Annotated in this window: 113 protein-coding genes and 1 pseudogene (2 of these 114 cut by a window edge); 54 read left to right on the forward strand and 60 right to left on the reverse strand. The window is 67.8% G+C overall.

Annotated features, from left to right (window positions below):
* Nucleotides 1-58 carry the 5' end (the start) of a MerR family transcriptional regulator gene (locus tag V9K99_RS16400; protein ID WP_337000127.1) on the reverse strand. It extends 329 nt beyond the left edge of the window, so 58 of the gene's 387 nt are visible here — the first part of the coding sequence; it begins with the start codon at nucleotides 56-58; its stop codon lies off the left edge, out of view.
* A gap of 34 nt (nucleotides 59-92) precedes the next feature.
* Nucleotides 93-971: a ClpX C4-type zinc finger protein gene (locus tag V9K99_RS16405; RefSeq protein WP_337000126.1), complete on the reverse strand. Its 879-nt coding sequence runs from the start codon at nucleotides 969-971 to the stop codon at nucleotides 93-95.
* Nucleotides 972-1,056: 85 nt separating this feature from the next.
* Here V9K99_RS16405 and V9K99_RS16410 point away from each other — a divergent pair, with 85 nt between their 5' ends.
* The 4 genes from V9K99_RS16410 (at nucleotide 1,057) to V9K99_RS16425 (ending at nucleotide 3,732) form a co-directional block, all read left to right on the forward strand.
* Nucleotides 1,057-1,569, forward strand: a complete 513-nt coding sequence (locus tag V9K99_RS16410; RefSeq protein ID WP_337000125.1) for a DinB family protein — start codon at nucleotides 1,057-1,059, stop codon at nucleotides 1,567-1,569.
* A 93-nt stretch (nucleotides 1,570-1,662) separates the two neighbouring features.
* A complete protein-coding gene (locus tag V9K99_RS16415) occupies nucleotides 1,663-2,112 on the forward strand; it encodes a hypothetical protein (RefSeq protein ID WP_337000124.1) in 450 nt (149 codons plus the stop codon).
* Nucleotides 2,109-2,483, forward strand: coding sequence for a YciI family protein (locus tag V9K99_RS16420; protein WP_337000123.1), 375 nt, complete (start codon nucleotides 2,109-2,111; stop codon nucleotides 2,481-2,483). The genes V9K99_RS16415 and V9K99_RS16420 overlap by 4 nt, the downstream gene beginning before the upstream one ends.
* 1 nt (nucleotide 2,484) lies before the next feature.
* Nucleotides 2,485-3,732: an RNA polymerase sigma factor gene (locus tag V9K99_RS16425; RefSeq protein ID WP_442914695.1), complete on the forward strand. Its 1,248-nt coding sequence runs from the start codon at nucleotides 2,485-2,487 to the stop codon at nucleotides 3,730-3,732.
* Nucleotides 3,733-3,764: 32 nt separating this feature from the next.
* On the opposite strand, the gene V9K99_RS16430 is transcribed toward V9K99_RS16425, so the two are convergent.
* Together V9K99_RS16430 and V9K99_RS42745 are read right to left on the reverse strand one after the other, a co-directional pair.
* Nucleotides 3,765-4,025 carry a hypothetical protein gene (locus V9K99_RS16430; protein ID WP_337000122.1) on the reverse strand — a complete coding sequence of 87 codons (261 nt, stop codon included), beginning with the start codon at nucleotides 4,023-4,025 and terminating at the stop codon, nucleotides 3,765-3,767.
* A 42-nt stretch (nucleotides 4,026-4,067) separates the two neighbouring features.
* Nucleotides 4,068-4,328 (reverse strand): annotated as a pseudogene (locus tag V9K99_RS42745) (hypothetical protein); the annotation flags it as partial.
* A gap of 24 nt (nucleotides 4,329-4,352) precedes the next feature.
* Here V9K99_RS42745 and V9K99_RS16440 point away from each other — a divergent pair.
* The 4 genes from V9K99_RS16440 to V9K99_RS16455 are packed head-to-tail and all read left to right on the forward strand — an operon-like array spanning nucleotide 4,353 to nucleotide 10,606.
* Nucleotides 4,353-6,947, forward strand: coding sequence for an AMP-binding protein (locus tag V9K99_RS16440; RefSeq protein WP_337000120.1), 2,595 nt, complete (start codon nucleotides 4,353-4,355; stop codon nucleotides 6,945-6,947).
* A 2-nt stretch (nucleotides 6,948-6,949) separates the two neighbouring features.
* Complete coding sequence (locus tag V9K99_RS16445) at nucleotides 6,950-7,975, forward strand: iron ABC transporter substrate-binding protein (RefSeq protein WP_337000119.1); 1,026 nt, start codon at nucleotides 6,950-6,952, stop codon at nucleotides 7,973-7,975.
* Nucleotides 7,959-9,563: an ABC transporter permease gene (locus tag V9K99_RS16450; RefSeq protein ID WP_337000118.1), complete on the forward strand. Its 1,605-nt coding sequence runs from the start codon at nucleotides 7,959-7,961 to the stop codon at nucleotides 9,561-9,563. The genes V9K99_RS16445 and V9K99_RS16450 overlap by 17 nt, the downstream gene beginning before the upstream one ends.
* Nucleotides 9,560-10,606 (forward strand): ABC transporter ATP-binding protein, encoded by a 1,047-nt coding sequence (locus tag V9K99_RS16455; protein ID WP_337000117.1) that lies wholly within the window; start codon nucleotides 9,560-9,562, stop codon nucleotides 10,604-10,606. Before V9K99_RS16450 ends, V9K99_RS16455 begins: the two co-directional genes overlap by 4 nt.
* A 107-nt stretch (nucleotides 10,607-10,713) precedes the next feature.
* On the opposite strand, the gene V9K99_RS16460 is transcribed toward V9K99_RS16455, so the two are convergent.
* From V9K99_RS16460 to V9K99_RS16470, 3 genes are all read right to left on the reverse strand, one after another.
* The gene (locus tag V9K99_RS16460; RefSeq protein WP_337000116.1) at nucleotides 10,714-11,154 is read right to left on the reverse strand and encodes an ArsR/SmtB family transcription factor; all 441 of its coding nucleotides are present in this window, start codon (nucleotides 11,152-11,154) and stop codon (nucleotides 10,714-10,716) included.
* Nucleotides 11,155-11,267: 113 nt separating this feature from the next.
* Nucleotides 11,268-11,636: an ArsR/SmtB family transcription factor gene (locus tag V9K99_RS16465; RefSeq protein ID WP_442914694.1), complete on the reverse strand. Its 369-nt coding sequence runs from the start codon at nucleotides 11,634-11,636 to the stop codon at nucleotides 11,268-11,270.
* Between the two features lie 117 nt (nucleotides 11,637-11,753).
* Nucleotides 11,754-12,281, reverse strand: a complete 528-nt coding sequence (locus V9K99_RS16470) for a PhoX family protein (RefSeq protein WP_337336401.1) — start codon at nucleotides 12,279-12,281, stop codon at nucleotides 11,754-11,756.
* A 209-nt stretch (nucleotides 12,282-12,490) separates the two neighbouring features.
* On the opposite strand from V9K99_RS16470, the gene V9K99_RS16475 reads away from it, so the two are divergent.
* The 7 genes from V9K99_RS16475 to phoU all read left to right on the forward strand — a co-directional run bounded on the left by V9K99_RS16475 (nucleotide 12,491) and on the right by phoU (nucleotide 19,205).
* Nucleotides 12,491-13,459: a PstS family phosphate ABC transporter substrate-binding protein gene (locus V9K99_RS16475; protein WP_337000114.1), complete on the forward strand. Its 969-nt coding sequence runs from the start codon at nucleotides 12,491-12,493 to the stop codon at nucleotides 13,457-13,459.
* Between the two features lie 134 nt (nucleotides 13,460-13,593).
* The gene (gene pstC, locus V9K99_RS16480) at nucleotides 13,594-14,454 is read left to right on the forward strand and encodes a phosphate ABC transporter permease subunit PstC (protein ID WP_442914693.1); all 861 of its coding nucleotides are present in this window, start codon (nucleotides 13,594-13,596) and stop codon (nucleotides 14,452-14,454) included.
* The gene (gene pstA, locus V9K99_RS16485; RefSeq protein ID WP_337000112.1) at nucleotides 14,454-15,350 is read left to right on the forward strand and encodes a phosphate ABC transporter permease PstA; all 897 of its coding nucleotides are present in this window, start codon (nucleotides 14,454-14,456) and stop codon (nucleotides 15,348-15,350) included. The genes pstC and pstA overlap by 1 nt, the downstream gene beginning before the upstream one ends.
* Before the next feature lie 26 nt (nucleotides 15,351-15,376).
* Nucleotides 15,377-16,276 (forward strand): phosphate ABC transporter ATP-binding protein PstB, encoded by a 900-nt coding sequence (gene pstB / locus V9K99_RS16490; protein WP_337000111.1) that lies wholly within the window; start codon nucleotides 15,377-15,379, stop codon nucleotides 16,274-16,276.
* Nucleotides 16,277-16,281: 5 nt separating this feature from the next.
* On the forward strand, nucleotides 16,282-17,094 hold the full coding sequence (locus tag V9K99_RS16495) for a response regulator transcription factor (protein WP_337000110.1): 813 nt from the start codon (nucleotides 16,282-16,284) through the stop codon (nucleotides 17,092-17,094).
* A gap of 80 nt (nucleotides 17,095-17,174) precedes the next feature.
* Nucleotides 17,175-18,530, forward strand: a complete 1,356-nt coding sequence (locus V9K99_RS16500; RefSeq protein ID WP_337000109.1) for an FAD-dependent oxidoreductase — start codon at nucleotides 17,175-17,177, stop codon at nucleotides 18,528-18,530.
* A 24-nt stretch (nucleotides 18,531-18,554) separates the two neighbouring features.
* Nucleotides 18,555-19,205 carry a phosphate signaling complex protein PhoU gene (phoU, locus tag V9K99_RS16505; RefSeq protein ID WP_337000108.1) on the forward strand — a complete coding sequence of 217 codons (651 nt, stop codon included), beginning with the start codon at nucleotides 18,555-18,557 and terminating at the stop codon, nucleotides 19,203-19,205.
* On the opposite strand, the gene V9K99_RS16510 is transcribed toward phoU, so the two are convergent.
* Together V9K99_RS16510 and V9K99_RS16515 are read right to left on the reverse strand one after the other, a co-directional pair.
* Nucleotides 19,177-20,412: an MFS transporter gene (locus tag V9K99_RS16510; RefSeq protein WP_337000107.1), complete on the reverse strand. Its 1,236-nt coding sequence runs from the start codon at nucleotides 20,410-20,412 to the stop codon at nucleotides 19,177-19,179. The genes phoU and V9K99_RS16510 overlap by 29 nt on opposite strands.
* Nucleotides 20,412-21,803 carry an FAD-dependent oxidoreductase gene (locus V9K99_RS16515; protein WP_337000106.1) on the reverse strand — a complete coding sequence of 464 codons (1,392 nt, stop codon included), beginning with the start codon at nucleotides 21,801-21,803 and terminating at the stop codon, nucleotides 20,412-20,414. Before V9K99_RS16515 ends, V9K99_RS16510 begins: the two co-directional genes overlap by 1 nt.
* Nucleotides 21,804-21,875: 72 nt before the next feature.
* On the opposite strand from V9K99_RS16515, the gene V9K99_RS16520 reads away from it, so the two are divergent.
* Both V9K99_RS16520 and V9K99_RS16525 read left to right on the forward strand, forming a co-directional pair.
* Entirely contained in the window at nucleotides 21,876-22,229 is a 354-nt protein-coding gene (locus tag V9K99_RS16520; RefSeq protein WP_337000105.1) for an ArsR/SmtB family transcription factor, read from the forward strand.
* Between the two features lie 9 nt (nucleotides 22,230-22,238).
* A complete protein-coding gene (locus V9K99_RS16525; protein ID WP_337323406.1) occupies nucleotides 22,239-23,297 on the forward strand; it encodes an ArsO family NAD(P)H-dependent flavin-containing monooxygenase in 1,059 nt (352 codons plus the stop codon).
* Here the strand turns inward: V9K99_RS16525 and V9K99_RS16530 are convergent, their stop codons facing one another.
* Genes V9K99_RS16530 through V9K99_RS16555 form a run of 6 tightly spaced genes read right to left on the reverse strand, consistent with a single transcriptional unit; the run spans nucleotide 23,298 to nucleotide 28,171 of the window.
* Nucleotides 23,298-24,281, reverse strand: coding sequence for a metalloregulator ArsR/SmtB family transcription factor (locus tag V9K99_RS16530; RefSeq protein WP_337000103.1), 984 nt, complete (start codon nucleotides 24,279-24,281; stop codon nucleotides 23,298-23,300).
* A 54-nt stretch (nucleotides 24,282-24,335) separates the two neighbouring features.
* Entirely contained in the window at nucleotides 24,336-24,737 is a 402-nt protein-coding gene (locus tag V9K99_RS16535) for an arsenate reductase ArsC (protein ID WP_442914692.1), read from the reverse strand.
* Entirely contained in the window at nucleotides 24,734-25,483 is a 750-nt protein-coding gene (locus tag V9K99_RS16540) for an MIP/aquaporin family protein (RefSeq protein WP_337000102.1), read from the reverse strand. The genes V9K99_RS16535 and V9K99_RS16540 overlap by 4 nt, the downstream gene beginning before the upstream one ends.
* Nucleotides 25,480-26,148: an arsenate reductase ArsC gene (locus V9K99_RS16545; protein ID WP_337000101.1), complete on the reverse strand. Its 669-nt coding sequence runs from the start codon at nucleotides 26,146-26,148 to the stop codon at nucleotides 25,480-25,482. Before V9K99_RS16545 ends, V9K99_RS16540 begins: the two co-directional genes overlap by 4 nt.
* Entirely contained in the window at nucleotides 26,145-26,843 is a 699-nt protein-coding gene (locus tag V9K99_RS16550) for an arsenate reductase/protein-tyrosine-phosphatase family protein (protein WP_337000100.1), read from the reverse strand. The genes V9K99_RS16545 and V9K99_RS16550 overlap by 4 nt, the downstream gene beginning before the upstream one ends.
* Before the next feature lie 32 nt (nucleotides 26,844-26,875).
* On the reverse strand, nucleotides 26,876-28,171 hold the full coding sequence (locus tag V9K99_RS16555) for an amidohydrolase (RefSeq protein WP_337000099.1): 1,296 nt from the start codon (nucleotides 28,169-28,171) through the stop codon (nucleotides 26,876-26,878).
* A gap of 147 nt (nucleotides 28,172-28,318) precedes the next feature.
* Here V9K99_RS16555 and V9K99_RS16560 point away from each other — a divergent pair, with 147 nt between their 5' ends.
* Nucleotides 28,319-28,939, forward strand: a complete 621-nt coding sequence (locus V9K99_RS16560) for a dihydrofolate reductase family protein (protein WP_337000098.1) — start codon at nucleotides 28,319-28,321, stop codon at nucleotides 28,937-28,939.
* Here the strand turns inward: V9K99_RS16560 and V9K99_RS16565 are convergent.
* Complete coding sequence (locus V9K99_RS16565; RefSeq protein ID WP_337000097.1) at nucleotides 28,921-29,808, reverse strand: LysR family transcriptional regulator; 888 nt, start codon at nucleotides 29,806-29,808, stop codon at nucleotides 28,921-28,923. The two genes, V9K99_RS16560 and V9K99_RS16565, sit on opposite strands and share 19 nt — an antisense overlap.
* Before the next feature lie 108 nt (nucleotides 29,809-29,916).
* Here V9K99_RS16565 and rarD point away from each other — a divergent pair, with 108 nt between their 5' ends.
* A complete protein-coding gene (rarD, locus tag V9K99_RS16570; RefSeq protein ID WP_337000096.1) occupies nucleotides 29,917-30,873 on the forward strand; it encodes an EamA family transporter RarD in 957 nt (318 codons plus the stop codon).
* Nucleotides 30,874-30,877: 4 nt separating this feature from the next.
* Here rarD and V9K99_RS16575 read toward each other — a convergent pair whose 3' ends face one another.
* From V9K99_RS16575 to trxA, 3 genes are read right to left on the reverse strand one after another with little or no spacing between them, the layout of a single operon-like run.
* Nucleotides 30,878-31,141, reverse strand: a complete 264-nt coding sequence (locus V9K99_RS16575; RefSeq protein WP_337000095.1) for a metal-sensitive transcriptional regulator — start codon at nucleotides 31,139-31,141, stop codon at nucleotides 30,878-30,880.
* Nucleotides 31,141-31,542, reverse strand: a complete 402-nt coding sequence (locus tag V9K99_RS16580) for a DUF302 domain-containing protein (protein WP_337000094.1) — start codon at nucleotides 31,540-31,542, stop codon at nucleotides 31,141-31,143. The genes V9K99_RS16575 and V9K99_RS16580 overlap by 1 nt, the downstream gene beginning before the upstream one ends.
* Complete coding sequence (gene trxA / locus V9K99_RS16585; RefSeq protein ID WP_337000093.1) at nucleotides 31,542-31,904, reverse strand: thioredoxin; 363 nt, start codon at nucleotides 31,902-31,904, stop codon at nucleotides 31,542-31,544. Before trxA ends, V9K99_RS16580 begins: the two co-directional genes overlap by 1 nt.
* Before the next feature lie 137 nt (nucleotides 31,905-32,041).
* On the opposite strand from trxA, the gene V9K99_RS16590 reads away from it, so the two are divergent.
* Genes V9K99_RS16590 through V9K99_RS16600 form a run of 3 tightly spaced genes read left to right on the forward strand, consistent with a single transcriptional unit; the run spans nucleotide 32,042 to nucleotide 34,431 of the window.
* Nucleotides 32,042-33,433, forward strand: a complete 1,392-nt coding sequence (locus V9K99_RS16590) for an MBL fold metallo-hydrolase (RefSeq protein ID WP_337000092.1) — start codon at nucleotides 32,042-32,044, stop codon at nucleotides 33,431-33,433.
* Nucleotides 33,430-34,242, forward strand: coding sequence for a sulfite exporter TauE/SafE family protein (locus V9K99_RS16595; RefSeq protein ID WP_337000091.1), 813 nt, complete (start codon nucleotides 33,430-33,432; stop codon nucleotides 34,240-34,242). The genes V9K99_RS16590 and V9K99_RS16595 overlap by 4 nt, the downstream gene beginning before the upstream one ends.
* Before the next feature lie 24 nt (nucleotides 34,243-34,266).
* Nucleotides 34,267-34,431, forward strand: a complete 165-nt coding sequence (locus tag V9K99_RS16600; protein ID WP_337000090.1) for a hypothetical protein — start codon at nucleotides 34,267-34,269, stop codon at nucleotides 34,429-34,431.
* 14 nt (nucleotides 34,432-34,445) lie between these two features.
* Here V9K99_RS16600 and V9K99_RS16605 read toward each other — a convergent pair whose 3' ends face one another.
* Complete coding sequence (locus V9K99_RS16605) at nucleotides 34,446-35,918, reverse strand: alpha/beta hydrolase (RefSeq protein WP_337000089.1); 1,473 nt, start codon at nucleotides 35,916-35,918, stop codon at nucleotides 34,446-34,448.
* 290 nt (nucleotides 35,919-36,208) lie between these two features.
* Between V9K99_RS16605 and vanH the strand changes: the two genes are divergently transcribed.
* Genes vanH through vanX form a run of 3 tightly spaced genes read left to right on the forward strand, consistent with a single transcriptional unit; the run spans nucleotide 36,209 to nucleotide 38,876 of the window.
* Nucleotides 36,209-37,243 (forward strand): D-lactate dehydrogenase VanH, encoded by a 1,035-nt coding sequence (vanH, locus tag V9K99_RS16610; RefSeq protein WP_337000088.1) that lies wholly within the window; start codon nucleotides 36,209-36,211, stop codon nucleotides 37,241-37,243.
* The gene (gene vanA-Sc, locus V9K99_RS16615; protein WP_337000087.1) at nucleotides 37,240-38,271 is read left to right on the forward strand and encodes a D-alanine--(R)-lactate ligase VanA-Sc; all 1,032 of its coding nucleotides are present in this window, start codon (nucleotides 37,240-37,242) and stop codon (nucleotides 38,269-38,271) included. The genes vanH and vanA-Sc overlap by 4 nt, the downstream gene beginning before the upstream one ends.
* Nucleotides 38,268-38,876, forward strand: coding sequence for a D-Ala-D-Ala dipeptidase VanX (gene vanX, locus V9K99_RS16620; protein ID WP_337000086.1), 609 nt, complete (start codon nucleotides 38,268-38,270; stop codon nucleotides 38,874-38,876). The genes vanA-Sc and vanX overlap by 4 nt, the downstream gene beginning before the upstream one ends.
* Here the strand turns inward: vanX and V9K99_RS16625 are convergent.
* Nucleotides 38,869-39,951 carry a sensor histidine kinase gene (locus tag V9K99_RS16625; protein WP_337000085.1) on the reverse strand — a complete coding sequence of 361 codons (1,083 nt, stop codon included), beginning with the start codon at nucleotides 39,949-39,951 and terminating at the stop codon, nucleotides 38,869-38,871. The two genes, vanX and V9K99_RS16625, sit on opposite strands and share 8 nt — an antisense overlap.
* The gene (locus V9K99_RS16630; RefSeq protein ID WP_337000084.1) at nucleotides 39,944-40,633 is read right to left on the reverse strand and encodes a response regulator transcription factor; all 690 of its coding nucleotides are present in this window, start codon (nucleotides 40,631-40,633) and stop codon (nucleotides 39,944-39,946) included. Before V9K99_RS16630 ends, V9K99_RS16625 begins: the two co-directional genes overlap by 8 nt.
* A gap of 87 nt (nucleotides 40,634-40,720) precedes the next feature.
* Here V9K99_RS16630 and V9K99_RS16635 point away from each other — a divergent pair, with 87 nt between their 5' ends.
* Complete coding sequence (locus V9K99_RS16635; protein WP_337000083.1) at nucleotides 40,721-41,326, forward strand: M15 family metallopeptidase; 606 nt, start codon at nucleotides 40,721-40,723, stop codon at nucleotides 41,324-41,326.
* A gap of 40 nt (nucleotides 41,327-41,366) precedes the next feature.
* Nucleotides 41,367-42,305, forward strand: a complete 939-nt coding sequence (locus V9K99_RS16640; RefSeq protein WP_337000082.1) for a DUF1905 domain-containing protein — start codon at nucleotides 41,367-41,369, stop codon at nucleotides 42,303-42,305.
* A gap of 334 nt (nucleotides 42,306-42,639) precedes the next feature.
* On the opposite strand, the gene V9K99_RS16645 is transcribed toward V9K99_RS16640, so the two are convergent.
* Together V9K99_RS16645 and V9K99_RS16650 are read right to left on the reverse strand one after the other, a co-directional pair.
* Entirely contained in the window at nucleotides 42,640-43,119 is a 480-nt protein-coding gene (locus V9K99_RS16645) for a hypothetical protein (protein WP_337000081.1), read from the reverse strand.
* A gap of 198 nt (nucleotides 43,120-43,317) precedes the next feature.
* Complete coding sequence (locus V9K99_RS16650; RefSeq protein WP_337000080.1) at nucleotides 43,318-43,839, reverse strand: DUF2461 family protein; 522 nt, start codon at nucleotides 43,837-43,839, stop codon at nucleotides 43,318-43,320.
* On the opposite strand from V9K99_RS16650, the gene V9K99_RS16655 reads away from it, so the two are divergent.
* On the forward strand, nucleotides 43,805-44,710 hold the full coding sequence (locus tag V9K99_RS16655; RefSeq protein ID WP_337000079.1) for an aminoglycoside phosphotransferase family protein: 906 nt from the start codon (nucleotides 43,805-43,807) through the stop codon (nucleotides 44,708-44,710). The two genes, V9K99_RS16650 and V9K99_RS16655, sit on opposite strands and share 35 nt — an antisense overlap.
* Before the next feature lie 290 nt (nucleotides 44,711-45,000).
* Here V9K99_RS16655 and V9K99_RS16660 read toward each other — a convergent pair whose 3' ends face one another.
* The 16 genes from V9K99_RS16660 to solA form a co-directional block, all read right to left on the reverse strand.
* Nucleotides 45,001-46,053, reverse strand: a complete 1,053-nt coding sequence (locus V9K99_RS16660; RefSeq protein WP_337000078.1) for a tartrate dehydrogenase — start codon at nucleotides 46,051-46,053, stop codon at nucleotides 45,001-45,003.
* The gene (gene ald / locus V9K99_RS16665; protein ID WP_337000077.1) at nucleotides 46,050-47,153 is read right to left on the reverse strand and encodes an alanine dehydrogenase; all 1,104 of its coding nucleotides are present in this window, start codon (nucleotides 47,151-47,153) and stop codon (nucleotides 46,050-46,052) included. The genes V9K99_RS16660 and ald overlap by 4 nt, the downstream gene beginning before the upstream one ends.
* 26 nt (nucleotides 47,154-47,179) lie before the next feature.
* Nucleotides 47,180-48,667: an NAD-dependent succinate-semialdehyde dehydrogenase gene (locus V9K99_RS16670; RefSeq protein WP_337000076.1), complete on the reverse strand. Its 1,488-nt coding sequence runs from the start codon at nucleotides 48,665-48,667 to the stop codon at nucleotides 47,180-47,182.
* 16 nt (nucleotides 48,668-48,683) lie between these two features.
* Entirely contained in the window at nucleotides 48,684-49,949 is a 1,266-nt protein-coding gene (locus V9K99_RS16675; protein WP_337000075.1) for an aminotransferase family protein, read from the reverse strand.
* 92 nt (nucleotides 49,950-50,041) lie between these two features.
* Entirely contained in the window at nucleotides 50,042-51,325 is a 1,284-nt protein-coding gene (locus V9K99_RS16680) for an NAD(P)/FAD-dependent oxidoreductase (RefSeq protein WP_337000074.1), read from the reverse strand.
* A gap of 15 nt (nucleotides 51,326-51,340) precedes the next feature.
* Entirely contained in the window at nucleotides 51,341-52,006 is a 666-nt protein-coding gene (locus tag V9K99_RS16685; protein WP_337000073.1) for a haloacid dehalogenase type II, read from the reverse strand.
* Between the two features lie 16 nt (nucleotides 52,007-52,022).
* Nucleotides 52,023-52,958 (reverse strand): aldo/keto reductase, encoded by a 936-nt coding sequence (locus V9K99_RS16690; RefSeq protein ID WP_337000072.1) that lies wholly within the window; start codon nucleotides 52,956-52,958, stop codon nucleotides 52,023-52,025.
* Nucleotides 52,955-54,409: an aldehyde dehydrogenase family protein gene (locus V9K99_RS16695; RefSeq protein WP_337000071.1), complete on the reverse strand. Its 1,455-nt coding sequence runs from the start codon at nucleotides 54,407-54,409 to the stop codon at nucleotides 52,955-52,957. Before V9K99_RS16695 ends, V9K99_RS16690 begins: the two co-directional genes overlap by 4 nt.
* Nucleotides 54,406-55,359, reverse strand: coding sequence for a succinylglutamate desuccinylase/aspartoacylase family protein (locus tag V9K99_RS16700; RefSeq protein WP_337000070.1), 954 nt, complete (start codon nucleotides 55,357-55,359; stop codon nucleotides 54,406-54,408). The genes V9K99_RS16695 and V9K99_RS16700 overlap by 4 nt, the downstream gene beginning before the upstream one ends.
* A gap of 24 nt (nucleotides 55,360-55,383) precedes the next feature.
* Nucleotides 55,384-56,736, reverse strand: coding sequence for an aminotransferase class III-fold pyridoxal phosphate-dependent enzyme (locus tag V9K99_RS16705; protein WP_337000069.1), 1,353 nt, complete (start codon nucleotides 56,734-56,736; stop codon nucleotides 55,384-55,386).
* The gene (locus V9K99_RS16710) at nucleotides 56,733-57,599 is read right to left on the reverse strand and encodes an ABC transporter permease (protein WP_337000068.1); all 867 of its coding nucleotides are present in this window, start codon (nucleotides 57,597-57,599) and stop codon (nucleotides 56,733-56,735) included. The genes V9K99_RS16705 and V9K99_RS16710 overlap by 4 nt, the downstream gene beginning before the upstream one ends.
* Nucleotides 57,596-58,492 carry an ABC transporter permease gene (locus V9K99_RS16715; protein ID WP_337000067.1) on the reverse strand — a complete coding sequence of 299 codons (897 nt, stop codon included), beginning with the start codon at nucleotides 58,490-58,492 and terminating at the stop codon, nucleotides 57,596-57,598. The genes V9K99_RS16710 and V9K99_RS16715 overlap by 4 nt, the downstream gene beginning before the upstream one ends.
* 7 nt (nucleotides 58,493-58,499) lie before the next feature.
* Nucleotides 58,500-59,633 carry an ABC transporter ATP-binding protein gene (locus tag V9K99_RS16720; RefSeq protein ID WP_337000066.1) on the reverse strand — a complete coding sequence of 378 codons (1,134 nt, stop codon included), beginning with the start codon at nucleotides 59,631-59,633 and terminating at the stop codon, nucleotides 58,500-58,502.
* Entirely contained in the window at nucleotides 59,626-60,723 is a 1,098-nt protein-coding gene (locus V9K99_RS16725) for an ABC transporter substrate-binding protein (protein ID WP_337000065.1), read from the reverse strand. The genes V9K99_RS16720 and V9K99_RS16725 overlap by 8 nt, the downstream gene beginning before the upstream one ends.
* Complete coding sequence (locus V9K99_RS16730; RefSeq protein ID WP_337000064.1) at nucleotides 60,720-61,766, reverse strand: succinylglutamate desuccinylase/aspartoacylase family protein; 1,047 nt, start codon at nucleotides 61,764-61,766, stop codon at nucleotides 60,720-60,722. Before V9K99_RS16730 ends, V9K99_RS16725 begins: the two co-directional genes overlap by 4 nt.
* 16 nt (nucleotides 61,767-61,782) lie before the next feature.
* Nucleotides 61,783-62,922, reverse strand: a complete 1,140-nt coding sequence (solA, locus tag V9K99_RS16735) for an N-methyl-L-tryptophan oxidase (RefSeq protein WP_337000063.1) — start codon at nucleotides 62,920-62,922, stop codon at nucleotides 61,783-61,785.
* Nucleotides 62,923-63,168: 246 nt separating this feature from the next.
* On the opposite strand from solA, the gene V9K99_RS16740 reads away from it, so the two are divergent.
* Nucleotides 63,169-63,915, forward strand: a complete 747-nt coding sequence (locus V9K99_RS16740; protein ID WP_337000062.1) for an IclR family transcriptional regulator — start codon at nucleotides 63,169-63,171, stop codon at nucleotides 63,913-63,915.
* A 503-nt stretch (nucleotides 63,916-64,418) separates the two neighbouring features.
* Here the strand turns inward: V9K99_RS16740 and hrpB are convergent.
* From hrpB to V9K99_RS16760, 4 genes are all read right to left on the reverse strand, one after another.
* Nucleotides 64,419-66,971 (reverse strand): ATP-dependent helicase HrpB, encoded by a 2,553-nt coding sequence (gene hrpB, locus V9K99_RS16745; RefSeq protein ID WP_337336397.1) that lies wholly within the window; start codon nucleotides 66,969-66,971, stop codon nucleotides 64,419-64,421.
* A gap of 995 nt (nucleotides 66,972-67,966) precedes the next feature.
* On the reverse strand, nucleotides 67,967-68,821 hold the full coding sequence (locus tag V9K99_RS16750) for a helix-turn-helix domain-containing protein (protein WP_337000061.1): 855 nt from the start codon (nucleotides 68,819-68,821) through the stop codon (nucleotides 67,967-67,969).
* Nucleotides 68,822-68,838: 17 nt separating this feature from the next.
* On the reverse strand, nucleotides 68,839-69,351 hold the full coding sequence (locus tag V9K99_RS16755; RefSeq protein WP_337000060.1) for a DUF6879 family protein: 513 nt from the start codon (nucleotides 69,349-69,351) through the stop codon (nucleotides 68,839-68,841).
* On the reverse strand, nucleotides 69,341-69,565 hold the full coding sequence (locus V9K99_RS16760) for a hypothetical protein (protein ID WP_337000059.1): 225 nt from the start codon (nucleotides 69,563-69,565) through the stop codon (nucleotides 69,341-69,343). The genes V9K99_RS16755 and V9K99_RS16760 overlap by 11 nt, the downstream gene beginning before the upstream one ends.
* A 389-nt stretch (nucleotides 69,566-69,954) precedes the next feature.
* Here V9K99_RS16760 and V9K99_RS16765 point away from each other — a divergent pair, with 389 nt between their 5' ends.
* The 3 genes from V9K99_RS16765 to V9K99_RS16775 are packed head-to-tail and all read left to right on the forward strand — an operon-like array spanning nucleotide 69,955 to nucleotide 71,100.
* A complete protein-coding gene (locus V9K99_RS16765) occupies nucleotides 69,955-70,479 on the forward strand; it encodes a phage integrase central domain-containing protein (protein WP_337000058.1) in 525 nt (174 codons plus the stop codon).
* The gene (locus tag V9K99_RS16770; RefSeq protein WP_337000295.1) at nucleotides 70,371-70,799 is read left to right on the forward strand and encodes a tyrosine-type recombinase/integrase; all 429 of its coding nucleotides are present in this window, start codon (nucleotides 70,371-70,373) and stop codon (nucleotides 70,797-70,799) included. The genes V9K99_RS16765 and V9K99_RS16770 overlap by 109 nt, the downstream gene beginning before the upstream one ends.
* A 7-nt stretch (nucleotides 70,800-70,806) precedes the next feature.
* A complete protein-coding gene (locus V9K99_RS16775; RefSeq protein ID WP_337000057.1) occupies nucleotides 70,807-71,100 on the forward strand; it encodes a tyrosine-type recombinase/integrase in 294 nt (97 codons plus the stop codon).
* A gap of 12 nt (nucleotides 71,101-71,112) precedes the next feature.
* Here the strand turns inward: V9K99_RS16775 and V9K99_RS16780 are convergent, their stop codons facing one another.
* Complete coding sequence (locus V9K99_RS16780; protein ID WP_337000056.1) at nucleotides 71,113-72,420, reverse strand: acyl-CoA dehydrogenase family protein; 1,308 nt, start codon at nucleotides 72,418-72,420, stop codon at nucleotides 71,113-71,115.
* Nucleotides 72,421-72,514: 94 nt separating this feature from the next.
* On the opposite strand from V9K99_RS16780, the gene V9K99_RS16785 reads away from it, so the two are divergent.
* The 4 genes from V9K99_RS16785 to V9K99_RS16800 are packed head-to-tail and all read left to right on the forward strand — an operon-like array spanning nucleotide 72,515 to nucleotide 76,725.
* Entirely contained in the window at nucleotides 72,515-73,237 is a 723-nt protein-coding gene (locus tag V9K99_RS16785) for a TetR/AcrR family transcriptional regulator (RefSeq protein ID WP_337000055.1), read from the forward strand.
* Entirely contained in the window at nucleotides 73,234-74,511 is a 1,278-nt protein-coding gene (locus tag V9K99_RS16790; protein ID WP_337000054.1) for an acetyl-CoA C-acetyltransferase, read from the forward strand. The genes V9K99_RS16785 and V9K99_RS16790 overlap by 4 nt, the downstream gene beginning before the upstream one ends.
* Before the next feature lie 8 nt (nucleotides 74,512-74,519).
* Nucleotides 74,520-75,866 carry a 3-oxoacyl-ACP reductase gene (locus tag V9K99_RS16795; RefSeq protein WP_337000053.1) on the forward strand — a complete coding sequence of 449 codons (1,347 nt, stop codon included), beginning with the start codon at nucleotides 74,520-74,522 and terminating at the stop codon, nucleotides 75,864-75,866.
* Nucleotide 75,867: 1 nt separating this feature from the next.
* Complete coding sequence (locus tag V9K99_RS16800) at nucleotides 75,868-76,725, forward strand: MaoC family dehydratase (protein WP_337000052.1); 858 nt, start codon at nucleotides 75,868-75,870, stop codon at nucleotides 76,723-76,725.
* Here V9K99_RS16800 and thrS (V9K99_RS16805) read toward each other — a convergent pair.
* The 3 genes from thrS (V9K99_RS16805) to V9K99_RS16815 form a co-directional block, all read right to left on the reverse strand.
* Nucleotides 76,691-77,962 (reverse strand): threonine--tRNA ligase, encoded by a 1,272-nt coding sequence (thrS, locus tag V9K99_RS16805; RefSeq protein WP_337000051.1) that lies wholly within the window; start codon nucleotides 77,960-77,962, stop codon nucleotides 76,691-76,693. The genes V9K99_RS16800 and thrS (V9K99_RS16805) overlap by 35 nt on opposite strands.
* 126 nt (nucleotides 77,963-78,088) lie before the next feature.
* Nucleotides 78,089-79,537 carry a HEAT repeat domain-containing protein gene (locus tag V9K99_RS16810; RefSeq protein ID WP_337000050.1) on the reverse strand — a complete coding sequence of 483 codons (1,449 nt, stop codon included), beginning with the start codon at nucleotides 79,535-79,537 and terminating at the stop codon, nucleotides 78,089-78,091.
* On the reverse strand, nucleotides 79,530-80,366 hold the full coding sequence (locus V9K99_RS16815) for an acyl-CoA thioesterase (protein WP_337000049.1): 837 nt from the start codon (nucleotides 80,364-80,366) through the stop codon (nucleotides 79,530-79,532). Before V9K99_RS16815 ends, V9K99_RS16810 begins: the two co-directional genes overlap by 8 nt.
* 167 nt (nucleotides 80,367-80,533) lie before the next feature.
* On the opposite strand from V9K99_RS16815, the gene V9K99_RS16820 reads away from it, so the two are divergent.
* Nucleotides 80,534-80,977: a DoxX family protein gene (locus tag V9K99_RS16820; protein ID WP_337000048.1), complete on the forward strand. Its 444-nt coding sequence runs from the start codon at nucleotides 80,534-80,536 to the stop codon at nucleotides 80,975-80,977.
* A 60-nt stretch (nucleotides 80,978-81,037) separates the two neighbouring features.
* On the opposite strand, the gene V9K99_RS16825 is transcribed toward V9K99_RS16820, so the two are convergent.
* Nucleotides 81,038-81,952, reverse strand: coding sequence for a proteasome assembly chaperone family protein (locus tag V9K99_RS16825; RefSeq protein ID WP_337000047.1), 915 nt, complete (start codon nucleotides 81,950-81,952; stop codon nucleotides 81,038-81,040).
* A 172-nt stretch (nucleotides 81,953-82,124) separates the two neighbouring features.
* On the opposite strand from V9K99_RS16825, the gene V9K99_RS16830 reads away from it, so the two are divergent.
* Genes V9K99_RS16830 through V9K99_RS16840 form a run of 3 tightly spaced genes read left to right on the forward strand, consistent with a single transcriptional unit; the run spans nucleotide 82,125 to nucleotide 85,627 of the window.
* Nucleotides 82,125-83,141 (forward strand): hydroxyacid dehydrogenase, encoded by a 1,017-nt coding sequence (locus V9K99_RS16830; RefSeq protein WP_337000046.1) that lies wholly within the window; start codon nucleotides 82,125-82,127, stop codon nucleotides 83,139-83,141.
* The gene (locus tag V9K99_RS16835; protein ID WP_337000045.1) at nucleotides 83,138-85,045 is read left to right on the forward strand and encodes a DUF2264 domain-containing protein; all 1,908 of its coding nucleotides are present in this window, start codon (nucleotides 83,138-83,140) and stop codon (nucleotides 85,043-85,045) included. Before V9K99_RS16830 ends, V9K99_RS16835 begins: the two co-directional genes overlap by 4 nt.
* A gap of 51 nt (nucleotides 85,046-85,096) precedes the next feature.
* Nucleotides 85,097-85,627: a ferritin gene (locus V9K99_RS16840; protein WP_337000044.1), complete on the forward strand. Its 531-nt coding sequence runs from the start codon at nucleotides 85,097-85,099 to the stop codon at nucleotides 85,625-85,627.
* A 143-nt stretch (nucleotides 85,628-85,770) separates the two neighbouring features.
* Here the strand turns inward: V9K99_RS16840 and V9K99_RS16845 are convergent, their stop codons facing one another.
* A complete protein-coding gene (locus V9K99_RS16845) occupies nucleotides 85,771-87,645 on the reverse strand; it encodes a DUF2207 domain-containing protein (RefSeq protein WP_337000043.1) in 1,875 nt (624 codons plus the stop codon).
* A gap of 126 nt (nucleotides 87,646-87,771) precedes the next feature.
* Between V9K99_RS16845 and V9K99_RS16850 the strand changes: the two genes are divergently transcribed.
* The gene (locus V9K99_RS16850) at nucleotides 87,772-89,901 is read left to right on the forward strand and encodes an elongation factor G-like protein EF-G2 (RefSeq protein ID WP_337000042.1); all 2,130 of its coding nucleotides are present in this window, start codon (nucleotides 87,772-87,774) and stop codon (nucleotides 89,899-89,901) included.
* Here V9K99_RS16850 and V9K99_RS16855 read toward each other — a convergent pair.
* From V9K99_RS16855 to V9K99_RS16865, 3 genes are read right to left on the reverse strand one after another with little or no spacing between them, the layout of a single operon-like run.
* A complete protein-coding gene (locus V9K99_RS16855) occupies nucleotides 89,898-91,142 on the reverse strand; it encodes a tetratricopeptide repeat protein (protein WP_337000041.1) in 1,245 nt (414 codons plus the stop codon). The two genes, V9K99_RS16850 and V9K99_RS16855, sit on opposite strands and share 4 nt — an antisense overlap.
* Nucleotides 91,139-92,017 (reverse strand): tetratricopeptide repeat protein, encoded by an 879-nt coding sequence (locus V9K99_RS16860; protein ID WP_337000040.1) that lies wholly within the window; start codon nucleotides 92,015-92,017, stop codon nucleotides 91,139-91,141. The genes V9K99_RS16855 and V9K99_RS16860 overlap by 4 nt, the downstream gene beginning before the upstream one ends.
* The gene (locus tag V9K99_RS16865) at nucleotides 92,014-92,463 is read right to left on the reverse strand and encodes a hypothetical protein (RefSeq protein WP_337000039.1); all 450 of its coding nucleotides are present in this window, start codon (nucleotides 92,461-92,463) and stop codon (nucleotides 92,014-92,016) included. Before V9K99_RS16865 ends, V9K99_RS16860 begins: the two co-directional genes overlap by 4 nt.
* A 232-nt stretch (nucleotides 92,464-92,695) precedes the next feature.
* On the opposite strand from V9K99_RS16865, the gene V9K99_RS16870 reads away from it, so the two are divergent.
* The 6 genes from V9K99_RS16870 to surE all read left to right on the forward strand — a co-directional run bounded on the left by V9K99_RS16870 (nucleotide 92,696) and on the right by surE (nucleotide 96,995).
* Nucleotides 92,696-93,100 carry an HIT family protein gene (locus tag V9K99_RS16870; protein ID WP_337000038.1) on the forward strand — a complete coding sequence of 135 codons (405 nt, stop codon included), beginning with the start codon at nucleotides 92,696-92,698 and terminating at the stop codon, nucleotides 93,098-93,100.
* A 61-nt stretch (nucleotides 93,101-93,161) separates the two neighbouring features.
* The gene (locus tag V9K99_RS16875; RefSeq protein ID WP_337000037.1) at nucleotides 93,162-94,370 is read left to right on the forward strand and encodes an MFS transporter; all 1,209 of its coding nucleotides are present in this window, start codon (nucleotides 93,162-93,164) and stop codon (nucleotides 94,368-94,370) included.
* 4 nt (nucleotides 94,371-94,374) lie between these two features.
* Entirely contained in the window at nucleotides 94,375-95,007 is a 633-nt protein-coding gene (locus V9K99_RS16880; RefSeq protein WP_337000036.1) for an RNA polymerase sigma factor, read from the forward strand.
* On the forward strand, nucleotides 95,004-95,240 hold the full coding sequence (locus tag V9K99_RS16885) for an anti-sigma factor family protein (protein ID WP_337000035.1): 237 nt from the start codon (nucleotides 95,004-95,006) through the stop codon (nucleotides 95,238-95,240). Before V9K99_RS16880 ends, V9K99_RS16885 begins: the two co-directional genes overlap by 4 nt.
* 49 nt (nucleotides 95,241-95,289) lie before the next feature.
* Nucleotides 95,290-96,219 carry a 1-phosphofructokinase family hexose kinase gene (locus V9K99_RS16890; RefSeq protein WP_337000034.1) on the forward strand — a complete coding sequence of 310 codons (930 nt, stop codon included), beginning with the start codon at nucleotides 95,290-95,292 and terminating at the stop codon, nucleotides 96,217-96,219.
* Complete coding sequence (surE, locus tag V9K99_RS16895; protein ID WP_337000033.1) at nucleotides 96,216-96,995, forward strand: 5'/3'-nucleotidase SurE; 780 nt, start codon at nucleotides 96,216-96,218, stop codon at nucleotides 96,993-96,995. The genes V9K99_RS16890 and surE overlap by 4 nt, the downstream gene beginning before the upstream one ends.
* A 7-nt stretch (nucleotides 96,996-97,002) precedes the next feature.
* Here the strand turns inward: surE and V9K99_RS16900 are convergent, their stop codons facing one another.
* On the reverse strand, nucleotides 97,003-98,145 hold the full coding sequence (locus V9K99_RS16900; RefSeq protein WP_337000032.1) for an epoxide hydrolase family protein: 1,143 nt from the start codon (nucleotides 98,143-98,145) through the stop codon (nucleotides 97,003-97,005).
* 63 nt (nucleotides 98,146-98,208) lie between these two features.
* Between V9K99_RS16900 and V9K99_RS16905 the strand changes: the two genes are divergently transcribed.
* Nucleotides 98,209-99,171 carry a helix-turn-helix transcriptional regulator gene (locus tag V9K99_RS16905; protein WP_337000031.1) on the forward strand — a complete coding sequence of 321 codons (963 nt, stop codon included), beginning with the start codon at nucleotides 98,209-98,211 and terminating at the stop codon, nucleotides 99,169-99,171.
* On the opposite strand, the gene V9K99_RS16910 is transcribed toward V9K99_RS16905, so the two are convergent.
* From V9K99_RS16910 to pgsA, 3 genes are read right to left on the reverse strand one after another with little or no spacing between them, the layout of a single operon-like run.
* Complete coding sequence (locus tag V9K99_RS16910; RefSeq protein ID WP_337000030.1) at nucleotides 99,147-100,247, reverse strand: glycosyltransferase family 4 protein; 1,101 nt, start codon at nucleotides 100,245-100,247, stop codon at nucleotides 99,147-99,149. The two genes, V9K99_RS16905 and V9K99_RS16910, sit on opposite strands and share 25 nt — an antisense overlap.
* A gap of 10 nt (nucleotides 100,248-100,257) precedes the next feature.
* Complete coding sequence (locus tag V9K99_RS16915) at nucleotides 100,258-101,118, reverse strand: phosphatidylinositol mannoside acyltransferase (RefSeq protein WP_337000029.1); 861 nt, start codon at nucleotides 101,116-101,118, stop codon at nucleotides 100,258-100,260.
* Nucleotides 101,118-101,798 (reverse strand): phosphatidylinositol phosphate synthase, encoded by a 681-nt coding sequence (gene pgsA, locus V9K99_RS16920; RefSeq protein WP_337000028.1) that lies wholly within the window; start codon nucleotides 101,796-101,798, stop codon nucleotides 101,118-101,120. Before pgsA ends, V9K99_RS16915 begins: the two co-directional genes overlap by 1 nt.
* Nucleotides 101,799-101,928: 130 nt before the next feature.
* Here pgsA and V9K99_RS16925 point away from each other — a divergent pair, with 130 nt between their 5' ends.
* From V9K99_RS16925 to V9K99_RS16935, 3 genes are all read left to right on the forward strand, one after another.
* Entirely contained in the window at nucleotides 101,929-102,903 is a 975-nt protein-coding gene (locus tag V9K99_RS16925) for a hypothetical protein (protein ID WP_337000027.1), read from the forward strand.
* Nucleotides 102,904-102,966: 63 nt separating this feature from the next.
* A complete protein-coding gene (locus V9K99_RS16930; protein ID WP_337000026.1) occupies nucleotides 102,967-103,881 on the forward strand; it encodes a hypothetical protein in 915 nt (304 codons plus the stop codon).
* Nucleotides 103,882-103,999: 118 nt separating this feature from the next.
* Nucleotides 104,000-104,941, forward strand: a complete 942-nt coding sequence (locus V9K99_RS16935) for a hypothetical protein (protein ID WP_337000025.1) — start codon at nucleotides 104,000-104,002, stop codon at nucleotides 104,939-104,941.
* A gap of 55 nt (nucleotides 104,942-104,996) precedes the next feature.
* Here V9K99_RS16935 and V9K99_RS16940 read toward each other — a convergent pair whose 3' ends face one another.
* Both V9K99_RS16940 and thrS (V9K99_RS16945) read right to left on the reverse strand, forming a co-directional pair.
* Complete coding sequence (locus tag V9K99_RS16940) at nucleotides 104,997-105,497, reverse strand: HIT family protein (RefSeq protein WP_442914698.1); 501 nt, start codon at nucleotides 105,495-105,497, stop codon at nucleotides 104,997-104,999.
* Nucleotides 105,498-105,595: 98 nt separating this feature from the next.
* A complete protein-coding gene (thrS, locus tag V9K99_RS16945) occupies nucleotides 105,596-107,617 on the reverse strand; it encodes a threonine--tRNA ligase (protein ID WP_337000023.1) in 2,022 nt (673 codons plus the stop codon).
* Nucleotides 107,618-107,826: 209 nt separating this feature from the next.
* Here thrS (V9K99_RS16945) and V9K99_RS16950 point away from each other — a divergent pair, with 209 nt between their 5' ends.
* From V9K99_RS16950 to V9K99_RS16960, 3 genes are read left to right on the forward strand one after another with little or no spacing between them, the layout of a single operon-like run.
* The gene (locus V9K99_RS16950) at nucleotides 107,827-108,738 is read left to right on the forward strand and encodes an ABC transporter ATP-binding protein (RefSeq protein WP_337000022.1); all 912 of its coding nucleotides are present in this window, start codon (nucleotides 107,827-107,829) and stop codon (nucleotides 108,736-108,738) included.
* Nucleotides 108,735-109,379, forward strand: coding sequence for a DedA family protein (locus tag V9K99_RS16955; protein WP_337000021.1), 645 nt, complete (start codon nucleotides 108,735-108,737; stop codon nucleotides 109,377-109,379). Before V9K99_RS16950 ends, V9K99_RS16955 begins: the two co-directional genes overlap by 4 nt.
* Nucleotides 109,376-110,161 (forward strand): ABC transporter permease, encoded by a 786-nt coding sequence (locus tag V9K99_RS16960; RefSeq protein WP_337000020.1) that lies wholly within the window; start codon nucleotides 109,376-109,378, stop codon nucleotides 110,159-110,161. Before V9K99_RS16955 ends, V9K99_RS16960 begins: the two co-directional genes overlap by 4 nt.
* Nucleotides 110,162-110,214: 53 nt before the next feature.
* Here V9K99_RS16960 and V9K99_RS16965 read toward each other — a convergent pair whose 3' ends face one another.
* On the reverse strand, nucleotides 110,215-111,159 hold the 3' portion of the coding sequence (locus tag V9K99_RS16965) for a MinD/ParA family ATP-binding protein (RefSeq protein ID WP_337000019.1). Its footprint extends 561 nt past the window's final position; the window shows 945 of its 1,506 coding nt (coding positions 562-1,506); the start codon falls outside the window, past its right edge; the stop codon is at nucleotides 110,215-110,217.

Here is a 111,159-nt window from a genome sequence, read left to right on the forward strand (position 1 = left end):
AGTACCGCAGCGTCTCTGTTTTCACCCCAGCGCGGACGGCCAACTCACTCGTTCGCATGCCTCCATCGTCAACCCCGGACCTGACTACAGAGTCAACCCCGCAGTCGCTCGGCCTCGGTGGTGGCGACGATCTCCGTCGCCAGGACGACGCATTCACTGCAGATCCGTACGCCGGGCCCGCTGACCATCACCCGGTCGGCGTCAGTGCACCCGCAGAACGAGCAAGCCAATCCGTCCCGGTCGGGCTTTCCAGTACGACGACCACGTCGCCCGGACCGCGGTGGCGGTGGGAGCACGTCGGCGAGCCCCTTCTTGACTCTGGCCGGCTCGACTCCCAGATCGTCGAGCAGGCGCCGCGCCGACGAGCCTGCGTCGAGCGCCAGCACGAACAGCAGATGCTCGGTCAGTGTCAGGTTCTGCCCTCTGCCCGCTGCGAAGCGCCGCGCTCTCTCTACCGCGCTCTCCGCCTCACCGTCGCCAGCAACGCGACCACCGTCAGCGTCACGTGACGTCAAGAGCCGGGCACTCGCCTCAGTCACTGCCTCGCGCGTCACGCCGAGCCGGTCGAGCACATTCGCGGCAACGCCAACGTGCAGTAACCCGAGGAGTAGATGCTGCGTGCCGGCAACAGTTCCCTCAGCCTCGGCAGCCGCATGCGCAACCTCCAGGCACGCCGACAGCCGAGGCGCCACAGCAGGAAGTTCTCCGCTCACCGCCGTACCGCTCTCCCCCTCCACTCGAGGCGAGAATCGCTGCCGCGCAGCCTGCTTGGAAACCCCCAGCCGCTCCCCGATCACAGTCCACGACAACCCGGCCGCCCGAGCAGCACCGACGTAGTGATCGACCATCCCGTCGGCCATCCTGCCCACCTGCTCGGCGACCATCACCGCCGTCTCGAGCAGCACGAGCGGATCCTGGGCCGGAGCCTGACTGACCACTGCCTCGATCAACGCCCGGGTACTGACGTCCATTCGACAACCCTAAGTTGTCGATGGACTGGCGACAAGATCACGTTGTCGACCTTGGCACGAGCATCATCGAGATCGACCATGAGACATGGATCGGACGCTGGCGCACGAGGAGTTCGATCGGGCCCGACGCGAGTTTCACCAACTCGTGGAGCAGGCCGACGACGCCGCCTTGCGCAGACCGTCGAACGGGACGCAATGGAACAACCGGCAACTGCTGTTCCACATGCTGCTCGGCTATCTGATCATTCGGGCGCTGCTGAGGTTGGTGCGAGTGTTCGGGCGACTGCCCACGGGGGCCAGTAGGCGGTTCGCCTGGGTCCTGAATGCGGGGACCAAGCCGTTCGATGTCGTCAACTTTCTGGGGTCGTACGCCGCCGGTAACACGGTGAGCCCGGAGCGCATGGTGGTGATGTTCGACCACGTGATCGACAAGCTGCATCGACGATTGGATGCGGAGCGAGAAGCGGATCTGGAGCGGGGCATGCACTACCCGACCCGCTGGGATCCGTTCTTCAAGGAGTACATGACGCTCGCCGACGTGTACCGCTTCCCGACGCAGCACTTCGACTTCCACCGTCGGCAGCTCACCCTGAGCTGAGCCCTCTCGAAAGAATCTTGGTGAAAGCTGTCGAAGTCGGCCCGGTGGCTTCGAGGTAGCGGCATCAAGGCAACCTCGAAAGGATGGACCGAGATGACCGAGTACGAGTTCCCACCCGTTCCCCAGCCCAGCGAGGCCGTGCGCCGGCTCGACCGGCTGGTCGGTGAGTGGATCTTGTCCGGGGGCACCACCGGCATGGTGACGTACGAGTGGATGGAAGGCGGCTACTTCCTGCTCCAGCGAGTCCGGATGAACCAGGAGGGTCACGAGATCAACGGCCTGGAGGTGATCGGCAACGAGCGGCCGTTCGGTGCCGCACCGGGTGAGGACGTGAAGTCCAGGTTCTACGACGCCGAGGGGAACACCCTCGACTACGTGTACGAACTCGAGGGCGACACCCTGACCATCTGGGGTGGCGAGAAGGGCTCACCGGCGTACTTCCGGGGAACCTTCACCGACGGCGACACCCGGATGGACGGCGCCTGGGTCTACCCCGGCGGCGGGGGCTACCAGTCCACCATGACGAGAAAGGGCGAAGAGTGAAGTACATCCTGCTTGCCTACACGAACAAGGCCGACTGGGAAGCGGTGGACACCAGCAGTCCGGAGTTCCTCGCCATGTGCCAGTTCTACGAGGACCTCGGCCGGGAGCTGACCGAGTCCGGCGAGTTCGTCTCGACCGAGGGACTGGCCGACCCCTCGCTGACCACCACGGTCCGCAAGACCGACAAGGGTGCGGTGGCGGTCGACGGCCCGTACGCCGAGTTCAAGGAAGTCCTGGCCAGCTACGCCATCGTGGACACGGCCACCCAGGACCGGGCGGTGGAGATCGCCGCCCGGATCGTCGAGGCGATCGGCGACACCGTCGAGATCCGGCCGATCCCGGACGGACCCGACGGGACCGTCGGGAGCTGACGTGATCGGACGGATCGAGGACCTGCTGCGTGACCTCGCGCCGCAGGTCCTCGGTGCGCTGGTACGGCGCTACGGACACTTCGACACCGCCGAGGACGCGGTCCAGGAGGCGCTGCTGGTCGCCGCGACCGGTTGGCCGGTCGACGGCATTCCGGCCGATCCACGGCCCTGGCTGATCCGGGTGGCATCCCGCAAGATGATCGACCAGTTGCGCCAGGACCAAGCCAGGCGGGACCGCGAGGCCATCGATGCGACTCGGCAACTCCCACCAGCCGAGGGGCCGCCGTCGGCAGATCAGGACGACTCGCTGGTCATCCTGTTCCTGTGCTGCCACCCGGCACTCAGCCGCGAGTCACAGATCGCGCTCACGTTGCGGGCCGTGGGCGGTCTGACGACCGAGGAGATCGCCCGGGCCTACCTGTTGCCGGTGCCGACGGTGGGACAGCGCATCAGCCGGGCCAAGCAGCGGATCAAGGCCGCTGGATCCACCTTTCGACTGCCGTCTGCCGACGAACGGGCCGTTCGCCTGGACGCAGTACTGGAGGTTCTGTATCTGATCTTCAACGAGGGTTACACAGCGACCTCCGGACCGGAGCTGAACCGGGTGGAGCTCTCCACCGAGGCGATCCGGCTCACCCGGATGCTGCATGGATTGCTGCCCGCCGACGGGGAGGTCGCGGGCCTGCTTGCGCTGATGCTGCTGACCGATGCCCGACGGCCTGCCCGGGCCGGCGCGGACGGCGTACTGATCCCGATGCACGAGCAGGACCGCCGCCGCTGGAACGCCGAAATGATTGCTGAGGGCATTGACCTGCTCACGGCCGCGATGTCACGGGGAAAGGCCGGGCCGTACCAGTTGCAGGCCGCGATCGCCGCCGTACACGATGAGGCGCCCGATGCCGAGAGCACCGACTGGAAGCAGATTCTCGGGCTGTACACGCTGCTGGAGCGGTCGTCCGACAACCCGATGGTCAGGCTGAACCGCGCCGTCGCTGCCGGCATGGTGCACGGCCCCGCGGCGGGCCTCCGGCTCCTTGATGATCTGGCCGACGACCCACGCTTCACCGAACACCACCGGCTCGCGGCGGTCCGCGCGCATCTGCTCGAGACGTCCGGCGACCTGCCCGCCGCCGTCCACCACTACCGCCTCGCCGCCCAGCAAACCACGAGCACTCCAGAACAGCGCTACCTACTCGCCCGCGCCAACCGCCTGACTCCCGGCGAGAAATCCACCGCCGGCGACTCCTGATATCCCCGGCGCAGGACACGAAGCCGAAGGTTCTACCTGCCGGAACCTTTCCTGAGCAGCGCGGCTCCGTCGACCACTTCGACAGTGGCGTCCGGCCGGTCGGAGGCGACTGTCAGCACATGACCAGGTGCTGGTGCTGGAAGTTCGTGGACCGTCAGGCCGAGCCCGCCGCCCGCCTTGAACCGTGCTTCGGCGATCGTCCACGCAAGGACCTCGGCCACCGGCCGGTCGCCTACCCGCTCGACATCCACGCCGACCCGGCCGCCACCACTGAGCGCGGCTACTGTCACCACGCTGCCACTGTGTGATACCGAGACGTCAAGGTCGGCACCAAGCACAATCGGCCGGCCATGCCCACCGCCGCAATCGGTACAGGTGCGGTCCACCCTCAACTCAGCGGCAGGAACACCCAGCAGCGTGCCGGCGGCGGCTCGCAGGAGGGCGGCCCCGAGCAGCATCCGGCCGCGATCCGCCTCGCCTGCACAGCGGGCAACGCGCGAGCGCTCCCGATCGTCCAGCAGGTCGAGTAAACCAATGTCTGCACAGGCCAGACCGACGGTAAAAACTGTCACCGTCGGGGGTTGTTGAGCAGTCATGAATTCTTAGGTTAGCCTCACCTCGTGTTCCCGCCGCAAGCCCGGCTCACGGCCACCACCGTCCTGGTGTCCGCCACCGCCGAGGCTCACCGTCCTGCCCTCATTGATGCGGCCGGACTGCTCAGCTATCAAGCGCTTTCCGACCGAGTCGACGCGCTCGCCGCCAGCCTGCCCGCCGTTCACACCGGGCGCCGGCTGGTGCACATTCCGCTCGCGGCGCAGCGCGACCTGGTGCTCGGCTACCTAGCCGTCCTCAAGGCCGGGCATGTCGCGTTGGTCACTCCGCCCGAACACGCATCGATCACGACTACCTACCCTCCGGATGTATGGCTCCGGGACAACGGCACCTTCACAGGTCCGACCGGCGGCCCGCTGGATCACGACACCGATCCGCGGCACGAGCTACACCCGGACCTCGCACTGCTGCTGAGCACCTCCGGTAGCACCGGCTCGCCCAAGCTGGTGCGACTCAGCCGCACCAATCTCGTCAGCAACGCGGACGCGATAGCAGCAGCGCTGTCGATCAGCCCTGACGATCGGGCAGTCAGTTCGCTACCGCTGCATTACTGCTTCGGCCTGTCGGTGCTGCACGCCCAGCTCCGGGCCGGCGCGACCGCGGTGCTGTGGCACGGCTCGGTAACCGACTCCGCCTTCGCCGAGGAGCTGCGGAGGAACCGAGTCAGTTTGCTCCCCGCGACGCCACATGTGGTCGACCTTCTCGACGTACAGGGAGTCCTGGACGACTTGCCCTCGCTCCGGCTGCTCGCCCAAGCCGGTGGGGCGCTGCCGGCCGCACGGGTACGCGAGCTGGACGCGCGCGGCCGGGTGGACGGCTGGGGACTTGCGGTCATGTACGGGCAGACCGAGGCGACCGCCCGGATGGCGGTGCTCCCACCGGAGCTGGCCGGCCAGTACCCAGACGCTGTGGGATGGCCGATCGCGGGCTCGGCGTTCCGGTTGGACCCGGCCGGCATCGAGCAGCCCTCCGACACCGATCCCGCCGAAGGCCCGGTCGGCGAACTCGTGTTCACCGGTCCTGGCGTGATGCTCGGGTACGCCGAGCACCCCGACGACCTCGCGCTCGGCCGGATGCACAGCGAACTGCGCACCGGCGATCTGGCCAGGATCGACGCCGACGGTCTGGTCCGGATCGTCGGCCGGCGCTCCGACCACGTGAAGATCATGGGCATCCGGATCGACCTCGGCCAGGTCGAGCGTGCCCTGCGGGCCAACGGTGTTCCGTGCTGTGTCACCGGAACCGACGAACAGCTTCAGGTCACCTACCGGGCGTGTGGCCAGGAGCCGGCAGCGATCCGTCACCAGGCATCGTCGGCCGCCGGCCTCGGCGGGTCAGTGATCTCGGAGCACGAGGTCCCCGACCTCCCGGTCCTGCCCAATGGCAAACCGGATCGCCGCGCCTGTGCCGCGTTGCACACCGCCCGCGAGGACTCCCCGATCATGGCGAGCGACTCGCTGACCGCGGTCACGAATGTCCTGGCACCGCTCGTCGGTCGTGGCGCGATCGAACCTGACCGATCATTCGCGGAGCTCGGCGGCGACTCGTTCAATCACGTCGCGGCGTCCCTCGGGCTGACCCGGCTGATCGGAGAACTGCCGGCCGACTGGCATCACCGGCCAGTACGCGAGCTGGTCGAGCTCGCCGCCAGCAGGCGTCCGCCGGCCCGGCGTGCCCTGACCCAGCGGGTCGAGACGACTGTGCTCCTGCGCGGCGCGGCCGTGATCACAATCTGCGGCAGTCACGTCGCACTGTTCCGCCTCGCGGGCGGCGCGCACATCCTGCTCGCGGTCGCCGGATTCCTGTTCGCCCGGTACGTGCTCACCGCTCAGGAAACGGCCGACCGGGTACGTCGGACCGTCCGGGGTGCGATCGGAATCGCCGTACCGGCACTCGTGGTGGCCGCCGTGATGGTCTTCGGGTTCAAGTCCATCCATTGGTCGAATCTCGCGCTCGTCCACTGGCTGGTTCGGCCACGGGACATCAACATCTTCTGGTTCGTGGAGGCCCTGCTGCTGGCGTCGGCGATCACGACCGCGCTGCTGGCAGTGCCACGCGTGCGGGCGGCGTACGTCACCGACCCGTGGCGCACGGCCATCGTCGCTCTGGCCGTCTTGCTGGTGCCGCGTTACCTGGTGCTCGCGCTGTTCGACGGGCCGGTGCGGGGCCTACCGGGCACAGTGGCCTGGCTGTTCGTCGCCGGGCTCGCGATGGCCGTCGCGGACACTGGGCGGCGTCGGCTGATCACGGCTGTCATCGCACTGTCGGCGACGATCGGCTTCTTCCCTTCGTGGGAACGCAATCTGACCATCCAGGTCGGGCTCCTCGTGCTGGCGTTCCTGCCGACCTTGCCGGTTCCGCGCCTGCTCGTCAGACCGCTCGGCGCACTGGCTGCCGCCTCGTTGCACATCTACCTGGTGCAGTTCCAGGTGTTCGCGTTCTTCGATACCCCGATCGTTCAGTTTGCCGCCGCACTCGTGGCCGGCCTCATGTTCTGCGCGGTCAGCACCTATGCGCTGCGCCGGCTGCCGTTGCCGGGTTCCACCGGTGGCCCCCTGATCCGTCGTCTCGAGACGGCGAAGCACTCTGTGAGAGAGGTTTGACCATGCGTCGACGCACATTCCTGACCGGCCTCGGAGCCCTCGGCACGATGGGCCTGGTGGGCTGCGGGTCGAAGTCCGAGGAGGGATATGTCGCGGACCCCGGCTCGCTGCAGGTGTACTCCGCGCAGCACGAGAACCTCACCAAGGCGTGGGCGGAGGCGTTCACCGCGGCGACCGGTATCAAGGTGCAGATCCGCAAGGGCTCCGATTCCTCGATGGGCCACCAGATCGTGACCGAGGGATCCCAGTCCCCCGCCGACGTATTCCTCACCGAGAACAGCCCCGCGATGACCCTGGTCGAGCGGAACAAGCTCCTCGCTCCGGTCGAGCAAGCGACCCGTGCCCAGGTGCCGGCCAACCTCATGCCGTCCTCGAAGGCCTGGATCTCCATCGCCGCCCGGTCCACGGTGATGGTCTACAACCCGTCGAAACTCCCCAAGACCGACCTGCCGAAGTCCTTGATGGATCTCGCCGGACCGGAGTGGAAGGACCGCTGGGGTTGTGCACCTGGCGGCGCGGACTTCCAGGCGATCGTCGCCGGAATGCTCGCCGGGCAGGGTGAGCAGAAGACGACCGAGTGGCTGAGCGGCTTGAAGAACAACGCCCGGGCGTTGCAGAACAACATCGCCACGATGAAATCTGTGAACGCCGGCGAGCTCCCCTGCGGCGTGATCTACCACTACTACTGGTACCGCGACCAGGCCGGCACCAAGGAGGGCAGCGGCAACACCCAGCTGCACTACTTCCGCAACCAGGATCCGGGCGCGTTCGTGTCGCTGTCGGGCGGCGCGGTCCTGGCCGGCGCGAAGAAACCCGCCGAAGCACGCAAGTTCCTTGCGTACATCACCAGCAAGGCAGGCCAGAAAGTGCTCGTCGACTCCCAGTCGATGGAGTACGCGGTCGGGACCGGAGTTGCCTCCGCGCCCGCGCTGCCCGCGCTGACCACGCTGCAGGCACCGCCAGTCGACCCGTTCACCCTGAACTCCGACGCGGTCACCAGATTGATGACCGATGCCGGCATCCTCTGACCTTCGCACCGATCCGGTTGTCCGGTACGACGACCCGGCGGTCGACGTAGCCGTCGTCAGGCCGACCCGGCCCGTTCGGCCGCCGTGGCTCGTGCTAGTGGCCGCTGTACTGGTCGCCGTACTGCTTGTAGCGCCAGTGCTCGTAGTGTTCGGTCAGGCCGGGTCGGCCGGCACCGCCGAGGCGTCAAGGCTTTTGTTCCGGCCGAGGACTGCCGAGTTGCTCGGCAACACACTCCTGCTCCTGGCACTCACGGTTCCCGTGACCGTGCTACTCGGGTGTGGCGCGGCCTGGCTGGTGGAGCGAACCACCTTGCCCGGCGCCGGGATCTGGCGGACGTTGCTGCTGATGCCGCTCGCTATCCCGGCCTTCGTGAGCAGCTACGCCTGGACCTCAGTCCTGCCATCGGTCCAAGGGCTCGGCGGGGCGGTGTTCGTCACTGCCCTCGCCTACTATCCGTTCGTCTTCCTCCCGGTAGCCGCCCTGCTCCGCGCCCTCGACCAAGGTCATCTCGACGCCGCCCGTTCACTCGGCGCTTCCGGACCGGGAGCGGTGCTCCGGGTCGTGCTTCCGCAACTGCGGCCGGCGGTCGCGGGCGGTGCGCTGCTGGTCGCGCTGCATCTGCTGGCCGAGTTCGGGGTTCTGCAGATGATGCGGTACCCGACGTTCACCACGGCGATCCTGCAGCAGTTCGCGGTCGGGTTCAGCAACGCCGCCGGAAGCTTGCTGGCGACAGTGCTCGTCGTGCTGTGCCTTGGTCTGCTCGCCATCGAAATCCCCCTGCGCGGCAGGCGGCGGATCGCCCGGCTCGGGTCGGGAGCACGGCAGCGGCCGATCGCCCACCGACTTGGTGTGTGGACCTTTCCGGCACTCGGCGCGCTCGCCGTACTGGTCGGACTGGCTGTCATGGTGCCCGCCGTGATCGTGCTGCGCTGGCTGGAACGGGCGATCGCCGACAGCGCGGTGGATGCGAGCTCGTTGCTCGCGGCAACCGGCTCGAGCGTCGGTCTGGCCCTGCTGGCCGGACTGGCGACAATCGTGGCCGCGTTGCCGGGGGCCTGGTTGCTGCACCGCTATCCATCTCGGCTGGCGGTGATGCTGGAGCGCGTGACCTACGTCGCGAGCGCGCTACCAGGTGTCGTGATCGGGCTGGCACTCGTGACCCTTGCGGTGCACTGGGCCCGGCCCGTGTACCAGACCGCTGCGCTCGCGGTGGCGGCGTACACGATCCTCTTCCTGCCCAGGGCGATGGTGGCCTGGCGATCCGGTCTGGCCGCGGCGCCGACCGAGCTGATCGAGGCGTCGCGATCGCTCGGCGTGTCCGGGCCGGGTACCTTTGCCCGCGTGGTGATCCCGCTCGTGCTCCCGTCCGCGCTGACCGGATTCGTCCTCGTCTTCCTCGCGACGGTGACCGAACTGACCGCGACCCTGCTGCTCGCCCCGACTGGAACCGAGACGCTGGCAACTGCGTTCTGGTCCGCGAGTGACGAACTGGACTACGTGGCGAGTGCGCCGTACGCCGCGGCGATGATCGTTCTGTCAGCCCCGCTCACCGTGCTGCTGCGTCGGCACATCCTGGACCAGCGATGACGAGCGCCGGCATCACGATCAGCGACCTGACCTTCGGGTACGGCGGTCCACCGGTGCTGGATCAAGTCAGTCTGCAGGTGCGCCCGGGCGGCACCACCGCCGTACTCGGACCATCCGGTAGCGGCAAGACCACGCTGCTGCGGGCCCTGGCCGGCTTCGTCCGGCCGACGCACGGCCGGATCGAGATCGGCGGGAAGGTTCTCACCGACGGGCAGGTGCTGGTCGCACCAGAACGCCGTGGGATCGGCTACGTCCGCCAGGACGGCGCGTTGTTCCCGCATCTCGATGTCACCGGCAACATCCTGTTCGGACTCCCCCGGGCCGAACGCCGCCGCGCGACGCAGGTCGGAGCACTCCTCGAACTCGTCGGGCTGTCGCCAAGCCTTGCCCTGCGCCGGCCGGACGAACTGTCCGGCGGCCAGCAACAGCGTGTCGCACTTGCCCGGGCGCTGGCTCGCGAACCTGCCGTCGTACTCCTGGACGAGCCCTTCTCGTCGCTCGACACCGCGCTGCGCGCCGCCACCCGCGAGGCGACCCTGACTGCCCTCGCCGAACGCGGCGCCACCACGGTCCTGGTAACGCACGATCAGGCTGAGGCACTCTCATTCGCCGACCAGGTGGCGGTGATGCTCGACGGCCGATTTGCTCAGATCGGCAGCCCCGCGGAGGTGTACGACGCCCCGGCCACACCCGAGGTCGGAGCGTTCCTCGGCGACACGATGCTGTTGCCCGGACTCGCAGACGGCCGCGTCGTCGACTGTGTCCTGGGCAAACTCGACCTCGCCGAACCCGCCACCGGCCACCGCCTCGTCATGCTTCGGCCAGAACAGCTCGTGCTCGGCACTCCGTCGGGTCTGGCCGCGCGGGTGACCTCGATCGCCTACCACGGTCCGGACGCCATGGTCCGACTCGACCTCACCGACACCACGACCCGCCTCGTGGCACGGGTCCCCGGTCAGGGCGCACCCCGTCCCGGCGATCTGGTCAGCGTCGTCGTACCAGGCAAAGTCCGCTCATTCCCGAACCCGTCCGGCTCGGACTGAGATCTCGCCGACCTGGGCAGGCTGATCCGTAGCAAACACGGTCTCTGCGGGTAGCCGCATAGCCAGCAGGAGAAGCGCGACGGCCAGCGCCTCGGCCGTGTGTGTGGTCAGCAGCAGTTCTGTAGGTAGGCCTGGAGGTCGCAGAGGGCGGCGGAGGTGCCCTTCTTTGTCGGCTCGGTAGAGGACTGTTTTGCCTTCGCGGCGGGGGTGACGACGCCGCCGCGTCGGAGGATGTCGAGTTGCTGGGAGGCGGTGGATTGGCCGATGCCGGCCTGTTCGGCGACCTCGTTCACCGAGAGCTCGGCGCCGCGGGCGAAGAGGAGGATGATGCGCTGCCGGGTCGGGCTCGAGAGAGCCTTGAGGAAGTCGTGGGTGGCGGCGCGGAGCTCGACCGGCTCGACGGGAGCCGCGTCGTGGTCGGCGCCGGCAACTCCGCGATCCAGGTCGGCTACGAGCTCGCCGAGGTCGCCAAGGTGACTCTGGCGGTACGACGTCCCGTCCAGTTCGTACCGCAGGTTCGTGGCGGCCGCGACATGCACTCGTGGCATCTCGCGCACCCACCCAGGCTTGGCCTACCTCGGAGTCGAGTTCCAGCGATCCTTCTCGTCGAACACCCTCCGTGGAGTATCCCGCGACGCCCGGTACGTCGTCCGAGCCCTGGCTACCGCAGGAAGGTAGGGCCGGGCAGGAGAGAGTGAAGAGTCTGCAGCTGCTCCGGCACGATCGAGTACCACGACCAGAGTCCGCGCTTGTCACGGGCGAGGATGCCCGCGGTGACGAGGATCTTCAGGTGGTGGCTGATCGTCGGCTGACTGAGCTCGAGCGGCTCGGTCAGGTCGTTGACACACGCCTCGCCGTTCGGGCTGGCCTCGATCATCGCGAGGAGCTGCAGTCGGGTCGGATCCGAGAGGGCCTTCAGTACGACGGCCAGCCGCTCGGCCTCGTCCCGGTCGATCGCGACACCGGTCACCTGGTGAGCACTGTCGTTGCTGGGCGCACCGACTCTCGCGGCGCTTTGACGAGGGCTCACCATTCCAGTGTAGATCCCTGCGGCCTCAGAAGACGTATTGGGCGCGAGTATGTTCACCCGTCAGACACACAGAACAGGGCCGGCCGCCCCGAGCAGCAGAGCGGCCGGCTCGTGTCCTCAGGCGCCGATCTCGCCGCCGTCGGGCCGCCAGGTGACGACCACCGCGGGCCGGGCGAAGTTGCCGTCGGGCCAGGTGCTGGCCGGTTTGTCCACCGATGCGCCGGTGATCTCGCCGGGGTGCTGGACCGACACGACGACCGACTTGTTGTCCGGTACGACGTACGCCGACGCCTGCTCGGCGCCCCGCGGAACCGACAGGAACTGCTTCGCCTTACCCCGTTCCGGCCCTTCGACCGCAACCGCGAACAGACCGTCGTTGAAGTTCGTCCCGGTGTGGTCCACCAGCGCGTTGCCGTCGGTCGAGATCCACAAGTTGCCCTGGGCATCGAAGTCGAGGTTGTCCGGGCACGAGATCGGCGACACCTTCGTCTTGTCGTAGCCGGCGAAGTACGTCGACGGATCCGCCGGGTCACCGCACACGATCGGTAGCGACCAGGTGAAGGTCTCGCTGGCGTGGTTCCCGCCGTCCTCGACGAGCTCGAAGATCTGGCCGTGCTGCTCATCTATGTAGTTGTCGGTGGCCAGTCCGTGACCATCAGGTGAACGACCACTGGCCGAGTCCGCCCGATCACCCGCCGATTCGAATACATCGACATTCGTCTATGTGGACCCCGCAGATCACCATCCGTTCACCTGGCGTTTACATTGAACTTCTTCGATCTAGTTGTCACGTGAACGCGTGACAACTCGCGGTGTCCCGGGTCTCCGGGGCCTACTACTTGGAGGGTTGTCCGGTGGTCATCCGCGCGGTCAAACACATGCGTTACGTCGCCGTCTCGGCGGCTGCCCTGCTCGCTCTGTCGGCGTGCGGTGGGAACAACAACGACTCCTCGGGGGACAGCGGCAGCGGTGATGCCGTGTCCGGCCAGGTGGTCGTCGACGGCTCCAGCACCGTCGAGCCGCTCACCGCGGCCGCGGGCGAGCTCTTCAAGGAGGAGCAGAGCGGTGTCGACGTCGCCGTCGGCACCTCCGGCACCGGTGGCGGGTTCAAGAAGTTCTGCGCCGGCGAGACCGACATCTCCGACGCGTCCCGGCCGATCAAGGACGAGGAGAAGGCGCTGTGTGACAAGAACGGCGTCAAGTACTCCGAGCTCCAGGTCGCCAACGACGCACTCACCGTCGTGGTGAACAAGGAGAACAACTGGGTCGACTGCCTCACCGTCGCCCAGCTGAAGGCGATCTGGGAGCCGGGCTCGAAGGTGAAGACCTGGAACCAGGTCGACCCGAAGTTCCCGAACGAGCCGCTGCCGCTGTACGGCGCGGGGTCGGACTCCGGCACGTTCGACTACTTCACCGCTGAGATCAACGGCAAGGAAGGCGACAGCCGCACCGACTACAACCCGACCGAGGACGACAACGTCACCGTCCAGGGTGTGTCCGGTGCCAAGGGCGCCCTCGGGTACTTCGGTTTCTCCTACTTCGAGGAGAACGCGGACAAGCTCAAGGCGCTGAAGATCGACGGCGGCAAGGGCTGTGTCGAGCCGTCGGTGGCTACCGCGCAGGACGGCAGCTACACGCCGCTGGCCCGCCCGCTGTTCATCTACCCGTCGGACAAGGGCCTGCAGAAGAAGCAGGTACTCGCGTTCGTCGAGTTCTACCTGGAGAAGAACCAGGAGATCGTCGAGGCGGCCAAGTTCGTGCCGTTGACGGACGCCCAGAAGGCGACCGCGAAGACCGAACTGGACAAGCTGAAGGCCCAGTGACCATGCCGGAGACAACGGCTGGAACGGCGACAGGTGGCTCCTCGGCGAGGAGGAGCCACCCGCCCGCCTGGCGAGGTCCTACGGTCGATCTGCGCCAGCAGAACCCACGGAACGGCGAACGGATCATCAAGGTCGTGCTCGTCGGCGCGGCCTGGTTGTCCGTCGCCGTCACCATCGGCATCGTCTTGTCCCTGCTCGCCCCGACGGTCACCTTCTTCACCCACGTCGGCCTCGGTGACTTCCTCTTCGGCACCGAGTGGACCGCCGGCTTCGGCAACAAGTTCAGCTGGACCGACAAGGCCTGGGGCGTGCTTCCGCTCGTCGCCGCCACCATGATCATCACCTTCATCGCGCTGGCTGTGGCCGTACCGCTGGGGCTGGGTGCGGCGATCTACCTCAGCGAGTACGCGTCCGAGCGGGTCCGCAAGGTGCTCAAGCCGGTGCTCGAGGTGCTGGCCGGCATCCCCACCGTGGTCTACGGCTTCCTGGCGCTGACGATCTTCACGCCGATCATCGGCAATCTGGTCCAGTTCAACACGATCCACAACATGCTCTCGCCAGGCATCGTGATGGGCTTCATGATCGTCCCGACGGTCGCATCGCTCAGTGAGGACGCGATGTCCGCCGTACCGCTGGCGCTGCGGCAAGGGTCCTATGCGCTCGGCGCGAACCGGATGAAGACCACGCTCCGGGTCGTCTTCCCGGCTGCGCTGTCCGGCATCGTCGCGGCGATCGTGCTTGGGATCTCCCGCGCGGTCGGGGAGACGATGATCGTCACCATCGCGGCCGGCAGCCGGGCCCAGTTGACCTTCGACCCACGCGAGGGCGCCCAGACGATGACCGGCTTCATCGCCCAGATCGCCAGCGGAGACGCGCCGCAGGGCTCACCGGTCTACTACTCGTTGTTCGCCGTCGGCGCGCTGCTGTTCGCGATCACCCTCCTGATCAACATGGCCAGCATCCGCTTGGTGCGCAAGTACAGGCAGGCTTACTGATGACCACCACAACGTTGCCCCGGGCAAACATGCTCAGCCGGACCCGGAACCGTGACGGCATCACCTCGGCCGTGTTTGCGGCAGTGCTGTGGCTGTGCCTCGCCCTGATCTGCGTGTTCTTGTTCTTCGTACTCGCGGTCATCGTCCAGAAAGGACTGGGACGCCTCGACGCGAACCTCGTGACCAATCAGCCGTCGAAGATCCGTCCGGAGACCGCGGGTGTCCAATCCGCTCTCTTCGGCACCTTCTGGGTGGGCGGGATCACGGCGCTGATCGCGCTTCCGCTGGGCATCGCCGCGGCGGTCTACCTGGAGGAGTATGCGAATCCGGCGAAGTGGTGGAACCGCGCCATCGAGCTGAACATCCAGAACCTGGCCGCCGTCCCCGCGGTCATCTACGGCATCCTCACCCTCGGCTTCGTCGTCCGCGGACCGGTGTCGATCGGCGCGGTCGTCATGGCCGGCGGTATCGCACTCGCGTTGCTCATCCTGCCAGTCATCATCATCACCACCAGGGAGGCGTTGCGTGCCATTCCCCGCGAGATCCGCGACGGGTCCCTGGCCCTCGGTGCCACCCAATGGCAGACCACCTGGCGTCAGGTGCTGCCGGCCGCCGTACCAGGAATCGCGACCGGCTCGATCCTGGCCATGTCGCGGGCCATCGGTGAAGCGGCTCCGTTGATCCTGGTCGGTGCGACCACGTTCGTCACCTTCAACCCGGACGGCGTGCTGTCGAAGTACACGACGCTGCCGGTGCAGATCTACAACCTCGTCCCACAGGACCGCGACGCGTTCCGCGACCTCGCGTACGCCGCCATCCTGCTGCTCATCGTCGTCCTGCTCGCCATGAACGCCGTCGCGATCTGGCTACGCAACCGCTACCAGCACCGCTGGTGACCATGACCACCCCGGGAGACCACCCCATGACCAACGTCGAACCCGACCTGGCCACCGTTCCCGAGACACGCGGAGCGGAGGGCGCACCGCACGAGATCCACGTCGAACTCGGCGACCGGACCAACCACCGATCGCCATCGGCCGAGCCCGACGGCGTCATCGAGCTACGCGACCTCGAGGTCTACTACGAGAAGTTCCTCGCCGTCGCGGATGTCGACTTGGTCTTCAGCAGCAAGGAGATCACCGCACTGATCGGCCCGTCCGGCTGCGGCAAGTCGACCGTCCTGCGCTGCCTGAACCGGATGAACGACCTCGTCCCCGGCGCGAAGGTCTTCGGTGACGTCAGGTTCCACGGCGTCGACATGTACGGCGCCGACGTCGACGTCATCGAGGTACGGCGCCGGATCGGCATGGTGTTCCAGAAGCCGAACCCGTTCCCGAAGTCGATCTACGACAACGTCGCCTACGGCCCCCGCGTCACCGGCATGAAGCCCAAGGACATGGACGACGTGGTCGAGCGGGCACTGCACGGCGCGGCCTTGTGGGACGAGGTGAAGGACAAGCTCAAGCAGAGCGCCTACGGCCTGTCCGGCGGCCAGCAGCAGCGGCTCTGCATCGCGCGCACGATCGCCACCAGTCCGGAGGTGATCCTGATGGACGAGCCGTGCTCGGCACTCGACCCGATCGCTACCGCGAAGATCGAAGACCTGATGGTCGACCTGGCCAAGACCTACACGATCATCATCGTCACCCACAACATGCAGCAGGCCGCCCGCGTCTCGCACCGTACGGCGTTCTTCACCGCAGCCGCCGACGAACACGGCCAGCGCACCGGCCGGCTGGTCGAGTTCGACAACACCAGCAAGATCTTCGGCAACCCGTCCGACAAACGCACCGAGGCCTACATAACCGGCCGGTTCGGCTGATCGCCATGACCGCCCCGATGATGAACGCCCCGGAGTCGCGCAGCCACCCCGTCCGCACCCGCCGGCGATCCGGCCACCCGGTCCAACGGAAGCTGCAGTTCCGGATCTCGGTGCTGGTCGTCGATCACGGTGCGGAGGTTGACGAGCTGCTGGCAGCCGCGGTCGGGCAACCGCTGGAAGTCCACGTCTGCACCGACGCCGCGGAAGCGCTGCTCCACGTCGGCAAGCTGTGCCCGGACGTCGTTCTCCTCGGCCCGGGCGGCGGGCGACTGGACCCGATCGACTTCCTCCACATACTCCGGGCCGACGACCCCGAACAGCCGGTCATCGTCGGTGCGGACACGGGTTGTGCCGAGTTCACCAGCCGTGCCAGCGACGCCGGCGCGAGCGCCGTGGTCCCGCGCCCGTACCGGGTCCGCGAACTGCTCGCCCTGATCAACTCACTCGCGCCTGCGCCGAATCAGGTCGACCTGCGCCCGCTGGCTCTGGATCTCGGTCGGCTCCGGGTGGACGGCGCCGTACCCCAGATGTGGCTCGACGGCCGCCAGATCGAGCTGCCGCCGATGGAGTTCCTGCTGCTCAGATTCTTCGCCGAACGGCCTGGTGTCCTGGTGACGCGGCAGGAGGTGCTCGACGCGGTCTGGGGAAAGGGCGCGAAGGTGCGCAGCAACACGCTCAACGTGCACATCATGCGGCTTCGCAAACGACTCTGCGACGACGAGCAAGGTCCACAATGGATCAAGGTGATCCGCGGGCTCGGCTATCAGTTCAAGGTGCCGCCGACAGCACCCGTTGTCGACCAGAAGTTCGCCCAATGATGACGCGGTGGGTGACCGCGCGTCGCCGTGGTTTGCTTGCCTGAGGCAAAGTCTGCTGCGGACGACAGGAGCTCAGGACAATGCGGATTCTGGTGATTGGCGGTTCCGATGCGGGGATCAGCGCCGCACTGCGGGCACGTGAGTACGCGCCTGCGAGCACCGTCACCATGCTGGTCGCCGACGCCTACCCGAACTTCTCCATCTGCGGCATCCCCTACCACCTGTCCGGCGAGGTCCCGGACTGGCAGAACCTGGCCCACCGCACCTTGGACGAGATCGAATCCACCGGTGTCCAGGTGCGGATCAACCACACCGTCACCGCCATCGATCCGGCCAGGAAAGTCGTCACCGCCACGACCGATGACGGACCTGCCGAGTTCGGCTACGACCGCCTGGTGATCGGGACCGGCGCCGAGCCGCTCCGGCCACCCATCGGCGGCCTGGACAGGCTCGGCCCAGCCGACGGCGTTCACCTGCTCCACACGATGGACGAGGCCCGCGAGCTAGACGTCGACCTGGTACGACGCGGCGCGCGGCAGGTCGTGACCATCGGCGCCGGGTACATCGGCATCGAGATGGCCGAAGCACTCACGACCCGCGGCATCGGCGTCGCCGTGCTGGAACGCCTCGAGACAGTCCTCCCCCGCACTCTTGACCGCGAACTCGCCGACGAGATCTCCGCCGAACTCCGGACCCATGGCGTCGAGGTCAGCTGCGGCACCACCGTGACCGAGATCGCCCGATACGGCGATCAGCTCGCGGTCGTCGCCGACAACGAAAAGTGGACGGCGGACGCCGTACTGGTCGTCAGCGGTGTGACCCCGTCGAGCTCGCTGGCGGCATCCGCCGGAGTGCAGGTCGACGACCGCGGCGCGATCATCGTCGACCGCCGGATGCGCACCAACGTCGCAGACATCTGGGCCGCCGGGGATTGTGTCCACACCCATCACACGCTGCTGCCGGAACCGACGTACGTGCCGCTCGGAACGACGGCCCACAAACAGGGCCGGGTCGCGGGCGAGAACGTGGCGGGCGGCGCCAAGGAGTTCGCCGGAATCGTCGGCACTCAGGTCGTCCGAGTCTTCGACCGCGTCGTGGCCGCAACGGGGCTCCGCGACGACGAGGCCGGTGCCGCCGGCTATCAGCCGCTGACCGTGCAGACCGTCGCCGACGACCACAAGCGCTACTACCCCGGCGCGACCCCGATCCAGATCCGCCTCACCGGCGACCGCGACAACGGCCTCCTCCTCGGCGCCCAACTGGTCGGCACGCACGGCGCCGAGATCGCCAAACGCGTCGACACGTACGCCGTTGCACTGCAGACGGGCCTGACCGTTGAGCAACTGCTCGACCTCGATCTCTCCTACACCCCGCCCCTTGGCAGCCCATGGGACGCCATCCAGCTCGCCGCACAGCACTGGCTCGCAGCGCGATAACCGGCACCACCCACGGAGGCACACATGCGTGACATCTACCACGAGCAGCTCGACGACATCCTCGCCGAACTCGAACGCATGACCCGGGCCGTCTCGACCGCCGTACGACGCTCGACCAGCGCGCTGCTGACAACCGACCTCGGCACCGCCGAAGAGGTCATCGCCGCCGACGCCCAACTCAACGCCGGCGGCGAGATGATCGAGCAGAAGGTGTTCGACCTCATCGCCCGCCAGGCACCGGTCGCCAACGAACTGCGGATGCTGGTCGCGGCGCTGCGGATGGCCGCCGACCTCGAACGGATGGGCGATCTCGCCGCCCACATCGCCAAGATCACCCGGCTCCGGTATCCGTTGCCGGCCATACCGGTCGAGCTCGAGGGCCTGATCGAGGACATGGGCCGGGTCGCGCAGCGGATGGTCGACCAGGCCGGCGACGTTATCCACAGCCGGGACATATCGGCGGCTCAGCTGATCGCGTCCACCGATGACGAGATGGACGCACTGCGCAGCAACCAGTTCCGGCTGATGATGGACGCCTCTTGGCCGCACGGCGTCGAGGCCGCCGTCGACATCGCCCTGCTCGGCCGCTACTACGAGCGCATCTCCGACCACGCCGTCTCGATGGCCCGCCGCGTCATCTTCCTCGTCACCGGCGAGCTGCCGGCCGCCCAGTAGGCAGCCGCGAGACGAGCAGGAGGAGGACACCCGCCATCACGCAGCCGGCGGCAACCAGCAGGACCAACGGTCGATAGCCCCAAGCGGCAGCCATCAGCGCTCCGCCGAAGGGTGCCAAAGCCTTGGCGACGACGGCCGGCGCGGCCAGTGTGCCGGCGATCGTCCCGTACCCGGCTGCGCCGTAGCGGTCGAGCAGAATCGCGGGCTTCGCGATCGATCCGACCCCGAAGCCGAGTCCGAACACCACCAGGCAGGCGATCGCACCCGTGACGTCCCGCCCGGCCACCGGCAGCAGCGACAGCGCCACTCCCTGGCCGACAATGATGATCGCGCCGATCGTGGCCATTGGCAACCATCGGGTCGACACGGTGGTGACGACCCGGCCGGTGACCGACAGCAGCCCGAGCAGTCCGGCGAGAGTGGCTGCCAGCGCCGCCGAGTGACCGAGGCTGGTCAGATACAGCACGAGATGTACGGCGATCACAGCGAGCGAGGCCCCGTGCAGCACGAAGATTGCGGCAAGCAACCAGAATCCGGGATCCCGCAGCACCCAGCCAGGCGACCGACGCCGATGGTGCTCCGCTCGATCACCGGCGGCCGGCGCGGTGCGCCGTAGGGCCAGGCCATGCAGAGGCACCGTGATCGTCGCGAGCATGACCGCCAGCACGACGAGCGCCGGCCGCCAGTCCAGCCGGGCGACCAGCTGGCCGGTGAGCGGGATGAAGATCGAACTGGCGAAGCCGGCCACCAGAGTGATGCCGAGCAGAGCCTTTGCCCGCCGAGCCGGGTCCGTGACCGCGACGACCACGGCGAAGGCGGGCTCATAGAGAACCATCGCCGAGGCGACGCCGATCAGCACGAACGCCGCATACAGCTGCAGGACCGTCTGAACCTGAGACCACGAGAGTACGGCGACCACGCCGAGCACTGACCCAGTCGTCATCAACGCGTGCCCGCCACGGGCGTCGAGCCAGCGTCCGACCGGGATCGACAGCAAACCCGTGACGAGGACCGCAACGGTCAGTGCTCCGGCGGCCGTCGCGGTCGAGATCCTCAAGTCGCCGCTCATCGGCCCGAGGATGACGCTGAAGGCGTAGTACAGGACGCCGTACCCGACCGTTTGCGTGACGGCGAGCGCGCCTACCAGCCGACGCGCTCCGGGGCCGGCCGCCGTGGTGCGCGCGACCAGCCCCGGGGTGGACGTCATCAGCCGCAGCAGCTCGACTGCGTGGTCGGCTTGGCGTCGATGACGGTCAGGAGGCCGCCGCTGATGCCGGTGGCCAGGCCGCGGCCAGCGGGAGCCTCAACCGCCTGCGGTGCCGGGCCGCAGCAGCCGCCTGCGGTCTCGTCGGCCGAGTCGCCGTACGCGAGGTTTGACGAACACACGCCGGTCTCGGGGAGGTTCAGCTGCACGTCGCGTGCGGACTCCCAGTCGCCGGCCAGCGCCGCGACCACGGAGCGGGCCTGCTCGTAGCCGGTCGCCAGCAGGAACGTGGGCGCCCGGCCGTACGACTTCGCGCCGACGGCGTAGTAGCCGGGCTCCGGGTGCTCGAGCTCGTCGACGCCGTGTGGCGGGACGGTCCCGCAGGAGTGCTTGTTCGGGTCGATCAGGGGTGCCAACGCTCGCGTCGATCCCAGGATCGGGTCGAGGTCGAGGCGCAGCTCGCCGACCATCTCGTGGTCGGGGCGGAAACCGGTCGAGTTGACCACGGTGTCCACGACAACGGTCCGATCCCCGGCGGCCAGTTCCACGCGACCGTCCGCCGTACGCGTGATGGCCTCGATCCGGAAGCTACCCACGAGCTCAACGTGACCGGACTGCACCAGCTTCTTCAGTCGCATGCCCAGGGCACCGCGCGCCGGCAGCTCGTCGGCCTCGCCGCCACCGTAGGTACGCGCCTGGTCGGCGCCGCGAACCACCCAGAACACCTCGATCCCCGGCTCCTGCTCGGCCAACTCACCGAGCTCGAGCAGCGTCGTCGCCGCCGAGTGACCGGCCCCGACTACCGCCGTATGGCGACCTGCAAAGCGGTCACGGTCGCGTACCAGCACGTCCGGCAAGGCCGCCGAGATCGCGTCGGCCACGTCGGCCTCGCCGCGGGCGGGGATCCCGGAACCGCCGAGGACGTTCGGCCGGCGCCACGTGCCTGCCGCGTCGATCACGGCGCTGGCGAGCACCTCTTCACCGTCGGCGAGGCGCACCAGGAAGGGCGCTTCCTCCCGACCTGCGGTACGCACGCGGTCGAACCCGACCCGGGTCACGGCAGTCACCTGAGCGCCGTACTGGATCCGGTCCGCCAACTGCGGCGTCTTCGCCAGCGGGGCCAGGTAAGAGTCGATCAGGTCGCCGCCGGTGGGCAGCTCGTCCAGGTTCGGCTCGATCCAGTCGGTCTGCTCCAGCAGGCGACGGGCAGCCGCGTCGATGTCGTAGCGCCATGGGCTGAACAGCTTCACGTGCCGCCATTCGTCGATCGCCGCGGCCACGCTCGGCCCGGACTCGAGAACCAGGAACTCGACCCCGCGTTCGGCCAGGTGCGCCGCTGCGGCCAGTCCCACCGGGCCCGCTCCGATGACTACCACCGGCTTTGTCACGATCATCCTCCGTGCTGTCTAGACGTTCATCTAATCAGCAAGCTTGCCTCTTGATTCGACAAGAGTCAAGATAGACGCATGCCTAAACAGGAGCTCGTCGTCCTCAACACCTGCTGCACGCCGATCTCCGAGGCTGCCCTCGACCCGGCCCAGGCAGCCGACGGCGCGGCGGTCTTCAAGGCCTTGGCCGATCCGATCCGGCTGCGGCTGATGTCGATCATCGCCTCGGCCGGTGACGAGGTGTGCGTCTGCGACATCACGCCCAACTTCGACGTCAGCGGGCCGACGATCTCCCACCACCTCAAGGTCCTCCGCGAGGCCGGCCTGGTCGACTGCGAGCGCCGCGGCACCTGGGTCTACTACTGGCCACTCCCCGAACGCCTGACCTGGCTCTCGACCCTGCTGTCCGTCCCGGCACCGACCGCGGTCTGACTCTCCCAGATGACGTCAACGCGGACTGCCCGCGTGGTGGTGATCGGTGGTGGCCAGGCCGGCCTGGCCACCGGGTTCTACCTGCGCCGCTCCGGCCTGACCCCCGGCGAGGACTTCGTCATTCTCGACGCCGCCGATCAGCCCGGCGGCGCCTGGGCGCAGATGTGGCCGACACTGCGCACCTTCTCTCCCACCCAGTACTCGTCCCTGCCGGGCTGGATGATGCCGCCGTGGACCGGCGACGGTGGCTACCCGTTGGCGGCCCACGTCGTCGAATACCTCACGCACTACGAGAAGCGTTACGAGCTCGACGTACGACGCTCTGTCTCGGTCAGATCCGTGAGTCGCGGCGATGACGAGCACCTCGTCGTACACACCGACGACGGCGACTGGCTCGCGCAGCACGTGGTTTCGGCGACCGGAACGTGGTCCAGGCCGTTCGTCCCGACGTACCCGGGATCGTTCGCCGGTCGGCAACTGCACACCGCTGACTACCGGCGCGCGTCCGATTTCATCGATCAGCGCGTTCTGATCGTCGGAGGTGGCAACTCGGCCGCTCAGATCCTGGCGGAGGTCTCGCTGGTCGCCGAGACCACGTGGGTGACGCTCCGACCGCCTCGTTTCCTGCCCGACGACGTCGACGGCCGGGCTTTGTTCGAGATCGCCACGAGGCGCCACCGAGCACGGCAACTCGGCGAACCCGACACGGGCGGCGTCGCCGGTCTCGGCGACATCGTGATGGTCGAGAGTGTTCGCGAGGCCCGTGACCGCGACGTACTGCACGCTCGCGAACCCTTCGCCCGCCTGGTCGACCACGGTGTCCGATGGCACGACGGCAGCGAGTCGTCCTTCGACACGATCATTTGGTGCACCGGCTTCCGCCCACAGCTCAGTCACCTGTCAACACTCGGCCTGCGCGGACCAGACGGTCTCATCCCAACGAACGGCAGCCAGGCAATCAACGAGCCACGCCTCCAGCTGATCGGCTACGGCGACTGGACCGGGCCGGCGTCGGCCACACTCATCGGTGCCGGTCGCACCGCCCGCGACCTGGTCGCCAACCTCTGATCAAGCCGTCGCGAACAACTCGGCAACGAGCTCCCTGACCTGTTGATGAATCTCGTCGCGGATCCTGCGTACCTCCGGGAGCGGCCGGCCTTCGGGATCGTCGATCGGCCAGTCGAGGTACCGCTTGCCCGGGTAGACCGGGCAGGCGTCGCCGCAGCCCATCGTGACGACGACGTCGGCAGCCCGGACGATCTCGTCGGACAACGGCTTCGGATACGCGCCGCCCAGGAAGACGCCGATCTCGTCCATGGCGGTGACCACGTTCGCGTCAACGAGCGCCACCGGCAACGACCCGGCCGAGCGCACGAGGACACGATCACCGGTCAATTGGCTCAGCAGCCCGGCCGCCATCTGCGATCTCCCTGCGTTGCGGACGCAGACGAAGAGGACCTCCGACACGGTGCTACGCGTCTTGCCCTCTGCCTTCGCGAGGGCGGTCAGGCGCTCGGCGGCGAAGTTCGCTGTCAGGGAAGGCAGGAATCGCCGGACCCGTGACCGGGCCGCCAGCATGTCGTAGCTCTCCCCGACGTACCGCCGTACCGTCTCCGGCGAGAAGACACCGGTGAAGCGTGTCGCCAACTGCGCAGCGATGTGCTCGAGCTGGCGATCGACAACCGACGTACTCAGATCGAACGCGGCCTCGTGAGCCGGACCTTGCTCGGGCACCTCCACCCCGAGCAAGGTCGCAAGCTGCGCGACCGCATGATGCGTCGGCCGGTAATAGCTGAACGACTGCCGCCGCTCCCGCGTCAACAAATCCGCATCGCAGAGCAGCCGCAGGTGATCACTGATCGTCGTATGCGACTGATCGAACTCGGCCGCGAGCTGACCCACACTCGCCTCGCCCGCCGGGTGAGTCAGCAGCAGACTCATCAGACGCAGCCGGGTCGGATCAGCGACTACGCCGAGCTGAGCCGCGCGCCGCTCGGCGTCCTCCCGCGACAGCGGCACCATTACCGACCGTCGGACCGACGGCTTCGACATGGGTCTATGTTCACAGTCGTCTATATGCCGGTCAACGGGCCGGACCTGCAGGCTTCAGGCGGCCTGCAGTTCGCCGACGAGTTTCTCCACCCGGCCGCGGATCTCGTCGCGGACCTGGCGGACGACCTCGATCGGCTGGCCGGCCGGGTCGGTGAGTTCCCAGTCCTCGTACCGCTTGCCGGGGAAGATCGGGCAGGCGTCGCCGCAGCCCATGGTGACGATGACGTCGCTCTCGCGGACAGTCTCGGTCTCCAACCGCTGCGGGATGGCGCCGGTGATGTCGATGCCGACCTCACGCATCGCTTCCACCGCGACCGGGTTGATCTGGTCGCGCGGTGCGGATCCGGCCGATCGGACCTCGACCGTGTCGCCCGCCAGGTGCCTCAGCCAGCCGGCAGCCATCTGGGACCGGCCGGCGTTGTGGACACAGACGAACAGAACACTTGGCTTGCTCACGTGGATGCTCCAGTACTCGCAGGGGTTTCAGTGTGTGGCGTGACGACCTCGTCCGCAGCGCGTCCAGCTCTCGGGTACAGCAGGGCCAACAGGCCCACTCCGACAGTAGCGCCGACGATCTGCGCGATCGCGAAGCCGGGCAAGGAAGCCGGGGCGATCCCGGCGAAGGTATCGCTGAAGGCCCGCCCGATCGTGACCGCCGGGTTGGCGAACGACGTCGAGGAGGTGAACCAGTACGCCGACCCGATGTAGGCACCCACAGCGGCCGGCGCGAGCGTCGCCCGGCCGGATGCGGCGAGCGCGAAGATGAGCACGATCAGCCCAGCTGTCGCGACGACCTCGCCGAGCCACAGGTGCCCGGCGCTGCGTTCCGTCGTCGACCAGGACACCGCGGCTTCGCCGTACATCAGATTCGCCAGTACGGCGCCCAGCACCGCACCCACGATCTGCGCCGGAACGTAGGCACCGAGGTCGCGTGATGTCAGACCGCTGCCGGTCTTCCGGCCGAGCCACCAGTCGACGCCTGAGACCACCGGGTTGAAGTGCGCGCCAGACACCGGCCCGAACATCAGGATGAGTACGGCGAGACCGAGTGCGGTCGCGAAGGCGTTCTCGAGCAGTTGCAGCCCGACGTCGTTCGGCGACAGCTTCGCGGCCGCGATTCCGGAGCCGACGACCACGGTGACCAGCAGCCCGGTTCCGATGCCTTCGGCAACTGCCCGTCGCCAGAGTGGAGCGGTGTTCACCGGCCGCTCGCAGCAGGTACGGCGAGTTCGTCGAGCAACTCACGGACCCGGCGCTCGATCTCGTCTCGGATCGGCCGGATGTCCGCGACGTCGAGGCCCGCGGGATCGTCCAGCACCCAGTCTTCGTACCGCTTGCCGGGGAAGATCGGGCACGCGTCACCGCAGCCCATGCTGATCACGACGTCCGCCGCCCGGACCACCTCGTCCGTCCACGGCTTCGGATACTCGGCCGAGATGTCGATGCCGCGCTCAGCCATCGCGGACACGGCGGCGGCGTTCACCTCGACGCCCGGCTCCGAGCCGCCCGACCAACCGATCGCGCGATCGCCGGCCAGGTGCTCGAAGAACCCGAGCGCCATCTGGCTGCGGCCGGCGTTGTGGACACACAGGAAGAGCACCACAGGGCGCCCGTCGTCATGATGCCCTTCGACCCGCGCCAGCGCGGTCAGCCGCTGGCGCGCGAACCGTTCCGCCAGCAGGGGAAGGAAGTTCGGCACCGTGCTGCCGGACGCGAACTGGTCGTAACTCGAGTGCAGGAAGCGTTCGATCGTCTCGGGTCCGTAGATCCCGGCGAACTGCTCCCCCAACCGGGACGCCGCCGTACGCAGCGCAAGCTGCTGATCGATGGACAGGCCTTCCCGGTGGTACCCAGCGACTTCGGTCATGCTCCCGGCCCCTTCGCCGTACTCGTTGAAACCAATGGCGCCAACCGATCGATCCGGCCGGCGAGCTCGTCGTACGCGGCCTCGAACGCCGCGTCCGTGTTCACCGATGCCGGATCCGGCACCGACCAATGCACCCGCGGCCGCGCCTCGGCCGGCAGATGCTCATACGCGATATCGCACACCGCGATCACCAGATCGTCCGGCTTCACCACGTCGCTCACCTGAGCCGTCCGCCACTTGTCCGGCTCGAGTCCATGCCGTCGCCCGACCTTCACCGCCCGCGGATGCACCCGCTCCGCAGGCCGAGTCCCCGCCGACGCCACCGGCACCTCACTCCGCCGCGCCCAGATCCCCGCCGCCAACTGCGACCGCGCCGAGTTGTGCGTACAGACAAACACCACCCGAGGTACGTCGTTCAGCGCAGGACTACCCACCATCGCCAACGTCTCCGGAACCAGGCGTACGTAAGTCCGACGGTGATCACCTTCAGACTTCCCCCGCACCACCAGCCCGGCCTCCTGCAGAACCTTCAGATGATGCGCCACCAGGTTGGTCGGCATCTCGAGAACCGCCCCCAACTCCCCCGGCGCCGCGTCTCCCACCGAGAGCGCATCCACGATCGCCAGCCGCGCCGGATCCCCGAGCGCCGCGTGCACCCGCGCCCGCTCCACCAGAGACCGCTGCTCAACGTTCATTGACTCAATGATTACTGAGCTAATCTACGCTGTCAACACAGTGCCTTGTCGGCGCAGTGCTCCACTCGTCCGCCGACGATGGTTGCGAGGATCTGGATGTTCGGCAGCGAGTCGACCGGGGCGCTTGTCGGGTCGGCCGAGAGGATCGCGAGGTCGGCGTACTTGCCGCGGGACAGGCTGCCCTTCACGTTCTCCTCGAAAGTGCCGTACGCGGCGTCGATTGTGAACAATCGCAACGCCTGATCGACCGTCAGGCGCTGCGCGAGCTGCCAGTCCTCCGGAGGACGGCCGAGGTAGCTCTGCCTGGTCATCGCCTGGTGGATCGCCTCAAGAGGTGATCCGTGCGGCATCTGGTTGCCCACAGCAAGCACCAGCCACGGCGTATCGGTGCTGCCGATGGTTCGAACCTCGCTTTCCACCAGATCTCGCCAACGGGCGATCCAGCGGGTCTGACCGCGAGCCACCAATTCCGGGAAGCCCGCCTCCGCCGCCAGATCCCCCGGGTTTCCGGGCTGGATGGACGCGATCATCCCCAACTCGCCCATCCTGGTGAGCTGATCGTCGCGGAGTTGGATGACGTGCTCGACGCGGTGGCGTGCGTCGGGGTTGGGATGCGCGGCCTGTGCCCGCGCCACCGCGGTCAGAAACTGGTCGTGCGCCTCAGCACTGATCGCGTGCGCCGACACCTGCCAGCCAAGGCGATGCGCTGACAGCACATACTCGTCCAGCTCGGCCTGTTCCCAGTGGAAGTCGGTGCCCCAGTCGTGGTCGAGGAACAGCTTGATGCCGCCCAGCCGCAGATGCTGGCTGTACGCATGGTGCGGCTCGAACCCGCGGAACCAGTGACCGAACTTCTCGTCCTCGAAGTTCACCGGCAGGTACGCGTTGACCCGCAACCGTAGCCGGCCGGCCGCGTCGAGCGCCCGCAGTTCCTCCAATCGCTCCGAGTTGACGAACTGCTCGTTGATGCTGGTCCACCCCCGGCTCAGCGCCGCATCGATCGCCAGATCGGCGTTGTAGCCGACCATGCTCCCGTCGCCGATCCAGTGCGCATGCGAATCGATGAACCCCGGCAACAACGCCCGCCCGCCAAGATCCACAACCCGGGTGGAGCTCCTCCGCAACGACAACACTTCGGCGTCGTCGCCGACCGTCAAGATCCGTCTAGCTCGGACCGCCACCGCCTCAGCCCGCGGCCGCCCGTCGTCCATCGTGAGTACGACCGCGTTGTGGTAGATCACGTCAGGCGGAACGGGACTCGTCGCGGAAAGCGGCAGCAGCAGAATCGCCGTACATCCGACCAGAACAATCCCAGAACGCCAGGACAACCGCACGCCTCATCGTCCCACCGCTGCCGCTGGGCGAGCACATATCAAGGATGTTGATGTGTGCAGCAAGGAATTGGCATTAGACGTCATACTGCGCCTGGTCCAGGCTGATGCGTAACAGGAAACGTCGCCACGAGGAGCAGAGCAATGACCACAGGCAGGGGCCAGGTGTTCAGCGGCATCACGATGACGGCCGACGGGTACACGGCCGGGCTCAACCAGACCGAGGAACGCCCGTTCGGCGACGACGGCGGCGACGGCTGGGGTGACAAGCTGCACGCCTGGTACAGCGACACCCCAGACGAGAACAAGGCCGAGATCGACGAAGGGCTCGACGCCGGAGCCTTCATCATGGGGCGCAACATGTTCGGCCCGGTGCGCGGTGAGTGGGACCGGGAGTGGAACGGCTGGTGGGGCGACGAACCGCCGTACCACGCCCCCGTCTTCGTGCTCACGAACCATCCGCGCGATCCGCAGCCGATGGCCGGCGGTACGACGTACCACTTCGTCACCGACGGGATCGAGTCGGCGCTGGCCCAGGCGCGCGAGGCGGCCGGCGACCGCAACGTCGCGATCATGGGTGGCGCGACCACGATCAATCAGTACCTGACGGCCGGCCTGATCGACGAACTGCGGCTGCACGTGGTGCCGCTCACGCTCGGCGCCGGTACGCGACTGTTCGAGGGCGTCCCGCCGCTGAAGCTCGAGCAGGTGAGGTCGCGGGCAGCGAGCCTGGTCACGCACCTGACCTACCGCGTGCTGTCCTGACGCTGCTCTCGGACGGAATCCCTGATCGCCTGGATCAGTGCGGTGGTGGCGGGCGGGTCTGGCGGCTCGCCGTACGTGACGGCGCAGATCTGACGACGGAAGTTGGTCAGCTCGGTGGTGTGGACGTCGGGCAGGCGGTGGGCTTCGAGTGCCAGGCCAGGCAGGGTCGTGACGCCGACACCGGCGGCGACGAGAGCTTGTACGACGACTATGTCGTCACTGAGTGACGCGAAGCGCGGCGTGAACCCTTCTTGTCGGCACACAGTGATCACCTCGTCCTGGCACCGCGCGCAACCGCCGATCCAGGCGGAGTCGCGATGGTTCGCCACGCTGTCGTCAGGGCGCTGACTGACCAGGTAGATCGAGTCTTCACAGAGCTCGACGAGGCGAAATCCCTCGTCCTCGACCGGGGCGTTGGCGTACCGGAAGATGAGTGCGACGTCGATCTCGCCGTGTCGCAGCAGCTGCAACGCCTCGGCCGGGTGACGCTCGATCAGGTTCAGCTCGATTCCTGGGTGCGCTCGGGTCACCGTCGGGATCGCCTTCGGCACGATCGTGCTCAGCACCGACGAGTTCGCGGCCAGGCGAACCCGCCCGGTCTGGAGCCCGACCTGGGCCGCCAGCTCGTTGGTCGCCGCGTCGACGCGGCCGATGATCTCGGCGGCCCGATTGGCCAGCAAATGCCCTTCCGGCGTCAATCGGATCCCCCGGCCGACGCGCTGAACGAGCTTGACACCGGTGACCGCTTCCAGGCGCGACAAGTGATGACTGATCGACGGCTGCGAATAGTGCAGCTCTCTCGCCGCTTCGGTCACCGACCCGTGCCGCGCCACCGCGGCCAGAACGTTGAGATGCACCAGGTTCAGCATCAATCAAAGATATCAATGTGATTTTCGAAAATTGGCATTAGACGTCATCTATCTGGTGATCCACGCTGATTTCACGATCCCACGGCTGCCGACAAGGAGAAATCCACGATGTCTGTCCACACCTCGGCAACCGGCACCGACGACGGTCACGCAACCCTGAACAAGGGCCTACTCTTCGGCGCCTCCGCCTACGGGATCTGGGGACTGTTCCCGCTCTATTGGCGGCTGCTCGACAACGTCGGCGCGGTCGAGTCGCTCGCCCACCGGTTCGTGTGGGCGCTCGGGATCTGTGCACTGCTGCTCAAGGTCCGACCGCGACCCGGATGGTGGCGCGACCTGAAGCAGCGGCCCGCGGCGCTACGCGTTCTCGCCGGGGCCTCAGTGGTCATCGCGTTCAACTGGTACCTGTACATCTGGGGCGTCAACCACGAGCGGGTGGTCGAGACCTCGCTCGGGTACTTCATCAGCCCGCTGGTCACGGTCACCCTCGGGGTGGTCCTGTTTCGCGAGCGGCTGCGGCGGCCACAGTGGCTCGCGATCTACCTGGCCGCAGCGGCCGTGGTGTGGCTGACGTTCGACTACGGTCGCGTGCCGTGGGTGGCGATCGGGCTGGCGGCCAGCTTCGCGACGTACGGCGTACTGAAGAAGAAGGCCGCCACCGGGGCAGTCGAGAGTCTCGCTGTCGAGGCGACGATCATCATGCCGATCACGCTGGGCTATCTGGTGTGGCTGGAGCTCATGGGCCGGGCTGCGTTCGGGCACGCCGGTTGGTCGACCACCTTGCTCCTAATCGCCGCCGGGCCGGCCACTGCGGTCCCACTTCTGTTCTTCGCCGGGGCTGCCACCCGAATCCCCCTGACATACCTCGGCCTGTTGCAGTACCTCACCCCTTCGATTCAGTTCCTCCTCGGCGTCTTCGCCTACAACGAGCCGATGCCCCCCGAGCGCCTCGCCGGCTTCGCCCTCATCTGGACCGCATTGGCCATCTTCACCGGCGAGACCCTGCACCACCTCCGCAAGCTCCGCCGCGCAGCAGCCACAGCCGGGCGCATGCGGCCCAACTGAGCGGTCAGGCCAGGGCGAGGAAGAGCTTTTCCATCTTCTTGAGGTCGGCTTGACCGGTCGCGGACTCGTCCGCCAGGCACTGCTGCAACCCGGTGGCGATGATCGCGAAACCCGCCCGGTCAAGTGCCTTCGAGACCGCGGCGAGCTGAGTCACCACCTCGTCGCACTCCCGTCCTTCCTCGAGCATCCTCAAGACGCCGGCGAGTTGCCCCTGAGCGCGCTTGATGCGATTGATGACCGGGGTCATCTCAGCGGGTTCCAGCTGCATCAGTTCTCCTGTTCCACAACGGCAAGTGCGGTGGTGAGGCGCATCCTCGCCTCTGCCGCGACATCATCCAGCGCCGCCGTACCGGCGAGGCTGGTCATTGCGTACGGATCGAACGCTTCGACCATCGTGGTCTCCGCGTCCACCGAACGGACGACAACATTGCACGGCAGCACCGTCGCGATGGAAGGCTCGGCCTGCAGCGCCCGGTACGCCAGCGACGGACGGCAGGCGCCGAGAATCGTCTCCGGCGGCACATCGACGTCGAGCTTGCGCTTCAGCGTCTCCTGCAGATCGATCTCCGTCAGGATGCCGAAGCCCTGGCCGGCCAGGGCTTCGCGGACATCCGTGAGGGTGCGGTGAAAGGGCCGGCGCACCGTCGACGAGAGGGTGAAGGCGGTCATCAGGCGCTCCGCTGCTCGGCCTCGGCACGGGCCTTCTCGATATCGAGCTCGCGCACCGCGGTGATCAGCTGCTCCAACGCCGGGGCCGGCAGGGCGCCGGGCTGCGAGAAGACCAGGGTGCCCTGCTTGAAGGCCATCAGGGTCGGAATCGACGTGATCCGGGCGGCTGCCGCGAGCGACTGCTCGGCCTCGGTGTCGACCTTGGCGAAGACGATGTCGGGGTGATTGCGCGATGCGCGGTCGTAGATGGGCGCGAACATGCGGCATGGGCCGCACCAGGCTGCCCAGAAGTCGACCAGGACGATCTCGTTCCCGGTGACGGTCTGGTCGAACTCGGCCGCGGTCAGGTCGATGGTGGCCACGTGGCTGCTCCTTCGGACGTGGAGTGTCCTCGGCTTGAGGATACCCCCGGGGGTGTCTACAGTGGATAACGACGATACCCCCCTAGGTATTCCGGAGCTCAGGCATCGTGACCCAGAACTCGCTATCGACCCCTCCGGTGACCGGCCCGGCTCAGACCGTGCGCGGTATCACCGTCAGCGCGCTCGAGACGCCGTCCCTGGGCGACCGCAGCTACGTCGTTCACGACGGCACGGTCGCGTTCGTGGTGGACCCGCAGCGCGACATCGACCGGGTTCTCGCGGTCCTGTCGGAGGCCGGCGGACAGCTCACCCATGTGTTCGAGACCCACATCCACAACGACTACGTGACCGGCGGCCTGGCCCTGGCTCGGCGCACCGGCGCCCGGTACGTCGTCAACGCCGAGGACGACGTCTCCTTCGACCGCACGCCGATCCGGGACGGCGACACCGTCGAGATCGGACGAATGCGCGTCACCGCGCTGGCCACCCCGGGCCATACCTTCACGCATCTGTCCTACGTGCTGTCCGACGGTGCCACTGACGAGCAGATCGCCGTGTTCTCCGGTGGCTCGTTGCTCTACGGATCCACCGGACGTCCTGATCTGCTGGGTCAGCATCACACCGCGGAGCTCGTGCGGCATCAGCACGCGTCGGCACACAGGCTCGCCGCGTTGCTGCCCGACAACGCCGAGCTCTACCCCACCCATGGCTTTGGCTCGTTCTGTTCGTCGACGCAGTCAGACACGGACTCCGCAACGATCGGCGCCGAGAAGGTGTCCAATCCGGCACTCACCCAGGACGAGGAGACCTACGTCCGCGAACTCCTCGACGGCCTCGGTGCCTACCCCGCGTACTACGCCCACATGGCAGCGCGAAACTCCGACGGCCCAGCGGCGCCCGACCTGTCCCTGCCCGCCAAGGCCGACCCGATCGAGCTTCGGCGGCGAATCGAGGACGGCGAGTGGGTGGTCGACCTCAGAACCCGGACCGCCTTCGCCGCCGGCCACGCCCCCGGGTCCCTGAACTTCGGTCTGGACGGCGCCTTCGCCACCTACCTCGGCTGGCTGATCACGTGGGGCACATCGGTCACCTTGCTCGGTGAGACCGCCGATGAGGTCGCACAGGCGCAACGAGAACTCGTACGGATCGGCATCGACCGCCCGGCCGCGCACGCGACCGGAGGCCCGGCGCTGTGGACCGACGGCGAGCAGGCGTCGTTCCCGGTCGCCACCTTCGAGGATCTGGAGCACGTGCTCCGGCACCGTCCGGTCGTCGTACTCGACGTGCGCCGTACCGACGAGTGCGTCGCGGGCCGGATCGAAGGAGCGGTCAACATCCCGCTCCACGAACTCCTCGCGCGACTCGACGACGTACCTGCCGGCGAACTGTGGATTCACTGCGCCCACGGCTACCGGGCGTCCATCGCCGCATCGATCCTCAGCGCCGCGAACCGCCGACTCGTCGCCATCGACGACGCCTTCGACAACGCTCGCAAGACCGGCCTCCCGCTCGTCGGCGAGCAACTGTGACGGTGCTCCTCACCATCACCTCCGGCCTGCTGATCGGCCTCAGCCTCGGCGCCCTCGGCGGCGGCGGGTCGATCCTCGCTGTTCCCGTACTCGTGTACCTGCTCGGCCAGACCGCTGTGGCGGCCACCACCGGTTCGCTCGTCGTCGTTGCCGTCACCTCGCTGCTCAGTGCGGTGATCGCTCACCGAGCAGGCCACGTAATGCTCGGCCGCGGCCTCGCGTTCGGGGTGACCTCCATCGCCGGAGCTGCTGTCGGCGCCGCGGCATCCCTCCGCGTCCCCGATGCCGCCCTGCTCGCCGCGTTCGCAGGTCTGATGCTGGTCGTCGCTGCCTTGATGCTCTACCGACAGGTCCGTCTACAGCGGCCGGAGTCCGAGCCACTCGGGTTCGCCGACCCGATCCTCACCTTCAAGCCGGCCTTCCTGTGCAACTGCCCTCGTGCGCTCAGAGTCTTGGTGGCCGCGACCGCAGTCGGGGTCCTCACCGGCTTCCTCGGAGTGGGCGGCGGCTTCCTCGTGGTCCCCGCGCTCATGCTCGCGCTGGGATTGCCGATCACGTACGCCGTCGGAACCTCGCTCATCGTCATCGCCGTGACGAGCGCGGTCGCACTCGCTATCCGGACCGGCTCCGGCGTGTCCCCGGACTGGCCGCTGGTCCTCACGCTCACCGCGGCGTCAGTGATCGGCGGAGGTCTCGGGGCTCGCCTCGGGCCACGAGTCAACGCGACCGTGCTGTCAGCATCCTTCACTGTTCTCGTGCTCGGCGTGGCCGTTTACACCACGGCGCGCGTCATCTCCCCCATCGTTTGACCAACCACACCGAGGAGTCCATCCATGTGCAGAGCAGTCACCTGCAAGACCTGTTCGAAGATCACCTGGTCCGGCTGCGGCATGCATGTCGACCAGGTGCTGGCCGCCGTCCCACCGGCTGCCCGTTGCCCCGGCCACTCCGAAACCAACCGCCAAAGCCTCTTGACCCGCATCTTCCGCCGGAGCTGACTCGGACACGGCGATCAGGCCGGGCAGCGGGTGTTGTGCGGCGGGACTGTCAGCGAGGCCAGGTAGTCGGCGACGTGGCGGGTGATGCAGTCGTTGCGGCCGACCGCGCCATGTCCTTGGCCCTCCCAGGTCAGCAACTCCGCGGTGCCCAGGCTCTTGGCCATCGCGACAGCTCCGGTGTACGGCGTGGCCGGGTCGTGACGGGTGCCGACGACGAGGATCGGGTGCTTTGTGGCGGCGACAGGTGGCTGCAGGGGGTGCCGCGGCGGCTGCCAGAACGCGCACCCGAACAGGTGCCACGATCCCCACACCCCGAACAGCGGGAACTGCTTGGCGAAGCGCGACCCGGCCGCCCGGATCTCGGCCTCGGTCGGCCCAGGTGCGCTGTCGTTGCAGTTGATGACGAGTAGGGCGTCGTTCGAGTTCTCATCCCCTTGGCCGGCGTCGGCCAGGTCTCGGAGAGTGCCTGAGTCACCGTCGGCGGCCTCCGCCAGGCCGTCAGCGAGATCGGGCCAGCGGACATCGTCGTACAGGGCGGCCACGACCGCGTCGATGATGTCGACGCCGTACGTCGGTACGTCGTCGCCCGGTCGTCCGCTCGGGATGGGCGACTTCTGCGCCGTGCGAACGAGATCGCCGACGAAGTTCCGCACGCTGCCGAACCGAGCACAGCGGCCCTGAGCCGCGCACCACGCCGTGAACTGGTCGAATGCGTGCTCGAAGCCGGCTAGCTGGCGTTCGACGGTCTCGATCCACGTCGTACCCGGGTCGGTCGGGGCATCGAGCACGGCCGCCCGCACTTTGTCCGGATACAGGCGGGCGTACTCCGCTCCGAGTTTGGCGCCGTACGACCAGCCGAGGTACGTCAGCGTCGGCCGGCCAAGGACTGAGCGAATGCGATCGATGTCGACCGCCGTGGCTGTCGTGTTGAACAGGGGCGCCTTGGAGCCCAGCGTCCTGGCGCACTCGTCAGTTGCCCTGCGCATCTGGTTGGCGGCCTGGGCATACCCCGCGTCGGTCAGCAGGTCGGGAAAGGTGGGCGGACCGGACTCGGCGTGCTCACACCGGATGGGCTGTGAGTGCCCGACCCCTCGGGGGTCGAACCCGATCAGGTCGAACCGGTCAAGGATCGCGTCCGGAAGCATGCCCGCCGCAACGACGGCGAAGTCCACACCTGACTGGCCCGGCCCGCCGGCGATGAGAAGCAGCGGATCCTTCGTCGTACTGCCGCCCCTCTGGTGGATCCGGATGAGCTGCACCGCGATCGTTCCCGCCTCTTTGTGGGCGGGGTCGAGGTCGACGTCGACGGCTCCACAGCCGAATTCGAGCCGGCCGACCCGCTCGGCAGGTAGGTTCGCCGCGTGCACGTCGGTGACGGCCGCGCAATCCCCCCACTCGATGGACGTGGACTCACGCGACGGTGACGACGTACACGAGGCCAGTCCCAGGGCCGTGGCCACGACCACGACCGCACCCGACGGACGCACGCCTTCAGTAAAGCAGCAGGTCCTCGCGTGTGGCAGGACTTAGGTGCCTCAGGCACGGGTGCGCTCGCGTCGCCGCTGTGCCCGAACGCGCAGGGCGCGGATCACGAACACGGCTGCGAGGGCGACGAGGCTGAGGGTGTAGATCACGCCCTCCAGTCAAGGAAACCTGGTGTTGCCGGCACGTATGCGGTTTCTGATACGCCGGCAATATGCTACTGGGCGGGAACATATCGCCGGCATATCGAAAACCAGATACGTGCTCGCAACAGCATTCCGCCTTGGCTGGAGGCATGTCCTACAGCGAACCGGCAGGAACAGCGGCCCCTCGCACCGGATGGCTGGCGTCCTGGGCCGTCCCGACAACTGGAATCACGGTTTACGGATGCGGTCCGGACGAGGCGGAGCTGTTCCGAGAGCTGGCGCCTCGCCTCGGTGTTACGCCAACCATCACCGCGGCGGCGGTATCCGAAGCCAACACTGAGCTGGCAAGTGGAAACCGATGCATCAGCGTCGATCACAAAGCTCAAGTCACACCGTCCGCTCTCCTTGCGCTGAGCCAAGCCGGCGTCACGTACATCTCCACCCGAAGCATCGGCTACAACCATATCGATGTGGAATATGCGGAGAGTGTGGGCATTTCGGTGGAAAACGTCACCTATTCGCCCGACAGCGTGGCTGACTACACCCTCATGCTGATGCTGATGGTGCTGCGGAACGCAAAATCCATGATCAGGCGCGCAGATGTTCATGACTACCGACTGAACGACGTACGCGGGAAAGAACTACGCGACCTGACTGTCGGGGTCATCGGCACAGGGCGAATCGGCACCGCGGTCATCGACAGGCTGCGAGGGTTCGGCGGCTACGTGCTGGCCTATGACAGTCACCCCAAGGCGTCCGCCGATTACGTTCCTCTGGATGAATTGCTGCGGCAGAGCGATGTTGTCACGCTCCACACACCACTCACCGCGGATACGCACCACCTCCTCGATCGTCGACGTATCGAGCAGTTGAAGCCTGGTGCGTTCATCATCAACACCGGACGTGGCTCGCTTCTTGACACCGAAGCTCTTGTTCGGGCCTTGGAGACCGGCAGATTGTGCGGTGCGGCGCTGGATGTCCTCGAAGGAGAAGAAGGAATATTCTACGCCGACTGCCGGAACAAACCCCTTGAAAGCAAGCAGTTGTTAGGGCTACAGGAAATGCCGAATGTGATCATCAGTCCACACACCGCCTATTACACCGACCGCGCGCTGCGCGACACGGTCGAGAACTCTATTGTCAACTGTCGGAAATTCGAGAGCAGAAAGCAGCAGTGGATATGAAGATCGGAATCATCTTCGGGGGCTGTTCCGAAGAGCACCTCATCTCCGTGAAGTCTGCGCAAGAGATCGCGGCCAACCTCGACACCGAGAGGTACGAGCCGTTCTACATCGGGATCACGAAGAGCGGTGCTTGGAGGCTCTGCGACGGTCCCGACGCAGACTGGGAAAACGGCAGTTGCCGTCCGGCTGTGCTGTCACCGGACCGGAGCGTCCACGGATTGCTGGTGCTGGAGCAGGGACAGTACGAGACGATCAGCCTGGACGTGGTGTTGCCAGTCCTGCACGGCACGCAGGGCGAGGACGGCGCGATGCAGGGCTTGCTGGAGCTCTCCGGCATCCCCTACGCAGGCTGCGACGTCCAAAGTTCTGTTCTGTGTATGGACAAATCCCTTGCCTACACAGTGACCAGCAGCGCGGGAATCGCTACGCCGAAGTTCTGGACTGTCGCGGCGGACGAGAACATCGATGCCGACCAGCTCACCTATCCCGTCTTCGTGAAGCCGGCCCGTTCGGGCTCATCTTTCGGCGTCAGCAAGGTAGCTCGGCCAGAAGAACTGCCGGGAGCGGTCGAAACCGCACGACAGTACGACTCGAAGGTGCTGATCGAAGAGGCTGTGGTCGGCAGCGAGGTCGGCTGTGCCATTTTTGGGAACGGCGGGGACCTGATCGCCGGCGAGGTAGATCGGATCGCGCTGTCTCATGGCTTCTTCCGAATCCATCAGGAGAGTGCGCCCGAAAGTGGTTCCGAAAACTCGACGGCCATCGTTCCCGCGGACATTCCGACCGAGACACGCATACTCGTGCAGGAGACCGCCAAGGCTATCTACCGCGCCCTGGGATGCCGAGGGCTGTCGCGGGTGGACATGTTCCTCAAGGACGATGGCCAGGTAGTCCTCAACGAGGTCAACACCTTGCCTGGCATGACGTCGTACAGCCGTTATCCGAGAATGATGGCGGCCGCCGGGTTCCCACTGTCCGAAGTGATCGACCGGGTGGTGTCGTTGGCGTTGACAGCAAAGAGCCAATGAAGGCTGGCTTCGTCTTCGTGGACGAGTTCGTGCCCGGCGTACGTTGGGATGCCAAGTACGCCACCTGGGACAACTTCACCGGCAAGCCGGTCGACGGCTACCTGGCAAATCGGATCGTCGGGACGAGGGCTTTGTGCGCGGCCCTGGAGAGAGCACGGGAGAAGGCCGAGCCCCTCGGACTGGGCTTGCTTCTCTGGGATGGTTATCGCCCGCAACGCGCCGTGGATTGCTTCCGGCGCTGGTCAACGCAACCGGAGGACGGCCGGACGAAGCTACGGCACTATCCGAACATCGAGAGAACTGAGCTGTTCGAAAGAGGATATGTGGCCGCCAAGTCGGGCCACAGTCGCGGCAGCACCGTTGACTTGACGCTCTACTACCTGGCCACCGGTGAACTGGCTCCGATGGGTGGTGACCATGATCTGATGGATTCCATCTCACACCATGGAGCGCACGGAATCACGCCGGTCGAGGCGCAGAACCGTCAGTACCTCTGCTCCATCATGGAGGACTGCGGTTTCCATCGGTACGACGCCGAGTGGTGGCATTACACGCTCAAAGACGAGCCTTACCCGGACACCTATTTTGACTTCCCCATCACCTAGCCAGTGGCGCTGCGGGTAGTTGCACCGTGACGCGGAGACCGCCGCCGGGGCGAGGGGTGAGGGTGAGAGATCCGTCGTGCGCTTGGGCGATGCTTTTGACGATCGCCAGGCCGAGGCCGACACCTGCGTGGTCGGTCCGTACGCGTTGGGTGCCGCGCTGGAACGGTTCGGTGAGTGTCGAGACCTGCTGCGGGGTGAGCTTCTCGCCGGTGTTCTCGACAGTGAGCACCACGTTCTTGCGGTCGACGCTGGTCTTGACCCACACGGTGCCCTGTCCAGGCAGATTGTGGACGATCGCGTTGTGCACAAGGTTCGTCGCCATTTGCTGCAGGAGCGCATACGAGCCGAGGGTGGGAGCCACGTCGCCGGAGGTCTCGATGGTCAGGCCGCGTTTCTCTGCGAGTGGGAGCAGAGTTTCAGTGGCCTCTTCCGCTACGAGCGACAGGTCGACGTGTTCTCGGGTGAAGGATCGCTGGTTGGCGCGGCTGAGCAGGAGCAATGCTTCCGTGAGGTCGATGGCTCGGGTGTTGACGAAGTGAAGTCGTTCGACCAGGTCGCCGGTGTCGCGGGTCAGATCGTTGCGGGCCACCTCGAGGAGCGTCTGCGTGATCGCCAGTGGGGTACGCAGTTCGTGGGAGGCGTTGGCTGCGAATCGCTGCTGTTCGGCGTCGTGTGCTTCGAGCCGCGCGAGCATGGTGTCGAAGGCGTCCGCGAGTTCGCGGAACTCGTCGGTGCGGCCTTCCAACCGGATCCGGTGCGAGAGCGATCCGTTCGCGGCCAGGCGGGTGGCATGGGTTATGCGAGTCAGCGGCGAGAGCATGCTGCCGGCGAGGATCCATCCGCCCAGCAGGCCGAACATCAGCAGGAAGACCATCATCGCGGCTGCCCTCGGGACGAAGGCGCGCAGCAAGTCGGCGCGGTCCGGCATGGCCATCGGGATGCGGATCACCTCGGGTACGTACCGCAGCAGGAACACCCACACGACCGCGAGCATCAACGCACCCGCAAGCATGATGAACCCCGCGTAGCTGAGGGTCAGTTTGAGGCGAACGCTCAGACCTGGCTCTCTATCCACGGTCCTCCCCCTCAGGTCCGGTGGCTGTGTCGATGCGGTAGCCGACTCCGGCCACGGTGGCGATGATCCAGGGTTCTCCGAGCCGTTTGCGCAGAGCTGAGACGGTGATCCGTACGGCGTTGGTGAAGGGGTCGGCGTTCTCGTCCCACGCCCGTTCCAGCAGCTCCTCGGCGCTGACCACACCGCCTTCGGCAGCGACGAGGACTTCGAGTACGGCGAACTGCTTCCGGGTGAGCGCGACGTAGCGGCCGTCGCGGTAGACCTCGCGGCGGAACGGATCCAGCCGCAGGCCGGCGATCTCTCGCACGGGTGGTCTGTTGTGGGCGCGCCTGCGGTCGAGTGCTCTGAGCCTGAGCACGAGTTCCCGAAGTGCGAAGGGCTTGGTCAGGTAGTCGTCGGCGCCGAGTTCGAACCCGGATTCCTTGTCGTCGAGCCGGTCGGCAGCGGTGAGCATCAGGATCGGCATACCGCTGCCGGAGGCAACGATCCGCTTGGCGATCTCGTCGCCGGACGGGCCCGGGATATCGCGGTCGAGGACGGCGATGTCGTAGGCGTTGATGCTCAGCAGTTCCAGCGCGCTGTCACCGTCACCGGCGAGGTCGGCCGCGATCGCCTCCAGGCGCAGCCCATCGCGAATCGCCTCTGCCAGGATGGGTTCGTCCTCGACGACCAGCACACGCATGCTCTCCAGCCTACGAGACGGCACATATCGTCGGCGTATCGAAAACCACATACGGGCTGGCAACACCGCGCTGCTTTGACTGACTGCATGACTCAAACGGCAGCAGCACCAACAAGGTCCCGCAGGCCTCTCAGACCCTACGCCGTCGGTCTGGTCGTTGTCACCGCTGCGATCATCGGAACCTTTGTCTATCAGGCTGTATCTTCATCGGCACCCTCGTCCGGCGAAGCCCTCGGTGGCACGGCTACCGAGGCTGATGGCGCCCTCCCCGACGGGGCGACCGTCTTTGACGACCGGTACCCCGGCGTCGCCAATCTCGACCCCGAGCTGCTCCATGCCCTGCGCAAGGCGGCGACGGATGCCGAGGGCATCGAGTTCTACGTCAACAGTGGTTGGCGTTCCCCGGCGTACCAGCAACGACTGCTCGACGAGGCGATCGCGAAGTACGGCTCAGCGAAGGAAGCTGCCCGATGGGTGGCCACGCCCCAGACGTCTCCGCACGTGTCGGGGCACGCCGTCGACATCGGTCGCTCCGATGCAACGGCGTGGCTGTCCAAGCACGGCGCCGACTACGGGCTGTGCCAGATCTACCGCAACGAACCCTGGCACTACGAACTGCGCCCCGAGGCCATCAGCGATGGTTGTCCTCGGATGTACGCCGATCCCACGCACGATCCGAGGACGCAGCAGTAATCGGCACCGGTATGTCCGGATCGGGCCGTAGCATCTGGGCATGGAGCAAGAGTTCACCGGCGAGGTCATCGAGTGGCGCGGTCCGGCGCCGTACTATTTCGTCTCCGTGCCGGAGCAGGAAGGTGTCGCGCTGCGCGCCGCCGCCTCAGCCGCCAGCTACGGGTGGGGAATGCTCCCGATCCGCGCTCGCATCGGCACTACCGAGTGGAAGACGTCGCTGATGCCGAAGGACGGTGGCTACCTGCTCCCGCTGAAGGACGCCGTACGCAAGCCCGCACGGCTCGACGCGGGCGACACGGTGGCCGTGCGGCTCACGTTCGATGCGCCGCCCCGTCAGCAGAAGCAACCGGCCAAGCGGGTGACCGTTCCCCGCCCGGCGGGCTCGCGGGAGCCGGTCACCGCCGAGCAGCTCACGATCGTTCCGGCCAACCAGGCGACGTGGGAGGACCTGCAGGCGGTCTTCGGCACGACCGGCGCCACCGCACGGTGCTGGTGCCAGCGGTTCCGGATGCTGCCCCAAGAGTCCTGGGCGTCCGAAGGTCCCGAAGAGCTGGCCGCCCGGCTCCGCGACCAGACCGCCTGCGGAAACCGAAATGCGCAGGCGACGACCGGCCTGGTCGCGTACCTCGACGGCGAGCCCGTCGGCTGGTGCGCTGTCGCGCCGCGGGCGGACCACCCGAGGCTCCTCCGCGACTACCGGGTCCCCTGGCTGGGCCGCAACGAGGACAAGACCGACACCACGGTCTGGGCCGTGACCTGCTTCGTCACCCGCGCCGGCTACCGACGCCGAGGAATCAGCCGCGCACTAGCCCGCGCCGCCGCCGACTTCGCCCGCGAACGCGGCGCCCGCGCCGTGGAGGGCTACCCAGACTTCGTCGACGGCGGCTCCGTCGGCACCCTCACCATGTTCACCCACGCCGGCTTCACAGAAGTAAGCCACCCAGGCAACCGCCGAGCCGTCATGCGCATCAACTTCTGACCGACCCCAACCGGCCACGCTCCCCCAGCCGCCGCAGACATCGGCGTCGACCTGCGCGCCACGCTGACCAACGCGGTCTTCGTCGCGCACAGACCAGCCAGATCACTACGCGACGTCGGGCCGTGTCATCAGCGGCGACCGCAGATGCGGCCGCTCAGCCGAATACGGCGCCCACCACCCTTCAGCAACAACGTGCCCATGCCGAACAACTCCAGCCTCGAACTCTTCGAGGTCCCGCCCGTAACTGACGAGAGTTCAGCCGATCGCTTCGACAGAGGCACGCGTTCTGCAGCCCGCCCATCGAAGGGCTCAGGAGCGAGCTAAGGGCGGCGATTCAATCGCGCGTAACGCCCTCTGGCCAGACGATATTCACAGGTAGGCCCTTGGCGGTTGCTGCTTGGACGACATCTGCTGTACCGCCGTACCCACGGGCGGGTTGGCCGTCCCAGACTGCGATCAGTTCGTCGGCGCGCTCCAGCATGCGGAGGCTGGCGTCCATGTGCGCATGGGCGTCTGACACGTCTCGATCGAGGGCCACTGTCTCCGAGGCCCTGCCGAGCAGCGCGTCGTACGTTGAGTGGTACGCCGCTGGGAGGCCGTCACGATAGGCGGTTGCTGGGATGACTGCGATCAGCCGGCCACCGAGGTCCAGGATCGCCGCGGCGAACAGAGCGTCTGCGCCGTCCGCCAGGCACGATATCCCGACCAGGTCTGTCGTACCCTTCGACTCAACAACGCGACGCAGCTCGGCCGCGACCCACGCCTCGGTCTCGCTCGACAGGCCGCGATGTCCGGAGACAGCGAGATGCAGCATCACCCTCTCCTCCCGCGTAGACCCGCTCGCCGAGGCCCGGCGGCGTGGTCCGAAGCACAGTACCCATGTCATGCAGGACCTACTTGTAGCGGTGCCACAGTTCGTTGGCGCCGGATCTTAGGGGTGGTCAGGCGGTGGGCGTGGAACTTGGCGATATCGGGGCGGTTGGGAGGACGCAGCATGGTGCGGCGCTTGGCCTCACAGTCGCGGCTGCAACACGTTCTTGACGAGCCAGCGTGCCAGCGGCCGCAACTGGGCGAAGGCGTCGAGTACCCGATCTGCCGCAGCGGAGGTGCGAATCCATTCCTCGCAGCCGGGGGGTCGCGTCACGATGACCGACCTGTGGCGCAGGAGGTTTGCGCGCAGATGGTTGGCGGGATACCCACGCAGCGGCCGCTTCAGCAGGTCGCCCGAGATCACGAAACCCTTCTGCTCGAGGTTCCGGATGATGGCAACCAGCCGCCGGCCGGACCCAGGATCCGCCACCGCGGCGCGGTACCGCTCGATCTGCACCGACGGCGCGTACCACCACGCCACGCCAACCTGCAGGCCGTGTCGATGGTCGGCACCCACCCAATGGGCTCCGCGCGATCGCTCAGTCCCAATTCGCTGGCGCCGGGCGCATCTTGGTTTGTACGGTGTGCGTTCCGCTGCGCATTCGGCAGAACTTTCGAAAGGCGTCGACGTGAACGATGGCAGGCTGGGCGACGTCGAGAGCATCGTCCCGCCGATGCTGTCGGACCGGATCCGCTTGTATCACTCCGCCGGCTCGGCATGGCTGGAGGAACTGCCGGACCTGATCGCAGACTGTGTGACTCAGTGGGATCTCACGTTGCTGCCCGCGTTCGAGCCGGGTGGCGATTCGAGCTGGACTGCGCCGGTGAAGCGCAGTAACGGAGAACTGGCGGTGCTCCAGCTTTCCGTTCCGCTGCCGGTCCACCACGATCACATCACTGCCCTGCGGGCATGGGCAGGGCAGGGCGCGGTGCGGCTTTTCGCCCACGACCCGGCGATCCGGGCCACCTTGATGGAATGCTGCGTCCCAGGGATCGACGCAGCGGATCTGTCGCCGGACGAGGCCGATGACATCGCCGTCGAGGTCCTATCGCAACTGTGGGCGGTCACTCTTCCCGCATCGGGTCTTGAGACCCTCACCGAGGCAGTTGGTCAGCGCGCGCGAGTCATGGAAGCTCGTGCCGAACAGTTTGGTGACGTTGTTGACCCAGGGCCGTTCCGCGAAGCAGCCCAACTGTTCACCACACTGCCCACATCACCGGCTCGTACTGTCCTGCTCCACGGCGACTTCCACCGGCGCAATGTCCTTCTGTCGGGACGAGGCTGGCTGGCCATCGACCCCGCATCGATGGCCGGCGACCCGTCGTTCGACGTCGCGATGTTCCTCCAGCACGACATGCACAACCCCGCCACAACCACACGAGCTGACACCTTGGCCGACCAGCTCGGGCTCGAACGACAGCAGACCCGGGCCTGGCTGTTCGCTCTGGCAACCCAAGCGGCATCCTGGCACCTGTCCATCGGAGACAGGCCGCTGCACGACGCATACAGCCGCGCTGCGTCCACACTGCTGTGATACCGACTCGCAGGAGTTGCCGTCAGGCTGTACTCACCGCGGACCACTCGTGATGAGCTGTTCATCCTCACCCACCATCCCGAAGACGCCCCGCCCACACCCAGTACGACGTTCCTCAGCTGCGCCAGCGGTGGTCTGCCGCCGGGCCAGCCGACCGTGCACCTGAGGCAGGACTCGTCCGCCTCCCACGCAACGTCGGGCGGCGCTGGTGTCGTGTACTCGTCGGCAGTGACCATGGCGCGCATCCACGACCAGGCTAGGACCATCCCCTGACCGCCGTCGATTCCGGATCACAGGAGTTGCTCGCGAATGGCGTCGGCGACGTCGCGGGTGCCGTGCTGACCGCCGAGGTCCGGGGTTCGCGGTCCGTCACGCAGTACGTCGTCGACCGCCTGGTTGATGTCCGCGGCTGCCTTGGTCTCGCCGAGGAAGTCGAGCATCAGCGCCGCGGTGCTGATCTGCCCGACAGGGTTGGCGATCCCCCGGCCGGCGATGTCCGGGGCCGAGCCGTGCACCGGTTCGAACATCGACGGGTAGGTGCGCTCCGGGTTGAGGTTGGCGCTCGCCGCGACGCCGATCGAGCCGACGCACGCGGCGGCAAGGTCGGACAGGATGTCGCCGAAGAGGTTTGAAGCGACGATGACGTCGAACTGCTGCGGGCGCGACACCATCGCGGCGGCAAGCGCGTCGATCAGCACACTGCGCAGTTCCACGCCGGGCTGTTGGGCCACGGCCTCGGCCACGACCTCGTCCCAGAACGGCATCGAGTGGATGATCCCGTTCGACTTCGTTGCCGAGGTCAACTTCCCGGAACGCCGCGCGGCCAGCTCCGCCGCGTACGCCGCGACACGCGCCGTACCCTTCCTGGTGAACACCGCCTCCTGGACGGCCAGCTCGGCGTCCGTTCCCCGGCCGAACCGGCCGCCGACCTCGGAGTACTCGCCCTCCACGTTCTCGCGCACGATCATCAGGTCGGTGCCGTCGGGATCGGCGAGCGGACTGCGGACACCCTTCACATGCCGCGCCGGCCGCAGGTTGACGTACTGCTGGAAACCACGGCGGATCGGAATCAACAGCCCCCACAAGGTGACGTGGTCCGCGATGTCCGGTGCGCCGACGGCACCGAAGAACACCGCTTCGTGCCGCGCCAACTGGTCGAGGCCGTCGGCAGGCATCATCGTGCCGTGCGCGCGGTAATGGTCGGATCCCCAGGGATACGGGGTCCAGTCGACGGAGAATCCGTGCCGGGCGCCGAGCGCGTCCACGACGTCCGTCGCGGCGGGCACGACCTCATGACCGATGCCGTCGCCGGCGATCACCGCGACCGAATAGTTCCTGCTCACTGGACTCCTCCAGGCACGAGCTCGGGCCATGCGGCGGCAACCCCCGCATGACGGATCTCGCCCGCATCGACGTTCAAGCCCTCGGCCAGCAACGGATCCGCGGCGAGCGCCTCGTGCACGCCGGCACCGGCCAACCGGCGGACATAGGGCAAGGTCGCGTTCGTCAGTGCGCGCGTGGAGGTTCGCGGTACGGCGCCCGGCATGTTCGCGACGCAGTAGTGGGCGATCCCGTCGACGCGGTACGTCGGTGCGTCGTACGTCGTCGGCCGGGACGTCTCGAAGCAACCACCCTGGTCGATCGAGACGTCGACCAGTACGGCGTCATGCTTGAGCTTGGCCAAGTGGTTCCGCCGTACCAGCTTCGGGGCGGCGGCGCCGGGAAGCAGCACCGCACCGATGACCACGTCGGCTCCGGCGAGTTCCTCGTCGAGCGCCAGCGGGTCCGACATGACGATGCGCGCGCGGCCGTCGAACAGCTCACCGAGCTGGCGGATGCGGCGAGGAGACGCATCCAGGATGGTCACCTCGGCCTGCATCCCCACTGCCACCAGGGCCGCCTGGGTGCCGACCACTCCCCCGCCGACGATGACGACGCGAGCCGGCGGCACGCCAGGCACCCCGCCCATGAGGATGCCCGGACCGCCACTCGGATGTTGCAACTGGTTGGCCGCCGCCTGTGCTGCCAGCCGACCGGCGACCTCGCTCATCGGCGCCAGCAGAGGAAGCTGGCCATCGGCGTCACGCACCGTCTCGTACGCGATCGCGGTGGTCTTCGCCGCCATCAACGCCGCCGTCAACTCACGATCGGCCGCGAGGTGCAGGTAGGTGAAGAGAGTCAGGTCGGGACGCAGGTACTCGTACTCCCGCGCGATCGGCTCCTTCACCTTGACGAGGAGTTCGGCCGCGCCCCACGCGCGGTCGGTGGACACAATGCGGGCTCCGGCCCGGATGTAGTCCTCGTCGGCGAAACCCGCGCCGAGACCGGCGCCCTTCTCCACCACGACCTCATGACCGTCCGCCACCAGGGCGGCCGTCCCGGCCGGTGTCAGACCGACTCGCCGCTCGGCCGGCTTGATCTCCTTGACAACACTTACTCGCATGATTGCTCCGACTGTGGTGTGGCGGGTCAGGACTTGTTGACGGCGAGGTACTTCGTCTCGAGGTACTCCTCGATGCCCTCGTGGCCGCCCTCCCGGCCCAGACCGGAGTGCTTCACTCCGCCGAACGGCGCGGCGACGTTCGAGACGATCCCCTGGTTGATGCCGACCATGCCGGTCTCGAGCGCGTCGGAGACCCGCAGCGCGCGGTCGAGGTTCTCCGTGAACACGTAGGCGGCCAGGCCGTACGGCGTGGCGTTCGCGAGTGCGATCGCCTCTGCCTCGGTCCCGAACCGCACGATCGGCGCGACCGGGCCGAAGATCTCCTCGTCGAGGATCCGGGCACCGGCCGGGACGTGGTCCACGACGGTCGGCGGGTAGAAGTGGCCGGGCATCGTCAGCGGGTCGCCGCCGGTGACCAGCTGCGCACCGCGGACCACGGCGTCCGTGACCAGCTCTGAGCATTTGCTGACCGCACGATCGTCGATGAGCGGACCGAGCGCGACACCCGGCTGGGTGCCCGGGCCGACCTCGACAGCGGCCATCGCCCGCTGGAAACGCGCCACGAACTCGTCCGCGATCCCTTCCTGCACGAGGATGCGGTTGGCGGCCACGCACGACTGCCCGCCGTTGCGCAGCTTCGCGACGAGCGCCCCCTTGACCGCGCGCTCGAGGTCGGCGTCGTCGAAGATGACCAGCGGCGCATTGCCGCCGAGTTCCATCGAGGTGCGCACGAGCTGGCTCGCGCTCTGCTCGACGAGCCGCTGGCCGACGGCGGTCGATCCCGTGAACGACACCTTGCGCAGCCGCGCGTCGGCCATCAGTGGAGCGCTGACCGCACCCGGGTTGGTGGTCGTGATGACGTTCAGCACGCCTTCCGGTACGCCGGCGTCCAGCAGGATCTGTGCCATCAGCAGGCTGGTCAGCGGTGTCAGGGCGGCGGGTTTGAGTACGACGGTGCACCCGGCCGCCAGCGCCGGAGCGATCTTGCGGGTCCCCATGGCGAGTGGGAAGTTCCACGGGGTGATCAGCAGGCACGGGCCGACAGGCTGCGGTGACGTGATGATGCGTGAACCGCCGTCCGGGCTGGCGGTGTGCCGTCCGTCGAGGCGGACGGCCTCCTCGGCGTACCAGCGGACGAAGTCGGCCGCGTAGGCAACCTCGGTGCGGGACTCGTCCAACGGCCGGCCCATCTCGAGCGTGATGAGCAGCGCGAGGTCTTCTGTCCGCGCCATCAGTGCTTCGTAGGCACGGCGTAGTACCTCACTGCGTTCCCGGGGAGAGGTGGCTGCCCAGGCCGGGCCTGCGTCGACGGCCGCGTCGAGCGCGGCCAGCGCGTCGGCTGTCGTGCCGTCGGCGATCTGCAAGAGCTCCGCTCCGGTGGCAGGGTCCTGGACCGGGAAGGTCTCGCCGTGCTCGGCGGGTCGCCAGGAGCCGATCAGGAGTCCGGTAGGGACTTGCTCGAGTACGTCGGCACGTCGCTGGGCCGGGATGTCGTGAATATCGAGAATTGTCATCGATGTCTTCCTTGGGTCAGGCGGTGAACTGGTCGAGCGCGACGCGGATGGTCTTGGCGATGAAGGAGACCTCGTCGTCGGTGACCACGAACGGTGGGCAGATGTGCAGGGTGTTGTTGTGGATCACGCGGGTCAGCAGTCCGGCGTCGAGGCAGGCGTCCACAACGGCTTCACCGGATACGTCGGCCCGCAGTTGCACGCCGGCGAGGAAACCTGTGCCACTCCGCACCTCCGCGACGAGCGGATGGTCAGCAAGTGGCTGGATCGCGTTGTGAAGCACGCCTTCGAGCTCGGCCGATCGCTCGAGCAGGTGCTCCTGCTCGAGGATGTCGATGTTGGCGTGCGCGACAGCGCAGGCGGTCGCGTGGCCGGAGTACGTGATGCCGTGCCGAAGAATCGGAGCGTCATCGGAGCTGAAGAACCGCGCCCAGACACGCGGACCGATCAGAACGCCGCCCAGTGGTGCGTAGCCGGAGGTGATGCCCTTCGCCATCAGCACCATGTCCGGCTCGAGACCGAACCGCTCACAGGCGAACATCGTGCCGGTCCGGCCGAAGCCGGTGATCACCTCGTCGGCGATGAAGAGAATGTCGTGCTGCCGGGCGAGGCGCTGCAGACCTTCGAGGTAGCCGGGTGCCGGTGCGATGACGCCGCCGGTTCCGATCACCGGCTCGGCGACGACCGCCGCGATCCGCTCGGGACCGAGTTCGGCGATCACCGCCTCGGCCCCGGCCAGGTCGTTGGCCGGGATCCGGGCAGTCTCGGGGATCAGTGAGTCGGAGCCATAGCCCTCTCGGTTGTACTCGAGGCCGGCGATGCTGGTGCCGAAGCCGTGCAGGCCGTGGTACGCGTTGTGCCGGCTCAGGATGATCCGCTTTTCCGGTCGCCCCTCCAGCTGCCAGTGACGGCGGGCGAGCTTGCAGGCGAGATCGACCGAGTCGGAGCCGCCGCTGGTCCAGAACACCTTGGCGTCCGGGATCGGCCCCAGCGCGGTGACCCGGTCGGCGAGGGTGAGTGCGACGTCGTTCACGAAGCGACCGAACACGTGGTACGTCTCGAGTTTCAGCATCTGCTCGTAGGCCACCCTGGCGATAGCTTCCCGGCCGTGGCCGACGTTCGCGTGCCACAGACCGGCCGGCGCATCGAGCAGCTCTGCGCCGTCCGCCGTGATCACCGTGGCACCGCGCCCTCCGACGATCGTGACCCTCTTCTCCAGAGCGGTCGGCATATGAGCCTGTGCGTGCCAGAGCGAAGCTCCGGCCAGTGGCGTCGCGCTCGTCATGGTCTCTCCATCCCATGTTGCAGACTTTAGGATTGTTGACAATCTGAAGGTAAGGCTAACCCTTGGAGGCGGAACCCAATGGAGGTGCTACCTCAGCGGAAGCGGTCCTTGGCCTTGTAATAGGCGCCGGCGAACGGCAGGAACCAGGCGGTCCCGTTGTAGAACGGCACCGGAACCTTCGGGAAGCCGAGGCCGCGGAGCGGGTTGGCCTCCGGGTGTCCGTCCATCACCTCGGCCATGCGCTGGCCCATGTAGGTGGCCATCTGTACGCCGTGCCCGCAGTACCCCATCGAGTAGTACAGACCGTCGGCCTCGCCGGCGTGCGGGATCCGGTCGTAGCTGAAGCCGACGTTGCCGCCCCAGACGTAGTCGATCCGTACGTCGGACAGCCGCGGAAAGATCGTGGCCAGCTCGCGCTTGAGCACGTCTCCGGACTTCAGATCCGAGGCCGGGTTCGACGGAGCGAACCGAGCCCGGCCGCCGAAGGCGAGGCGGTTGTCCGGGGTGAGCCGGATGTAGTGGCCGATGTTCTTGGAGTCGACCACCAGCCGGCGGTTGGGGATGAGCTCGCGAGCGACCTCGTCGGCAAGCGGCTCGGTGACGATGATGAAGCTGCCGACGTTGATCAGGCGCTGGCGGAACCAGGGCAACGATTTGTCGGTATAGGCGTCGGTGGCCGCCATCACCTGCCGGGCGTGGATGGTGCCGTGCAGGGTTTCGACCAGGAAGCTGCCGTCGGCCTGGCGGGTGAGAGCGGTCGCGGCGTTGCGTTCGTGAATCTGGGCGCCGGCGCGCTCGGCCGCGTCAGCGAGACCATGGACGTACTTGCCCACGTGCAGCCCGGCGCTGAGCGGGTCAAGCAGGGCGCCGTGGTAGTAGTCGGAGTCGAGTTCGGCACGCAGCTCGCTCTTGCTCAGCAGGATCGTGTCATGGCCGAAGTTGTCCGCCAGGTCGCGCTGCTTGGCACGCATCGCGTCGAAGTGCTGCGGCTTGTACGCGACCCCGAGCCGCCCGACGCGGTCGAAATCGCAGTCGATCCGCTCCTCGACCGTCAGTTCCTCGACCACGTCGACGGCCGTCCGGAAAGCGCCGTACAGCTCACGGGCACGCTCCTGGCCATAACGCCTCCGTGCCTCGTCGACACCGATGGTGATGCCCTGCGTGCACATGCTGCCGTTGCGGCCCGAGGCGCCCGAGCCGATCTTGTCCTTCTCGACCAGGACGACCTGCGCACCCTTGCGGGCGGCGTGGTAAGCGGTGGACAGGCCGGTGAGACCGCCGCCGATGACCACCACGTCGGCGTGGTCGGGCAGTGGCTTCCCACTTCGGTCCGGCAGCGGTGGCGCGGTGTCGAGCCAGTAAGGGATCTGCTTCATGACAAGGGCTCCTGGTCAGCATCCGAGCAGGCCGGGCAACCCGGACAGGTCGGACAGCTCGTCGTACGGCTGGTAGTCGGTGCTGCCGGGGCGGCCGTACCGATTGATCCAGACCCGGCGTTTCAGGCCGAGGTCGCGGGTTGGGATGAGGTCGTATTCCCAGCCTTGGGCGGTGTGGATGACCTGGGCCGGCTCGACGCCCATGGTCTTGAAGGCGTGCTCGAAGGTCTGGCGGTCCGGCTTGTAGGCGCCGGCCTGCTGGGCGGTGATGACGTAGTCGAACTCGACACCGATGTTCTCGACGTTCCGCGCGATCATCTTGTCGTCGGTGTTCGAGATGATGGCGATCTCGTACTTGGTCTTCAGCGCGCGCAGCGCCTCCGGGACCTCAGGCCACGGGCCGAAGGTGGGGACGGCCTCGACCAGGGCGTCGCCGTCAGACGTGCGGTACTCAAGGCCGTGCAGGCGCATCGCGTTGCGCAGGCTGGAGTGCAGGATCTCGTGGTACGGGCGGTAGGCCTCCAGGACTGCCTGGAACCGCATGACGCGGAAGTCGTCGAGGAACTCGTCGACGTCCAGGTTGTCCAGATCCAGCCGGTCCCCGATGACCTTCAGGGTCGTGGGGCCGAGCTCGAAGTTGATCAGGGTTGCATAGGCGTCGAAGGTGACGATCTCTCGCATGGTGTTCGTCCTCATTTCAGACCACCCGTTCGCCGGGGGTCACGATGGTGTCGAGTGCGGCCAGATCGGCCACGGTGGGGCTCCACTCGGCCGCCGCCGCGTTGGCAGTGACCTGTTCGGGGGTCATGGCTCCGCAGATCACGGAGCCGACGGCAGGCAGGGCAGCGAGTCCGCCGACTGCGACCTGCAGCAGCGACAGGCCGCGCTCCGCGCCGTACGCCGTAAGCGCTTCGACCCGGTCGAGAGCGTTCTCGGTGAGCCAGCCCTGCCGCCAGGAGAGCCGGCTGCCCGGTGGTGGTTGCTCGCCTCGCCGGTACTTGCCGGTGAGCAGGCCATTGGCGAGTGGGTAATACGGCAGCAGGGCGACGTTTGCGCGAAGGCAGGCGGGGACGAGTTCGGTCTCCGCGCTGCGGTCGAGCAAGTGATAGCGGGCCTGCGTGCTGACGAAGGCATCGGTGAGCTGATCGGCGGGCACGTTGGAACAGCCGACATAGCGAATCTTGCCTTCAGCAACCAGCTCGTGAAGTACGGCGACGGTCTCGTCGAGCGGGGTGGCACCGTCCGGCTCGTGATACTGGTACAGGTCGATCCACTCCGTGCCGAGCCTGCGCAGCGACTGCTCCAGAGCGTGCCGGATGTAGCGGCGGGCACCACGCGGGCCGAGCGCCTGGTTGTCATACATCTCCATGCCGAACTTCGTGGCGAGGACGACGCGGTCGCGATCTGCCTTGAGAGCGGCGCCGAGCAGTCGTTCGCCGTCACCACGCGAGCCACCCCCGTCGCCGTACCCGCCGTAGATGTCGGCGGTGTCGAACAGGTTGATGCCGGCGTCCAGGGCGGCGTAGACCACCGCCCTGGTGCCGTCCTCGTCGAGGCGCGAGCCGACGTTGTTGCCGCCGAGCCCGACCACGGAGACCGCAGGCCCGCCGAGGCCGAGCCGCTGGTACCTCATGACCGGTTCCCGAACCCGATGCAGACGTTCTTGGTCTGGGTGTAGCTCGCCAGCGCGTCGAGACCTTTCTCCCGGCCCCAGCCGCTGTGCTTGTAGCCACCGAACGGCAACTCGACCCCGGTACCGACACCGGTGGCGTTGATGTAGACCTGGCCTGCCTTGATACCTTCGGCCACTCGCATCGCCTTGTCGATGTCACGGGTCCAGACGTACGACGACAAACCGTACGGACTGTCGTTGGCGATGGCGACCGCCTCGTCGAGATCGTCGAACTCGAGCACGGTCACCACCGGGCCGAAGATCTCCTCCCGCGCGGTGCGAGCCTCATTCGTCAGCCCTGTCAGCACCGTCGGCTGGATGAAGTAGCCGTCGGCGAGCTCCGGATCCGCCGGAGCGCCGCCGCCGGCTCGGACCACCGCACCCTCCTCACGGGCGAGTTCGAGATAGCCCCGAACCCGGTCTCGCTGCCGCGCCGAGACCAGCGGTCCCACGTCCGGATCCGACGAGCCGGGACCAAGACGCAGCGCCGCGGCATGCGCCGCCAGCTTGTCGAGGAACTCCTCGGCGCCGCGCTGGACCAGCACCCGGGTGCCGGCCGAACAGGTCTGCCCGGCGTTACCGAAGGCCGAGCCGGCGACCGCGGCGAGCGCCAGGTCGAAGTCGGCATCGGCAAAGACGACGACGGGCGACTTGCCGCCGAGTTCCACCACCGAGGGCACCACGTTGGCGGCTGACGCCTGGGCCACCTTGATACCGGTGGCCACCGACCCGGTGAAGGTGACCTGGTCGATGCCCGGATGCCCGGCCAGCGCAGCGCCGGTGTCGCCGTCCCCGGGTACGACGTTCAGCACGCCTGGCGGCAGCCCGCAGTCCAGCGCGATGCCAGCGATCTCCAGCGGTGTCAGCGGCGCCTCGGGCGATGGCTTGAGCACCACCGTGCAACCCGCCGCGAGCGCCGGTGCACTCCCCCGGGCTGTGTTCTGCAAGGGGTAGTTGAACGGGATGATCTGACCCGAAACGCCGATCGGCTCGCGGACGGTGTAGTCGAGCAGACCTGGCCCGAGCGGGATCGTCGTACCGCCGAGCTTGTCAGTGATTCCGGCATAGAACTCGAAGTAACGCGCCGCCGCCTCGACGTCGGCCTTCGCCTGCTGCAGCGGCTTGCCGACGTCCAGGCTCTCCAACCGGGCCAGCCGATCGCTCTGGTCGCGGATCGCCATCGAGATCCGGTACAGCAGCCTGCCACGGTCCGCGGTCCGCATCCGCCCCCACTCGGGAGCGGTCAGGGCTCCGCGCGCGGCCGCGACCGCGTGGTCGACATCCGCTGACCCGGCCAGTGCGACCTCGGCGATCGGGGTGCCGTGGGCTGGGTCGACGACGGTGAACGTCCGCCCATCGGCAGCGGGCACCTGCTTGCCGTCGATGAGAAGGAGCCGCGGTTCGCCGGTCATGGCCGGATCTCGCCTTCGACAGCGCCGAAGATCACGACCTCGTCGCCCGGCCGAACGGTCCGCAACCGCCGGACCCACAGCACGATGCCGTCCTGTGGCGCGTTGATCTCCTCGAGGGTGTTGCCGTAGTGGTCGACGACCTTCGCGATCGGGTCGCCGCCCTTGCAGGTCTCCCCCGGTCCGGCGTAGGCGACGAAGAAGCCGCCGGACGCCGAGCGGGCGAAGCTGCCGGTCACAGCGGTGTAGCGGTCGCGCAGCTCGGGTTCGCCGTCGACCATGCCGAGCTGGCGCATGATGTTGCGGACAGCAACGACGTGCAGCTCGACGTTCTCCTCGCGGTACGTGCCGCCGCCGACCTCGATGGTGACGGCAGGCTTGCCCGCCGCGAGCGTCGGGTGGCGGACCGTGCCGCCCCACTTGCCGCCCTTCCAGATCAGCTCGTGCCCTGCGGCCAGGCCGATACCGGTGGCCAGGTCCTCGTAGCCGCCCTGCACGATGGTGAGCGGGGCGATCTCACCGTACGTACCGCCGGTGTGCAGGTCCACCAGCGCGTCGATGACGGGAACCACCTGCTCGACGAACGTGGCCGCCAGGCGGAGGGAGTACGAACCTTCGGGGTCGCCCGGAAAGATCCGGTTCAGGTTGAGGTGATCCAGACCGCTGCTGCGGGCCGCGGCCTCGAACGCAGGGGTGTTCATGCAGGGAATCCCGACCAGTGTGCCGCGCAGGGTTGCGGGGTCGGTTTCGGCGACGACCCGGCGGACGGCTTCCTGTCCGTCGTACTCGTCGCCGTGCACGCCGGCGTCCACGCAGAGGACCGGGCCCGGCTCGGTGCCGTTGACAACGATCAACGGAATCCCCAGCTCCACGCCGTAGGTACTGGTGCCGACCGGGATCAGCCCTTCAGCTCGTTCACCGGGGGCGCAGGTCAGCGGACCGATGGAGTACATGGGTTCGTCCTTTCGATGGTGTGGTCACCGGGTGAGAGCGTGCGAGGCTTCGTCGAGGGTGTCCGCGATGATGTCGGCGATCCGGTCGAGGAGCTCGCGATCGCTCACCAGTGGTGGTGCGATCTGTACGATCGGCGCGGCTCGGTTGTAGACCCGGGCGAGCAGCCCGGCCTCGCGCAGCCGGCGCGGGATGAGGTCGGCGACCAATGCGCTGCGGGCGGCGGCACTGAAACCGCCGTTCTCGGCGTCGCCGGCGAGTTCGAGCGCGTAGAAGAAGCCGGCACCCCGGACGTCGCCGACGATCGGCAGCGGACCGAGGTCCGCCATCCGCTTGCCCAGGTGGTCCTGCAGGTCGCGGACGTTGTCCAGGACCCGGTCGCGCTCGATGATGTGCAGACTGCGGAGGGCGATCGCCGCGCTGAGCGGATGCCCGCCGAACGTGTAGCCGTGATTGAGTACCGCGCCCGGCCGGTTGATCACCTCGGCGACCCGGGCGCCCACCAGGGTCGCGCCCATCGGGGCGTAGCCCGCGGTGATGCCCTTGGCAACGGTCACGATGTCCGGGCGGGCGTCGTACCGGTCGCCGCCGAACCACTCCCCCAGCCGGCCGAACGCGGTGATCACCTCGTCCACGACCAGCAGGAAACCGTACCGATCGGCCAGCGCCCGCAGGCCCGGCCAATAGCCGTCCGGCGGGGTGATGCAGCCGCCTCGATTCTGCACCGGCTCGACGATCAGCATCGCGATCGTCTCCGGCCCCGCGGCGACGACCGCCCCTTCCAGCTCCGCCAGCAGATGCCTGGTGAAGGCCGCGTCGTCGGCGAACTCGGACGGCTGCCCGACACGGCTGGTGTTCGACACGAACAACGTCTCGATCGCCGGTGGCCCGAACGGCTCCGTCAACCCGGGGTCGTCGGTCAGCGACAATGCGCCGAGCGTCAGCCCGTGGTAGGCGCCACGCCGGGAGATCGCTTTGGTACGGCGTGGCTCACCGCGCAGCGCGTGATACTTCCGGGCGATCTTCCACGCGGACTCGACCGCCTCCGCACCCCCGCTGGAGAAGAAGGTGTGCTCGACGTCCATCGGTGCGATCCCGGCCAGCCGCTCGGCCAGTTCGATCGCCGTCGGGTGCGCGGACGCGGACCACAACGGGCTGAAGCACAGCTCCCGCAGTTGCTCGGCGGCCGCGGTTGCGAACTCCTCGGCATACGAGTAGCCGAGCTGGCAGCAGTACAACCCGGACAGTCCGTCGATGTAGCGGTTGCCGTCCGCGTCCTCGACGTACGGACCCTCCCCGCGCCGTACGACGAACAAGTTCTCGCCATCGCGGCCGAGTGAGCCGTTGGCGGTCATGTTGAGCAGCAGGTTCCGCGTCATGCCGCGTCGCCTTCGGTCTTGGCCAGACCGGTGGTCGTCTCGACCGACAGCAGACCGCTTTGACGCCCGGACCCGAGCCACCGCATCACTGCCACCAGCACGAGCGCCAGTACGGCGAAGGCGATGAGGACGGCGCTGATCGCGGTCACGGTCGGATCGATGTCGAACGCGAGCGAGTTGAACAGCTGGACGGGCAGGGTCACGGTCGTCCCCGACGACAGGAACTGGGCGATGAAGAACTCGTCGAAGCTGGTGATGAACGAGAAGACGGCCGCGGCGACCATGCCTGGCGCGGCGAGCGGGAAAGTGATCCGCCGCGCGATGGTGAGCCGTCCGGCCCCCATGCTCGCCGCCGCGTCCTCGAGGCGTTCGTCGATGCCGCGGAACGTCGCGATCAGGATCATCACGGCGATCGGCGAGGCCAGCACGGTATGGCCGAGGGCGATCGCGATCGGGCTGCCCAGCATCGCGGCAGGTTCGAACAGCAGGAACAGTCCGAGCGCGATGACCACCTGCGGGATCAGCAGGGGCCCGAGCACGAGCGCGTAGACGGCCGAGCGAAGGGGCAGCTCACTGCGGGTCAGCGCAGTCGCCGCGGTGATCGCCAGAATCAGTGAGAACACGGTGGTCATGGATGCGACCAGCGCGCTGAGCGACAGCGCGGCGGGCCACTCACTGCCCTTGGCGAACACGGCCTCGTACCAGTTCAGGGTCCAGCCCGCCGGAGGGAACGCCCCGAAGGCATCCTTACCGAAGGACGTGACGATGATGACGACGATCGGCAACACGAGGAATGCCACGATCAGGGCGGCGCCGATGCCGAGCACGATCCGCCCGGTCCAGGTACTGCGCAGGCCGATCACGATGTGCTCCTCTTCTTGGCATTGGCACCGAGTCGCCCGGCAAGCTTCAGTAACAACAGCCCGGCGAAGGTGACGAGCAGCAGGACGACGCCTTGCGCTGCCGCACTGTTCCACTGGCTGTTCTTCATGACCTGCTGGTTGATCATCGCGGCGACCATGGTCTGCTTCGGGCCACCCATCAGTGCCGGTGTGATGTAGTAGCCGAGGGCAAGGATGAAGCTGAGCAGGGCCGCACTGGCCAGGCCAGGGGCGATCAGCGGCAGATAGACCCGGCGGAAGATCACCAACCGTCCGGCCCCCATGCTGGCGGCCGCGGCAAGCAGACGCCGGTCCACTCCACGCATCGCGCCGTACAGGACGAGCACGGTGTAGGGAAGCATCACCGAACTGGTGCCGATGATCACGCCGAGCTCGTTGTAGAGCAGCTGGAACGGTGCTCCCGGCACCCAGAGGTCGGTCAGCACCTGGTTCACCACGCCGTGTTCACCGAGCAGGATGATCCAGCCGTACGTCCGCACCAGAGCACTGATGAAATGCGGGACGACGACCACGAGCATGATCAGTCCCGCCCACAGCGGGCGCAACCGAGACACCGCGCTCGCCAGCACGAATCCGACCACGAGGCTGATCAGCGCCGTCTCAGCCGAGACTCGCAACGTGGTGAGCAACACGGTCAGGTTCGAGCCGCTGAGCGCATCGGCGTACCAGTGCAGGGTCAGCGAACCGTTCGCGGCCTTGAGGCTGAGGAACAGTGTGCTCAGGATCGGGAAGACGAACAACGCCAGCAGGTAGACGACGATCGGTGTCGCGTTCAGCAACCCGACACGGGTACGGCGGGTGCCCAAGAGGCGACGCTGCGGGGCCTGGGGCGCAGCGGCGATGGACGCAGTCATGGCTGACCTACCGCCCTTCGGTGCCGAAGAGGTTGACGTCCTGGGCATCCGCCTTGACACCGATCCGCTCGCCGGCGATCGGCGCCCACCCGGCCGGTGCCTCGATGCGCAGCAATGTGTCGAGACCGGCGAGGCGCAGGCCGACGCGGACAAGCGTGCCGACGTACGTGACCGTCTCGACGGTGCCCGTACAGAAGCCCTCGTCAGGCGGACAGGCACGGAGCCGGCCCGGCTGGATGGCAGCCTCCACCGCGGTGCCACGCGCGAGTGCGTGTGGTCGCGCCCTCAGCACGCCGCCGTGCTCCAGCCTGACCAGGGTGTGCTCGTCGGCGGTCTCCTCCACCTGACCAGGCAGGAAGTTCGCCGCACCGAGGAAGTCGGCGACGAACGGTGTCTTCGGCCGCTCGAACAGCTCGCGTGGCGTGTCGAACTGGTCGATCAGCCCGTCGCGCATCACGGCGATCCGATCGGACAGCACCAGCGCCTCCTCCTGGTCGTGCGTCACGTAGATGACGGTCAGGCCCAGCTCACGCTGGATCGCCTTGATCTCGACCTGGAGCTGGTCGCGCAGCTTCTTGTCCAGTGCGCCCAGCGGCTCGTCCATCAGGACCACGGGCGGCCGGTACACCAGCGCGCGGCACAGCGCTACGCGCTGCTGCTGACCGCCGGACAACTCGCGCGGGTAGCGGCCGCCGTACCCTGCCAGACCGACGATCTCCAGCGTCTCGCCGACCCGGCGGCGGACGTCGGCCTTCGACACCCCACGCAATTGCAGCGGGAACGCGATGTTCTCACCGACGGTCATGTGCGGAAACAGCAGATACTGCTGGAAGACGAAGCCCAGATTCCGCTTCTGCGGGGCAAGCCGGGTCACGTCCCGATCGCCGACGGTGATGGTCCCGGAATCCGGCTCCGCGAAGCCGGCGATCATCATCAGGGTCGTCGTCTTGCCCGAGCCGGACGCGCCGAGGAAGGTGACGAACTCGCCGGCGGCGATCTCCATCGACGCCTCGTCGACGGCGACCACGTTCCCGTAGGTCTTGCGTAGCGACACGACGGACAGCGGCTTGCCGATCCCGGCCGGCGCCGGTGATCCGGCGGCGGTGGCAGGCGACTCGACTATGGTTCGGATGTCAGACACGAGCCCACTCCAGCCAGCGCTTGTTGACGGCGCCCTCGTTCTTCAGCCACCACTCGGAGTCCAGGTCGAACCCCTGGTCGCGGTACTCCGGCGCGGACGCCAGGTTGGCGCGTACGTCGGCCGGGAGGCTGTCGAACGCCGCCGCGGAGACCGGGTTCGTGGGGTAGATCTTCGCCAGGCCGGCCTGGGTCTCAGGGCGCAGCGAGAAGTCGATGAGCTGGTACGCGGCGTCGAGGTTGGCGGCGCCCTTGGGGATGGCATATCCCTGGCCTTGCCGGCGTGCGCCGGCGAACTGGTACGCCAACGGAACACCCTGCTTGATCAGCGCACTGAGGCGGCCGTGCCAGCAGGTGCCCAGCACCACTTCCTTGCGGCTGAGCAGCACACCGGGGAGGTTGCCCGTGTCCCAGTACTTGCGCACGGACCCCTTGATCCGGTCCAGCGACTTGAACGCCCGGTCCACGTCGATCGGGTACAGCTTGTCCATCGGTACGCCGTCTGCGAGCAGGGCGAACTCCAACTCGGGCAGGTCGGCGTCCGGGTGTTGGAGCGAGCGGCTGCCGGGGAACGCCTTGGTGTCCCAGAAGTCCGCCCAGGAGCTCGGCTTCTTGCCGCCGAACTGGTCGGTGCGGTAGGCCATGACGCTGGCGTAATACGCCTTGCCGACGGCGTGCTCGGTGACCATGTTGCTCGGGATGTTCGCCGCCTTGAAGCTCTTCAGCCGATCGAAGTCGAGCTTCTCGATCCCGTCGTCCCGGACGAACTTCAGGAAGTCCATCATCGAGTTGTCGATCAGGTCGAACTGCGGCCGGCCCTGCTTGATCTGGGCGAGCATCTGGGCGTACTGGACATTCACCACCTGGACCTGGATGCCGGTCTCCTTGGTGAAGGGCTCGTAGACCCCCTTCTGCAGCGCTTCGCCGTACGCCCCGCCGCTGTTGCGCACGGCAAGTGTCTTCGTCGAACCGGCGGCGCCGTCGGCGCGGCTGGTACCGGAGCCGCAGGCCGTCAGGGCGGGCACGGCGGCGGCTGCTGACAATCCTGCGATGCCTTGCAGGAAGGACCGGCGCCCGATCACGGAATCGTTCATGACAACACCTCAGGTTCTGATGGGGTTTGGAGGGATTCGGCGGTTCGGCCCGGCACTGCGGCCGTCGCGATCGCCGCGAGTTCGGTGCCTGGGACAACGGTGAGCCCGCGCATCCCGTAGAAGACCTTTCCGGACGCCGGAGCGTGGACGACATGTTCTTGACCGTCGGCGGGGTCGACGATGTGACCGATGATCTGGCCAACGGTCACGTCGTCGCCGGCGGTAAACTCCGGGTACCAGAGGCCGGTGACGTCAGAGGCGACCTCTCCGGACCACACCCATTCACGGACGGCCGCAGGCTCAGACCCGTCCGATTCCAGGACGCCGAGCCGTCGCAGGACCGCCTTCAGGCCGTCCACCAGCCCGCCGATCACGGCCGGGTCGCGCTCGCCGAGCTGGCTGGTCTCGACCAGGATGGCCGGGACGCCTTGGCGGACCGCGGCCGCATGGCTGTTCCCACCCTCGGCGTTCTGGCCGAAGATGATGTCCGCGATACCGACAGCGCGCGCCATCGCGGTGGTCGTTGCATCGAGGTCTGGGACACCGGTGAGACGGACACCGACGAAGTGCCGGAGAGTCTGGTCGATCCCGCCGGAGTGCAGGTCGAGGTAGGCGTCCGCGCCGTCGATCAGCTGCGCGAAGAGCCAGGCGGCCATCCGCTCGGTGGGGCTACCCTGGGGGTCGCCAGGGAAGACGCGGTTGATGTTCACCCCGTCGATCGAGGAAACGTTGAGGCGTCCCCGGTACGCGGCCAGCGGGTTCGCGACGATGCCGATGAGCACCTGTCCGCGGACCTCCTCGGCGTTCAGCTGGGACGCGAGCCGATGGGCGGCGTCCACACCGGTGAACTCGCCGCCGTGCACACCCGCGGTGATCACCACGCGTGGTCCTGGCCGTGCGCCGGCCACCAGGGCGAGCGGCACTTCTACGGTCAAGGTGCCGAGATCTGCAGGCACGATGCCGCGGACCGTGGTGCCCGGCTCGGCCCGCAGCGGGCCGAGGATCAGCGGCTGCGCGTGGTCGGCGTTCTTCGTCGTCGTCATGTCGTCCTCAGTGCAGTCAGGCCGCGGCGCGGTCAACGGTGGAGATGAAGTCGATCGGTTGGGGCGATGAGCCGGTCAGGGCGAGGTCGGCGGCGATATCGCCCATGGCCGGGGAGAGCTTGAAGCCGTGGCCGGAGAATCCGGCGAGCAGTACGACGTTGTCGTTGCCCTGGCCCGGCAGCGGGCCGACCAGGGGGCGACTGCTCTCGGTGTAGCCCTCCATGAAGACCGACAGCCGAATTGGGTCAGGATGCAGGTCGGGGAGGTAGCGCCCGAGGAGGTCGGTGAAGATCCCCAGCTCCGCGGGCTCCACGGTGCGTTTCAGCTGGTTGGGGTCGCCCACGGGCTGGTGCAATGCGCGGGACAGGCCGAGCTTGACCGAGACACCGTCCGGCGATGGGAGGCCGTAAAAGTGCGTGGGTGCCGTGCGAATGAACGCGGGCCGCTCCTCGCCGTGCCACGCGCTGGTGGTGGGTACGTACCAGGCGTTGATCAGCCGGCGGATCTCCACCTCCCACGGCAGGTTCGGCAGCAAGTCGTTGACCCACGGGCCAACGGTGACCACGGCCGCGTCGAAGCGCTCACTGCCGGCATCCGTGTGGATCACGACGCCGGCTCCGGACGGGACGATCTCGCGAACCGGCGTGTAGCGCTCGATCCGTGCGCCGAGTTGTTCGGCCCGCAGCGCTGCCGACTGGATGGTCAGCTCGGGCCGGATGAACCCGGCGTGCCGGTCGAGCACCGCCGCGTCGCCGTCCTCGATGCGGAACTGCGGGAAACGCTTCGCGAGCTGTTCAGCATCGAGGATCTCGTGATCGAGTCCGTGCTCGGCGATCGAGTCCAGGACGGTCCGCATCTGCTGGTGCTTCGTCGGCCCCATCAGCAGACAGCCGGTCAACCGGCGCAGCTCGCGACCGGTCTCTTCCTGGAGCCTGTCCCACAAGGCATCGGCATGCCGCAGCAGCGGAACGTAGCGCGAGTCCTCGAAGTGCGCACTGCGGAAGATCCTGCTCTCACCGCCGGCGGCACTGCGGTCGTGGCCCGGGGCGAAACGGTCATACCCAACGACCTCGGCTCCACGGGCCGCCAGCCGCCAGGCGGCCTGGCTGCCCATCGTTCCGACGCCGACGACGGCGACGCGCTTCTTCGCAGACACGGTTTTCCTCTCGTCGCGCTGGACGGATGACGGCGTCCGGCGGGGGGATGTCTCTTCGGGATGGGCCGTTGATGACGGCTTGTCGGACTGGCACCGCCGAGGATGTTCGCGGTGGGTCTTGCGGGCTCCATGCCACATTGTGGTACGGTGTGCTGGAATCTGGCACAACCTTCGCAGGGGCTCGACAGCGAGTCAAGAGGTGCCCGCCAAGAAAACATCTGACGTAACAGGGGAAACCTGATGGAAATGAAGAGCGTGACCCGATCGCTGCGGATCCTCGAGGCGGTCGCGCAGCACCAACCGGTGACCGTCGGCGAACTGACCAAACTCTTCGGGCTGCCCAAATCCACCGTGCAGCGCACCCTCATCACCCTCAGCGAAGCCGGCTGGCTGCGGGCCAACCGCAAGGACACCACCCGCTGGGAGATCGGCGTCCGCGTCCTCGCCGTACGGCCGGCCGCGCTCCAGGGGTCGAGCCTGTTCGCGGCCGCGCGAGAGCCGATGATCCGGCTCCGGGACAAGGTCAACGAGACCATCCACCTGTCGGTGCCCGATGCCCTTCAATGCATGGTCGTGGTCGACCGGGTCGACTGCGACCACGCCGTACGGACGTATCACGAGATCGGCGACACCTCGCCGCTGCACGCCACGGCGACGGGACGGGCCGTCCTCGCCAACCTGCCGGCGGCCGATGTCGACGAGCTCATCGACCGCGGCCTGGACAGCTACAGCGAGTCGACGCTGACAGATCCGTCCGAACTACGCACCGAACTCAAGCGGGTGCGGGCCAACGGATACTCCGTGAACCGCAACCAGTACCGCCCGGACGTGTGCGCCATCGCCGCCCCCATCCTGGACGCCGACGGCACTCCCCTGGCCGCGGTGGCCATCTCGATGCCCGACTCCCGCTACGACCCGGCCAAGGAGCGCGAACTCGGCCGACTCGTCACCGACACGGCCGCCGACGTCACCGCCCGCCGACTCGGTGCGTAGATCGCGGCTACCGCCACCACACTGACCAAACCTCACGTCCGAGCGGCACTGAGTCGCCCGTACTCCGCGGCGGTCAGTGGGAACGCAACGGCGTACCAGCAGCGAGGCCAGGCCGATCATGATGGCGACGGCCAGCAGGCCGGTGCCGGCGATCGTCCAGCCGCGGTTGGAATCATCCTGCGCAACAGGGCCAGGAAGGCCGGCCTCCACCACGGTTGGCACGGCTATCGGCGTCGACGGTACAGCGGTCGGCGTCTCGGACGGCGGTGCGGCTGGCGTGCCCGTTGGCGAAGCGGTCGACATACCAGTCGGCGGTGTGACCGTCGGCGTGGTTGGCGTGCCAGTCGGCGGAGCGGTTGGGTGGGAGTCGGCGGCCCGCTACCACCCACGTTCTGCGAGTCGGTGCGCCTTCGGGACTTCGTCGACGTTGATGCCGTGGTCCAAAATTGTCGAGTCCTTTGACGGCGCAGACAGTACATACACACTGCCCAGGGCAGCTTGGTTCACTGGCGAGGTTTTAGTCGCTTGGTAGGGATGGCAGTGAGTGGATCTTCCGGCCACGGATGGCGGGGGTAGCGGGCTCGCAGGTCGGCTCGGACCTGGGGATAGCCCTGCTTCCAGAAAGATGCGAGGTCGCTCGTGATCGCGGCCGGGCGCCGTGCGGGCGACAGTAGGTGGAGAACGACTGGGACACGACCGTCCGCGACGGCTGGAGTGGCAGTCCAGCCGAATACCTCCTGCAGCTTCACGGCGAGGACCGGCGGCTCGGCACCGTCGTACGCGAGTCGCACCTCGGAGCCCGATGGGACCCGGAGCCGTTCCGGTGCGAGTTCGCCGAACCGGGTTGCTGCGGGCCATGGCAGTAGTCGCCGGAGCGCCGAAGCCACGTCGATGTGGGCAAGATCGCGCGAGCCTCGCACCGAGGCGAGTTCGGTACCCAGCCATTCGTCGAGATCGGCCAGGAGTGCTTCGTCGTCGACCGCAGGCCATGGGGCTCCGAGGTGGGCGTGGCAGAACGCGAGCCGCTCTCGCAAGGCGAGGGCGGCCTCCGACCAGCTCAGTACGGACAGACCGCTGCGCCGGATGCCGTCGCGGACGGCCGCTTGGACGAGCAGCCGGTCGGGCTTTGCCAGCGGGACGTCGTTGAGCACGATCGCGCCGAGTGCCTCGACGCGCCGCGTCACGATCCGGCCGTCGTCCCAGCGGATCTGGTCGGTGGTCGAGACGAGGTCGCCTGCGATGTCTCGCGCGGTCTGCTCATCGATCGGCGCCGCGGAACGGATCCTGGCGTCGGCGCGACCGGGTGCCCGGTCAGCAACCGCGATCGCCAGCCATGTCGTGGTCCGCAACGGCGATTGCGGATCCAGCGCGGCACCTGTACCACCAGACATCTGGTACGTCGCCGAGTCGATCCCCCGGACCCGCGCAATCCGATCCGGATACGCCAGCCCCACCACAACCCCCACCGCAAGATCATCCGGTACTGCGCGCGTCTCCCGACCAGCCGGCCCACCGACCTCCGGCCGCACTCCATCTCCACCCAACAGGTCGCCGGTCATCGTGCCTCGGCCGAGGCGCTTTGTTTCTTCTCGCCAGCGGGCCGTGGCACCGCGGTCCTCGCCACGGCGGAGCGCTCGCCAGCGGGCCGGTAGATCATCGCTGAAGTCGCGGCCGGAGTCGTCCGAGAGCATCGCGACGATCTCGAGTGCCCGGTCGGCGCCGACCCGCGGCGTCCCGTCCAGCAACGCACGAGCCAACCGAGGATGCGCCCCGATCGCCGCCATCCGCCGTCCCCGCTCGGTGATCCGGCCGCCGTCGTCAAGGGCATCGAGGCGGCGCAGCAATTCGGTGGCCGCGGTCATCGCCACCACCGGCGGCGCCTCGAGCAAGGTCAGACCGTCACCAGCAGGCGCACCCCACGCCGCGAGGTCGAGGGCGAAGGCTGCCAGATCGGCGATCGCGATCTCCGGCGCCGCTTGATCGTCGAGATGCGAGTGGTCGGTGGCAGACCAGCACCGATAGACCCGGCCAGGCGCCTCCCGCCCGGCGCGACCCGCTCGCTGGTCGGCCGACGGTTTCGAGACCCGGCAGGTGACCAGCGCACCGAGGCCACGGGACTGATCGGTCCGCGGCTCCCGGGCCAGACCCGAGTCGACCACGACCCTCACCCCGGGCACGGTCAGCGAACTCTCCGCGACCGATGTCGTGACCACGATCCGGCGAGTGGCGGCCGGCGTCAACGCACGGTCCTGTTCAGCCCTGGATTGGCGACCGAACAACGGCAGTACATTCTGACCGGCCAACCGGCGAGTCACACCGTTGATCTCGGCCTCCCCCGGAACGAACACGAGGATGTCGCCGTCATTCTCGGTCAGTGCACGCTGGACGACGGCCGCGACGTGATCCAGCAAGCGCGGGTCGACCCGCCCACCGGGAAGTAGCGGCACCGGGACCGGTGGTCGGGCCCACTCGATCGCCACGTCGAACAGCGCAGCAGACGCCGTGATCACGGGCGCCGGAACATCGGTGCCCAATGCGCGACTCAGCCTGATCGTGTCCGCCGTGGCCGAGGTCGCAACGATCGCCAGGTCTTCGCGAAGATTCGCCCGGATGTCGACGCAGAACGCGAGCAGCAGATCGGCATCGAGGTGCCGCTCGTGGCACTCGTCGATCACAATCGCGGCGACCCCCGGCAACTCCGGGTTCTGCTGCAGACGACGTACGAGGAGCCCTGTCGTCACCACCTCGACACGGAGCCCTTGGCCACCACTGCGTTCACCGCGCATCGCATACCCGATCCGCTGCCCGAGCGGTTCGCCGACCAGCATCGCCAGCCGGGCCGCCGCCGCGCGGGTTGCCATCCTTCGCGGCTCGGCGACGATGATCGTGCCCCCGAGCGCGTCGCCCAGCGCAAGCGGCAACAGCGAGGTCTTCCCCGATCCAGGCGGCGCAACCAACACCGCGGTACCGCGCGAACGCACCGCATCGACCGTGGCAGGCAGAACCGCCCGGACAGGCAGATCCGCCCCCGGCACCGATAATTCAGGCAGCAACACGCCCCGACGCTAGCCGACCACCACCACAGAACCCCTCGACAGCCCGGTCCACAGGCCCATCAAACTGCACGTGGCCCCTGGTCCTCGCCAAAACCGACGGCCCACTCAAGAACCTGATCCAACCAGGCGCCGACTCAGCGTGCGCTGCCAGAGCGGCATGACGGACTCGTGCCGCACCACCGTCTCCCGGGTGTGCGGCTGCCCGACGGACCAGCACCGACGAACGACCGTCTCTGGCGCGAGGTGACGATCACGGCGTCCGACATACCTCATGAGAGTCCAGCTCGAGGCGTGTGGTTAAGGTTCGTGTTCCTCCTCGGACTCGCGCCTTAACCACACACTGGGCAAGCGTCGACCTCGACATCGACAGTCTGCTCGCTGTGGGTACCATCAACCGGACCTGCTGGTTAGCGCGGTGTCGCAGCTTGTACTGTGCGCCACTCATCCCGGCGGTAGCTGCGGGTCGACATTCGTGGAGTGATGGGGCCTCGCGCTAAGTACGCCTCTACGCACCAAGGGAGGATGTGGCCGGCGTGGCGTGGGTCATATCCGTCCGGACGTACTCCGTTGCGGCGTTCCACTGCCGTTGTCCGGAGGACCCATCGGCGCAGTTGCCGGTCGCGGACGTTCCGGCGCTTAGCCATTGAGCCAGTCTGGGCGGGCGAGATCACCGTCATCGAGCCAGACGGTGCCGGACGTGTCCCTGTGTGGGCCCTGGTGGTAGCCGAGGACGCACGGATCGTCGGTGTGTGGGTTGCGGCCGTCGCAATCTAGTTCTTGTGCTGACCGCAGCACCGGCCACTCGAACGTCCGCTGCCTGGTCCGGTTCACTTCCGTCCTCCGATCACAGCTACTGCTTGGATCGGCCAGGGCGACAGGGCAGGGGACCGCGTACCGCCCTACGCACGCTCGGGGCTCACCCATCGCCCTGACCGTGGTTAGACGGTAGGAGTTCAGAGCACTCCGAGACTACGAACTTGCACAGACTTGCACGGCTATTCGAGGACTTCGAGAGCAGTGGCGATCAGGCGCCGCGCGGGGGCACCGACGACGGCGATCTCAGCGAGGCGGGCAAAGGCGTCGGCGTACATCGCTACCTCGCCGGGCTGGGTGATGGTTAGGTAGCCAGAGATCAGTTCGACGTTGACCTGGGCGTCGTCGGAGATCCAGAAGTCCTCGACTGGGGGCATCGCCGTGCGGTCGGCGCCGAGAGGCAGGATGCCGAGGGAAACCGAGGGCAGCTCGCTGACGGTGAGCAGGTAGCCGAGTTGGCTGGCCATGACGTCAGTGTCCCCCATGACGTTTCGGAGGACAGCCTCCTCGATCAGAACCGCGAACGTCCGGTCCTTCTGGTGGAGCAGCTTCAGGCGCTCGTTCCGCACCTTCACGGCATCCTCGACGTCGTCTGGCAGGCCGCGGCGGGCTGCGGTGCCGCGGAGGAGGGCGCGGGTGTAGCTCTCGGTCTGTACGGCGCCGGGGATCAGCCAAGGCGAGTACGTGCGGAAGCGTCGCGTGCGCTGCCAGAGCGGCATGACGGATTCGTGGGCGCGTCGAAGTCCGCCGCGCTCCATCCTCTTCCACTGGACGAACATGCCCTCGATCGCTTCGAGCGAGGCGATGAGATCGGCGGTCTGGTCCGTGACGTCGCACTGCGTGGCCCACAGGCGAATGTCGTCGGCTGACGGTGCGGTCTTGCCATTCTCGATTCGAGAGACCTTTGACTCGTGCCAGCCGCAGGACGATGCGAGCGCCCGTGCGGTGAGACCGGCAGTCTTCCGGATCTCACCTAGACGGGCACCAAAGTCGCGTTTGGCCTTCTGGGCGTTCGAGAAGGCAGGGGGTGTCGGCAACGGTTACAGGCCTCGTGTCAGCTCGGTTGGTACTCCTTGTGTGGGATCGCTCGATCCCACACGGCGTCGAACGCCGCTAGGCACAACTTAGCCAGGTCGGGATCGCCGGTGCGCTCTTCGCCCACCCATGTCCCGTTGCCGTCGCAGAAGTTCCAGAGCACGACTTGCTCGTCGAATAGCCAGAAGTCGTTCGGTGGGACCAACAGCCCCGCCGTCCGTTGCCGCGGCAGCCAGCGCACCTGTTCGCCGGCGGCGATGTTGTGCGGCTCGGTGACGTCGTACTCGAATTGCACGTACTCACTGATCGGCTCCGACACGATGCGGGCGCGTCGGATCTCCACTCCCCTGCCGGTTGTGTCGCGCACCAGGTTGTGGAACGTCTGCCAGCGCACGGCGGGGTCGAAATGGTTGCCCGCCTTCCACTCGTTCCAATCCGCGTCGTTGGGCTCGTACAGGTCCCGAGTCTCGAGGTGCAGCGCGCTGCGTTGAGCCGAGCGGAACAGTTGGAAGGCGAGAGGTTCAGCCGTCACCCATCGCTCCTCTCAGCACCGACGCCATCCGAGCCGGAATCCGCACCACCGTCTCGTTCTCCTGAACTGGAGCTGTGGCGTTCACCTCCGCCATCGTCTCAGTGTCGAGCTTGTATCCCTGAATCACCAGGCTGCCGTCGGACTCGTCGACCCACACGGTCGGGCAGTTCGTGTTCGGGCAGGTGGTGTCGGTGCCGATGTATCGCAGTGCCATGGTCACTACCCCATCTCGCGAGCTTGCATGGACTTGCAGCATAGTTGAATGCGATCAGCCACGAAGAGCTAGCGGCGTGTCACGCGCGGCAGGCGCAGGGGCAGCCCGCGCCGTGACACTGCTCGCCTGTGCATCGCACATCGCCCCAACTCGCCATGGTCCAAGCGTTGAGCTGCCGCACATCAACAAGACGGAGGTGCGGCGCGATGGCGTATGTGAAAGATCAGTGGACCCGGGCGGTCAAGCAGGCGGACGGGACGACTGCGCGGCTTCGGACTGCTAAGTGGGCGCGGGGGAAGCGGTGATTGGCGGGGTGGGTGGATCCGGAGGGGCGGGAGAGGTCGAAGGCATTTGGGACTAAGGCGGCTGCGGAGCGGCACGGGGCTGCGATGGAGACGGACCGAGAGCGTGGGGAGTACATCGATCCGAATGCCGGGAAGGTCCGGTTTGATGAGGTGGCCGAGAGGTGGCTGGCTTCTCGGGTGGTGGATCCGGCTACGGCGATCCGATACGAGTCGTCGCTGCGACTGCACGTCGTACCGGTGTTCGGGCGGCGGCAGCTGAGGACTATCAAGCCGTCGGAGATTGCTGCATGGGTCGCAGATCTCGATGGACGGTTCGGTTCGTCGACCGCGCGTACGGCCTTCCTCGTTTTGCACGGGACGCTTGAGGTCGCTGTGGATGATGAGGCGATCAAGCGCAATCCGGCCAAGGCGCGACTGGTCAAGGTGCCAGCGGAGAAGAGCGGCAAGACGGTCGCGTGGAGCGATGACGTCGTGCTGCGGATCGTGGAGGGGCATCCCCGATTGCGTCCGTCGGCGCGGCCTCTGGACTACGACAAGGCGAGCTCTTCGGGCTCGCCGAGCAAGACGTCGACTTCAATGAGATGGTCATCCGCGTCCGGCGACAGGTGAAGAAGCTCGGCAGGAACTTCGTGTTCGCGCTGCCCAAGAACGACACCGAACGGACTGTGCCGATGTCCGAGGGCGTCGCCCTCATGTTGAAGGAGTACATCGAGGCCGCCAAGCCTCGGCCATACACCTTGCCGTGGGCGAAGGTCGACGGCAAGCCCCACACGGTCAACCTGCTCTTTCGCTGGACCGACGATCAGCACATCCGGGCGCGCACGTACGACGAGCTGGTCTGGAAGCAAGCCGGCGCTCTTCCACGCAGGCGTCATACCGGAGCCAGGGAGGGATGCGCGGGGCCGGCGCCAGTACTACTCGAGCCGTGAGAACGGGATGCACGCACTGCGGCACTACTACGCGAGCATCACCCTCGCCGACGGCGTCAACATCAAGGAGCTTGCCGAGTACCTGGGCCACGGAGACCCAGGCTTCACTCTCCGGCTCTACACCCACATGCTGCCTTCATCGCACGAGCGGGCGCGGAAGGCTGTCGACTCGCGATTGTCCCGTCTCTTCTCTATGAAGGCTCACGGAGCTGTGACGGAACTGGGCGCCGACCGGTCCCCTGCGACCTACTGGGAGCCGGACGGCGGACCCGAGCCCGAAGACCCTCAAATAGGCCTCTGACCTGCAGAAACGTCAGCGGATCCGCATGCCCGAGATCGCGCGGGCGATCACCAATCGCTGGATCTCGGAGGTGCCTTCGAAGATGGTGTAGATCTTGGCGTCTCGGTGCATGCGTTCTACGGGGTATTCGCGGGTGTAGCCGTTGCCGCCGAGGATTTGGATGGCTTCTTCGGTGACGCGGACGGCGACTTCGCCGGCTTTGAGTTTGGCCATGGAGCCTTCGCCGTGGCGGTAGTCGGGGGTTTCGCCGCGCATCAGGGCGGCGGACATGTTGGCGGCGCGCCAGACGAGGAGGCGGGCGGCGTCGATCTCCATGGCCATGTCGGCGAGTTTGAAGGCGATGCCCTGGTTATCGATGATCGGGCGGCCGAACTGTTCGCGGGTCTTGGCGTAGTCGAGGGCGACCTCGTAGGCGGCTCGGGCGATGCCGATTGCCTGGGCGCCGACGATGTGGCGGGTCATCTCGAAGGTGGCCATGGACGCGTTGCGATTGCGGCTATCCCCCGAGCGGGCCTGGGCCAGGCGGGCGTCCAGTTTCTCTTTGCCGCCGAGGACGTTCTCGGCCGGGATCCGGACGTTGTCGAAGAAGACGTCCGCGGTGTGCGACGCCCGCAGCCCGTGCTTCCGCAGCTTGGTTCCCTGCACCAATCCGTGCACCTCAGTCCGAGGTACGACGAACGCCGCCTGCCCCTTGGTCCCGAGGGACGGGTCGACGGTCGCGACGACCACGTGGATGTCCGCGATCCCGCCGTTCGTAGCCCAGGCCTTCTGCCCGTTGATGACCCACTCACGAGTCGCCTCGTCGTACGTCGCCCGCGTACGGATCGCGGACACGTCCGAACCCGCACCAGGCTCCGACGAGCAGAAAGCGGCCACCTTGACGTCGTCGGGCGTGCCGTAGCACCGGCCCATCCACTGGCTCCACTGCTCGGGCGTGCCGTTGGAGAAGATCGCGGACGACGCCAGGCCGGTGCCCTTCAGGGACATCCCGATGCCGGCGTCACCCCAGAAGAGTTCCTCGTGGACCAGCGGCATCAGCAGGCCGGACGGGTCGATGAAGAGGTTGACGTTGGCGTCCAGGCCGTAGAGGCCGATCTTGGCGGCCTCCTGGATCACCGGCCAGGGCGTCTCCTCGCGCTCGTCCCACTCGGCGGCGGCCGGGCGGATCACGTCGGCGGCGAAGGTGTGGGCCCAGTCCCGGATTTCCTGCTGCTCGGTGTTCAGGGCGAGCGAGAAGGTGCTCCAGCCCGGTTTCGCGCGCTCGGCGCCGAGTTCGCCGGCCAGAGTCATCACGTCCGCGGACACAACAGGGTCGCTCATCAACATCCTCACAAGGCGGGGTAACGGCCAGATGTTACCCACGAGTGTAACCGGCGTTTGCACCAGGGGGTACCACTGTGGCTAAGATCGATCCATGAGCTCCGCGCTGCTCGCGATCGGACGCCGCCGGACCACGGCGGAGCGTCGCCGCGACCGGGAGCGGGACATCATCCGTGCCACCCGTGAACTGTTCGACGAGCGTGGCACGATCGACGCCCAGATCGACGATATCGCCAAACGCGTGGGGATCAACAAGGCACTGATCTATCGTCACTTCGCCGGTAAGGAAGAGCTGTTCGCCCTCACCTTGGTCGACTACCTCGGCGAGCTGGATCAGAAACTCCAGGAAGTCGACGCTCCGCGCAAGACGCCGCTCAACCGGCTCCGGGCCCTGAGTGAGGTCTTCGTCGACTTCTGCCTGGAGTACCCGGCCTTCGCCGACTGCGCGATGAGCCTGCTGCGAAGGACCGGCGAGCAACTGTTCGGCGAGATCACCGAGCCGGTGATGACGAAACTGGGTACGGCGATGGCCGCGGCGCTGGAGCGGATCGCGAAGATCCTCGAGGCCGGCCAGCGGTCGGGAGTGTTCGACGAGGTCGACACCGACTACCTGGCCAACCACCTCTACACCCAGACCCTCGGATCGTTGCACATGGCAAGGGTCGGGTTGATCGTGTCGAGCGGGCAGCCGGGGCATCCGGTCGTGCATCATGCCGATATCGCCACCGTCCGGGCGACCGCGATCACCGCCACCCTCGCAACCGCAGTAGGTCGTAAGGCACTACCCAAGCGCTCCAGAGCAGGAGAGAAATCGTGACCGACCCGCGCAAGGTGGCCGTTGTCGCCGGCAACAGGATCCCGTTCGCCCGGCAGGACAAGACCTACCGGCACGCCTCCAACTCCGACATGCTCACCGCCGCTCTCAACGGCCTGGTCGACCGGGCCGGCCTGGGCGGCCAGGAGCTCGGCGAGGTGGTCGCCGGCGCCGTCCTCAAGCACGCCCGCGACTGGAACATGGTCCGCGAGGTCGTGCTCGGTTCCAAGCTGGCGCCGACCACCCCGGCGTACGACATCCAGCAGGCCTGCGGCACCGGGCTCGAGGCGGCGATCCTCGTTGCCAACAAGATCGCGCTCGGCCAGATCGACGCGGGGATCGCGGGTGGTGTCGACACCGCGTCCGACGCCCCGATCGCGGTCAACGACAAGCTGCGCAACATTCTGCTCGACCTCAACCGGGCCAAGACCTTCCAGGATCGCCTCAAGGTGCTGGCGCGGGTCCGCCCGAAGGACGTCGTACCGGAGATCCCGCGGAACGCGGAGCCGCGGACGCGGAAGTCGATGGGTGACCACGCGGCCCTGACCGCGCTGGAGTGGGGTATCACCCGGGAGGCGCAGGACGAGCTCGCGTATCGCTCTCACATCAACCTCGCCAAGAGTTACGACCGAGGCTTCCAGCAGGACCTGATCACGCCGTACCTGGGCCTGGAGAAGGACCAGAACCTGCGGCCCGACACCACGCTGGAGAAGCTGGCCAAGCTCAAGACCGTCTACGGCAAGGGCGAGACCGCGACCATGACGGCCGGCAACTCGACCCCGCTGACCGACGGTGCGTCCGCCGTATTGCTGGCGACCGATGAGTGGGCTGAGGAGCACGGGCTGCGGCCGCTCGCGTACCTGACCCACTCGCAGACGGCTGCCGTCGACTACGTGAAGGGCGCCGAGGGCCTCCTGATGGCGCCCGCCTACGCGGTGCCGAGGATGCTGCAAAGGGCCGGACTGACGCTGCAGGACTTCGACTACTACGAGATCCACGAGGCGTTCGCCTCTCAGGTTCTGTCCACGCTGAAGGCGTGGGAGGATCCGATCTTCTGCAAGGAACGGCTCGGCCTGGACGCCCCGCTGGGCGAGGTCGACCGGGACAAGCTGAACGTGAACGGCAGCTCGCTGGCCGCGGGCCACCCGTTCGCGGCGACCGGCGGGCGGATCGTCGCCGCGCTGGCCAAGCAACTGGACGAGAACGGCGGCGGCCGGGGCCTGATCTCGATCTGCGCCGCGGGCGGCCAGGGTGTCGTCGCCATCCTCGAGAAGTAGGAGCTGAGATGACGGACCGCTACCAGACCTTCACCCGGACGCCGCTCGGCCAGACCCTGGTGAAGAACCTGGGTCTGCCCGACCCGACTCCCCTGCCGCGCTGGACCGACGGCGCGCCGGTGATCGACGGGCCGGTGGTGTTCGGCGCGATCTCGGAGACCGACACCGGGAAGGCCATCCAGGCGCTGCTGCGGGACATCGGTGCCTCCTTCAGTACGGCGACCGAAGGCATCGCGTCCAGCGAGATCCGGCCGAAGGCGCTGGTCTTCGACGCGACCGGCGCGACCTCGACCGCCGAGCTCACCAGCCTGCAGCGCTTCTTCTCCCCCGTCATCCGCCAGCTGGCCCCGGCCGGCCGGGTGATCGTGGTCGGCCGGACGCCGGAGCTCGCCCAGTCGCCCGAGCAGCAGATCGCCCAGCGCGCCCTCGAGGGCTTCACGCGAAGCCTCGGCAAGGAGGTCAAGCGCGGCGCGACGGTCAATCTCGTGTACGTCGCTCCGGACGCACACGAGCAGCTGGATTCGACCCTCCGCTTCTTCCTCTCCCCCAAGTCCGCGTACGTCGACGGACAGGTCGCCAGAATCGGGACCGGACCGCTGGTCAGCAACGACCCGGATCGCCCACTCGCGGGCAAGGTCGCCCTGGTGACGGGTGCGGCCCGTGGTATCGGTGCCGCGATCGCCGACACGCTGGCCCGTGACGGCGCGACCGTGATCGGCGTCGACGTACCCCAGAATGCCGACGCCCTCCGCAAGGTGATCTCCAGGATCGGCGGCAGCGAGTTGCTGCTCGACGTGACCGCGGTCGACGCCCCGCAGCGGATCGCCGCGCACGCGCAGGAGCAGCACGGCGGCCTCGACATCGTCGTCCACAACGCCGGCATCACCCGGGACAAGCGGCTGGCGAACATGCGCACCGACGCGTGGGACGCCGTACTCGATGTGAACCTGCGGGCCCCGGAGCGGATCACCGCCCACTTGGTCGAATCAGGCGCACTGAAAGACGGCGGCTCGATCATCGGGGTAGCGAGCATCGCCGGGATCGCGGGCAACAACGGGCAGACCAACTACGCCACCTCCAAGGCCGGGGTGATCGGTCTGGTCCAGGCGCTCGCGCCGAAGCTCGCGGAGCGGCAGATCCGGATCAACGCGGTCGCGCCGGGCTTCATCGAGACCGAGATGACCGCGAAGGTCCCGTTCACGATCCGCGAGGTCGGGCGCCGGATCAACTCGCTGCAGCAAGGTGGGCTGCCGATCGACGTGGCCGAGACCATCGCCTGGTTCGCCGATCCGGCCTCGGCCGGGGTGACCGGCAACGTGGTCCGCGTCTGCGGCCAGAGCATGCTGGGTGCGTGAGATGCCGACTCGCAAGTACGACGACACACCGGGATTCGGCGCGCTCTACGCCCGGACCGTGAGGGCCACGCTGCGACGGGCGGACTACGAGCCGGACGCCGACGGCCTCACGCTCGAGCTGCCGCCCTCCGCGATCGATCAGGACCACTTGACGGTGTACCGGGACGTCACCGGCTTCACCGCCGGGCCGGCGCTACCGGTGACGTACCCGCACGTCCTCGCGTTCCCGCTGCACCTGGATCTGATGTCCGATCCCTCGTTCCCCTACAAGCCGATGGGGATCGTGCACCTGTCGAACACGATCACCCAGCTGCAGCCGATCCCGATCCACGCCGAGCCGGCCATCCGGGTGCACAGTACGGCGGAACGCCCGCATCCGAAGGGCACGGTGTTCGACGTGATCAGCGAGGTCCGCGTCGACGACGAGGTGGTGTGGACCGACCTGACCACGCTGCTCAGCCGCTCCACCGGCAACGAGAACGCCCACGTCGATCTGCTGCCGGACCCCAAGCTGGACCCGTCTGCCTGGTGGGACCTGCGTGCGAACCTCGGCCGCCGGTACGCCTCCGCGTCCGGCGACCGGAACCCGATCCACCTGTTCAAGCTGACCGCGCAGGCGTTCGGGTTCCCGCGCCAGATCGCGCACGGTATGTGGACCAAGGCCGCCTCGCTCGCCTCGATCCAACGTGCCGCGAAGCTCCCCGATGCCTTCACGGTCCGCGTCGACTTCCGCAAGCCGATCCTGCTCCCTTCCCGGGTCCAGTTCGGCTACAAGACGACCGGCAAGACCACCGACTTCACCGTGTACGACGAGCGCCGCGAGCTCACCCACCTGATCGGCCAGCTCCAGGCACACTGAGCTCCGCGATTCGATCGAGTACGACGCCGATCGGCGCCGGCTCCTGCTGTCGTCCGCCCCGCTCCCGCACGGCGAGCCACCCGTCCGCGGCCTCCCGCGCACCGATGACGGCCTGGTACGGCGCCAACCGGTTCTCGCGGATGCGAGCACCGAGACTGCCCTCGTCGGCATGCACGACCTCGACCCGCAGACCGCGATCCGACGCCCGCCGGGCAACCTCGACGGCCAGCTTCTCCTCGTCGTCCGAGATCGGCAGTACGACGAGTTGCACCGGAGCCAACCAGGCCGGGAAGGCGCCACCGTGTACCTCGATCAGCTGGGCGACGGCCCGCTCGATACTGCCCACGATCGCACGGTGGACCATCACCGGACGGTGTTTGTTGCCGTCGGCACCGACGTACTCGAGATCGAACGCGGCCGGCTGGTGGAAGTCGATCTGGATGGTCGACAGACTGAACTCGCGACCCGCCGAGTCCGCCAGCTGGATGTCGATCTTCGGCCCGTAGAACGCGGCGTCGCCGGGCGCCTCCTCGTAGTCCACGCCGGCATTGTCGAGCACCTCGCGCAGCAGTCCGGCTGCCCGGTCCCAGCTTGCGGCGTCACCGACGTACTTGCCGCTTGGTGAACCGATCTGGGCGTCGTCGGACGGGAGTGCCAGGACGTACCGCGATGCGCTGATGCCCATGTCGTCGTACGCCTGGTTGATCAGGCTGAGCGCGTTGCCCGCCTCCTCAGCGACCTGGTCGAGGCTGCAGAAGATGTGGGCGTCGTTGAGTTGCATCGCGCGGACGCGACTCAGCCCGCCGATCGCTCCGGACAGTTCGGCGCGGTACTGCCCACCGAGCTCGGACATGCGCAGCGGGAGTTCGCGGTAGCTGTGTGAGCGGGAGCGGTAGATCAGTGCGTGGTGTGGGCAGAGGCTCGGTCGCAGTACGAGCTGCTCGCCGCCCATGTCCATCGGCGGGTACATGTCCTCGCTGTACTTCGCCCAGTGGCCGGAGATCTCGTACAGCTCCCGCTTGGCGAGGACAGGTGAATAGACCTGCTGGTAGCCGGCTCTTCGCTCCACGTCGGCGATGTAGCTCTCCAGGGCGTGACGGATCGCGGCGCCGGCAGGCAGCCAGTAGGGCAGGCCCGCGCCGATCAGCGGGTCCGAGTCGAACAGACCGAGCTCCCGCCCGATCTTGCGGTGGTCGTACATGGTGTGCTCCTTCAAGTGGTTGGGGCGAGCAACCACAGAGCACGAAAAAGCCCCGGGGCACTCGCCCCGGGGCTTCTCAGACAATCAGGTGTCAGCGCGCCGGGACATACTCCGGCGTCGTCGTCACTACAGCGCGCTGCAACATGCTCCAACGGTAGCAGGTCAGAGCCGTTTCCGGATCTGCTTTACCAGCAGCCGTGAGCGACCACCGTCTGTCGGGAGGCCGTCGACGATGGCGGTGAGAAGATTGCGATGGCGGTCGATGCGGTCGGGTTGGGCAAGTTGCCAGGCGGCTTCCAGGCGGACGCCGGGGTCGTCCGCGTCCAAAGTGCGAATCAGGACAGGGTCGGCTGCGGGTCCGGCAGCTCCACCGAGAACACGGAGTGCTGTCTTCTGGTGCATCGCGAGGCGGCTGACAGTGTCGAGCAGGCTCGGGTACGGCGTCCCCGTCAAGAGCAGCTTGTTGGCTGCCCATAGTGCGTTCTCGCGGACACTGTCCGACTCCGTGGTCGCCAGCAGATTCGTCACCAGTTCGGCATCGATGGCTTCGGTGCCCAGGAGATCCACTGCGCTCAGGTGATTGGCAGCCTCGGGTGGCGTGGGCGGCTGGCGCAGGACCTCGCGGGCGCGGTGGACGACCTCCCCTTCGTCGATCACGTCCGGGTCGAGGACCTCGGAGACGCCGTCCGGGCTGTTGAAGTGGTCGAGGGCGATGCCCACTGCGACCGGATCGTCGCTGCGGAGCAACGTCAGGAACGCGTCGCGATAGGCACGCTTGTCGTCCGACGGGAACATCAGTAGCTCGTGGGCCTGGCGCAGATCGGCGTCGGCCGGCTCCACGCCGATCCAGTGCAGGCTGTGGAATCCGGTGACGGCCTTGCGGACCTCTCGGCCGTTGTAGCCGGCATCCTCGGGCCAGGTCGCGGCGAGTCGTTGCAGGAACTCTCGGTGCGCGGACAGGCGGCCTCGATGGATGAGCTCGTTGGCGGCCTGCGTTTGCAGTTCGAGTTCGGCGGACTCGGTGGCGCGGATCAGCAGGGCGGTCGCCTCGAGGCAGTCGGCGTTCCCGATCGCCGACACCGCTTCGGTCCGATCGTCGATGTAGAGGTCATCGTCGAACGCAATGGCAGCGAGCGCGTCGAGCAGCCGCGGGCTCGGTTGCTCACTCGACCACAGTGCCGCGCCGGCAGCCCTACAGCCCGCCGAGCGCACGTCAACGTTCACAGTGAGCGCCAGCGCGTCCGCGATCAGGTCGGCATCCTCGGGCTGGGCGAGGTTCGTCATCGCGTTCAAGGCACTCGCGTGGTTCGCGCCCTCGAAGCTCTCACCGGTCGACGGTGGTTCGCGCAGGAGCTTGCGAGCGACCGCGAGGGCGTCCTCTTCGCAGCGTTCGAGCACACTCGTGCTACCGAAGCGTCGCAGCGCCCCGGAGTACTGGAAGTGGTCCAGGGCGATGCCTTCGGCAACGGTGTTGCCGCTGTGCAGCAGCGTGGTGAAGGCTTCCAGATAGGCACCGGACGGGTTCATCAGCTCGTCCAATGCACGGCTCAGTGCCGGATCGTCGAGCGTGCAGCCCTGCCAGTGGAAGCTGTGGAATCCGCCGTCAGTCAAGGTCGAGACCGACTGGACGGATCAGCCCTTCCTGGGCGACGGAGGCGATCAGGTCGCCGTCCTCGGTGAAGAGGCGGCCGGTGGCGAAACCGCGGGCACCGGAGGCCGACGGGGACGCCTGGTCGTAGAGGAGCCACTCGTCGGCACGGAAGGGACGGTGGAACCAGAGCGCGTGGTCGAGCGACGCGGGCTGGATCCGGCGGTCGCCGATGACGATGCCGTGCGGAAGCAAGCTTGCCCCCAGCAACGTCAAGTCGCTCGCGTAGGCCAGAACGCAAGCGTGCAAGGCGGGATCGTCGGGAAGCTTGCCCGCGGCCCTGATCCAGAACTGCCGGCCGGTGACACCGGCGAGCCGTACGTCGAGCGCCGCCCACTCCCGGTCCCAGTCAGCAGCCGCGCGACCCGACCGCGCCTCGAGGACGCTCGCGAGTGTCGGCGCTTCGTCCGGTGCGACCAGGTCGTCGGGCACCGGGTCCTGGTGGTCCAGGCCTTGCTCCGGGCGCTGGAAGGAGGCCGACATGTAGAAGATCGGCTTGCCGTTCTGCGACGCGACCACGCGCCGACTGCTGAACGAACTGCCGTCGCGGGTCGGCTCCGGCCGGTAGATGATCGGCACCGAGGTGTCGCCGGCACGCAGGAAGTACCCGTGCAACGAGTGCACGATCCGCTCCGGCTCGACGGTCCGGCTGGCCGCGGCCAGCGCCTGCCCGAGCACCTGACCGCCGAACACGCGTTGCATCGCGGTCTGCGGCTGCTGTCCGCGGAACAGGTCGACGTCGATCTTCTCGAGGTCGAGCAACTCGACCAGGTCCTCCAGCGACTCGGGCATGCCTCATCCTGACAGGTCGGAGGTACGACGATGCGCGGTCGGCGCACGACGGACGTCGTACCGGCTGTGGTTCCGGTCACTTGGAGGCTTTCGGTGAGCTTTCGGTGGCGGTCGGTAGAGTATGATTGAACGCTCAACCACTAATCACTTGTTTGAGGAGCCTCTCTGTGAGCCTGACCCGCAATGCCGCCGCCCGCGATCTCGTCCTGCTGCTCTCGAGGGTCGGGCTGGGAGTCGTCTTCATCGCGCACGGCTGGCAGAAGTTCCGCACCAACGGGCTGGACGGCACCGCCGCCATGTTCGACACGATGGGCGTGCCCGCGCCGACGCTGTCCGCGTACTACGCGACCGGGATCGAGCTGCTCGGCGGCATCGCGCTGATCCTCGGGGTGCTCACGCCTGTGGTCGGCGCCCTGCTGGCGCTGGACATGGTCGGCGCGCTCGCCTTCGTGCACCTGTCGAACGGGGTCTTCGTGGCGGACGGCGGCTGGGAGCTGGTCGGCGTACTCGGACTGCTGTCACTCACGCTGGCGGTCGTCGGCGCCGGCCGGGTCAGCCTGGACAGCATCTTCAACCGCTCATCCTCCGGCCGGGCCAAAGTCGCGGCCTGAGCGCCTGCCGAACTGAGAACGGCCGGGGCGCGTGCCCCGGCCGTTCTGTGGTGTCTGTGGTTACTGGTCGTCTTCACGGTTGAGTTCGGCGAGGAACTGCTCGACCTCGGCGCCCAGCTCCTCCGCTGACGGGGTGGAGCCGGCCAGCAGGCTGCCGCGGCTGACCGAGCCGGCGGCTGCGTCGTACTGCGTCTCGAGCGCATTGACCACCGCGGACGCGTCCTCCGACGCCTCGACCTGCTCGTCGACCAGCCGGCCAGTGACGGCGGCCTCGTCGAGCAGGGCCTTACTAGGGAGGAGCAGTCCGGTCGCCGCCGAAATCGCGTGGACCAGGGCCAGCGCGGCACCCGGGAAGCGGTTCTCGGCCAGGTAGTGCGGGACGTGGACGGCGAAGCCCATCGCGTCCTTGCCGGCCTCCCCCAACCGCACCTGCAGCATCGTGCCGGCGCTCGCGGGCAGCCGCATCTCGCCGTCCCAGATGTTCGACCGGGTGACCAGCTCGGGCCGGGTCGCGTGGGCGGTCAGGCCGAGCGGGCGAGTGTGCGGGACGCCCATCGGGATGCCGTGGACGCCGATCGTCAGCGTCACGTTGTAGCGCTCGATCAGCTGCCGGACCGCAGCGGCGAACCGGTTCCAGTGGTTGTCCGGCTCGACGCCTTCCAGCAGCAGGAACTCGACGCCCGCGTCGTCCTTCAGCAGGTGCAGGTTCAGCTGCGGCGGCGTGTAGTCGATGAAGCGATCCTCGGCGAACGTCACCTCGGGCCGCCGGGCCCGGTAGTCGTGCAGCAGGTCGACGTCGAACCGGGCGAGTAGCCGGCTGTCCAGCACCTCGAGCAGGTGGTCGGCCGTCACCCGGCCCGCCTGACCTGCGTCCATGAATCCGTCCAGCGAATGCACCAGCACCTTCGGCGTCGCCGCCGGGCCGGTCGCCACCGACTCGTCGACGATCTCGTAGAGGTCGTCCGGTCGCAGCATCGTCGTCTCCTTCATCGTCGCCAACAGGGCGGGTAGGCCCCTCTATCCTGCCCTCTCCGGTGTTAACGCTAGTCCTCCGGGCCTTAATTCCGCCGCTGGAATCTTTAAGGTTCTTTTCAAAATTCGGTATGGGGGAAGACAGCATTGGAAAGCGCTTGCTAGGTTGGCTGGTGTGAGCAGCGAAGCAGACTCCGCCCTGACCGTCATGCTGGCCATGAACGACGCCAGCCGGGCGCGCGTCCTCGTCCCGCGCGTGCGCGCTCGGCTCGAGGCCATCGCCACCGTGCTGCCGGTCGGCCCGGGTACGACGTTCCTCGACGACCCCGAGATCCTGGCCGCGCTCCCGGAGGTCGACGTACTGCTGACCGGGTGGGGTTGTCCGCGGATCAGCCCGGAGGTGCTCGAGGCGGCGCCGAAGCTCCAGGCGATTCTGCACGCGGCCGGCTCGGTGAAGGCGATCGTCGCGCCGGAGGCGTTCGACCGGGGTATCCAGGTGTCGTCGGCGGCGCACGCCAACGCGCTGCCGGTGGCCGAGTTCACCGTCGCGGCCGTCGTACTGGCCGGGAAGCGGGCGTTCCGGCTCGCGGCGCAGTACCGGACCGATCGGACGAAGGCAGATCCGCACGGGATGCCGGGCAGCTACGGTTCGACGGTTGGGCTGCTGGGTGCGTCGCGGATCGGCCGGATGGTCGCCGAGCGCCTGCGGAGCTTCGACCTGCACGTGCTGATCAGCGACCCGTACCTGACCGAGGCCGAGGCGGCCGAGCTCGGCGCCGAGCTGGTCGGCAACGACGAACTGTTCAGCCGGAGCGACATCCTCAGCGTGCACGCGCCACTGCTTCCGGAGACCACTGGTCTCGTGGACGCGCGCCTGCTGGGGCTGTTGCGGGACGGTTCGGTGCTGATCAACACCGCCCGCGGCAAGATCATCGACGCGGCCGCGCTCGAGCGTGAGTGCGTCTCCGGCCGGATCGACGCCGTCCTCGATGTGACCGATCCGGAACCGTTGCCGCCGGACTCACCGCTGCTCGACCTGCCGAACGTCTTCGTCACCCCGCACGTCGCCGGTGCCGTCGGCAACGAAATCGCCCGCCTCGGCGAACTCGCCGTCAGCGAACTCGAGCGCCTCACCACCGGCCAGCCACTGCAGCACGCCATCAAACCCGCCGACCTCGGGAGGCTTGCATGACCCGCCTCGTTCTGCCCGATACCGATCGTGTTCTGTCTCGTCAGACCGGTTGGAGTCGAGCGCACTGGGAGGCGTTGGCCGACCATCTGCTTGATTCGCTGGTGCCGTACTTCTCGCCCGGTGCGTCGCTGATCGCGTTGCCCGGTCGGCCGAGTCGGTCCGGTACGGCGTCCGACCAGTTGGAAGGCTTTGCGCGGTCGTTCATGCTGGCCGCGTTCCGTATCGCCGGCGTGCAGGGCAAGGGCTGCGAGCAGCTGATCGAGCGGTACGCGCGTGGAGTGGCGAACGGCGCGAAGCCGGACCACCCAGAGGCGTGGCTGCGGCTCACCCCGCGCTCGCAGCAGATGGTCGAGGCCGCCGCGATCGCGGTCGCACTGCACGAGACGCGCGAGTGGATCTGGGACCGGCTCGACACCCGGGCACAGGAGCACGTGGCGGAGTGGCTCGGTGGGTTCAACGGGTCGACCACCCACGACAACAACTGGCGGTTGTTCCAGGTCGTGAGTGAACAGTTCCTCGCATCGGTCGGAGCGCCGTACTCGCAGGAGGACATCGACGGCGGGCTGGACCGGATCGAGGACTGGTACGTCGGGGACGGCTGGTACTCGGATGGCGATGGGCAGAACTTCGACAACTACATCGGCTGGGCCATGCACCTCTACCCCGGGCTGTGGACGCGGATGGCGGCTGCCACTCCTGGAGCGGCGTACGAGGACCGGCTGAAGCTGTACCGCGAGCGGCTGCGACTCTTCCTGGAGGATGCGGTGCATCTGGTCGGCAACGACGGCGCACCGGTGTACCAGGGCCGGTCGCTGACGTACCGGATGGCTGCGGCCACGCCGTACTGGATGGGGGCGTTGCTGGACGCCACTCCCCTGGCGCCTGGGCAGACGCGGCGGCTGTGCTCCGGGATCGCACGGCACTTCGTGCAGCACGGTGTGCCGGATGAGCGTGGGCTGCTGACGCTGGGGTGGTACGACACGTTCCTGCCGACGACACAGCAGTACTCCGGGCCTGGCTCGCCGTACTGGGCGTCGAAGGGGTTCATCGGGCTCGTGCTGCCGCCGGAGCACCCGGTGTGGACCGATCCGGAGGGCTCAGTGCCGCTGGACGATGCAGACCAGGTGCGGGCGATGCCTGCGCCGGGGTGGATCGTGCACGCGAGCCGGCACGACCAGGTGGTGCAGCTGGTGAACCACGGTGCAGACCACGCGCCGGTGGCTGAGCCCGAGGGTGTCGAGCCGGAGGGCGATCCGCACTACAACCGGCTGGCGTACGCGAACCACGCGGGTCCGGAGCTGTCCGACCACGCGCCGCGGATCGACAACCTCATCTCCCTGGTCGACGCGGACGGTCGGTCGAGTTCGCGCGGGCGGATCCGGCGGATCTCGGTCAGTGGGCGTACAGCGTCCTCCTGGCACAAGGCGTGGTTGGGATCAGACGGACCATGGCGGATCGAGACTACGTCGGTCGTCCACGCCGGCTGGGAGATCCGGTGTGCGCTGGTCGAGGGACCGGCGGGCGCGATGGTGCGCAGCGGCGGTTTCGCGGTCGCCGGCGAGTCTTTGCCGGAGGCAACCGCCGGTTATCGGTGGGCGTCCGCGCGGAACGACGACGGGTTGCTGTCGGCGGTGGTCGGATTGCACGGGTACGACGAGGCCGGAGTGCACCGTGGACTGGGTGCGAACGCCTTCGGGGTGCACTCGGCGACGCCGTACCTGACGGCTCCGCACGACGGCGATCCGCTTTTGCTGGTGAGCGCCGTACTGCTGACGAGGGACGCGCTCCGGCCCGAGGCGCTTGCCGAAGGCATCGATGTCGCGGTGGACGGGACGACGGTCCGGATCAGCCTGCCCGGCGGTGGTGACGAAGTGGTCGAACTGGGACCGGATCGAGCGGGTTAGGAGAGCCTCGCCAACGATGAGAAATCCGGTCGAGGCCACTAGATTGGCGCAATGAGCACGTACGAGAGTCTTCTACAAGAACAGATCCGTAACGAATTCACGGCCTCACAGCAGTATGTGGCGGTGGCTGTCTGGTTCGACGACCAGGACCTTCCGCAGCTGGCATCGCATTTCTACAAGCAGTCCCTCGAAGAGCGCAACCACGCGATGATGATGGTGCAGTACCTGCTCGACAAGGGCATCCACCCGCGGATCCCGGGCGTCGGCGAGGTCGAGTTCGACTTCAAGTCCGCGCTGGAGCCGCTGGAGCTGGCCCTGCAGCAGGAGATCACCGTCACCAAGCAGATCGAGACGCTGGCCCGGACCGCTCGGGACGAGAGCGACTACGTCGGCGAGCAGTTCATGCAGTGGTTCCTCAAGGAGCAGGTCGAGGAGGTCGCCGCGATGAACACGCTCGTCAACGTCGCGAAGCGCGCCGGTGACAACCTCTTCCACCTCGAGGACTTCCTGGCCCGCGAAGGCGCCGGCGACGGCGGCGCGGCCGACCCGACGGCCCCGAGCATCGCGGGTGGGAAGGTCTAGCCAGCTTCCGGCTCTCTGTGTGCCGATGCAGCCGACTCGGTCGCGGCGGGCTACTCGCCGCCGCGGCCGAGTTGGTTGTTGAGCCGAGTCCGCACCACCTACCGGACGTAGCCGCGGGCGTCGAGCGTGGTCTTGGGCTCCGGTTACCAGGAGCCGCCGCCTCCGCCACCGCCGCCCCCGCCCGAGGATCCGCCGCTGAAGCCGGAAGAGCTGCCGCCGCCGCTGCTGCTGGAGGGGGTGGGCGGCGGGTCGAAGGCGCTGGCGACGGTGCTGCTGAGGGCTCCGGCGGTCCAGCCGGAGGTGAAGTAGGACGGGCCTGAGTACCAGTAGGGGTCCGGGCTGATACGGCCGGCGGCTACCAGTTGGGCGCAGACCCCTTGCCAGCGGTCGGCCAGCCCGAAGACGATCGCCCAGGGCAGGTACTTGCTGAAGATGTCCTCCCCCTCCTCGAACCGCAACTGCTCCGCCTCCGCCGTCGCCAGGTACGTCCGGAACCCGATCACCTGGTCGGTCACCGCCCGGCCGGCCGGGTTCCGCTGCCCCCTCGACCGCTTCCCGACCCAGGTGCCCAGGGCAACGACCACCGCGATCACCGGCACCGCGACCACCACCGCCCGGCCGAGTCCCCCGGTCACCGCCGCGGTGACCGTACCCATCAGGCCCACACCGGCCATCAGGAGCGCGAGCATCGACATGCAGGCGCAGCCATTCGCGGAAACACCGGTCCCGAACTGCCGCGGCATCCGCAGGTACCACTGGCGCTGCCTCACCTGGTCCCGCAGTGCCTTGATCATCGCGTCGTGCGCCCGCCGCATGGTCTGATCGCCGACTGGAGCACGCCGCAGCGCCACGGAGTCGCCGGGCTGCAACGACGGGAACAGCCCGGACATCAACATCTGCTCGTGCGGCGCCGTCGCAGCCGCCGGATTCACCAGTACGGCGCTCTGCGAGTCCCCACTGTTCTCGATCCGTACGCCGCCCCGCACTGCCAGGTCGATCAGTGTCGCAGCCGTCTCCGTGGTCGTCGCCTTCGCATCGATCAGCAGACCACCCTCGGCCACCGGGATGCGAGGCGGCGAGAACGCGACCGGGATCTGGTCCTCGTCGAGGTCGTCCTTGACCGCCTGCCCGGCCATCCCGGTCGGCGGGAACGTCCCCGGCGGCAGGCCGGCGAACCGCTGGTCGCGGTTCCCGTTCTTCGAGTAGAGCACCGCGGTCACGATCGCGACCACGGTGGCTGCGGCCGAGGTGATCAGCGAGGGCACGGTCACGCCCTCGCGCTCCATCCAGCTCGGTGCGTCGACCACGATCGGGGTGTCGTTGCTGACCACTCCGGGCTTGATCCCGGCCACGACCGTCATCTGCTCCCCGCGGATGAGGTTGTTGGCCGCGAAGGTACCCTCGCCATCGCTGGTCACCGTGCTCGCGCAGTCCTTCGTCGAACCTGCCTGGCCCTGGAAACACTCCGTCTGCTGCACGCCTTCCGGAACGCTGACGTTGACTTCGACCTGGTTGAGGATGGCCTCCCAGCTGTTGCCGGTCGCGTCCCAGTACAGCTCGCTGTGGTCGTCGAAGTGCCGCAGTGCGCCGCGGACGTCGTACGTGATCACGTACGTCGCGTCGTACCCGGGGATCGTCTCGTTCGCGGAGCCGATCTTGATCCGGAGGGTCTGGTAGCGGTCGTGGTTCGACTTGGTGATCTCGGTGCTGTACTCGTCGGAGGCCCCGCTCGGGCTGTCGACCGTGATGTTCGAGACCTCGTACTTCTGGTCCTTCGCGTCGTCGTCCACCCAGGGTTCGCGGATGACCAGGTCGCGGTAGATGCCGTGCCGGCCGGAGCTGCCGAAGCTGTAGGCGATCGTCTCCTTCACCTGGAGTACGCCGTCCGGGGTGACGGTGTAGTCGATCTGGAAGCTCTTCACCTCGTCACCGGGTGCGGCCGAGGCGGTGGTCGCGAAGCCGGCCAGCGCCAGTGCGGTGACGACGATGGTGATCGCGGTGACGAGGGCCCTTCGCATGGCGTGACAGTACCGACAGCCGGGGTCCGGGATCCGGCCCGCTGACGCGTCAGCAGAAAACGCGACCCGATGGCTCTTGTGCTGAGTGGCCGTTCGGGGAATCGTGGGTGGACCAGGAGGAACGTCATGGCAGACAAGACGAACACTTCCCAGGGCACCGGAGCCGCCCCCGCTGTGGACAGCCCGGCCGCCATCCGCAACGTGGTGCTCGTCGGCCCGTCCGGAGCCGGCAAGACCACCCTCGTCGAGGCCCTGCTGGTGGCCTCCGGCGTCCTGAACAGACCCGGCACCGTCCTGGACGGAACCACGGTCTGTGACTTCGACGACGCCGAGATCCGCCAGCAGCGTTCGGTCGGGCTCTCATTGGCCTCCTTGCCGCACGACGGTGTCAAGGTGAATCTGATCGACACCCCCGGGTACGCCGATTTCGTCGGCGAACTGCGGGCCGGACTCCGGGCCGCCGACTGCGCCCTGTTCGTGATCTCGGCGAGCGAGGGCGTCGACGAGCCGACCAAGACGCTGTGGCACGAGTGCGACCAGGTCGGCATGCCGCGGGCCGTCGTGATCACCAAACTCGACCACGCCCGGGCGAACTACCAGAACGCGCTGTCCGCCGCGCAGGCCGCGTTCGGTGACAAGGTGCTGCCGCTCTACCTGCCCGCTGGTGACGGGCTGATCGGGCTGCTCTCCCAGGCGTACTACGAGTACGCCGACGGCCGGCGATCCACCTCGGCGCCGGACGCGTCGTACGCGGATCAGATCGAGGAACTGCGCGGCACGCTGATCGAGGGCATCATCGAGGAGTCCGAGGACGAGTCGCTGATGGACCGCTACCTCGGCGGCGAGGAGATCGACCAGAAGGTGCTGATCGAGGACCTCGAGCGCGCGGTCGCGCGTGGCTCGTTCTTCCCGGTCATCCCGGTCTGCAGCGGGACCGGGGTCGGCACCCAGGAGCTGCTCGAGGTCGCGACCAGCGGCTTCCCGTCGCCGCCCGAGCACACCCTGCCCGAGGTGTTCACGCCGCACGGCGTACCGCGCAAGGGCATGGAATGCGACCCGAGCGGAGCGCTGCTCGCCGAGGTGGTGAAGACGACGTCGGACCCGTACGTCGGCAGGGTCAGCCTGGTGCGGGTGTTCTCCGGCACCATCAGGCCCGACACGACGGTTCACGTGTCGGGCCATTTCACGTCGTTCTTCGGCGAGAGCACGCACGCCGACCACGACGAGGACGAGCGGATCGGCACGCTGTCGTTCCCGCTCGGCAAGGTGCAACGACCGGCGTCCGCGGTGATCGCGGGCGATCTGTGCGCGATCGGGCGGCTGACCCGGGCGGAGACCGGCGACACGTTGTCCGACAAGGCGGACCCGCTGCTGCTGAAGCCGTGGACGATGCCCGAGCCGTTGCTGCCGATCGCCGTACAGGCACATGCCAAGACGGACGAGGACAAGCTGAGCGTCGGGTTGCAGCGGCTGGCGGCCGAGGATCCAACGCTGCGGATCGAGCAGAACCCGGAGACGCACCAGATCGTGCTGTGGTGCATGGGCGAGGCGCACTCGGACGTCGTACTCGATGCTCTGGCGAACCGGTACGGCGTGACCGTCGACACCGTGGAGTTGCGGGTGCCGCTGCGGGAGACGTTCGGCGGGAAGGCCAAGGGTCACGGACGGCACGTGAAGCAGTCCGGCGGGCACGGTCAGTACGCCGTCTGCGATATCGAGGTGGAGCCTCTGCCTGGGGGCTCCGACTTCGAGTTCGTCGACAAGGTAGTCGGCGGGGCGGTGCCGCGGCAGTTCATCCCGAGCGTGGAGAAGGGCGTCCGGGCCCAGATGGAGAAGGGGGTCGCGGCCGGTTATCCGATGGTCGACATCCGGGTCACCCTGCTCGACGGGAAGGCGCACAGCGTCGACTCGTCGGACATGGCGTTCCAGATGGCCGGCGGGCTGGCGCTGCGCGAGGCGGCGGCCGCGACGAAGGTGAACCTGCTGGAGCCGGTGGACCTGGTCTCGGTGATGGTGCCGGACGAGTTGGTCGGCGCGGTGATGAGCGACCTGTCGGGCCGGCGCGGGCGACTGCTCGGCACGGACAAGGTCGGCGAGGACCGCACGTTGGTGAAGGCCGAGGTGCCGCAGGTGGAGATCACCCGCTACGCCATCGACCTCCGGTCGCTCTCGCACGGTGCCGCGTCGTTCACGCGGACGTTCTCCCGGTACGAGCCGATGCCGGAGTCCGCGGCGTCGAAGGTGAAGTCTGGCTAGCTGAGGCGGCGACGGACGTCGCGGGTACGCAGGTACGCCGCGACGTCGTCGTACCGCTCGCTCTGGTTGGCGAACTCGATGTACGACCGGACGCGGTGCAGCCAGTCCAGTGTCGACGGCTTGACCGTGGGCAGCACCTCGGTCAGGTGACGCATGGACAGCGGCGGCTCGCCTCCGCTGGTCAGAGCCTCGTCGATCACCCGGTCGATGCCACGCTCGATCAGCGCGCGCAGGTCCGCGCCGCTGAACATCGGTGTCTGCCCCGCCAGCGCCTTGAGGTCCAGCCCGTCCGCCGGGACGTCCTTCACGAGCACGTTCAGGATGTCGGATCGCGCCGGCTCGTCCGGCGGCGGGACGAAGACGACCCGGTCGAACCGGCCCGGCCGTAGCATCGCTTCGTCGACGTCCCAGGGCGCGTTGGTCGCGGCGAGGACGAGCAGGCCGTCGTTCTCGGAGCCGATCGCGTCCAGTTCCTGCAGCAGTACGTCGACCAGTCGGCGCGCCTCGGATCCGCCGTGCTTGTGCCGCGCGAAGGCCAGCGCGTCGAGCTCGTCCAGGAACAGTACGCACGGCGCGTTCGCCCGGGCGCGCTCGAAGGCGGCGTGCAGGTTGCGCTCGGACACGCCCAGGTACGGATCCATCACGTCCTCGATCCGGACGTTGACGAACGGCAGACCGCACTCCCCCGCGGTCGCCCGCGCCAGCAGCGTCTTTCCACAGCCCGGCGGCCCGTAGAGCATCACGCCGCCGCCCGATTTCCGGCCGTACTTCTCGTACAGCTCCGGGCGACTCAGCGGCAGGATCACCATCCGGTGGATGACCCGCTTGATGTCGTCCATCCCGCCGACCTGGTCGAAGGTGGTCGTCTCCTTCGGCGTGTCCACCTCGTACGGCGTCTCGGCCTCGGGCCCGACCTTGATCTTGACCCCGCTACGCTCGGCGATCATCTCGTCGACCAGCTGCTGCAGCCGCCCGGTCCCCTCGACGACCCCCTGCTGCCGGGCCGCCTCGAGCAGATTCCGCAGCAACGCGAGCCGCCCGTTCGCCGCCGCCAACTCCCCCACCGGCACGAACTGGTCGTCCGGCAACCCCTGCTGATCGAGCAATACGACGTACTGATCCAAAGCCGACTCGACATCGTCGGCGGCCACCAGCGACTCGGCCAGGACAAGCCGGAGCAGCACGTCATCCGGGTTGGCCTCAACCGCCTTCCGCAGAGCGGCGATCCGGTCGTTGCTCATGCGCCGCCCCATCTCCTGTTGAGCCAGCGGCGGAGTAGTGGCGGGGCCACCCAGGAGTAGATGCAGAAGCCGAACCAGGAGATCGCGAAGACGAACGCGAGCGGTGCCAGGCCGGCGATGCGGAGGCCGTAGATGATCGCGACCGCGCCGATCCAGACGACGAGCGGGTTGAACCGCTGGAACGGGCGGAGCGGGCGCATCAGCGGGTGGTTGATCAGCTTCGCCTCACGGGCGGCCGCGCGCAGGTCCGCGTCGCCGGGTTGCGAGGCGGCCGCGGAGGCGAACGACTTGTAGCCCGATCCCGGGTCGCCGGTGAGCATCGACGACGTACCGTGCAGGGCCCGGGCGCCCGGGTCCTCGGGGTCGTGGGCGAGGGCCTCGGTGCTGTGCCGGTGCATGTCGCGGTCCTTGCCGAGTGCGAACGCGACCTGAGCCCGGGCAGCCGAGACCGCCGCGCTCTCGGGCGCGTGCGAGGCTGCGCGCTCGACCAGGGCGCTCGCCTTCTCGGCCTGTCCGGCGGCGAGGCAGACGTGCGCGTACCCGATCAGCAGGTCGGGATCGTTCGGGTCGAGGCTGAGGCCTTGGAGGAACGCGCCCTCGGCCTCCGGCAGGCGGCCCTCGGCCCGCAGTGACGAGCCGAGCACGTGTAGCAGCGGGAGGAACGGCCCGTGCTGGGCCAGGCCGTCCTTCAGTACGTCGATGGCCTCGGTGTTGCGGTCGAGCGCGTGCAGAGCAGCGCCGCGGTACAGGTACGCACGGTAGTCGACCGCTGCGTCTCCCCAGAGGCCCTGGAGTTCGTCGAGGGTGCGTTCGGGGTGGCCGATGCGCAGCCAGTGGCCGGCCATCTGCAGGCGGGCTTCTGTCGGTTCGTTCACAGTGCCCCCGCAACGATGATCAGGATGAAGGCTTCCGCGATCGCGCCACCGACCGCCACTGCGACGCCCGGACCCCACAACGATCCGTAGTCGGTGCCGCGAAGCTGGAAGGCACGGTCCATCGGTCGCTGGATCCGGAGCTGGACGAGGCAGCACAGTACGGCGACGACCCGGACGGCGACCCGGAATCCGGAGGTGACATCGGCGTCGGCCTTCAGCAGGGCGAAGAGCGCGATCACACCGGCCAGGCCGACCACACCGGTGAGCAGGATCAGGCGGCGCTTGGCCGCGTCCACGCCGAGCCGGCGGGCGTTGAGGAACGCGATCACCGTCGACGCGATCACCCCGCCGAAGAAGGCGACGTACGTCTGCGACATCAGCCGCCACGGACGCACCTTCATGTCCACACCGGCGCCGATCGTGGGGCGCAACAGTTCGTCCGGCATGGGGCTCCTCAAGCGGCGGGGTCCGGCCCGCGCAGTGTAACGCCAGCGCGGGCACTAGGGTGCGTCTCCCAATTCCCTGCAGTCGCGAGCAGGTGCTCGGCGGAGTGCAGCGCAAGGCGGAGGGCGAGGCTCGGAGTGGGGTTCTCCGTGCCTCGCCCTCCAACGCGGCGATGTGCCCGCCGAGTGCCGCGCAGCACGCAGGGAATTGGGAGACGTGCCCTAGCCTGGGCCGATGACCGAGAACTGTCTCTTCTGCGGGATCGTGGCCGGGACCATTCCGTCGACGCAGGTCGGGTCGAACGACCGGGCGATCGCGTTCATGGACATCAACCCGGCGACGCCCGGGCACCTCCTGGTGATGCCCCGCGCGCACTCGACCGACCTCCGGGAGGCCGACGCCGAGGACCTGATCGCGGCGACCCTGCTGGCCCAGTCGATGGTCAGCCGCGTGATCGAGCGGATGGACGCGGACGGCGCCAACCTGCTCAGCTGCATCGGTGCCACGGCGTGGCAGAGCGTGTTCCACACCCACCTGCACGTGGTCCCCCGCTACCAGGACGACCCGCTGCGGCTCCCCTGGCACCCGACTCCCGGCGACACGGACGAGATCAAGGCGAACGCCGCCAAACTCGTGTAACACTTCCGCGCCTCATGACACTGCAGAGCTGAACGGAGTCGCCGAGCCTGCAGAGGTCGTCATGTCGAACGCCACCGCTACACCTGTTGTGCAGTGCGTCGAGTTGAAGTGGCGGCTTGGGCCGTTGTGGATCGCCACCTTCCTCCAGGGGTTCGCGCTGTGGGTGCCGGTCGAGAAGTTGTTCATGAGCGAGATCGGGTTCGACGCGGCGACGATCGGCGTAATGGTTGCCGCCTACGCCGCACTCGTGCCACTCGCCGAGGTCGCGTCCGGCATCCTCGCGGACCGCTGGTCGCGGCGGGGTGTGCTGATGCTGGCCGGCGTCGCGATGCTCGTGAGCGTGTCAGTCGCCGCGATGAGTCACAACGTCACGACCTACATCCTCGCCGCGCTGCTCTTCGGGCTGTACTTCGCGATGTACTCCGGAACGATCGAGGCAGTCGTGTACGACGTAGTGCTCGAGGAGAACGGGAACGGCGAGGCCTACGAGCGCGAGATCGGCCGGGTCCGGTTCGTCGAGAGCGTCGCCCTGGTGGTGAGTGCGCTGGCGGGTGGGTGGCTCGCCTCGCTCTTCTCGACTCGGGCGACGTACCTCCTGACGCTGCCGTTCGTGGTGTTCTACCTGGTCGCGCTGAGCCGATTCTGTGAGCCTCGGCTGCACCAGGTCAGTGAGCGGACCTCGCTGCGGGAGCACCTCACGATCACCTATCGCGCGATCACGCACCGCGGGCGACTCGTCCCGATCGCGGCGGCGTCGATCATGGCGGCGATGATCCTGCAGGCGATGTTCGAATTCGGGCCGTTGTGGCTGATCACGCTCGAGGCGTCGGCCGTGTACTACGGGCCGTTCTGGGCGCTGATGGTCGCGACGCTCGGTGTCGGCGGGTTGCTGGCCGGTCGCCTCCGCCTCGATCGGCCGGTCCCGGTGGCGATAGTCGTACTGGTCATGCTCGCGTCCTGTCTGACGTTGACGAGCAGCCGGAGCCTCGGGGCGCTGACGGTCGCGATGGTCGTGCTCACCTTCCTGCTCGTGGTGATCGGGATCCACGTCAGCCGGTTGATGCACGACGCCGTACCGTCGACGATCCGGACCGGGGTGGTGTCCGGGGTCGGTGCGGTGTCCTGGCTGGTGTTCACGCCGTTCGCGCTCGTGTTCGGTGCCGTGAGCAAGCAGTTCGGCGTGTACGTGTCCGGGTGGATGCTGACCGGCGCGGTCGCGCTGGCCGGCGCCGCACTCGTCTGGGCCCGGCACCGTGCTCCACTACGCTGAGTCGATGGCTGGGTTGCCGGCTGACGACGTACTGGCCGAGCGGTTGCGGAGCGGGGACGAGGACGCGTTCGCGCTGCTGCTGGACGGGTGGTCGGGCGGGATGCTGCGGGTGGCGCGGTCGTTCGTGTCGACCGAGGAGTCGGCCGCGGAGGTCGTGCAGGAGACCTGGCTCGCGGTGATCGAGGGCATAGAGCGGTTCGAGGGCCGGTCGTCGCTGAAGACCTGGGTGTACCGGATCCTCACGAACACGGCCAAGCGGCGCGGCACTCGCGAGCACAAGGTTGTCCCGATGAGCAGCGTCGACGACTCCGGACCCACCGTCGACCCGAGCCGCTTCCGCCCGGCCGGTGATCCGTTCCCCGGCCACTGGTGGGACTTCCCACCGGCCTGGCCGACACCTGAGCAAGGACTGCTGACCGGCGAGGTCCGCGAACGCCTCAGCGAAGCCCTCACGGAGTTACCCGAGCGCCAGCGGCTGGTCGTCGTACTGCGTGATGTCGAGGGCCGCCCGTACGACGAAGTGTGCGAGCTGCTCGGGATCACGGCGGCCAACCAACGCGTGCTGCTGCATCGAGCTCGGGCATTCCTACGCGGCAAACTGGAGGAGTACTACATGCGGGAAGGTGAGGCGTCGTGAGTGACCTGGACTGCCGCGAGTTCGTCGAGTTGGTCACCTCCTACCTGGAAGGTGACCTCAGCACGACCGCCGAGCAGGACTTCATCGACCACCTGGCCCTGTGCGACGGCTGCGAGCGCTACCTGGACCAAATGCGCCAGACGACACAGGCGGTGACCGACCTGCCCGCCGGTGACCTGCCAGGCGAGGCCCGCACCGCTCTCCTCGACGCCTTCCGGTCCCGCCGGGCCTGACCTGCACGCCTTTGGGTACCGGGAGATCCCGGACCTGGAAGGAGGGCTGATGGGCGAGGGTGTGATGGTGTTCGCGCCGCTGCCGCAGCTGACCGTGATGGTCGAGCAGGTGAGCGAAGAACCCGAGCTGCATCTGCACGCCGGCGGGCAGGGACTCTGGCAGGCCCGGATGATCACTGCCCTGGGAGTGCCGGTGACGTTCTGCGCCCTGCTCGGCAAGGGCGAGGTCGGGCGCGCCCTGATCTCGCTGTTCGACGTGGAAGGGCTCGAACTCAAGGCGGTCCGGCGCCACGCGGACAGCGGCTGGTACATCCACGAGCGCCGCGGCGACGAACGCCACGTGATCGCCGAGAACCCAGGCTCCCCGCTCGGCCGGCACGACGGCGACGAGCTGTACGCGCTGGCGCTGGCCGAAGGGCTGAAGGCAAGCATCTGCGTGCTGAGCGGTGCGGCAGATCCCTCGCTCGTCCCGCCGGACTTCTATGGCCGGCTCGGCAGCGATCTGCAGCGCAACGGTACGCCGATCGCCGCTGACCTCACCGGCGACCACCTGACCGCCGTACTCGAAGCGAAGCCCACCTTCATCAAGGTCAGTGACGAGGAACTGCACGACGACGAACTGGCCGACAAGGAGGACGAGAAGTCGATCGTCAAGGCGGCCCGGCGGCTGCAGGATCGCGGCGCCGAGGCCGTGGTGGTCAGCCGCGGCGAGAAGCCCGCGATCGCACTGGTGGAGGACGACGTGTACCAGGTCAAGATCCCCGAACTCACCGTTCGGGACCAGACTGGCGCAGGCGACTCGATGACGGCCGGCGTGGTCGCCGTACTGGCTCAGGGCGGAGACATGAAGGAAGCCATCCGCACCGGCGCCGCGGCGGGCACGCTCAACGTCACCCAGCATGGGTTGGGCTCGGGCCGGGCCGACGCGATCGCGGAGCTGGTGAAGCTCGTCGAGCTCGAACCTTTGGAGTCGTCATGAATCAGCGCGTCCTGATCACCAACGACGACGGCATCGACTCCCCCGGCATCCGCGCGCTCGCCGGCGCCGCACTCGAGCACGGTCTCGACGTCGTCGTGGCGGCACCGTCCGAGGAAGCCAGCGGTGTGAGCGCGGGACTGAGCGCCTACACCGACGACGGCCGGGTTGCGATCACCCGCAAGGACTTCGACGGCATTCGAGCGTACGGCGTCGCCGCGTCGCCGGCATACATCGTGGTGCTGGCCACCCTCGACGCCTTCGGACCGGCACCCGAGCTCGTGCTGTCCGGGATCAACCGCGGCGCGAATGCCGGCCGGGCGATCCTGCACTCCGGGACCGTCGGGGCGGCCTTCACCGCGGCGGCCTACGGCATGCCGGCGCTGGCGGCGTCGCTGGACGTGCTGTCACCGCTGAGCGCCACTCGTGGCGGTAACGCGCTACAGGTACTCGACGCTGCGAGCGACGAGGCTCATCACTGGTCGACGGCGGCGCACTACGTCCGTGAACTGCTGCCAAGGCTGCAGGAGCTGCCAGCCGGATTCGTGCTCAACCTGAACGTGCCGGACCGCCCGGCGGACGAGGTGAAGGGGCTGGAGACCGCCGTACTGGCCCGATTCGGTCAGGTGCAGATGGCGGTGGCCGAGGCCGGTCAGGACTTCGTGCGTACGTCGGTGGAGGAGAACCGGGCCCGGGTCGACGAAGGCACGGACTTGGCTCTCCTCACCGACGGCTACGCGACGCTCACCACCGTCCGGGCGGTCGCGGAACTCACTTGAGACCGGGTCACTTGAGGTCGGCGAAGAATTCGCGGAGGTCGGCCAGGAGCAGGTCGGGGGCGTCCTGGGTGGCCCAGTGGCTGCCGCGGTCGAATTCGTGCCAGGACACGATGTTCGCGTGGTCGCGCTCGGCGAACCGGCGCAGCGGGCGGAAGTCGAACGCGAAGCTGGCCAGCCCGGTCGGCGCGGTGGTCGGCTCCTTCGGGTGCTCCGCGTGCTTGTCCTCGTAGTAGAACCGCGCCGAGGACGCACCGGTGTTCGTGAGCCAGTAGATCGTCGCGTTGGTCAGCACGTGCTCGTCGCTGCATCCGCTGAGCAGCTGCGCGATCCAGGCGAGCTGTCCGGTCGGTGAGTCGGCCAGCGCGTGCGCGACGTTCTGCGGCGCCTGCTCCTGCAGCTTCGCGTACGCACCCAGGTTCTCGTTGAAGTACTGCAGGAACTGCAGATACCCCTGCTCCTCCTCCGTCAGGTTCTCCAGCTCCGCCGGGTCACCGCTCGGGAACGAGAACAACTGCGTCACATGCACACCGATCACGTGCTCCGGATCGACCCGCCCGACCTCCGGCGACACATACGAACCACCGTCGTTGCCGTGAGCGCCGTACCGCTCGTAACCGAGCCGGCGCATCAGCTCGGCCCACGCGGCCGCGGTGCGATAGCGGTTCCACCCCTTCTCGCGGGTCGGACCGGAGAAGCCGAAGCCGGGGATGGACGGGATGACCAGGTGGAACGCCTGCTCACCGTTCGACGGCGCGGTCAGCGGTTCGATCAGGTCGACGTACTCGAGGAAGGTGTTCGGCCAACCGTGGGTCAAGACGAGCGGGATCGCGTCCGGGTCGGCGGAGCGGACGTGCAGGAAGTGGACGGTCTGCCCGTCGATCTCGGTGACGAACTGCGGGTAGGAGTTCAGCCGCTCCTCCCACTGACGCCAGTCGTACGACGTCAGCCACTGCTCGGTGAGGCGTCGTACGTAGGACAGCGGTACGCCGTACTCCCACTCGGGCGGAAGCGGTCCGGTCTGTACGGCGTTCGTGTAGTCGATCTCGAGCTCGTTGGCCCAGCGGGTCCGGGCCAGCCGGTCGCGCAGGTCGTCCAGGTCGGCCTGCGAAATGTCGATGCGGAACGGTCGGATCTCGGTGTTGTTCGTCATGTCTTCTACGCTAGAAGTCCATTAGGCGAGTTAGCTTCCTAATGGTCTGGCAGAGTTGTGGACATGATCGAGACCTCCACTCGGCTGCTGAGGTTGCTGACACTGCTGCAGAGTCCCCGCGACTGGACCGGTGCCGAGCTCGCGGAGAAGTTGCAGGTGAGTCCGCGCACGGTGCGGAGCGACATCGAGCGGTTGCGCGGGCTGGGCTATCCCGTGGACGCGACACGGGGCTCTGTGGGTGGCTACCGGCTGGGTGCGGGTGGGACGCTTCCGCCGCTGCTGCTGGACGATGACGAAGCTGTGGCGGTGGTGATCGGGCTGCGAAAGGCTGCCGGGGTTGCGGGCGTGGAGGAGATGTCGCTGCGGGCTCTGACCAAGTTGGAGCAGGTCCTGCCGTCCCGCTTGCGTCGGCGCGTCAACACGTTGGCCAGCTTCACGGTGCAGGTGCCGCCGGATGTTGAGGGGCCGCAGGTCGACCCTTCACTGCTGACGCAACTGGCGGGCCTGTGCCGGGACCGGGAGCAGTTGCGGTTCGACTACTCGTCTCACAGTGGTCAGGCAACGCTGCGACGCGTGGAGCCGCATCGGCTGGTCAACTGGGGGCGGCGGTGGTACCTGGTCGCTTTCGATGTGGAGAAGCAGGACTGGCGGACGTTCCGGGTCGACCGGGTGCAGCCGCGGATTCCGACCGGGCCGCGGTTCACACCGCGGGAATTGCCCGAAGGTGGTGACGTGGCGGCCTACGTGTCGCGGCGGGTGTCTGCTGCGGCCTGGCGGTACCGGGCGTCGATCGTCGTACACCTGCCTGCTGATGACCTGGCTTCCAAGCTCCCGTTGGCTGCCGGCACAGTCGAGCCGCTCGACGAGGAGACCTGTCTGTTCGAGACGGGGTCCGACTCGGTGCAGAGCCTTGCGGTGCACCTCAGCCTGCTCGACGCGGACTTCGTCGTACGGGAAGGGCACGCGGAGCTGACGGACTACCTGGATCGGCTTGCGGAGCGCTACCGCCGGGCGACGAGTTCGTAGACGGACAGCAGCTCTGGCAGCAGCACCGACCAGTCATAGCGCTGTACGGCGGCCAGTCCGGCCAGGCGGAGCTTGTGGCGTTCGTCAGGCGTACTCAGGAGGCGGAGAGCGCGTGTGGTGAGCTCATCGGCGTCCCCTGGCTCGAACAACTCCCCCAGCCGGCCACCGTCGAGCACTTGCCGGAACGCGGCCAAGTCACTCGCGAGCACCGGGGCGCCAGCAGCCATCGCCTCAAGCAGGACGATGCCGAAGCTCTCACCGCCGAGGTGCGGCGCGATGTACAGGTCCGAGCCCGCGAGCATGTCCGCCCGGGCCCGGTCGTCGACCGCACCGAGGAAGAGGACGTTACCGCGACAGCTCGCCGGCAACGAGCGCCGGGCCTCGTCCGCTTGACCGGTGCCGGCGACGAGCACCCGCAGTTGGGGGCGCTCGGCAACCAAGGCGGGGACGGCCTTCAGCAGGACGCCGAGACCCTTGCGGGGTTCGTCCATCCGGCCGAGGAAGCTGATCGTGCCGTCGTCACCCTGCCACTCCGGGCGCGGGTTGCCCTTGAACCGGTCGGTGTAGAGGCCGTTGGGGATGACGACCGCCTCGCCGCCGATGTGCTGGACCATCATCGAGCGCGCGTTCTCCGAGACGGCGATCCGGGCGTCGATCTTCTCCAGCGCCGGGCGGAGCAACCCGGCCGCGGCGCTCATCGCCCGGGACCGGACCTGCCAGGTGTGGAAGGTGGCCACGAACGGGCCGCCGGCCGACCACAGCGCGATGATCGACGCGCTCGGAGTGGTCGGCTCGTGCACGTGGACGACGTCGAAGTGGCCATCGGCCAGCCAGTTCTTGACCCGGGCCGCGGTGCGCGGGCCGAAGGTGACCCGGGCAACGGACCCGTTGTACGGGACACCGACCGCGCGGCCGGACGAGACGACGTACGGCGGGACCGCGTCGGTGTGATCCACCGGCGCGAGCACGGAAACCTGGTGACCGACCCCGAGCAGAGCCTCGGCGAGATCGCGGACATGGTTCTGCACCCCGCCAGGAGTGCCCAGCGAGTACGGGCACACCACACCGATCCTCACGGAACGATTCTTACCCGTCCAGGAAAATCCTTTGCAGCATGTGCCAGTCCTCAGGATGAGCGGCGATGCCCTTCGCGAACGCGTCGGCGCAGCGCTGGGTCATCGCGGCGGTGCCGCCGTCCGGGTCGATCGCATCGTGGAAGGTGATCACCAGGTGCGGACCGTCGTAATGCAGGGTCGCCGGGATCAGCGGGGCGCCGGTCCGGAGACTCAGCGCAGCCGGGCCAGCCGGCATCCGGGACGGGCGGCCGAAGAACGTGACCGGGACGCCACGCTCCGACAGATCCCGGTCGGCCACCAGGCAGACGAAGCCACCGGCCAGCAGCCGTTCCGCCAGGACACCGGTGACGTCCTGATCGCTGCCGGTGAGCGGGAGGACTTCCATGCCGAGCTTCTTGCGGTAGGCAATGAAGCGGTCGAACAACGACTCCGGCCGGAGCCGCTCGGCGACCGTCGACACCGGCATCCCGGTCCGGCCGGCCCAGGCGCCGGCATGGTCGTAGTTCGCCAGATGCGGGAGCGCGCAGATCACCCCGCGACCGGCTGCGTAGGCATCGCGCAGCAGTTTCTCGTTGACCGTGCGGACCCGGCCGACGATCTCGTCGTCGGACCACTCGGGCAGCCGGAACGCCTCCTGCCAGTAGCGCAGGTACGACCGCATCCCGTCCCGGGTCAACGCATCGAGATCCGCGTCCGGACTGACCACGGCCAGGTTTCCGCGCAACCGCCGTACGCCCCGGCCGTTCCGCCGTACGACCTGATCCGCGGCCTGGTGGAAGATCCAGGTGACCGTCTTCTCGGGCAGGCGTCGTACCAGGGTCCAGGCCAGGGCGAACGCCAGATCGACCACCCGCTGGCGAAGGCCGTCCATCAGCTCTTGGCGTCGGGTTCAGCCGGAGGTTCGGTGGGTGCCGGCGGGGTGTCGAGGCCGGCGTTCGCGGGGTCGGCGAGGACCTGCTTGCGGACCGAGAGCGAGCGCTGGATGACCGTGATCGTGCTGGCGATCGCGAGCGCCCAGAGGACGATCTTCAGCAGGATCGGCAGGTTGAGTACGTCGGAGAAGAACCCGATCACGAGGACCGAGACCAACCGGTCCGCACGCTCGGCCAGGCCACCGCTCGCCTTCAGACCGAGGCTCTCCGCCTTCGCCCGGGCGTACGACGTGGTCGCGCCCATCACCAGCGCCCACAGGGTGACCGCGGCCATCAGGTTGGAGTCGCCGGCGTCCGAGTTGGCGTAGTACAGCACCAGGCCGCCGAAGACCGCGCCGTCACCGAGCCGGTCGAGGGTGGAGTCCAGGTACGAACCCCACTTCGACGACGTCCCCGACGTCCGGGCCATATAGCCGTCGATCAGGTCGGAGAAGACGAAGCAGGTGATGACCACCACGCCCAGCCAGATCTGGCCGCGCGGGAAGAAGATCAGCGCACCGGCGGCCACACCGACGGTGCCCACCAGTGTGACCACGTCGGCGCTCACGCCGAGCTTGAGCAAGAGGTTGGCGATCGGCGTGATCACCTTGGTCCAGAACTGCCTGAATCTGTTAAGCATGGCGACGCGATCGTAGTCGAGCCGGATCACTATCCGGTCACACACCACCCAACCAGCGGCCAATGGTCGGTGATGAACCTGCGCGATGACCGGTTTCGCGCGATGCTTGGAGGCACTGGGAGGTGCTGCCATGCGACGGACGGGACGGTTCGCCCGCTGCGCCGTCGCCTGCGCACTCGCGCTCGGCCTCGTGGCCTCCGGCTGCTCCGTCGCCCGTCGCGCCGACGGCGTCCGGCCGGTCCCCAGTCCGTCGCCGGCGCCGGCCGTCGTACCGACCGTGATCGCGCCTCCGCAGGCCGAGGGACTCGACGGTACGGCGGGAGCACCCGGACCACAGGCGTGTACGGCGATCACCGGCGCACTGACCGCGTCACTCCACGTCACCGTGACCGCGAAGCCGGGCGCCTGGAACGACGGCGGCCTCCCGGCCCTGGACCTCTGCACGCTCCTGGTCGGCAGTCGGCCGGTCACGATCGGGGTCAGCGCGCTCGCCCGACAGCCCGACTCCCTCGACCGCCTGCTCACCGGCGTCCTCTCACCCGAGCCGCTGCCCGAGCTCGGCCCGGACGCCAGGATCTCCGAATCACGGATCGTCTTCCCGGTCGGCGACCGCGTGGTCCGGATCGCCCCGTTCGGCGGGATCGTCCCCAACCCGGCGGACGGCATCGACCGTGAGCAGGCTGTGAAGATCGCGTTGGCTGCGCGGGACGCCGTACCGAAGACTCTCCGGAACGCGCGGCAGTCCGACGCCGCGTGCCAGGTGTCGAACTCGGCGGCCGAGCGGTTCGTCGGGGCGCATGTCCAGTTGCGCCGGGACTACCGGGTGAACGGTGCGCTGACCTGTATCTGGGGGACGTTCGACGCCACGGTGGCGGTCGTCGAGGCGTTCGACCAGCCGACCATCCCCGAGGCCCAGCGGGTGCCGCCGCCACGCCTCGCGCCGATCGGCCGGCCCGGCTACTACCTGCCCGACGAGGGTGAACTCGTGTTCCGCCAGGGCCGCCGCGTCGTCCGGGTCACCGGCCTGACGAACCCGCCGCGCGAGGTTTCGCTCGACACCTTGCTCGGCATCGTCGACCCCCTGCTGCCACTCTTCCTGCGCTGAAAACTTTCCGGTCCAGTCCGGCGTCCAACCCTCAATCGACACCGTCATTGGGGGTGGTGGTTCATGAGCAGGATCTCCAGGTACGGCGGATTACTGGCCGCCGGAGTACTCGGAACCGGAATGCTGACGACCGGTACAGCGTCAGCGCAGCAGAACACGACGACAGCGCCCTGCCGGATCTCGGTGGGCTCGGTGACCGCTGGGGGCGATCACCGGATGCAGACCTTCGCCGCCACGGCACCGGTCACCAAGGTCAGCGACAAGCTCGTCGCCAAGGACGTCTTCGCCGACGGTCAGGTCGCGATGAGTGCGGCGATCCGCTACGGCACGGGCGAAGGCTCGGAGTTCCACAGCGGTCCGGTGGTCATCGGATCCGTCCTCTACGACACCACTTATCGCACGCCCGTCGGCGGCGGAACGGTGTCGGACAAGCTGTTCACCCGCGTCGGGCCGGGCTGGCAGAACTACAAGACGCTCGACCGGTCGACGTACCGCACCCGCGCGACGGAGTGGTCGCTGCGCAACGACGGCACGATGGAACGCCGTACCGTCAAGTCCGACAACGGCCGCATCTACCGGCACTACGACGGCTGGCAGTCGAACTTCCGGGGTGTGAAGGGGCTGGCGCTGATCAGCCAGACGGCGACCTACGACACCTTCCTGATGACGCACACGACTGGTCGCCTCTACACCGCGCGGTTCCCGGTGGCCGGCGGTCACATCATGGCGTCGACGGTCAAGCCGATCCGGATGTCGACCTGGCAGGTGTTCGAGACCCTGGTGGCGGCACCGTGCGGGAACGGCACTGTGGTTCTTGCGATCGACCGGGACACCAAGGCCGGCTACCTCTACTCGGTCGGCCACGCGAACGGCCTGTCCACGGCGATCAAGGGCCTCGGCAAGGTCCCGGCCACCTTCAACGACCCGGTGTACTTCCGCTGGGCCAACTACACCGATCCGCTGCTCTTCGGTGAGTGATCCAACACCTCATCGCCCCGTCTCTCGTCGAGAGGCGGGGCGGTTTCAATTGGCGGCAACTTTCTGGTGCAGACCGGCATCCAACGTCCGACAACACAGAAACTGGGGGTTGGTTCTCATGACCAAATGGATCAAGTACGGGGGCTATCTGGCTGCCGGGGTGCTCAGCACGGGGATGCTGACGACCGGTCTGGCCTCGGCGCAACCGAGCACCACCACAGCACCGAGCCAGACCACGGCGCCCTGCCAGGTCTCGGTCGGCTCGGTGACTGCCGGCGGCGATCACCGGCTGCAGACCTTCACGGCGGCCGGCACGCGGATCACCGACAAGATCGTTGCCAAGGACATCTACCCGGACGGGCAGGTCCGGCTCAGCGCGACGATCCGCTACGGGTCCACCGACGTCGGCGGCGAGGCGCACCAGGGCCCGGTCATCATGGGCTCGACGATGTACGACACGAGCTACCTGACGCCGACCGGCGGCGGGACCGTGTCGCAGAAGCAGGTCACCCGGGTCGGGTCCGGCTGGCAGGTGTACCGGACACTCGACCGGTCCACCTACGTCACCGCCACCAAGCAGCGCGACACCGAGTACTCGCTGCACACCGACGGCACGCTCTACCGCCGCAACGTCACCTACAAGAGCGGCGTCGCGTCCCGGCAGATCACCGGCTGGCAGTCGGGCTACAAGGGTGTGAAGGCGATGACGCTGATCAGCCAGACGTCGACGTACGACACCTTCCTGATGACGCTCACCAGCGGCAAGCTCTACACCGCGCGGCTGCCGCTGGCCGGTGGGCACATCATCCCGGGCGTCGTGAAGCAGGTGCGCGGCTCGACCTGGCAGGGGTTCGAGTCGCTGGTGGCGGCGCCGTGCGGCACCGGCACCCTGCTGCTCGGCATCGACAAGGACACCGGCTCCGGCCACCTGTACTCGGTGGGGCACGCCAACGGCACGGCCACGGCGATCAAGGGCCTCGGCAAGGTCACCGGCTCGTTCACCGACCCGGTGTACTTCCGCTGGACCAAGTTCACCGACCCGCACCTGGCCGGCGAGTAGTCGCCAGCAACGCAGAATCGCCCCACCCGCTGCTACGGGTGGGGCGATCTGTTGTTTACGGCTCGCTGGGCCAGGACTTGGCCAGTAGGGCTCTGGTGTCGGGGAGCAACTGCGGCAGCACCTTGGTGTGTCCGATGGCCGGCATGAAGTTCGTGTCCCCCGACCAGCGCGGTACGACGTGCTGGTGCAGATGGGCCGCGATCCCGGCACCGGCGATCTCGCCCTGGTTCATGCCGATGTTGAAACCGTGCGCCCCCGACACCGTCCGGATCGCCTGCATCGCCTGACGAGTAAGGGTTGCCACGTCGGCGACCTCGTCCTCGGTCAGCTCGGTGTAGTCGGCGACATGCCGGTACGGCACCACCATCAGATGCCCGGGGTTGTACGGATACAGGTTCAGCACCGCGTACGCCGCCGTACCCCGATACACGATCAACGCGTCGGCGTCCGGCAACCCCGGCAGCCGGCAGAACGGGCACCCCGACCCGGCCTCGGCACTGGTCGGCTTGTTCTCCCCCTCGATGTAGGCCATCCGATGCGGCGTCCACAACCGCATGAACGGATCCGGCACCCCGACGCCGTCCTGCGGCACCACCTCGCCCGGTGCGTAGGGCGAATCCGGTACGGCGCCGGACGGCTGGTCGGGGGTATCCGTCATACCTGGACGCGCTTCGCGACTGCCTCGACGATCTCGGTGATCGCGTCGGCGATCGGGACGCCGTTCTTCTGCGAGCCGTCGCGGTACCGGAACGACACCGAGCCGGCCGCCATGTCGTCGTCACCGGCGATCAGCATGTACGGCACCTTGGACTTCTGCGCGGTACGGATCTTCTTCTGCATCCGGTCGTCGGACGCGTCCACCTCGATCCGGATCCCCTGCGCCTTCAGTTGCGCGGCAACGTCGTACAGGTAGTCGACATGGCCGTCGGTCACCGGGATGCCGATCACCTGGACCGGGGCCAGCCAGGGCGGGAACACGCCGGCGTAGTGCTCGGTCAGGACGGCGACGAACCGCTCGATCGAGCCGAACAGGGCGCGGTGGATCATCACCGGGCGCTGCCGCGAACCGTCCGGCGCGGTGTACTCCAGCTCGAACCGCTCCGGCAGGTTGAAGTCCAGCTGGATCGTCGACATCTGCCAGGTCCGGCCGATCGCGTCCTTGGCCTGGACCGAGATCTTCGGGCCGTAGAACGCAGCGCCGCCCGGGTCCGGGACCAGCTCGAGACCGGAGCCCTCGGCAACTTCCCGGAGCGTCTCGGTGGCCTCTTCCCACACCTCGTCGGAGCCGACGAACTTGTCCGGGTTCTTGGTCGACAGCTCGAGGTAGAAGTCGTCCAGGCCGTAGTCGGCGAGCAGGCCGAGCACGAACGTGAGCAGGTTGCGCAGCTCGTCGCGCATCTGCTCGCGGGTGCAGTAGATGTGCGCGTCGTCCTGGGTGAAGCCGCGGGCCCGGGTCATGCCGTGGACGACACCGGACTTCTCCAGCCGGTAGACGGTGCCGAACTCGAACAGCCGCATCGGCAGCTCGCGGTACGACCGGCCGCGGGCGGCGAAGATCAGGTTGTGCATCGGGCAGTTCATCGGCTTCAGGTAGTAGTCCTGGCCCTGCTTGCGGATCTGCCCGTCCGCGCCGCGCTCCTCGTCCAGGTGCATGGGCGGGTACATGCCGTCGGCGTACCAGTCCAGGTGGCCGGACGTCTCGAACAGGTGCGCCTTGGTGATGTGCGGTGAGTAGACGAACTCGTACCCGTCCTCGACGTGCCGCTGGCGGGAGTAGTCCTCCATCACCTTGCGCAGTACGCCGCCCTTCGGGTGGAACACCGCGAGACCCGAGCCGATCTCGTCCGGGAAGCTGAACAGGTCCAGCTCGGTGCCGAGCTTGCGGTGGTCGCGCTTGGCGGCCTCCTCCAGCCGGGTCAGGTGCGCCTTCAGCTCGTCCCGCGACTCCCACGCCGTACCGTAGATCCGCTGCAGCTGCGGGTTCTTCTCACTCCCCCGCCAGTACGCCGCGGCGGTCCGCATCAGCTTGAAGTTGCCGAGGTACCCGGTCGCGGGCACGTGCGGACCACGGCACAGGTCCTTCCACGCCACCGAGTCGTCCCGCCGTACGTTGTCGTAGATGGTCAGCTCGCCGCCGCCGACCTCGACACTGGCGCCCTCGGCCGCATCCGCCGCCGAGCCCTTGATGCCGATCAGCTCCAGCTTGTACGGCTCGGCCGCCAGCTCGGTGCGTGCGTCGTCGTCGGAGACCACCCGGCGGCTGAACCGCTGCCGCTCCTTGATGATCTGCTGCATCTTCTTCTCGAGCTTGCCCAGGTCGTCCGGCGTGAACGGCGTGGGTACGTCGAAGTCGTAGTAGAACCCGTTCTCGACCGGCGGGCCGATGCCCAGCTTCGCCTCCGGGAACAACTCCTGCACTGCCTGCGCAAGCACGTGCGCGGTCGAGTGCCGGATGATCGCCCGGCCGTCGTCGGACCCGGCCTTCACCGGCTCGATCTGGTCACCGTCCGCGACCGGCCGCGACAGGTCCCGCAGCTCACCGTTGACCCGGGCGGCGATGGCGGAGCGGTCCTGGCCGAAGATCTCGGCGAACAGCTCCCCGATCGTCGTCGTCTCGGTCACACTCCGCTCAGCCTCGCCCTCGACGCCGATCAGATGGACCTTGACTTCCGACACGTTCACTCCTGTGTTCTCAGGCGTCCCGCGGAACTGCGGGCCGCTCACGCACAGATGGTATCGACTCCGCCACCTCGGCCCGACGCCGTATCCACAGGTCCGGGTCACCTGACGAAAGTCGGGGGTACGTCCAGCCGTAGGTCCGATGTGGCCGGGGTGCCCGAATTCCTAGGTTCGAGTCAACGAACCCAATCAGGAGGGGCCCCGGCGTGATCACGCTCGAAGGACTCAGCAAGAGGTACGGCGACACCACCGCGGTGGACTCGCTCGACCTCACCATCACGCCCGGCCGGGTGACCGGCTTCCTCGGGCCCAACGGTGCCGGCAAGTCGACCACCATGCGGATGATCCTCGGTCTGGACACCCCGACCGAGGGCACCGCACTGATCGACGGCCGCCCGTACGCCGCCTGGCCCCGGCCACTGACCAAGGTCGGCGCCCTGCTCGACGCCAAGGCCCTGCACCCGCGCCGGAGCGCGCGCAACCACCTGGTCGCGATGGCGCAGAGCAACGGCATCCCGGTCAGCCGGGTCGACGAGGTGCTGTCGGTCGTCGGGCTCGACTCGGTCACCCGGAAGCGTTCCGGTGAGTTCTCGCTCGGCATGGGCCAGCGACTCGGCATCGCCGGTGCACTGCTCGGCGACCCCGAGGTGCTGATATTCGACGAGCCGGTGAACGGCCTCGACCCGGACGGTGTCCGCTGGGTCCGCCGGCTGATGCGTTCACTCGCAGCCGAGGGCCGGACGGTGTTCGTGTCCAGCCATCTGATGAGCGAGATGCAGTTGACCGCCGACCAGCTCGTGGTGATCGGCCGTGGTCGCCTGATCGCCGACGCACCGGTGGCCGACGTGATCGCCGGCTCGTCCCGTACGACGGTCGTCGTACGCGTGCCGGATCGCGCGGGCCTCGTCGTACTGCGGGAGCGGCTCACGGCTGAGGCAGAGCGGGTGGAGTCAGCGGACGACCGGTTGATCGTGACCGGCGTACAGGCGGAGCGGGTGGGTGACCTCGCGCACGAGCTCGGTGTGCGGTTGCACGAGCTCCACACTGAGCACGCCTCGCTGGAAGAGGCGTACATGGAGCTCACCGCCGACAGCGTCCAGTACGGCGTTGCCTCATGACTGACGCGATCCTGCACCTCACCGAACAGCTGATGTCGTCGTGGTGGATCTATCTGGCGCTGTGGGGGTTCGCGGCGCTGGACGGGTTCTTCCCGGCGGTGCCGAGCGAGACGCTCGTCGTCACGGCCGGGGTGTTCGCGGCCACCGGTCAACCCAAGCTGTGGGGCGTCATCGTGGTCGCCGCAGCCGGAGCCTTCGTCGGGGACCACGTGTCCTATGCACTGGGTCGAGGGGCTGGCGGCCGACTCCTGGACCGGCTGCAACCAGGGACCAAGCGGTACGCGATGAGTGTGTGGGCGCAGCGAGCACTGATCGAACGCGGCGGACTGGTGCTGGTGGTGGCTCGCTACATCCCAGGCGGCCGGACCGCCGTCACCCTGACGATGGGCTCGGTCCGCTACCCACTCCGCAAGTTCTCGTTCTTCGCCGGGCTCGCAGCGATCAGCTGGGGCGTGTACTGCGCTCTGGTCGGCTACATCGGCGGCAAGGCCTTCGAGGACAACCCGCTCAAGGGCGTCATCCTCGGCATCGGTCTGGCCCTCCTGGTCACGTTGATCGTCGAGGTCGTCCGGCACCAACTCCGCAAGCGTCAGGCTCGAGCCGAGGTCGAGCCCGAACTCGTAGAAGCAGGGGAAAGATGACTACGGCAACTGTCACCCTCAGGTCGAGGTCCCGGCTCGCAGACACGGTCCGCTCCGAATCGACCAAGCTGTGGACGGTCCGCTCGAGCTGGCTCAACATCGTGTCCGCCTTGGTACTGACCGCTCTGCTCGGTGTCCAGTTCGGCCTCGGTACGGCGTACGACGCCGAGCAGGGCCAGATCCTGGAGCCGCGGCCCGTCGGTGAGTTCGGCATCTCGGTCGTCCTGATCCTGCAGGTCCTCGTCGCCGCGTTCGCCTTGCTGACGGTCACCTCGGAGTACGCGACCGGCGCCATCCGCTCGACCCTCCAGTGGACTCCGGTACGGCGAAACGTCGTACTGGCCAAGGCGGTCGTGCTGACACCTGTGCTGTTCCTCTACGGCCTCGTGCTGGCCGCGATCGCAGCCATCGCCGGAGGCCTGACAGCGGGTTCCTGGGCCGACTGGGATGCGGGCTCCTTGGTGACGGACCTCGTCTCGGTCGCCTTCTACCTAACCGCGGCCGGCCTGTTCGCCGCCGGCATCGCCTGGATCATCCGCAGCACCGCCGGCACCCTCACCGCCGCCTTCCTCCTCCTGATGGTCCTCCCCCTCATGCTCAGCCAAAGCACCCTCCGCCCCCTCATCTGGACCGCAGCCCTCCTCCCCGGCGGCGCCGGCCAAAACTTCCTCACCAACACCACCGATCCCCTCACCCCCACCCTGAGCGCCATAGTCCTAGCCACCTGGGTAGCCGTAGCCCTCGTCCTAGGCGCCCGCACCCTGTACCGCCGTGACGCCTGAAAACACGAAGTCGCCCAGGCCGACGGGGGGCCTGGGCGACTTTGGGGTGTTGGTCAGCGGGGGACGTTGAGGGCGATGGTGATTTGTTCGGAGACCTTGGCGGCCAGTTCGAGGCCGGCTCGGCGGGTGGCGGGTTGGAGGGCCGAGTGGTCGAGGGCGCCTTCGGCGGCGATGTGCGGGTCGGTGGGGATGTCGACCACGGCGGCGGCGCGGGACTCGAAGTACGGCCGGAGCTGCTTCTCGACCTCCTTGTTCACATCGCCGGGGCCGTTCGAGACCGCGATCACCGCGCGGCGGATCAGCCGCTGCGCCTCCGGGCCCTGGTTGTCCAGCTCTTCCAGCATCTGCACGGCGGCCGCACAGGACAGGCTCTTCCACTTGATCGGGATGACGAGGGCGTCGGCCGCCTTCATCGCCTCACGCCAGTTGCTGGAGCCTTCGTTGTTCCCGGTGTCGATCACCAGGACCTTGTAGAACCGGCTCAGCAACCGGTGGATCTGGTCGAAGTCCTTCGCCTCGATCTGCGCGTACGTCGTGGTCGCAGACGTCAGCACGTCGTACTGACCGGCCACCTGGTGACGCAGGTACGCCGCGACGTCGCCGAGCCGGGCATCCGGCTGGGTCAGCATCGGCATCGCCTGCAGCATGTCCGTGACCGTGGACCGGCTGTTGGTGTCGTGCGTCCGCAGGTGCATGTTGCCGCGCAGCTCGTTGTTGTCCCACGCGACCACACCGCCACCACGGGCCTGACCGAGAGCGCCGGCCAGCAGCAACGTGGTCGGCGTCTTGCCCGAGCCGCCCTTGGGGTTGGCGACGACGATCGTCACCGGACGACGGAACGCGGTCGCTGCGGTCGCCCGCGCGATCCGCTCCAACCGCTCAGCGCTACCGGGACGCAGCCGCAGCGCACTGCGGATGCCGCGCTCGGCCGGAGCCTCCCGCGGCAGCGGCAGCGCCTGGATCAGCTCGTCGGTCCGGTACGACACCTCGCGCGGCTG

This window comes from Kribbella sp. CCNWLW201, from assembly GCF_037203805.1.
In the GTDB taxonomy this organism is placed as follows: domain Bacteria; phylum Actinomycetota; class Actinomycetes; order Propionibacteriales; family Kribbellaceae; genus Kribbella.

Excerpts from the sequence above, each read along its gene's own strand:
- V9K99_RS16855 (WP_337000041.1), bottom strand. The coding sequence starts at position 91,142 with ATGAGCAACGACCGGATCGCCGCTCTGCGGAAGGCGGTTGAGGCCAAC.
- V9K99_RS16825 (WP_337000047.1), bottom strand. The coding sequence starts at position 81,952 with ATGCTGCGACCGGACGACCTCTACGAGATCGTCGACGAGTCGGTGGCG.
- V9K99_RS16845 (WP_337000043.1), bottom strand. The coding sequence starts at position 87,645 with ATGCGAAGGGCCCTCGTCACCGCGATCACCATCGTCGTCACCGCACTG.
- V9K99_RS16800 (WP_337000052.1), top strand. The coding sequence starts at position 75,868 with ATGCCGACTCGCAAGTACGACGACACACCGGGATTCGGCGCGCTCTAC.
- pgsA (WP_337000028.1), bottom strand. The coding sequence starts at position 101,798 with ATGCTTAACAGATTCAGGCAGTTCTGGACCAAGGTGATCACGCCGATC.
- V9K99_RS16405 (WP_337000126.1), bottom strand. The coding sequence starts at position 971 with ATGGACGTCAGTACCCGGGCGTTGATCGAGGCAGTGGTCAGTCAGGCT.
- V9K99_RS16645 (WP_337000081.1), bottom strand. The coding sequence starts at position 43,119 with ATGCTGCATCTCGCTGTCTCCGGACATCGCGGCCTGTCGAGCGAGACC.
- V9K99_RS16580 (WP_337000094.1), bottom strand. The coding sequence starts at position 31,542 with ATGACCGCCTTCACCCTCTCGTCGACGGTGCGCCGGCCCTTTCACCGC.
- V9K99_RS16630 (WP_337000084.1), bottom strand. The coding sequence starts at position 40,633 with ATGCGTGTGCTGGTCGTCGAGGACGAACCCATCCTGGCAGAGGCGATT.
- V9K99_RS16780 (WP_337000056.1), bottom strand. The coding sequence starts at position 72,420 with ATGAGCGACCCTGTTGTGTCCGCGGACGTGATGACTCTGGCCGGCGAA.
- V9K99_RS16600 (WP_337000090.1), top strand. The coding sequence starts at position 34,267 with ATGTGCAGAGCAGTCACCTGCAAGACCTGTTCGAAGATCACCTGGTCC.
- V9K99_RS16870 (WP_337000038.1), top strand. The coding sequence starts at position 92,696 with ATGACCGAGAACTGTCTCTTCTGCGGGATCGTGGCCGGGACCATTCCG.
- V9K99_RS16960 (WP_337000020.1), top strand. The coding sequence starts at position 109,376 with ATGACTACGGCAACTGTCACCCTCAGGTCGAGGTCCCGGCTCGCAGAC.
- V9K99_RS16575 (WP_337000095.1), bottom strand. The coding sequence starts at position 31,141 with ATGCAGCTGGAACCCGCTGAGATGACCCCGGTCATCAATCGCATCAAG.
- V9K99_RS16520 (WP_337000105.1), top strand. The coding sequence starts at position 21,876 with ATGCCTAAACAGGAGCTCGTCGTCCTCAACACCTGCTGCACGCCGATC.
- V9K99_RS16740 (WP_337000062.1), top strand. The coding sequence starts at position 63,169 with ATGAAGAGCGTGACCCGATCGCTGCGGATCCTCGAGGCGGTCGCGCAG.
- V9K99_RS16890 (WP_337000034.1), top strand. The coding sequence starts at position 95,290 with ATGGGCGAGGGTGTGATGGTGTTCGCGCCGCTGCCGCAGCTGACCGTG.
- V9K99_RS16500 (WP_337000109.1), top strand. The coding sequence starts at position 17,175 with ATGCGGATTCTGGTGATTGGCGGTTCCGATGCGGGGATCAGCGCCGCA.
- V9K99_RS16690 (WP_337000072.1), bottom strand. The coding sequence starts at position 52,958 with ATGAGGTACCAGCGGCTCGGCCTCGGCGGGCCTGCGGTCTCCGTGGTC.
- V9K99_RS16700 (WP_337000070.1), bottom strand. The coding sequence starts at position 55,359 with ATGTACTCCATCGGTCCGCTGACCTGCGCCCCCGGTGAACGAGCTGAA.
- V9K99_RS16675 (WP_337000075.1), bottom strand. The coding sequence starts at position 49,949 with ATGACGAGCGCGACGCCACTGGCCGGAGCTTCGCTCTGGCACGCACAG.
- V9K99_RS16905 (WP_337000031.1), top strand. The coding sequence starts at position 98,209 with ATGATCGAGACCTCCACTCGGCTGCTGAGGTTGCTGACACTGCTGCAG.
- V9K99_RS16550 (WP_337000100.1), bottom strand. The coding sequence starts at position 26,843 with ATGAACGTTGAGCAGCGGTCTCTGGTGGAGCGGGCGCGGGTGCACGCG.
- V9K99_RS16560 (WP_337000098.1), top strand. The coding sequence starts at position 28,319 with ATGACCACAGGCAGGGGCCAGGTGTTCAGCGGCATCACGATGACGGCC.
- V9K99_RS16695 (WP_337000071.1), bottom strand. The coding sequence starts at position 54,409 with ATGACCGGCGAACCGCGGCTCCTTCTCATCGACGGCAAGCAGGTGCCC.
- pstA (WP_337000112.1), top strand. The coding sequence starts at position 14,454 with ATGACCACCACAACGTTGCCCCGGGCAAACATGCTCAGCCGGACCCGG.
- V9K99_RS16785 (WP_337000055.1), top strand. The coding sequence starts at position 72,515 with ATGAGCTCCGCGCTGCTCGCGATCGGACGCCGCCGGACCACGGCGGAG.
- V9K99_RS16515 (WP_337000106.1), bottom strand. The coding sequence starts at position 21,803 with ATGATCGTGACAAAGCCGGTGGTAGTCATCGGAGCGGGCCCGGTGGGA.
- V9K99_RS16730 (WP_337000064.1), bottom strand. The coding sequence starts at position 61,766 with ATGACGACGACGAAGAACGCCGACCACGCGCAGCCGCTGATCCTCGGC.
- V9K99_RS16865 (WP_337000039.1), bottom strand. The coding sequence starts at position 92,463 with ATGCCGGACGAACTGTTGCGCCCCACGATCGGCGCCGGTGTGGACATG.
- V9K99_RS16955 (WP_337000021.1), top strand. The coding sequence starts at position 108,735 with ATGACTGACGCGATCCTGCACCTCACCGAACAGCTGATGTCGTCGTGG.
- V9K99_RS16410 (WP_337000125.1), top strand. The coding sequence starts at position 1,057 with ATGGATCGGACGCTGGCGCACGAGGAGTTCGATCGGGCCCGACGCGAG.
- surE (WP_337000033.1), top strand. The coding sequence starts at position 96,216 with ATGAATCAGCGCGTCCTGATCACCAACGACGACGGCATCGACTCCCCC.
- phoU (WP_337000108.1), top strand. The coding sequence starts at position 18,555 with ATGCGTGACATCTACCACGAGCAGCTCGACGACATCCTCGCCGAACTC.
- V9K99_RS16795 (WP_337000053.1), top strand. The coding sequence starts at position 74,520 with ATGACGGACCGCTACCAGACCTTCACCCGGACGCCGCTCGGCCAGACC.
- V9K99_RS16835 (WP_337000045.1), top strand. The coding sequence starts at position 83,138 with ATGACCCGCCTCGTTCTGCCCGATACCGATCGTGTTCTGTCTCGTCAG.
- V9K99_RS16635 (WP_337000083.1), top strand. The coding sequence starts at position 40,721 with ATGACTCAAACGGCAGCAGCACCAACAAGGTCCCGCAGGCCTCTCAGA.
- vanH (WP_337000088.1), top strand. The coding sequence starts at position 36,209 with ATGTCCTACAGCGAACCGGCAGGAACAGCGGCCCCTCGCACCGGATGG.
- V9K99_RS16680 (WP_337000074.1), bottom strand. The coding sequence starts at position 51,325 with ATGAAGCAGATCCCTTACTGGCTCGACACCGCGCCACCGCTGCCGGAC.
- V9K99_RS16765 (WP_337000058.1), top strand. The coding sequence starts at position 69,955 with ATGGAGACGGACCGAGAGCGTGGGGAGTACATCGATCCGAATGCCGGG.
- V9K99_RS16850 (WP_337000042.1), top strand. The coding sequence starts at position 87,772 with ATGGCAGACAAGACGAACACTTCCCAGGGCACCGGAGCCGCCCCCGCT.
- V9K99_RS16930 (WP_337000026.1), top strand. The coding sequence starts at position 102,967 with ATGAGCAGGATCTCCAGGTACGGCGGATTACTGGCCGCCGGAGTACTC.
- V9K99_RS16940 (WP_442914698.1), bottom strand. The coding sequence starts at position 105,497 with ATGCGGTTGTGGACGCCGCATCGGATGGCCTACATCGAGGGGGAGAAC.
- V9K99_RS16530 (WP_337000103.1), bottom strand. The coding sequence starts at position 24,281 with ATGTCGAAGCCGTCGGTCCGACGGTCGGTAATGGTGCCGCTGTCGCGG.
- V9K99_RS16840 (WP_337000044.1), top strand. The coding sequence starts at position 85,097 with ATGAGCACGTACGAGAGTCTTCTACAAGAACAGATCCGTAACGAATTC.
- V9K99_RS16445 (WP_337000119.1), top strand. The coding sequence starts at position 6,950 with ATGCGTCGACGCACATTCCTGACCGGCCTCGGAGCCCTCGGCACGATG.
- V9K99_RS16670 (WP_337000076.1), bottom strand. The coding sequence starts at position 48,667 with ATGACAATTCTCGATATTCACGACATCCCGGCCCAGCGACGTGCCGAC.
- V9K99_RS16640 (WP_337000082.1), top strand. The coding sequence starts at position 41,367 with ATGGAGCAAGAGTTCACCGGCGAGGTCATCGAGTGGCGCGGTCCGGCG.
- V9K99_RS16415 (WP_337000124.1), top strand. The coding sequence starts at position 1,663 with ATGACCGAGTACGAGTTCCCACCCGTTCCCCAGCCCAGCGAGGCCGTG.
- V9K99_RS16510 (WP_337000107.1), bottom strand. The coding sequence starts at position 20,412 with ATGACGTCCACCCCGGGGCTGGTCGCGCGCACCACGGCGGCCGGCCCC.
- V9K99_RS16650 (WP_337000080.1), bottom strand. The coding sequence starts at position 43,839 with ATGCTCTCGACGTCGCCCAGCCTGCCATCGTTCACGTCGACGCCTTTC.
- V9K99_RS16925 (WP_337000027.1), top strand. The coding sequence starts at position 101,929 with ATGCGACGGACGGGACGGTTCGCCCGCTGCGCCGTCGCCTGCGCACTC.
- rarD (WP_337000096.1), top strand. The coding sequence starts at position 29,917 with ATGTCTGTCCACACCTCGGCAACCGGCACCGACGACGGTCACGCAACC.
- V9K99_RS16775 (WP_337000057.1), top strand. The coding sequence starts at position 70,807 with ATGCACGCACTGCGGCACTACTACGCGAGCATCACCCTCGCCGACGGC.
- ald (WP_337000077.1), bottom strand. The coding sequence starts at position 47,153 with ATGCGAGTAAGTGTTGTCAAGGAGATCAAGCCGGCCGAGCGGCGAGTC.
- V9K99_RS16455 (WP_337000117.1), top strand. The coding sequence starts at position 9,560 with ATGACGAGCGCCGGCATCACGATCAGCGACCTGACCTTCGGGTACGGC.
- V9K99_RS16935 (WP_337000025.1), top strand. The coding sequence starts at position 104,000 with ATGACCAAATGGATCAAGTACGGGGGCTATCTGGCTGCCGGGGTGCTC.
- V9K99_RS16495 (WP_337000110.1), top strand. The coding sequence starts at position 16,282 with ATGACCGCCCCGATGATGAACGCCCCGGAGTCGCGCAGCCACCCCGTC.
- V9K99_RS16565 (WP_337000097.1), bottom strand. The coding sequence starts at position 29,808 with ATGCTGAACCTGGTGCATCTCAACGTTCTGGCCGCGGTGGCGCGGCAC.
- V9K99_RS16725 (WP_337000065.1), bottom strand. The coding sequence starts at position 60,723 with ATGAACGATTCCGTGATCGGGCGCCGGTCCTTCCTGCAAGGCATCGCA.
- V9K99_RS16705 (WP_337000069.1), bottom strand. The coding sequence starts at position 56,736 with ATGACGCGGAACCTGCTGCTCAACATGACCGCCAACGGCTCACTCGGC.
- V9K99_RS16760 (WP_337000059.1), bottom strand. The coding sequence starts at position 69,565 with ATGGCACTGCGATACATCGGCACCGACACCACCTGCCCGAACACGAAC.
- V9K99_RS16915 (WP_337000029.1), bottom strand. The coding sequence starts at position 101,118 with ATGGACGGCCTTCGCCAGCGGGTGGTCGATCTGGCGTTCGCCCTGGCC.
- V9K99_RS16875 (WP_337000037.1), top strand. The coding sequence starts at position 93,162 with ATGTCGAACGCCACCGCTACACCTGTTGTGCAGTGCGTCGAGTTGAAG.
- V9K99_RS16685 (WP_337000073.1), bottom strand. The coding sequence starts at position 52,006 with ATGCGAGAGATCGTCACCTTCGACGCCTATGCAACCCTGATCAACTTC.
- V9K99_RS16525 (WP_337323406.1), top strand. The coding sequence starts at position 22,239 with ATGACGTCAACGCGGACTGCCCGCGTGGTGGTGATCGGTGGTGGCCAG.
- V9K99_RS16460 (WP_337000116.1), bottom strand. The coding sequence starts at position 11,154 with ATGCCACGAGTGCATGTCGCGGCCGCCACGAACCTGCGGTACGAACTG.
- V9K99_RS16450 (WP_337000118.1), top strand. The coding sequence starts at position 7,959 with ATGCCGGCATCCTCTGACCTTCGCACCGATCCGGTTGTCCGGTACGAC.
- V9K99_RS16715 (WP_337000067.1), bottom strand. The coding sequence starts at position 58,492 with ATGACTGCGTCCATCGCCGCTGCGCCCCAGGCCCCGCAGCGTCGCCTC.
- pstB (WP_337000111.1), top strand. The coding sequence starts at position 15,377 with ATGACCAACGTCGAACCCGACCTGGCCACCGTTCCCGAGACACGCGGA.
- V9K99_RS16815 (WP_337000049.1), bottom strand. The coding sequence starts at position 80,366 with ATGCCCGAGTCGCTGGAGGACCTGGTCGAGTTGCTCGACCTCGAGAAG.
- V9K99_RS16545 (WP_337000101.1), bottom strand. The coding sequence starts at position 26,148 with ATGACCGAAGTCGCTGGGTACCACCGGGAAGGCCTGTCCATCGATCAG.
- V9K99_RS16880 (WP_337000036.1), top strand. The coding sequence starts at position 94,375 with ATGGCTGGGTTGCCGGCTGACGACGTACTGGCCGAGCGGTTGCGGAGC.
- vanX (WP_337000086.1), top strand. The coding sequence starts at position 38,268 with ATGAAGGCTGGCTTCGTCTTCGTGGACGAGTTCGTGCCCGGCGTACGT.
- vanA-Sc (WP_337000087.1), top strand. The coding sequence starts at position 37,240 with ATGAAGATCGGAATCATCTTCGGGGGCTGTTCCGAAGAGCACCTCATC.
- V9K99_RS16900 (WP_337000032.1), bottom strand. The coding sequence starts at position 98,145 with ATGACGAACAACACCGAGATCCGACCGTTCCGCATCGACATTTCGCAG.